Below are 109525 nucleotides of genomic sequence, written 5' to 3' on the forward strand. Positions count from 1 at the left end.
GAGGCGGAGCGGGCCCTACGGCTGGTCGGGGCGGTCGCCACCAACGGCTTCGTCTCGGCTACCTCGCCGGTCGCCGCGCAGGCACCCCGCAACTCCGACGGCTCGTGGCCGGCACAGTCGTGCAGTCAGGACGACCCCACCACGTCCGGCTGCATCACCCCGCGTACCCAGCACGCGCTGAACGAGACCAGCAAGGCCGGGTTCAACCGCTTCGTCTCCTGCTTCCGGCCCGGTGGGCCGTTCGAGCACCCCAAGGGGCGCGCCTGCGACTTCTCCATGCAGTCCAGCGGATTCGGCGGCGACGCCTTCGGCGACGACCGGCTGTACGGCAACAACCTCACCGCGTTCCTGGTCCGCAACGCCGACAAGCTCGGCATCCTGTACGTCATCTGGTACCGCCAGTTCTGGTCACCGACGACCGGCTGGAGTTCCTACAGCGGTGCCGGCGGCGACCCGAGCAGTGACCACACCAACCACGTACACCTGTCCCTGTTGTAAGGGTTCGGCCCGGTCGGTCGGTCGCGCTGCCGGTCAGGAACGGGAGGTGCCGGTCAGTCACACTTGCCGACCGGCACTCCCCAGCAGGACGGACGGTGATCGGCCCGATCAGTCGGGCCGATCAGTCGGGCCGATCAGTCGGCGCGGGCCGAACGGCGCACCGGTGAACGGCCCGTCGGTTGCTGCGGCGGCGGGCCGGCCGGCCCGGCCTGCGGGATCGCCCGGGTGATCGGCTTGTCCGCCGCGACCGTGACCGGCTCGCCATGGTGGGTCAGCTCGATGGTGGCGTTCGGGTCGACGTCGCGCAACGAGTAGGTCACCTCGTCGTGCTGGACGGTCACCCGCAGCCGCATGCCCCGCCACATCATGGTGAACTCGAGCCGGTTGATCCGCTGCGGTAGCCGGGGCGCGAACGACAGCTCGCCGGTGTGATCGCGCATCCCACCGAACCCGGCGACCAACGCCAGCCACGCCCCGGCCAGCGCGGCCACGTGGATGCCGTCGCGGGTGTTGCGGTTAATGTCGTGCAGGTCCATCAACGCGGCCTCGCCCATGTAGTCGTGGGCGAGCTCCAGGTGCCCCGTCTCCGCCGCGAGCACCGACTGGGTGCACGCCGACAGGGACGAGTCGCGCACCGTACGCCGCTCGTAGTAGGCGAAGTTGCGCGCCTTCTCCTCGTCGGTGAAGGCATCGCCCCGCCAGTGCATCGCCAACGCCAGGTCGGCCTGCTTGACTACCTGCTTGCGGTACAGGTCGAAGTACGGGTAGTGCAGCAGCAGCGGGTAGTGGTCCTGTGGAGTGCCCGGGAAGTCCCACTCCTGGTGCCGGGTGAAACCGGCCGACTGCGGATGCACGCCCAACTCGTCGTCGTACGGCACGTGCATCGACAGCGCCGCGTCCCGCCAGGCCGCGGTCTCCTCGTCGTCGACGCCCAGCACCCAGGCCCGGTCGGTGTAGCGCAGCGCGTAGTCGGCCGCCGCGAGCAGGTTCCGCTGCGCCATCAGGTTGGTGTAGATGTTGTCGTCGACCACTGCGGTGTACTCGTCCGGGCCGGTCACCCCGTCGATGTGGAACCGGCCGTGCCGGTCGTGGTGGCCCAACGAACGCCACAGCCGGGCGGTCTCCACCAGCAGTTCCAGGCCGATCTCTCGCTCGAACTCCATGTCCCCGGTGGCCTGGACGTAACGGCGGACCGCGTCGGCGATGTCGGCCGCGACGTGGAACGCCGCCGTTCCGGCCGGCCAGTACGCCGAACACTCCTGGCCACGGATGGTCCGCCACGGGAACGCCGCGCCGTTGAGCCCGAGCATCCGGGCCCGCTCCCGGGCCTGGTCCAGAGTCGAATGCCGCCACCGCAGCACCGAGGCGACCGCCGCCGGCTGGGTGTACGTCAGCACCGGCAGCACGAACATCTCGGTGTCCCAGAAGGCGTGTCCGTCGTACCCCGGTCCGGTGAGGCCCTTCGCCGCTATCGGCCGCTGCTCGGCTCGGGCACCGGCCTGCAGCACGTGGAACAGGCCGAACCGGACCGCCTGCTGGATCTCCGGATCACCGTCCACCCGCACGTCCGAGTGGTCCCAGAAGTCATCGAGGTACTTGCGTTGCTCCGCGCAGAGCCCTTCCCAACCTGAGATGCGGGCACCGGCCAGGGCCGCGCCGACCTGGTCGCGCAGCGCCGGCAGGGAGCGCTGGCTGGACCAGCCGTACGTCAGCAGCTTGACCATCCGCAGCCGCTGCCCCGGCAGCAGCGTGCAGGAGACGGTGGTGCGTACCCAGTCGTCGAACCCCTCGGTGCTGACCGCGACGCCGTCCGGGCCGTCGATCTCGTGCCCCATCGCCGCCGCCATGCGCAGGCCGCTGGCCTTGGTCCGGTGGATCAGCAGCCCACCGTCGGACTGCACCAGCCGCTCCTCGGCCTGCAACGGCTGATCCAGCACGGCGGCCACCCGTGGGTCCTTGCTCTGTGCTGGCAACTCCTCGTTGGCGACCAGTTCGGACTGCACGATGATCCGCAGCGGCTCGTCGACCGCCTCGACCTCGAAGCAGATCGCGGCGACCGCCCGCTGGGTGAACGAGACCAGCCGGGTGCTGCGGACCCGGGCCGTGCGCCCGGCCGGTGAGCGCCACTCCAGCCGGCGGTCCAGCAGCCCGGCCCGCAGGTCGAGGACCCGCTCGTGGGAGATCAGGTCGCCGTAGCGCACGTCGAACGGCTCGTCGTCGACCAGCAACCGGATCGGTTTGCCGTTGGTGACGTTCACCAGCGTCTGGCCGGACTCGGGGAAGCCGTAGCCGGCCTCGGCGTACGGCAGCGGCCGCAGCTCGTAGAACGAGTTGAGGTACGTGCCCGGGAGACCGTGCGGCTCGCCCTCGTCCAGGTTGCCCCGGAACCCCACGTGCCCGTTGGCGAGGGCGAAGACCGACTCGGACTGGGCCAGGATGTCGAAGTCGAGCCGGGTCTCCCGGACATGCCAGGGCTCGACCGGATAGGCCCGCTCGCGGATCACCGTTCGGCTCCGGCCAGCAGGTCCCCCAGATCGCCCACCACGATGTCGGCACCGTTGGCGAGCAGTTCATCTCCGATGCCGACCCGGTCGACACCGATCACCCAGCCGAACTCGCCGGCTCGTGCCGCCGACACCCCGGCCAGGGCGTCCTCGAAAACCGCGGCGTTGCCCGGCTCCACGCCCAGCTGCGCCGCGGCGGCCAGGAACGTGTCCGGTTCCGGCTTGCCGCGCAGGCCCTTCTCGCGCGCGATCACCCCGTCTACCCGCACCTCGACCAACTCCTCAATCCCCGCGGCGATCAGCACGTCCCGGCAGTTCGCGCTGGCCGAGACGACGGCCCGCTGCAGCCCGACCCAGCGAGCGGCATGGAGATAGGCCAACGAACCGTCGTAGACCTGCACGCCGTCGGAGGAGATGCGTCGCAGCAGGATCTCGTTCTTCCGGCTGCCGATGCCGTTGACGGTGTCGGCTTCCGGGGGGTCGTCCGCCGACCCCTCGGGAATCTCAACGTTTCGCGAGGCGAGGAAGGAACGCACCCCGTCGGCCCGGGGGCGGCCGTCGACGTACTGGCTGTAGTCGGCGCCTGGATCGAAGGGCACGAAGGGCATGCCGGTGGCGGCGGCCCGACTGCGGAGGAAGTCGTTGAACGTCTCCTCCCACGCCGCGTTGTGTACCTTCGCGGTCTGGGTCAGCACCCCATCGAGATCGAACAGGCAGGCGGTCACATGAGCGGGTAGACCGAGCACACCGCCAATCTAGCCCGATCTCCATCAGGCCGGCCCGGTTTCCCCGGCGCGCCGACCGGCCGTGACGAGAAGGTCGCTCAGCGCCACCCGACGTCGATCCGGTCGCCGCGCTCGTCGAAGAAGTGCAGCGCGTCCATCCGGACCGAAACCGCCAGCGGATGCCCAGGGGCGACCGCCGGGTACGGTGCGAGCCGCACCGCCAGCTCGGCCGGCCGGCGGTGGTGGCGGCCACCGTCGCTGAGCACGCTCTCCCGCTTGTCGCCGGTCCGGCCGCCCGACTGGTCCTGGTCGGCAGCGGCCGGCTCGGCCGGTCGCCCGGTGAGCCGCTGCATCACGCTGCCCAGCCGGCGCATTCGGCCACCCGTGGCACCGGTGGACTCCGCCGGCGTACCGCCGAGGTCGTCGACCATGATCGCGGTGGCCCCGATGTCGAGGTAGGCCAGCGACTCGTGGCCGTGGTGTTCGAGGAACCGGATCCGGCCCTGCAGTACGTCGCCCGAACCGCCCGGGGCGACCGGGGTGAGTGCTTCGGCCCGGAGTCCGACCACGATGCGCTCGCCGTGGTAGTGCGACACCGCCCGGGCCCGGATGTCGCTCCACGGCAGATACAGCGCCTGATCGCCCAGATTGAGCGCCACGTACCGATCGAGGTGCACGTAGACCGAGGCTTCCAACAGGTTCATTCTGGGGCTGCCGAGGAAAGCGGCGACGTAGAGGGTGGCCGGCCGGCCGTACACCTCGGTCGGCGTACCGACGTCCTGCAGCACGCCCTTGCGCATGATCGCCACCCGGTCGGCCATGGTCAGCGCTTCCGCCTGGTCGTGGGTGACGTAGACCGTGCTGACGCCGAGCTCGCGCACCAGTCCGGAGATCTCCGCCCGCAGTTCGGCCCGCAGCCCGCTGTCCAGGTTGGACAACGGCTCGTCCATCAGGAACAGCCCGGGTCGACGCACGATCGCCCGCCCCATCGCCACCCGCTGCCGCTGGCCGCCGGAGAGCTGGCCCGGCCGGCGGGCCAGCACGTCGCCGATGCCGAGCGCGCTGGCCACATCGGCGACCCGCTCGGCCCGCGAGCCGGCGTCGACGCCAGCGAGCCGCAGCGGGAAGGCGATGTTGTCGCCGACCGTCATGTGCGGATAGAGCGCGAAGTCCTGGAAGACCATGGCGACCCGGCGGTCCCGGGGCGGTATGTCGTTGGCCAGTTCGCCGTCGAGCAGCACCGCACCGCTACTCGGGTCCTCCAGACCCGCGATCATCCGCAGCACGGTCGACTTGCCGCAGCCGGACGGGCCGAGCAGCACCATGAACTCGCCGTCGTTGACGTCGAGATTGACGTTGTCGACCGCGATGGTCCCGTCCGAGAAAACCTTGGTCACGTCCTTGAGCGCGACGGTGGTCACCGTCACCTCCCCGTCGCATCGAATACCCGGCCCCACGACGACTGTGCCGAGCGCCATCGATCTGGCACATCGGGTAAACGTGCCATGTTCACATTGTGACAGCTCAATTACGGATCTTGGTCCAGGGGGTTACCCAGCGGTCACTTCGCCCCTTACCGGCGCTGACCGGCACCCTGCGGCATCTGCGGTGCCGTGCCGAACTCCCGGTGCCGGGGCACCCCGTCCCACTGCTGACCCGCACGGCGAAGAAAATAGTCGAGCCCGGCGTCCCAGGTGTGCCCCGCCGCCCGTCGCTCGTACAGATAGCCCAGCGGATGGGTCCGGTAGATCAGCCCACCGGCCCGCAGCACCCGGTCCATCAGCCCGCGATCGACCGACCGGGGCACCGGCCGCCACCCGCCGACCGCCTCCAGGTCACCGCGCGCCATCAACATCGTGCCGCCCGCGACCGGGGCACCGTACGCCTCCGGCGGCACCGCCGCCCGGCGTACCGTCACGCCCAAGGTCTGCAACACCACGAACTCGGCCGCTTTGCCGACCAACGTGGCCCCGGAGAACTCCCGGGCCAACACCAGATCCCAGATGTGCTCCGGACCGTACACGTCGTCGTCGTCGACCTTGGTGACCAGGCTGCCCCGGGCCCGAGCGGTCGCCGCACCCATCACCTCACCGAAACTGAATCCGGCGGGTGCGCCGAAGATCTGGATCGGCCGCCCACACTCGGCCAGCCGCGACCGCACGTCGGCGGCCAACTCGATGCCATGCAGGCAGAGCACGATCTCCAGCTCCGGGTAGGTCTGCCCGGCGAGTTGGCGAACCACCTCCGGCAGATACTCCGGGCGACGGGTGACCAGCACCGCGCTCACCGACGGGGGAGCCGCCAACGAGGGAAAGGCCCCGGCGGTGACATCACCGGCGGCGAACGCGGCGGCGTGTCCACGCAACGCCGCCGACCGCTGCCGGACGCTGCGGATCTCCCACTCCAACGGATCCGCGCCGACGCCCGGCAGGTCGCTGCCGACCAACTCCAGCAACGGCTCCGCGAGCCGGTCGGCGACCGCCGGCGGCACCTGCGGCAGCCGCAGCACCGCCCCGGTCGCCGCCAACTGCGCCAACAACACGGCCTCCGCGGCCGGTTCCGTCCCTGGCACCTCCGGGCAGATCAACTGCCCGAATCGGCGTACGGCGGCCAACTGGTCGCCGGACACCGGCACGCCGTCGAGCCGGCCCTGCGCGAGCGGCGCCGAACCGCTCGGGGCGTCGGCTGCCCGCACCGACCAACCCGGTGCCGGCTCGCCCGACCGCAACTCCAGCACCCCGGTCGGTTCCGTCGGGCCGTACCGGCGGCCCCGGCCGATCGGGTTGGCCACCGTCGGGTCGATCAACACCACCGGCTGGCGGTTCGTCACCCGGGCACCGGTGTTCCCGGCGGTCACCGCGGCACCCACCAGATCCGGCCCGGCGGCGAGCGCCGCCGCGTCCGGGGCGAGCACCACGTCGTACCCCCGGATCTCCGGATTGACCGCGAGTTGCCCGGCCACCACGTGGTTGGTGGTCAGCGGCAACCAGGCCGGCGCCGCACCGATCGCGGTCACGTCGGCGCTCGCCGGTCGAGGCAGCGGACGCACCGGCGCCAGCACCGCCAGCACGGCGGAGAGCAGAACGTACAGCGGTACCGGCGCGGCCACCTCGACGCTCACCCGAGCGGCACCGCCGCCGTGCGGCAGCCGAACCAGGTGCCGGCGGATGCCGGCGACCGACCCGAGCCGACCCGACCAGCCCGGTGCGGGCGGGCGCCACTGTCGTACCCGTACGGTCAACTGCCGCACCGGGGTACCAGCGGCCGACTCGGCGAGCAACCCGCGCAGCGCGGCCACCGAGTCGGCGTCGACCAGCACCCGACGGGCCATCCCGGTGCGAGCCGGTAGCGGCTGCCCCGCGGACCGCTCGTCCAGCCGGATCCGCCACCACCAGCGGCGATGGTCCGCCCGCCCGAACCGGGCGGAAGCCGCCCCCCCGGCCCGGCTGGCGTCGCCCGCCGTCTTCTCCGCCACCTGCGCCACCTGATTTCCGGCTCGGATCCCAACGGGCCGACGCGCGCGGAGCGCCCGACCCACGTCAGGCAAGAGGCTACCGGCCGGCCTTCCGGTACGCTGCACGCGTGTCCCAGCCTGACGCCGTGCCCTCCGCTCCGTCACCGTCACCGCACAACGACTGGACGCGAATCTCCCCCGCCGAACCCGGTCAGTCGACGCTCACCACCGGGGTCAGCGTGCTCGTCGTCGGCGACGAGCCGACCGCCACCGGCCGCACCATGGCCGCGCTGCGCCAACAGCGGTACCCCGACGACCTGCTGCAGATCGTCGCCTGCGCCGACGACCGTGCCTTCGCCGGCCAGATCGGCGCCGCCAAAGGCGAGATCATCGTACGGATCCCGGCCGGCGCCGTCCCGGCACCCGACTTCGTCGCGACGCTCACCCGCTGGCAGCAGGCCAGTCCGGACGCGGTCAGTCTCGCCGTACCGCTGATCTTCGCCGGTAAGGCACCGGAGCCGGAAGTGATCATCGCCCACGCCAGCGCCGGCACCCTGGGCCAGCTCTTCCCCGACAGCGCGGCCGACGCCGAGTTGACCCGGCTGCTCGACACCACCCATCACCTGCGCACCGCGGACCACCGCGCGTTCCTGGCCGCCGCCGGCACCGGCTACGCGTTCCACCGGGACCGCTACCGCGCCGGCTCCGACCCGTGCCAGGGTGCCGACATCGAGGTCGCCTACCGGCTGGCCCAGGCCGGCGCCTACTTCGTCCCGGAACCGGCCGCCACACTGTGGACCAGTGACCGGCCGGACCAGGCATCGACCGACCGGCGGGTCCGCGCGGAGTTGGCCGACCTGCTGCCGTACCCGCGGGCGAACCGGGCCCGTCCCGGTCGGACCTGGCACGTGCCGCTGGTCGAGGCCGTGGTCACGGTGGACCAGCCGTACGAGGTGGTCCGCGCCAGTGTCGACCGGCTACTCGCCAGCAACGAACGCGACCTGCACGTCGTACTGGTCGGTGACTTCGACACCGCCGGCTCCACCGACCCGGACCCCGGCGGCCCGGGAACCGACGACGCCGGAACCAGCCGGTCCGAGCTGCGGCTACTCGCCACCGAGTACCGCCACGAGCCACGGGTCCGGATGCTCGGCAGCGCCCCGTGCGACGCCGGTACGGCACCGTATCTGCTGCGCGTACCGGCCCGACTCGGCGTTGGCCCCGGGACAGTCGGAGCGCTGGTCGCCGCCATGGAGAAGTGGCGCTGTGGTCTGCTGCGGGTGCTGCCCGCCGGTGCCGGATCCGCCGAGTACGCCGTCGAGTTGTGGTCGACCGCAGCCCGCAGCCGGGCCCTGAACGCGGGCGCTTCGAAAGGCGCGCTCACCGAGGCGGTCGCCGCCAGTCACGGTCAACGTTGGGAGACCGGCAGCGATTTCGACGTCGTCGACCTGACCGCTGGCGGCCCGGAGGCCCTCGACACATCTGCGGCCAAGCCGGCGGCTGGTCGTAGGCAGCGGGCCGCGAAGACGGTCCCTGTCGGCGGTGCCCGCAGCCTCGGCCGGGCGACTGTCTTCGTGGCCCGGCAGTACGCCCGTGGAGTGCGCCGCAGGATCGCGTCCCGCTGAACCGGCCGGCCCGGCCCTCGGGCGGGCGGTGGAGCCCGGCGACTCCGGTCACCCACCCAGCAATCCGTGAAAATTTTCTGTTTCGTACCGCCGACACCGGAAGAGCTGCGGTGAGGGCTGCCGCAGGTAGGAGGCCTTTGCGGCGGTTCCATGTCACCCGTGGTATGGACCATTCGGAATATCACTTCTCAGCATCGACACAGATTACTCTCAGCAATATCGGCGTGCGCTGATCCGTTGTCACGGTCGACGGACGGACCACGCCGATCTGATGAGAGGACGGGACATGAATCTCCTCCGCAGAGTCGTCGTCGTCGGTGCCACCGCGCTGGCCATGGTGGCCGCCGCCACCGCACCGGTCACCGCCGCCGAACCGGAAGGAACCATCCGACACGCTGGCGGATCCACCGCCGTGCCGGACAGCTACATCGTGGTGTTCAAGGAGAGCGCGATCGGTCGCGGCCAGGTCGCCGACACCGCCCGTACGTTGGCCAGCCAACAGGGAGGCAAGGTCGCCCGCACCTACACCACGGCGCTACGCGGCTTCGAGGTCACGGCGAGCGCCCAACAGGCCGCCCGGATCGCGGCCCACCCGGCAGTCGACTACGTCGAACAGAACCACACCGTCGAGCTCGCCGGCACCCAGCCCAACCCGCCATCCTGGGGGCTGGACCGGATCGACCAGCGCGCCCTGCCGTTGGACAACTCATACACCTACCCCAATACCGCGTCCAACGTGCACGCGTACATCATCGACACCGGCATCCGGTTCAGCCACTCCGACTTCGGCGGCCGGGCCGTCACCGGCTTCGACGCCGTCGACGGCGGATCGGCCGACGACTGCAACGGCCACGGCACCCACGTCGCAGGCACCGTCGGCGGCACCGCGTACGGCGTCGCCAAGGGCACGACCCTGGTCGGCGTACGGGTGCTGAACTGCTCCGGCAGCGGCACCAACGCCGGCGTCATCGGCGGCGTCGACTGGGTGACCGCCAACGCCGTCAAGCCGGCCGTGGCCAACATGAGCCTCGGCGGCGGCGCCAACACCTCGCTGGACACCGCTGTCCGCAACTCGATCAGCGCCGGCATCACCTACAGCCTGGCCGCCGGCAACAGCTCCGCGAACGCCTGCAACACCTCGCCGGCCCGGGTCACCGAAGCCATCACCGTGGGCTCCACCACCAACACCGACGCCCGGTCCAGCTTCTCCAACTTCGGCACCTGCCTGGACATCTTCGCGCCCGGCTCGTCGATCACTTCGGCCTGGCACACCAGCAACACGGCGACGAACACCATCAGCGGCACCTCGATGGCCGCCCCGCACGTCGCCGGAGCGGCGGCCCTGGTCGCCTCGGCCAACCCGAGCTGGACCCCGCAGCAGGTCCGCGACTTCCTCTACGACAACGCGACGGTCGGCGCGGTCGGCAACCCCGGCACCGGCTCACCGAACCGGCTGCTCTACGTGGTCAACGACGGCACCCCGCCGACGAACGACTTCTCCGTGTCGGTCACCCCGGCATCCGGATCGACCGCCCCCGGCGGCTCGGTGTCGGCGACGGTGGCGACCAGCACCACCTCCGGGTCGGCACAGTCGGTGGCGCTGACCGCCAGCGGCCTGCCGAGCGGGGCGACCGCCAGCTTCAGCCCGTCGACCGTCACCTCGGGCGGCTCGTCCAGCCTGACGATCGCCACCTCGGCCAGCACCCCGGCCGGCACGTACCCGATCACTGTCACCGGCACCGGAGCATCGGCGACCCGGACAGCGACCTTCAGCCTCACGGTGACCGGCTCCGGCGGCGGAGGCTGCTCCGGCACCAACGGCACCGACGTGGCCATCCCGGACAGTGGATCGTGGGTGAGCAGCAGCATCGTGATCAGCGGCTGCAGCAGCACGCCCTCGTCGTCGTCCACCGTCGACGTCAACATCCAGCACACCTACCGTGGTGACCTGATCGTCGACCTGATCGCACCGGACGGGTCGTCCTACCGGTTGAAGAGCTGGGCGTTCTTCGACGGCGCCGACAACGTGATCACCACCTACACAGTCAACCTCTCCTCGGAGACCGCCAACGGCACCTGGCAACTGCGGGTCCGTGACGTCTTCAGCGGCGACACCGGCTACATCAACACCTGGACGCTGGACCTGTAGCGATCCCGGTCGCGGGCGGGACGGCCACCGGCCGTCCCGCCCGCGACCACGTCAGCCCAGGTACGACTCCAGCTGGTCGGCCAGCTCACGATGATGGGTGAGCGCCGCCAGGTGCCCGCCGCCGATCTCGTCGGGGACGATACCGAGCCGGTCACGCACGACCCGGCGGACGAACCCGGCCGGGAAGAAGCGGTCGTCGCGGCAGAGCACGAACCGGGTCGGCACATCGGGCCAGGCCGGCAACGGCCACGGCTGGCCGAACGGCGAGCCGGACTGCGCCCGATCGTGGCGCAGCACCTCGGCGACCAGGTCGCCCGGCATGCCATGGGTGAACAACGCGAGCACGTCCTCGCCCGCCGGGCGGCCCTCGCGGGCGGCCTGCTCGGCCAGCGCGGCGGCGTGGCCGGTGTTCGCCCACCAGTCGCCGCCGGTCTCGCCCGGCACCGGAATCATCGCGGTCAACAGGACCAGCAGGCGGACCGGCACCCGGGCGGCGACCAACGGTCCGGTGAACCCGCCGAGCGAATGCGCGACCAGCACGACGTCGGTCCGGCTCCCGATCGCGGCGACGACCGCGTCGGCGTACTGCACCCAGCCGGCCTTGTCGTCGTCGCACGGCAGGTCGACGGCGATCGGTTCGTGCCCACGAGCGTGCAGCTCGTCGACCAGCCGGTGCCAGTACCACGGATCGGTGCCACCACCTGGGATCAGAACGAACGTGGCCAACTGAGCCTCCTGCTGACGCCTACCTGATGTGATCCGCCCGATTGCATCAGGTGGCAACGACATTTAGCCCAGCCGGTGCACCGACCGTCCGTACCGGTCAAGTGTCGGCCATCTGACCTGGATCGCGTACTCCGGTGCGGCGAGACACGCGTCTACCGTATGCCTCGGCTTCACCGGCCGTGGCGATCTGAACACCGCGTACGCCTGACCGGCAGGAGCCCGCAGATGACCGCGATCCACCCAGCCGCTGTGATGATCCGTACCGCTGGATTGGACGACATCGCGCAAGCGGCCACGCTGCTCACCGAGGCGTTCCTGATCGCCCCGGTGTCGCAGTGGCTGATCGGCGACCTCGACGCCCGCGCCAGCGTCCTCCGGACCCTGTTCACCCTCGAACTCGACCACGCGATCCGGTCCTGCGGTGCCGTCTACGTCGCCGGCCAGTTCAGCGGTGTCGCCATCTGGCTTCCCCGAGGCCGACGCATCGCCACTGATCCGGATACGCTCGGCGAACACGAGTTGCGGCTGTTGATCGCCGCCGGGCGGTGGCAGCCGCGCTTCGCCGCCCTCGCCCGGATGCTCTCGGCGCACCACCCGTGGCAACCACACTGGCATCTCGCGTACCTGGCGGTGGCACCCTGGCGGCAGGGCGGCGGACTCGGCAGCGCGCTGCTGCGGCACCACCACCGTCACCTGGACGGCCACGGCACCCCGGCCTATCTGGAGGCGACCACACCCCGAAACCGGGATCTGTACCTGCGCCACGGCTACCGTCCACACGGTCCGATGCGGTTGCCCGACGGTCCACCAATCTGGCCGATGTGGCGCGAGCCGCAGCCGCTACCCGACCGCCGCTGAACAGCCGGCCGGCTAACATCGAGTCCATGTGCATGGGTACCGGATCTTTGAGGCTGCGCGCCGCCGCCTGACGGCAGCGCGTGCCTTCTCTTTCTCCGCTGCCGTCCCAGGCGTCCCCGCCGGGCGGCCATAATGCGTGCCTTCCCGGCTCTCGACCCGAGACCGCGGAGAATTCTGTGCCTCAGCAGCACCCTTTGCCTCAGCACCACCAGTCGCCCCAACTCAACCCATCGCCCCAGGTCGACCCGGATACCTCGGTGCCGGCCCGGGCCGCAGCGCAGCTCACCGCCGCCGGGCTGACCGTCGCGCGTGGCGGGCGGATCGTCCTCGACCACGTTGATCTCACCGTCGCCGCCGGCACCCGGTTGGCTGTCGTCGGCGAGAACGGACGCGGCAAGACGACTCTGCTGCACGTCCTCGCTGGGCGGCTCAGCCCCGACGCCGGCACCGTGCACCTCGTCGGCACACTCGGCATCGCCGAGCAGGAACTCGACGCCGCCCCCGGCGTGACCGTCGGGCACCTGCTCGACGCGGCACTCGCCGGCCCACACGCCGCGCTGGCTGACTTCGAGAAGACAGCAAGCGCCCTAGCCGACGGTGTACCGGGAGCCGACGCGGCGTATGCCGGCGCGCTGGAACGCTGCGAAGCCTTCGACGCCTGGGACGCCGACCGGCGGCTGCAGATCGCCCTCGCCGAGTTGAGCGCCTGCCAGGACCGCGACCGGGCGCTGGACTCCCTGTCGGTCGGGCAGCGGTACCGCATCCGGCTGGCCTGCCTGCTCGGCGCCGACCTCGACCTGCTGCTGCTCGACGAGCCCACCAACCACCTCGACGCCGCCGGGCTGGATTTCCTCACCCGCCGGCTCCGCGGCCACCGAGGCGGCATCGTCGTGGTCAGCCACGACCGGGCGTTGCTCGCCGACGTCACGACCGACACCCTCGACCTTGACCCGAGCCGGGACGGTCGGCCGCGTCGCTACGGCGGCGGGTACGCCGGTTGGCGCGACGGCCGCGCTGGTGAGCGGGCCCGCTGGGAGCAGGAGTACGCGGAGCAGCAGGACGAACAGCGCCGGCTACAGGAAGCTCTGCAGCAGGCGCAGGCGCGGCTGAGCACCGGGTGGCGACCGGACAAGGGCACCAACAAGCACCAACGCCAGACCCGTGCTCCGGGGGTGGTGCAGGCGGTGAACCGGCAACGTGCTGCACTCGCCGCCCACGAGATCACCGTCCCCGAGCCGCCGCTGGAGTTGCGCGTACCGCCGCTCGGTCGACGCACGGGCGCGCACCTGGTCCATGCGCACGACGTCACCGTGACCGACCGGCTCACCACGCCGGCCTCGGTGACTCTCGACCAGGGCGACCGGCTGCTCGTCACCGGACCCAACGGTGCCGGCAAGTCCACGCTGCTCGCCGTCCTCGCCGGCACTCTGGCGCCGACGTCCGGTGCGGTACGCCGGCCGTCGGGCATGCGGGTCGGGCTCGTCGCCCAGGAGTCACCCCGGCTACCCAACGCCGAGTCGGCGGCCCGCGCATACGACGACCACGTCGCCCGGCTGGTCGCCCACGGGCAGCTGGCGTCGGCCGAGGCAGTCTCGCTGGCTGGTCTCGGACTGCTCGACCGCCAATCCCGCGGCACGCCGGTGGGCCGGCTGTCCAAGGGGCAGCTGCGTCGGCTGGAGCTCGCGATGCGCCTGGCCGAACGCCCCGACCTGCTCATCCTCGACGAGCCGACCAATCATCTGTCGATCACCCTCGTCGACGAACTCGTCACGGCCCTCGACGTCACCGGCGCGGCCGTGGTCATCGCCTCGCACGACCGCCAACTCCTGCGCGACCTGCGGCACTGGCCCCGGCTGGGACTGTGCCGCTGAAGCAGCTCGGGCCGGGATCGCTCCGGCGTGGACCGATCCCGGTCAGATCGACCGTCGGGGCCAGCGCTTGCGGGGTCGCGGTTCCTCCTCGCGGTGCTGGCCCTGGTGCGCCCGTACCCGGTCCTCCCACGCCTTCTGATCGGTGTCGTCCGGGTCGAGCGGATACCAACGGTGCGAGCCGTCTTCGAAGTGCATGGGCTCATCACCGGGAAGAATGACCGACATCAGCGCCACCAACCCATGAAACGCCAGTACATGTAGCCAGACCGGTCGTCCGCCAGATCGATCATCGCGTCGAGCAGGCACGTCGCCATGTACACCGACAGCGACACCGTCGCCCCGGCGTACTCGGCGAGCAGCTCCTGACGGCGGGTGTCACACGGCCACGGCGCCGCGCACCCAGCGCAGGTCCACGCCGGCTGGACAGGAACGTGGACGCTCACGGGCCCTCCCCCGGCCAGTGACCCCGGTTGATCGGGATCCGATGCCGAGCCCGGCAGGGCAGCGCCGATCCACACCGGCAGACCTGCCGCCACTCGCGCCAGGACCACACCGGCCGGTGTCGCCTGGCCAAGGTCCTGGCCACCGCGACCAGGTACGCCTCGTAGCTGACGCGCTGGGTCATCGGCCCTCCTTCGATGAGGGGGCGTGGCGACCGGGGCCATCGCGTCATCCGACCACCACACCCAGCAACCATGGTTCCCATCGAGTGGCCGAGATGCAATATTACATTTCAGATGAAACGGTTGACGATGATTCACTTCATGTTGTTTCATTGCTCAGCGTGGTCGATGGGTGCTACATATCGAGTGCAGGTTTCGCCCGGTGTGTAGTCGCGGAGAGGAGAATCCAGTGACGACGGACACCGGCTCGACGGTCCCGAGGCGACAGCTCGGCAGGCATCTGCGACAGCTCCGCGAGGAGGCACGCATGACGGTCAAGGCCGCCGCCACCGCGTTGGAGTGGTCCACCCCGAAGATCTGGCGCATCGAAACCGGTGCCACGTCGATGCGGTCCCTCGACGTCGAAGCGATGTGCAAGATTTACGGAGCGTTACCAGAAATCACTGAGGCGTTGATGGGTCTCGCCAAGGAGACCAGGGCCCGCGGCTGGTGGCATTCGTACGGCGATGCCATCCCCGAGTGGTTCGAGCTGTACGTCGGGCTTGAGTCCGGCGCGACCCGGCTCCGCAAGTACGAAGCGCACCTGGTCCCCGGCCTGCTGCAGACCAAGACGTACGCCACCCGCGTATACGAGGCCGGACGCCCCGACATGAAGCGCGACGAGATCGACCGAGGAGTGGCGCTGCGACTCGATCGACAGGCGCTGCTGACCCGGGCCAGCCCGCCCGCGCCGCAACTCGACATCATCCTCGACGAGGCCGTGCTCCGGCGCGACATCGACGCCGAGCAGCTCAACCGGATCGTCACCGTCAGCCGCCAACCCAACGTCGCCGTCCGGGTGGTGCCGTTCAGCGCCGGCCTGCACCGCGCCATGTTGGCGAACGGTGCGTTCACCATCCTGGACTTCGACGGCTCCGACGAACCCACCATCGTCTACTCCGACGGGCTGACCGGCGCCCTCTACCTCGACAAGCCCGCCGAGGTGGCGACATACGAAGATGTCTGGTCAGCCATCGGCTCCACGGCACTGAGCGAGGCGCAGTCTCGCAAACTCATCGCATCGATCGCGGAGGAACTGTCATGACCGAACTCGCGTGGAAGAAAAGCACCCGCAGCAACGCCGGCGGGGACTGCGTCGAGGTCGCCACCCCCACCCGGGCCGTCCTGGTACGCGACAGCAAGGACCAGACCGGCCCGATCCTGTCCTTCGACAACACCCAGTGGGCCGGCTTCGTCGACGGCGTCAAGACCGGCAAGCTCCACCCCTGAAGCCCGCCGGGCCGGGTGTGGCCACCACGAGCCGCACCCGGCCCCACCAACCCACGTCGGGGTCGGATCACACCTGCATTGATCGCCCAGGATCCGCAACCTGGTAGGCAGAGGTATGCGGATCGAACTGGTCACCGGGGACATCACCGAGCAGCGAGTCGACGTGATCGTCAACGCGGCGAACTCTTCGCTGCTCGGCGGTGGTGGTGTCGACGGCGCCATCCATCGCAAGGGTGGACCGGCGATCCTGGCGGAGTGCCGGGCGCTGCGGGTCAGCCACTACGGCAAGGGCCTGGCCGAGGGAGAATGCGGTCAGGCAGGCTGTCGCCGGCCTGCGGCAGTCACCGCACGCCGCGACGATCGAGGTGGCCCGGCTGGTGCTGTTCGACGTCGAGACCCGGAACATCGCAGAACGGGTGTTGGCGACCTGCGGGTGACGATGGCGAGCTCGGGCGCGGCCCGGGTGCCGTCGGCCAGGCTGGACTTCGAAAGGGGGCCTCGTGATCTCGGCACTCAACCGACTCGTCGACCTCGTCGAAGAACACCTCACCGAGGAGTTCGACGTCGACGCGTTCGCCGGCACGCTCGGCACGACCGAGTACCACCTGCGCCGGATGTTCTCGTCGCTGGCCGGAATGCCGCTGTCGGAGTACGTACGCCGACGCCGGATGACCGTCGCCGCCGCCGAGGTGGTCCGCAGCGGGGACGACCTGCTGAGCATCGCCATCCGGTACGGGTACGGCTCGACCGAGGCGTTCGGCCGGGCGTTCCGGTCGGTACACGGCGTCGGCCCGGGTGATGTCCGCCGCGACGGAGGCCCCCTGCGTACGCAGGCACAGCTCAGGTTCCGCCTGACCGTCGAAGGGAGCATCCCGATGGACACCCGTATCGTCGACCGCCCCGCGTTCCGGCTCGCCGGACACGCCGCCCGGGTGCCGCTGATCCACCACGGCGTCAACCCGCACGTCCAGCAGCACATCACCGCACTGCCGGCGCAGGAGCATCTGCGGCTGAAATCGCTCGGCGACACCGAGCCGGCCGGCCTGTTGCAGGTCTGCGACGACCTCGACCCGGACGCCACCGAGGGCCGCGAGCTCACCTACCTGCACGGGGTCGCCGTCGGGGCGGACACGTCGGTGCCCACGGACCTCGACAGCATCGAGGTGCCGGCCGGCCAGTGGGCGGTCTTCCGTACCGCCGGGTCCTATCCGCAGGCGCTGCAGCAGACCTGGGCGGCGACCGCGACGGAGTGGTTCCCGTCGAACCCGTGGCGGCTGCGGCCGGGGCCGTCGTTGGTCGCGGTGCTCGACCGCGACGCCGACTTCAGCACCGCGACCTGCGAGCTGTGGCTGCCGGTCGAACCGGCGTGAACCCGCCGAGGTGAGGCTGAGAGACCTATCCCGACTGGCTTGAGGTATCTCAGCCTCACTTCGGCGTTCGGCTACGCATGATCATCCGGGCCACGAGCGGCGGCAACAGATGCAGTACGGCGACGAGCAGCCCGGCCAGCACGGCGAACTGACCGACGGAAAGCCCGTGTAGCGCCAGCACCAACGAGGCGCATACGGCCGTAGGCAGGGCGCCGAGCACGAGGTTCACCACGACGGGTCGGGTCGGGGTCTCCGGTGCGGCCTCGTCCGGCCGGCCCGCCCGCCACTGCCAGATTTCGCCGACCACCGCCCAGCCGGCGATCAGTGCCGCGACCTGCAACGCCCAGCGGGCAGCCGCGGCGACGCTCGCCTCGTCCGTCGCCCCCGGGGCAACGAGGGTGGTGGCCGCGAACACCACGAACGCCGGCAACCAGGTGAGGATGAGGGCGAGCCTCGCCGCCCGAGCCAGGCGCTGCGGCAAGCTCTGGCTTGCCTGCGGCATGACCTCTGCCGCGATGCCGGCCCGCACCGCGTCGGGGGCCCACACCAGCCTGCGGTCTGTCGGCGTTCGCGGTGCCTGGTCTGCCATGCGGCGATGCTAGCGGGCACCCGCCAGCATCGATGTGTCCACCGCGACCCGCGAGCCGGCCCGGTCAGGTCGGCGGGTCGAGGTGACGGCGCAGGTCGGTGGCGAGCCGGTCGCTGATCTGCGCCGGGGTGAGCTCGTGCAGGTGGGCCCGGATCGCGTCGTGGACCGACGGCGACCCGGCCCAGCCGGCGCTGCCGGTGATGATCTCGGCAGCCTTCGCCGGATCGGTCAGGTCGAACCGGCGCAGCCCCTCGTCCGGCATCAGGCCGCCGACAGTCGTCCCGGTCGACACGTACGCCGGCAGTTCGAACCCGGCGGTCAGCGCCAACGCGCCGGAGTTCAGCGACGAGCGGTACGGGTAGACCGCCGCGTCGGCGGCGCGCAGGAAGTACTGCACGTCGGAGTCCGGGACGAAGCCGGGATGGAAGATGACGGCCGGGTGGTCGGCGGCCCGGCGCATGAACTCCGGCCCGCCGGCTTCCTCGCGGACCTTGCCGGCGACCAGCCACCGCAGCCGTGGATCGTCGGCCGAGGCGATGTCGAGCGCGTCGAGGAAGTCGCCGTGTCCCTTGTAGGGACGGACCTGGCCGAAGGTGACCAGCACCCGGGCACCGAGCGGGATGCCGAGGTGGTTGCGCGCCGCGCGCCGGTCCACCCAGTCCGGGTACGCACCGACGAAGGTGGGGTGCCGGGCGATCACCACGTGGCGCGGTTCGACCCCGAAGTTGTCCCGCAGGACGTCGAGGTGGCTTTCGTGCATCAGGTGCACGACGTCGGCGGCGGCCAGCATCACCTGACGCAGCCGGATCTCGGTGGCCCGGTGCACGGTCTCGTGCGGTAGCACGTTGTGTACCGTCCAGACCAGACGCACGCCCTGCCCGCGAAGGGCGTCGAGGGTGCCGGCGAAGGTGTCGACCGCAGCTTGCGCCTGCGCGGTGCTGGTGCAGCCGGCGGTGACGCCGTACAGCCAGTGCACGTGCAGCACCCGGGCGATGCCGTCCGGCAGCGCGGGCAGCAGCGTATCGAGCTGGTTCAGCCGGCGAACCCGGATCGGCACCAGGTTGTGCCCGGCGAACCTGCTGTAGAGCAGCGACTGGTACGGGTTGGCCATGTCGACCGGCCAGTGCAGCCAGGCTACCGGCGGTTGGCTGAGGTCGGCCCAGTCGGCGGCGGCCAGTGCGGACAGCGCGTCGTCAACGAGATGTGCGGCGGAGGTACCCCGGCGCCAGGGAAGGATCACGGCTGCCCACCGTACCGGGCGCCGATCCCGGCGGCGACCGCCCGGGCGATGGGTGCGCTGGCCGGGTCGTCGGCGTGCACGGCGGTGACACCGCGACTGGCCGCGAGCCGGGTGAGGAGACCGGTGGTGAGCTGGTCGGCCAGCGCGGCGGACAGGGCGGCCCAGCCGGCCTGCCCGTCGGTGACCGACGCGGGTTGATCGCCGATCGTCACCTGGACAGGCCGGGTCGGGTCGGGTCGGCGCAGGGTGAGCCGCAACTCTTTCTCGGGATGTGCCGGGTCTTCGCCCGCCGGGTCGGTGACCGGCACGGGAGCGGCGATGCCGAGCTCGCGGACTTCACGCTGCTCGGCGTCGTTGGCCGCACCACGCTGGACCATCCGCAACAGCGCGGCGGTCTCCCCGGCCCGATCGCCCTTCTTGCGTGCGATGCCTAGGATAAGCCGAATATCGCTCGCGGTAACGTTAGGGTTGTACAGTACGGCCGCTGGTTGCTCCACCCGCACACGGAATCGATGCACGACGTTCCTCACCGGGCGCAACACGCGACGTACTCTACGCAAATTTGTCACCAATCCAGATTACCCAGTCGTAACGCGAGGTGAGCGCGTGCCATCCCCGATGGTCAGCGTCGTCGTCCCGGTCTACAACACGGAAAAGTGGCTCCCGGAGGCGCTTGACTCGATCGAACGCCAGCCCGCGCGGGAACACATCGAGGTCGTCGTCATCGACGACGGCTCCACCGACGGGTCGGCCAGCATCGCGAAGCGGTACGCCGGCCAGGCCACCGCGGTGCGCTACGTCCGGCAGGACAACGCCGGGCTCGGTGCCGCCCGCAACCACGGCGTCCGCCTCGCTACCGGCCGCTACCTGGCGTTCCTCGACTCGGACGACATCTATCCAGCCGGCGCGCTGACCCACCTCGTCGAGCTCGCCGAGCGCTGCGACGCGTCGGTCGCCGTCGGCGACATGCAGGGCCTGCCGGCCCGGCCCAACCCCGCCTGGCGCCGCGAGCTACTCACCGGTGAACGGGTGGTCGAGCACATCTCCCAGGCTCCCGACCTCGTCGGCAACCCGTCGGCGTGCAACAAGATCTTCCGGCGCGATCTGGTGGACTCGACCGGGGTCCAGTTCACCGAGAACACCGCGTTCGAGGACGTGCTGTTCACCGTACCGCTGCTGGCCCGTTCCCCCCGGACGGCGCTCACCCCGCGGCTGAGCTACCTCTACCGGCAGCGCGGGGACAACTCCTCGTTGATGGACACCCGCAGCCAACCCGCACGGATCATGCAGCACGCCACCATCGTCGAGCGGCTGGCGGACGAGTGCCGTGACCTGCGCGCGGACGACCGCGAAGCGGTGTACCGGTGGATCGCCTACATGCAGCTGCACTACGCGTGGCGGGCGGCCAAGGGGTGCGACGACGACCAGCTCGCGGAGTTCGCCGCCCGGATGCACACCCTGTTCAAGGACATTCCGATCCAGCTGGCGAGTGAGTTCGTCAGCAACGCCGGCGCCGGGCTACGTGCCGCCGCGATCTACGAACAGGACCCGGCGATCATCCGCGACCCCCGGTCGCGGCTGCCACTGCGGGTGTACGCCGGCCAGCCCTATCTCGGCCACCCCTGCTTCGAAACCTATCGTGATCTGCTGCGGGTCCGGGAGATCACGGCCAGCGTGCACTCGCTGCGTGGTGACAGCCGGGACGTCGTCGTCGGGGGTACGCTGCGCTACGCCGGTGTCGGCGGCGAGCCCGGCCAGATCCGCGACGATCTGCTGGTGGAGATCGGTGATGCTCTGGTGCGCGGCCGGTTGACGGTACGCAAGCGCGTCGGCAACGACCTGCACTGGTACTGCAAACTTGCGATCGACCCGTTGCCGGACGGCAGCCATCCGGTCCGGGTGGTCGTCCGTGACGACGGCCGCGAGTTCCCCGTACCGGCCGGGCCGGAACGGGGCGGTCGCGGCACCCGGGGCACCCGGCCGATCCGCGTCGGATCCCGGTTCGGCTGGCTCGCGCCGGCCGCGCACGGCCCACACCTGGTCGTCGCCAATGGAGCTACCGGCGCGCTGGCCCGCAGCCCACAGTGGCTTTCCGAGCTGGGGGCCCGGCGGATCCGGTCGTTGCGCCGCACGGCGTTGGGCACCCTGCGCCGGGCCACCCGCCGACCCTAGCCAGACGGCCGACGTCAGCTGGACACGAGAGCGACCCGGTGCAGCCGGTCCGGCACCAGCCGGACCGGTGCCGCGCCGGCGCCGGCGGCGTCGGCGAGCCCCAGACCTTCGCGGACCCGCAGCGACATCGGCAGCTCACACACCTGGTCATCGTCCGCCGGGCGGAAGCCGAACCACCAACGGCCCGGATCTGGCCGGTCCGGGCCGGTCGCCGGTACGCGGACCAGCCAGCCTTCGTCCACCGCCTCGACCGGCAGCTCCCGATCCGCCGGTGCCGCTGCATCCCGCAGGTCGGTCGCGTGCCGCAGCACCACCAGCGAGGGTGCGCCACCAGTGACGCACGCGCCACCCAGGGTCAGCCCGCTGTCGTCGACGCTGGCCCAGGTCACCAACGGCCCGGCCGGCAACAGTCGGACCGACAGCTGGCCGTGGTCGGCGGGCTCCACCAGCAGCCCCGGCCACCCCGCCGCCGGATGCAACTCCACGAAGCCGTCCCCGACCGGCAGCTCCCGGTCGGCGCCGCCAGAGTCGGGCCCGTCGCCGGTGGCGAAGCCAACCAGCCACCCCTGTGCCGGGGTGCCGACGATCGTCTGTGGGCCGGCGTCAGCTCGCAGGTCGGCCAGCGGAATCCGGCAGCTGAACGCAACACCGCCCTGGCCGGGCAACCCGTCGGGGTCGGGTTCGGCGTTGGTCGGATAGCGCCGCCACACCACCTGCGGCGTCCTCGACAACGTCACCGTCAACGGCACCGTGCCGCCGACGCCGACAGCTCCGCTGATCACCAGATGATCGTCGTGGACCCGGGCGCCGGTGGCCCACGCCACCGGCAGCTCCACCCGCAGCCGCAGGGCTCCGTCGTGCAGTACCGGGACTGCCCGTACGCCGGGTGCGACCCAGGCTGCCGGCAACGCCGGCACGATCTCCCCCACCTGAACCGGCCCGGTGGTCGGCTGACCGGCGCGGTCGACGACGCCGGTCATCACCAGCCAGGTTCCCGGCCGCCAGCCGGCGGCGGAGCGCAGGGCCCGGACGGGGATCGACGCCGTGAACCCGGACCGGGCCGGCAGGTCGTCGACCGCCGGCTGCCCAGCCCGGCTGCGCAGCAACCGCGACCGGGCCGGAGCAGGCAACGGCCGGCGGCCCTGTCCCTGCTCACGCAGCCACAGGGCGCGCAGCATCGGCCCCGGCCGGCCCGCCGGCACCGAGGCGCGCAAGGCGTTGCCGGAGATCCGCAGCCGGCCGTCCGACCAGGTGACCGACCCCAGCGCCGTCCGCAGCCGGGGCTTCGAGCGGTACAGCCCCGCCGGCACCCCGGCCACGGCCGGTGGGGGATCGCCGGTCCGGGTAGCCGTCACGACGGTCAGCAGCTCCGGCAGCCGGCCCTCGGCGGCCAGTCGCCACGCCACCCGCAATCCAGGGGCGAGCCGATCCAGCACCGCCGGCTGCACCTCGGTGAGGAACTCACCGGCGAGTTCCAGGAAACGTTGCCGGTATTCGGTGTCCGCCACGTCCGGCAGCAGATGCAGGAACATCCGTAGATCACTGCGGAGGGCCGTCGTGTCGTAGTGGTTCTTCAGCGACCGGTCGCCGACCGCGGCGAGGGCCCGGCTGGCGCTGCGGACCGCCGCGAACCGGTCCACCAGGTTCGCCACCTCGGCCTGCCGCTGACTGATCGACTCCTCGGCGCCGGCTTCGCGCTGCCGCCAGTGGTAGACGACGACCGGAAGCACGTCGATCGTCTTGGCCAGTGCGTACGCCGGGATGGTCACCGGGATGTCCTCGTAGCGCACGCCTTCGGGGAACCACAGGTCATGGCCGGCCCAGAAGTCCCGCCGGAACACCTTGTTGCAGGCCAGCCGGTCGTAGACGAGGTTGCGTCGGCCGCGTAGCCGCACCCGGAGCCAGGTCTGCCGGTGGGTGCCGCGGTGCAACAGGGACTGCCACATCCCTCGCGAGTTGAACAGCGCGACGTTGCCGGACACGATCTGCGAACCGGTCGACTCCAGCGTGCCGACCAGCACCTCGTAGGCGTACGGCGGGAGCACGTCGTCGCTGTCGACGAAGGCCAGGTAGTCGCCGGTCGCCGCCCGGATGCCGGTGTTACGGGCGGCGCCCAGTCCTCGGTTCGGCTGCCGGATCAGCCGGAACCGGGGGTCGGCCGCGGCGCGGGCCGCGGCGATGTCCCCGCTGTCGTCGGTCGATCCGTCGTCGACGAGGATGAACTCGACGTCGGCGTGGGTCTGGGCGGCCAGTGAGTCCAGGCATTCGGTCAGGTATCGCGCCACGTCGTAGATTGGAACGACGACACTGAGCAGTGCACCCATCGGACGCTTCAGCCCCGCTCGCCGAGCAGTGCCCGGCGGACCACCCGTTCGGCGGCGTTTCCGTCGTCCAGGTGGCAGAAGCGGGCCCGGAACTGGGTACGCGCCTTGCCCGCGGCGTCATTGTCGACCACTGCGGTCCGGAACAGGTCCAGCAGGTGGCCGAAGGTGGTGGCGACCGCCCCCGGTGCCTCGGTCGTGATATCGAAGTAGACACCTCGGGCCATCGCGTACGCCTCGGCGTCGGGCGCGTAGATCACGATCGGCCGGTCCAGCACCGCGTAGTCGAACATCGCCGATGAGTAGTCCGTGATGAGGACGTCGGCGGCGAGGTACAGGTCCTCCACCACGGGGTGGCTCGACATGTCCCGGATCCGGCCGCTGGCCGGTGCGTCCGGGGCCCGCCCGGTGCGCTGCCGGTCATGGAAGTAGTGGCTACGGATCAACAGCCAGGCGTCCGGGCCGAGGACCTCGGCGAGTTCGTCGGCGTCGAAGTCGGGCTGCCAGCCGGGCTGATGTTCCCGGTGGGTCGGCAGGTAGAGCACCACCCGCTCGTCGGGGCCGATGCCGAGCGATTCGCGAGCGGCCGCCGCGTCGGCGGCGGTGGCGCGCGCCAGCCGGTCGTTGCGCGGGTAGCCGGTGTCGAGCGATTCGAAGGCACCCGGGTAGGCCCGCTCCCACATCTGGGTGGAGAAGTGGTTGGCGCTGACGCTGAAGTCCCACCGGTCGACCCGCTGCAGCAGCCGGGGAAAGTCCATCGAGGTGGCGCCGATCGGGTGACGTTGCTGGTCCAGACCCATCACCTTGACCGGGGTGCCGTGGTGGGTCTGAATGTGCACCGAGCCGGGCCGCTTGCGGACGTCGTCGGGAAAGTTGACGTTGTTGATCAGCCATTTGGCGCGAGCGAGCGCCCGGTAGTAGCGCCGGGTGCCGGCCACGACGTACGGCACCCCGGCCGGCATGCTGGCTGCCAGGTCCCGCCGGACCACCCACACGCCGTTGATCTGCGGCGCGAGTTCGGCTGCCTTGGCGTGGATCGCCGCCGGATTGCAGCTGTAGCCCCGGTACCAGTAGGCCGCGTACAGCGCCAACGATTCGTTGATCGGCAGCCGCAACTGCAGCCGGTAGTAGCCGCGCAGGGCCGTGCGGCGGGTGAGGCGGGCCAGGTCACGCAGTCCGCGCTTGACCGGGCGGCCGGTCCGTTTGACGACGGAGACCAGCTTCTTTCGGGCGCGTTGCCCGGCCCGCAGCGCGGCGAAGGTACGCCAGCGGTCGGCGGCCAGCAGTCGGCGCTTGAGCCCTTCGAGTCCGTCGGGCACCGGGTACCCGCCGGGCGGCAGCCGCCGCTGATAGTCGGCGTGCGCCCGGGCGAAGAACTGCCGGTGCAGTTCCCGGGGCAGCCGGCCGCTGTGTCCCAGCACCATCAGATAGTGGGCGATCATCAGCGCGAACAACTGCGGCCGCACGGCGTCGACGCGCGGCCCGCCCCGGGCATCCAGCCAGTCGAACGTGTGCCCCCAGTGGTCGAACATCTCGAAGTGCCGAGGGCTGCGGGTCCGGGTGATCGCGCCGGTGCGGCGCTGCCGGTAGTTGACGCAGACCCGGTCGAGTACGGTGACCCGCTCGGCCGCCACCAGCAGCGGGAAGGTGAACGACACATCCTCGTACCAGCCGTCGGCGAAGCGCAGCCCGAGGTCGACGAGGAACTCCCGACGGGTGACCTTGTTCCAGGCGGTGTGCAGCACCCGGAGCGTCTCCGGCCGGGTCGACACGTCGAACACCGCCTCACCCGGCGTGGTCGGGAACGCCTGACGCAGTGCGCTGCCCGTCGCGCGGTTGTTCCAGAAGACCCGTACGTGGTCGACGATCAGTACGTCCGGCGTGGTGTCGCGTAGCCGGTTGGCGACCGCCCGCAGCGCACCCACGGACAGCCAGTCGTCGCTGTCGAGAAACCAGACATATTCACCGGTCGCCACGTCCAGGCCGGCGTTGCGGGCACCCCCGAGACCGGCGTTGGTCGGCAGCGACAGCACGGTCAGCCGGGGATCGCGGGCGGCGTACTCGGCGAGAATCTCCCCGGAGGTGTCCGGCGAGCAGTCGTCCACCGCGATCACTTCCACGTCGGTGAACGACTGGCCGAGGATGGAGTCGAGGCACTCCCGCAGGTAACCCTGCACCTTGTAGACCGGCACAACGATGCTGATCAGGGTCATTCGATCTCACCTATGTTCGAGCCGGCGGGGCGGCCGGCGGCGTTGAGGGTCGACACCGCGGCAGCGGCTTGCCGGGGGGCGGGGGTCCGGGCGGGGACCGGTGCCGCAGCGACTGGGCGAAGCTGGTCGATCACGGCGGTGGCGATGAAGTGCACCGCCAGGTAGCAGGTGAGCGCGGTGAGCCCCACGCTCGCGATCAGGGCCGGGCGCGACACGTCCGGCAGCGCGGCGGCGAGCAGGAGCGGGCCGGCGGTCGCCGTGACGACCAGCAGCAGCCGGCCGTCCCAGCCGAGGCTCCACCGGTGCAGCGCGGGCGCACCGAGCCGCTTCTCCAGCCGGGCGGTGAGGTCGTAGTGGTGCAGCGCGACAACCAGCAGCAGGCCGTAGATGATCGCCGGGGGTACCTCGGCGGCCGTGCCGGCCGCGACCACGATGAGGAGTTCGGCGGCCCGCAGCCCGGCCGGGACCAGCCAGTCGAGAGCGCCGCTGGCCGGCCGAACGGCGCTGGCGATGCCGGCCAGCAGCACGGCGCCCCCGCCGACCAGCAGCGACGCCGCGCCGGAAGCCGGGGACAACCCGGTGCCGGCGAGCAGCAGCAGGACGGCCGCCGCGGCCACGGCGGCCAGGACGATCGGCAACTGGCCGGCCGCTGCCGGCACCGCAGCGGCGGGGGTGGCGGCCGGGGCTGGCCCGACGGCGGGGCGGCGGGTGAACCGGCGGACGGACGAGCTGTCGTCGCGGTACCGGGCCGTGTCGACCGCGGCGAGCACCGGGACCCGCATCGAGCGGGCCCGCAGCGTACGCAGGGCCAGTGTGTAGCCGGCGGCGAGTACCCCCCAGCCGAGTACGGCGAGCAGGCTGATCCGCGGTCCGAACAGCGCGGCGGTGACCGCGATCAGTGCCCACCGCTCACCGATCGGGAAGACGATGGTGCGCTTGGCCCAGTAGATCGGCGATCCGGGAGCGGCCAGCACCCGGTCGGAGACCTGGCTGAGCCGGCTGCCCACACCGGCCGGGGCTGAGGTGTCGGTGGCGGCGGGGACCTGTCGGACCGCCTCGTCGTGCAGTGCCCCGTACCAGGCGTCGGTCATGTGCCGGACGGTCTGCAGCATGATCGCGCCGGTGGCCAACAGCCAGCCGTCGCCGTGCCCGGCCAGCTCCGCCCCGATCCCGAGGCCGGCGTAGACCAGGTACTCCTTGCCCCGGTCGGCGATGGTGTCCAGCCAGCCACCGAAGGCGCTGAACCGCCCGGTGTACCGGGCGAGCTGACCGTCCACGCAGTCGAGTACGAATCCGAGGTAGAGCAGCACCCCGCCGAGCAGCAGCAGCGGCCGGTCACCGACGGCGAACAGCGCCGCCGCGGCCGCCGCGACGGCGACCGAAATCGCGGTGACGCCGGTCGGGCTCAGCCCGAGGCCGGCGGCAAGCTTGGTCACCTTCGGCGACCAGCTACTCACGCAGTACGTGGCGAACAGGTCGTCGTGTTCCTTGACCGCCAGCCGCAGCCGGGCCCGGTCCGGGTCGACGGCGCGCACCTCGGTCTCCGCCTCGACCAATTCGGTCTGGTCGGCGACTCGCCGGGCGACCAGCTCCCGCAGCGGGTACGCGGCGACGGTGGCACCGCCGGCCACCAACTCGTCGAGCACGTCGTCGAGCGGATGGCAGCCGGCCGCGTGGGCCCGGTCTGCGACCCGACGGGCGGCCACGGCCAGCGCCGGCAGGTCGGTGACACCGACCCGCAGCACCCCACCGAAGGCGGATCCGCTGCCGTCGGTGCGCCCGGCAGGGTCGCCGCCGTCGGCGGGCACCGCGACGAGCCGACCACGGCGGGTAGTCGGCCGGGTCGCGCCGACGCTGTCCGTCTGCCCCGGCGGCAGCAGCAACGCCCGGGTGCTCACCGGTGGTCCGGCGTCCAGCAGCCGGAACACCTCGGTATGAGCGACCACGTCGGCGGCACAGAGCAGGATCGGCTGGTCGGACCGCTCGGCGAGGGCTGCCAGGCCGCGCAGGTCCGTCACCTGCGCCTCGGCGGCGGTGGCGGTGGCCAGCTGTGCCTGGAGTCGGCTGGTGAGCGAAGCCCCACCCGAGGTACGCAGTTCCCCCGGACTGGTCGAAAAGCCAGGCAGCCGGGGGGCCAGGATCGCCAGAGTCACATCGTGCGCTTCCGTCTCGGCGTGCCGGGAGCAGCCAAGGGCGCTCCGAAGGATTGCCATCCGTACGCACCGGCGGGGACGACGCGGGCAAGGTTAGCAGTCAGTGAACGAGACGGGTAGCCCGAGCGTCCGGTGGGCGAACGCCGGCCTGGTCGTGCTCGATCCGCTGCGATGATCTTGAGCGGATCCGGGTATGTCCCGTACGGGAGTGGCCACCACGGATCAGTCCAGCGACCGAGGACGCCGGGTGCCGGTGTACCTACCGTGGAAGATGGTCGACCGCGCCAAGACGCTACAGGACGAGGAGATCGCGATGAGCCGCAGATTGGTACGCCCCCGCAACGGACGGATGTTCGCCGGTGTCTGCGCCGGCCTGGCCCAGCGTTTCGGCATGTCGGCCGGGATGGTGCGGCTGATCTTCGTGCTCTCCCTGCTGCTCCCGGGCACTCAGGTGATCATCTATCTGGCGCTGTGGATCGTGATGCCGAACGAGGACCGCTGAGGTCACCGACGGACACGTACCGGCACGGTGGTCACCGGCGGACGTAGACCGCCACCTGCTCCGGCAGGTCCTCGCGGATCACCCAGTACCGCTCGTCGAACTGCTCCCGGTGGAAGCGCAGGTCCGCCCAGATCAGCTCGTCACCGGACCTGGTCAGCACGAACACGTCGATCGGGCCGAACACGGTCGCGCCCGACTGGGCGGCGAAGGCCGCCGGGTCCCGTTGCTCGGACAGCTCGCGCAGTTCGCTGCGCCGTTCGTCCCACCGGGAAAGGGTCCCCCCGGCGGTGCGGTCGTTGCTCAGGTACCCGGGCCAGGGCAGGTATGAGAAGAGCCGTTCGTCGACGCTGAGCGTCACCAGGTCGGGATCCGGTCCGGCGGCGTCCTCGACCGCCTGCCGCACCGGCTCGATCGGGAACCAGACCGCGCGACCGGAGTCCGGCGCGAAACGCGGATAGCCACCACCAGGCAGTGGCTCGGTGTGGGCGGCGGTGGCGTAGGACGATCCCGCACCGTTCGCGCCCGGCGTCCAGGCGGCCGTGTACGACGTGACGCCCCAGGCCAGCAGGATCGCGAGCGGTACGCCCGCCAGCCCGACCGGCGGGGCGATCCGCAGCCGGCGCAGCAGCGGCGGCACGACGTGCACGACGGTCAGCACCCCGGCGATGGCCAGCACCACCCCGTACAGCCGCAGGGTGTAGTGGGCGAAACCGGTGTGCCCGGTGAGCAGAAACCGGACGAGCGACAGCAGCCGGTACGCGAACGCCGCCGCCGCGATCAGCAGCAGCGGCCGGGCCCACCAGGTGGAGCGCACCAGCCAGGCCATGCCGAGCAGGCCGACCGCCTGCAGCCCCCGAAGCAGCAGGTTGCCCTCCCCCGACTCCAGGAACGGCAGCAGCCCGTGCAGGTAGTACGGCGACGCGTAGAGATCGGACACCAACTGACCGCCGCCATCGGTGAGCAGCGCCCACAGGTACGGCAGGACGTACCAGCAGGAGGTGACGGTCGCGACGGTCGCGACCAGCACCAGCCGCCGGAGGTAGGAACGACGGTCCGGCTCGGCTCGCCAGGCCAGCACGACGAGCACCATCAGGCCGAGCGCGGCGTAGACCATCCAGGCCTGGTAGAGCACCACCATCAGGCCGCCGAGCAGTCCGGCGGTCAGCCAGTGCAGCCGCTCGCGCGGCGGCCGGGTAAAGGTCTCCACCACCCACGGGATGAAGATCATCAAGGCCAGGACCTCGTACGCCTTGCGTGGGTCGGACCAGGCCAGCACCCCGACGCAGGACACCGCCAACGCCGCCCAGGCCCCGACCTGGCGACGCCACAACAGGAAGCCGGCCAGCAACGACGCCGAGAGCAACAGCACCTCGGCGTCGCCGAGCATCTGCCAGGCCGGCTGGTCGAGCAGCACGGCGGACCGGCCGACCAGCCAGGAGTACAACGGCGGATACTCCGACGGCAACCCGGGCAGCATGGTGTCGGAGCTGGTCATGGTCACGGTGTACCGGGTCGCGGCGGCGGACATCCGTAGCATGTCACCGCCGAGACCACCGAAGCCGAACGGCGTGCCGTGCAGCGCCGCGCGCAGGACCAGCACCAGCCAGGCGGCCGCCAGTCCGGCGCTGATTCCGGCAAGTGCCTCCGTCGCCGCCGGCGCCCAGCGGCGGACGGCCGCAGCGACCAGTACGCCGAAGCAGACGAGTAGCAGGCCACCGGCGATCGGCAGGGCTCGCCCCGCCACCGTGAACGGGCTCTTGCCCATCAACCCCGGCAGGACGAACGCGACCGGCGTCGCGAGCAGCCAGGTCAGCACCGCGAGTACGCCGGGGTGACCGGCCGGTTTGCTCCACCGGCGACCGCCGGCCCGTTTCGCGGCACCGGGCGGGCCTGGGACGTCCTCGCCGGCCGGCCAGTGCGGCACACCGTCGACATCGAGCGGGGGTGCGTCGACCGTCATTTCGCTCCGTCAGCTGCCGGCAATGTCCGGGTAGGTTCGGCGATGTCTGGTGGTTGGAAGTCGGCTACCCCACGTCGGTCACCCGGCGGTCGTGGCCAGGGTGCTCGGGGATGCGACCTCCTGGTCGGCGACCGCCACCGAGACCCGACGCAGGCTGAGCAGGCTGGAGAAGAGCCCGGCGAAGATGAGTGTCGCACCGAGCCCGATCGCCGTCGACGAGGGCAGCACCACCCGCATAGTGGCGCTGACGTCCTGGGAGCCAAAGCCGCTCGCTCCCCAGGTGGCGATCGCCACGACGGTGCCGACCAATCCGAGCAGGATCAGCGCGACTCCGCCGGCGGTACAGGTCTCCAGTTTGAGGTATCTGCTCCAGCGGTCCGCCTGCCGCAGATTGGTGATGCCCTCGTACCTGCCGTAGATCTGCGCGAACGCCCCGAACAGCAGCAACTGTGCACCGGCGAGCATCGCGAGACAGGTGTAGACCAGGGTGCTGACGTCGAATCCGATGCCGCCGACGACGAGCGGACCGAACTCGAGCAGCGCGGTGCCGACGAGACCGCCCAGGAAGAGTGCCGCGCCCGGCCAGATGAGCATCTTTCGTGGGGCGAAGACCAGCAGGAACCGCAGGTGTCGCCACCCGTCCCGCCAGGTACGCAGATGCGGGGGTCGGCTGCGGCCGTCGGGGTGGAGGGTGGTCGGGACCTCGACGATGTCGTACCCGTTGAGTGCGGCCCGGACCACCAGCTCGGAGGCGAACTCCATGCCCGGCATACACGGCTGCAGTAGCCGGATGCGATCCCGGTCGAAGCCGCGGATCCCGCAGTGGAAGTCGCCGATCTTGAGATCGAACAGGTGACGGCCGAGCCAGGACAGGACCGGGTTGCCGAGATAGCGGTGCAGGGCAGGCATCGCACCTGGGGCGATGCCACCCCGGAACCGGTTGCCCATGACCACGTCGTGACCGTTGCGCAATGCCTCGACGAAAGGCTCGAGATTGGACAAGTCGTACGAGTCGTCCGCGTCAGCCATGATCACGTATCGGCCGCGGGCCTGATCGAGACCGTTGATCAGTGCACCGCCGTACCCCTTGATCGGGGCGTGGGAGACGCGGGCACCGGACCGTACGGCGATCTCCTGCGAGCCGTCGGTGGAGCCGTTGTCACTCACCAGCACCTCACCCGCGATGCCGAGTTCGTCGAGAGCGCGACGGGCCTTGCGGATGCACACTTCGAGCGTCTCCGCCTCGTTGAGGCACGGCAGGAGAACAGTCACCTCGACCGGATCGTTGCGCACCGGCAGCGCCACGGTTTCACCCCTAACTGGGTTTGCCCGCGGTCAGGCCAGCCGCGGTCAGGTGTGAAAATGATTCAGTCCGACTTCGTCCCCGCTATCAATTCGGCCCTCGATGGCACTGTAGCGCGCGCGACCCTCGACATGCGTCCCCAACTCGCCAAAATAACCACAGCACCGAACGATCATGATCGAGATGATCTTTCACTTTCCCGGGTTTGAACCACTTGCACTCGAGTTGCGGCGTCGACCATTCGACAACGATTTTGAATCAAAATGCGACGTATGTGATGGAAACCGCGTCGTAGCCCAGCGACCGGAGCAGGCCGGTGAGCATCTTACTGGTGTTCTCCTCGGCCCGTTCCGCGATCCCACTCTCGCTGGCCGCAGCGGTTATCCGCTCCTCGGCCAACTCGTAGACCTGCCGCCGGCGGTTCGGGTCACCACCGAAAACCTCGCCGAGACGATTGAGCAGCCCACGTTGCTCGGCGAATACGTAGCTCTTGGTCAGATCGAGGTCAGCATCGGTCAACTGTGGCGCCGGAAGACTAATTTGCACAGAAGTGCCGTCTTCGATGACAGAGATGGCATCTTCACCAATCTGCCCGAAATCAACGTATGCTTCTACTGTTCCGACGCCTACGAAGAGAGTGCGTTGATTAAGCAGAAAGTCCGGAACGTACCGTCGGTCCTGTTCCAGGTCGACGACCACCTGGAAGCTACCCTCCGCCGCGACGAACCTGCTCAGGTCCTGGATCGATTGCAGCACCGGCGGCTGGGTGCGGTCCGTCTCCTGCTGCGCAAAGGGGTTGCGCCAACTCGGCAGCAGGCCGGCGGCCTGGGTGCTCAGCACCAGCACCACCACCAGCCCGATCACGCCAGCGAACCAGAAGAGCCCGCGCCGAAAGCCACCCGAACCGGGGTCGGCGACGGACGGCTGCGACCCCGGCTGGCCTTCCGGATATTCCGGAAACTCCCGGGTTGGTGTGTTGACATCGCCGCTGCGGGACATCGTGATCACCGTCCTCACCAGACGACGGCCCACCCGACTGGGTCGTCTGGGCACACCGTACGGCCCCGGTACGACAACCGCATCCGCAGGCTCACGCCGACCGCTGAGCCGGCCGTCAGCCCGAATCCGTCAGCCCGCGGCCGGCACCGGAACGAACAGGTACACCCGGGCGTGAATCTGGTTGCGCTGCTGCAGCGCCGCCCGCAGCGCCCGGTGCAGCCCGTCCTCCAGGTAGAGGGACCCGTTCCACTGGACCACGTGGGGAAAGAGGTCGCCGTAGAACGTCGAGTCCTCGGCCAACAGCTTGTCCAGCGCCAGCTCCCGCTTGGTGGTGATCAGCTGATCCAGCCGCAGGGGCCGGGGCGGAATCTCGGCCCACTGCTTGAGTGTCAGCCCGTGCTCAGGGTATGGACGACCGTCCCGCACCGCTTTGAAGATCACGACGGCGCGCTCCTCCCATGTCGCCTACCGAATATCGTGCCCACTGCACCACCACCGCCGCCGCGTCGAGTCGAGTCGCCGGTCCCACCCACCGCCAGCGTGCCTGCCAGCCTAGCGAGTTTCCTTCACCGACCGAGTCGATCCCCGCTGTCGGCGACTCCGGACCAGGTGGTCCACCGGCCGCGATGAACGACCTCGTCGACGGATCGACGACCCCGGCGCAACGACGGGGACCGGGCATCCGGTGCCCGGTAGCCGACAGTGATCGCACCGATCGGGGCGAATTCGTCCGGAACGCCGAAGGCGTCCCGGAAGCTCGACGTACGTTCGGGGGGGATGCCGAAGAAGCAGGCTCCCAGCCCTTCGTCCACCACGGTCAGCAGCATCAACAGCGCCGCGAACCCGGTGTCGATGTGCCAGTACGGCACCGGCCAACGCGCCTCGTCCCGGTCCGTCCAGCCCTTGTCCGGCTGCGCGTACCGGTCGAGGTAGGCCGAGCGGTTCGCGTGCGGGACGATGATCAAGGGAGCACGACTCATCCCGGTGAGCCAGTTGTCGCGCCGGTTCTCGTCCGGATCCGCCGCCACCGGGGTCGTCGCGGCCCAGAACAGCTCGCGGTCGGCGGGCTGGTCCAGCACCAGGAAGCCCCAGCCCTGGGAGAAGCCGGCTGACGGCGCCCGGATCGCGTTGTCCAGGAGTCGGTCGACGACCTCGGCCGGCACCGGCCGGTCCGGATCGTAGTTGCGCACCATCCGCCGCCGGCGGATCACGTCGTCGAGTTCCATCACCGGTGTCCCGTACCCGGGTCGGCAGCCTCAGTACCGGGACGGATGCCCCAGCTCGCCTGCCAGGTCTCGGCCGGCTCCAGCACGATCAGGTCCCGCCCGGAGCGGAACGCGTCCGGCGGGCAGGTCATCGGCTCCACCGCCACCGACCGGCGATAGCGCGACCCCGTCAAGGTGTCCCCGCTGAACAGCTGCCACCAGCCGAAGGACGGATCGGCCCAGACGGTCACGCCGACCGATCCGTCCGGGTTGGACAACCGGGCCGCCGACCCGCCGGCCGAGTCACGCTCGAGGTCGCCGAAGGCGGTGTCCAGCACGGTGGCACCGATCCGCCGGGGCGTGGTGAAGTCGTACTCGCTGCCGGCCACCTTCGCCGCGCCGATCGGCAGCAGCCGACCATCCACCAGCACCCTGCTGCGCGCCGGCAGGTGCACGGTCAGGTCCTCGACGGCGGTGTCCGGCAGCCGCAGGTACGGGTGGACTCCGAGACCGAACGGCGCCGGCTCCGCGCTGACGTTGGTCGCCTGATGGGTGACGCGCAGACCATCGGTGCCGACCTGCCAGCGGGTACGCAGCACCAACGACCACGGGTAGCCCGGGTGGGCCGGCAGTGTGCAGCCGACCACCACCTCGTCGGCCGCCTTGGACACCAGCTGCCAGGGCAGCCAGCACACCAGTCCGTGCAGGGCCGTGTGCCGGGCCGGCTCGGACAGGTGCAGTTGACGGGTGGCACCGCCGAAGGTGTAACGGCCGTCGCGGATGCGGTTCGGCCACGGCATCAGCACCTGGCCGGCCCCGCCGACACAGATCTCGTCCTCGGCGTACCCGTCGACGTAGTCGAGGCCACCGGCCCGGTACGTCCGCAGTCCGCCACCCACCTCGACCACGACGGCCTCGTGCCCGTCCGCCGCGATCGTCCACTGCGCTCCGGACGGTGGGCCCGGACGTGCATCGACGTTGTCCATGTCGCGACGATAACGGGTCGGTCGCGCGGTCGCCCCATCTGGAAGCCCGTGATCCACAATAGCTAAGAGTAAATTAAAGGTAGCTCTGCGATGTGTGACTACGGCGCCAGGCGCTCGATCAGCCAGTCGCCGGCCGGCTTCCGCCGGTACCGGAACCGGTCGTGCAGCCGGCTGGCCCGGCCCTGCCAGAACTCGACCGTCTCCGGCACCACCCGCAGGCCACCCCAGTGCGGTGGCGGCGGCACCTCGACCGGCTCCGGGAACCGGCGCCGGGCCGCGACCAGACCCGCGTCGACCGCGGCCCGGTCCGCCACCACCTGTGACTGCGGGCTGGCCCAGGCGCCCAGTTGCGATCCCCTCGGCCGGGTCGCGAAGTACGCCTCGGTCTCGGCCCGGGACACCGCCACCACCGCCCCACGCACCTCCACCTGACGGGAGATCGCGAACCAGGGGAATAGCAAACTGGCGGCGGGATTGCCGGCGACCTCGACGCCCTTTCGCGACCGGTGGTTGGTGAAGAACACGAATCCGGACTCGTCGTAGCCCTTCAACAACACGGTGCGGGAGCTGGGCCGACCATCGACGTCCGCCGTAGCCAGGACCATGGCGTTGGGCTCGGGCAGGTCCGCCGCCACCGAGTCGGCGAACCACCGCCCGAACTGGGCGCACCAGTCGGCGGCGAGGTCACCCCGGCGCAGCTGGGGGGCATCGCGGTAGTCACGACGCATCGGGCCCGGTCGTGGTGTGTCTCCCGTCACGTCGCTCTCCTGAACTAGGGCTACCCCCATGGTCGAACTTACGCTGGGTACCCACCAGGCAAGTAGCCGAGACCCACTCCAGGCAACTCGTCGCGTCACCTACCAGGCAACAACGCACGCACCGCCACTGAGGGCCGCCTGCAGCAGTTCTACCGGGCGCTCGGGCAGGACCACCCAAATCCCCACCCAGGAGAGCCATATGTCCGACTTCAAGCCGGGGCTCGAAGGTGTGATCGCCTTCGAGACGGAAATCGCCGAACCTGACAAGGAAGGCGGTGCCCTACGGTATCGCGGCGTCGACATCGAAGATCTGATCGGGCAGGTCTCCTTCGGCAACGTCTGGGCACTACTGGTCGACGGGCGCTTCGGGCCGGGTCTGCCGCCGGCCGAGCCGTTCCCGGTGCCGGTGCACTCCGGTGACATCCGGGTCGACGTCCAGTCCGCGGTCGCCATGCTCGCGCCGTACTGGGGGCTGTCCCAACTGCTCGACATCTCCGACGAGCAGGCCCGCGCCGACCTGGCCCGGGTGTCGGTCACCGCGCTGTCGTTCGTCGCCCAGTCCGCCCGCGGCCTCGGCCTGCCGGCCGTGCCGCAGAAAGAGATCGACAAGGCGCAGACCATCGTCGAACGGTTCATGCGCCGGTGGCGGGGTGAGCCGGATCCGCGGCATGTCAAGGCCGTGGACGCGTACTTCATCTCCGCCGCTGAACACGGCATGAACGCCTCCACCTTCACCACCCGGGTGGTCGCCTCGACCGGAGCCGACGCCGCCGCCTGCATCTCGTCGGGCATCGGCGCGCTCTCCGGCCCGCTGCACGGTGGTGCCCCGTCCCGCGTGCTGCACATGATCGAGGGCGTGGAGCGCAGCGGCGACGCCGAGTCGTACGTCAAGGGCGTACTCGATCGCGGCGAACGGCTGATGGGCTTCGGCCACCGGGTCTACCGGGCCGAGGACCCCCGGGCCCGGGTGTTGCGGCGCACCGCCAAGGAGCTGGGCGCGCCCCGCTACGAGGTCGCCGAGGCGCTGGAGAAGGCCGCGCTGGAGGAGCTGCACAACCGCAAGCCGGATCGGGTTCTGGCCACCAACGTCGAATTCTGGTCGGCCGTGGTGCTCGACTTCGCCGAGGTGCCGGCGCACATGTTCACCTCGATGTTCACCTGTGCCCGGATGGGCGGGTGGAGCGCGCACGTGCTGGAGCAGAAGCGGCTCGAGCGGCTGGTCCGGCCGTCGGCGCGCTACGTCGGCCCGGCCCCCCGCAAGCCGCACGACGTCGCCGGCTGGGACGCCGTCCCGCACGACGTCTGACGCCGTAGCCGGTCTCGGCTCGTCGAGTCCCGTCTCGACTCGGCGCGAACCGGCGACCAGTAGATCGACCGCACCGGGCCCGGGATGTGGGGCACGCCTCAGTCGCAGGCGTGGGACCCTGCCCCGGGCCCGCTGCCGTTGGTGCGAGGATGGGAGACCGATCCCCCACCGCCGTTGGTGGGAGGATGCGAGACCCATCGCGCACCTGGAAGGACCGCTGACAACCGTGGCTGACGTTGCGACAATCCGCATCCCAGAGGAGATCAAGCCCGCCGACGGCAGGTTCGGCTGCGGGCCGTCGAAGGTCCGCCCGGCCGCCGTCTCCGCGCTGTCCGAGGTCGCCACCAGCTACCTGGGCACGTCGCACCGGCAGAAGACGGTCCGCGACGAGGTCGCCCGGCTACGTCGCGGGATCGCCGAGTTCTTCGCCCTGCCGCCGGGCTACGAGGTGATCCTCGGCAACGGCGGCACCACCGCGTTCTGGGAGGTCGCCACCTTCGGCCTGGTCCGGGACCGGGCCCAGTTCGCCAGCTTCGGTGAGTTCGGGGCCAAGTTCGCCAAGTCGGTACGCGACGCCCCGTTCCTCGGTGAGCCGACGGTCCACAAGTCGGATCCCGGTTCAGCGCCGGCTCTGGTCGCCGAGGCGGGCGTGGACGTCTACGCCACCCCGCAGAACGAGACCTCCACCGGGGTCGCGGTGCCGATCAACCGGGTCGCCGGCGCCGACGACGGTGCCCTGATGCTGATCGACGCGACCTCGGGCGCCGGCGGTCTCGACGTCGACCCGGCCGAGACCGACGTCTACTACTTCGCGCCGCAGAAGTGCTTCGGTTCCGACGGCGGCATCTGGCTGGCGTTGATGTCGCCGACCGCCCTGGAGCGCGCGGCGCAGATCAAGGCCTCCGGCCGGTACATCCCGGCGTTCCTGGACCTGGTCACCGCGATCGACAACTCCCGACTGGAGCAGACCTACAACACCCCGGCGCTGGCGACGATATTCCTGGCCGCCGAGCAGACCGACTGGATGAACGCCCAGGGCGGGCTCTCCTGGGCGGCGAAGCGCACCGCGGAGAGCGCCGCGGCGGTCTACGGGTGGGCGCAACGGTCCCCGGTCGCGACCCCGTTCGTCAGCGACCCGGCGTTGCGCTCGAACGTCGTCGCCACGATCGACTTCGCCGATGGCGTGGACGCCACCGCGATCGCCAGGGCTCTGCGGGCCAACGGCATCGTCGACACCGAGCCGTACCGCAAACTCGGCCGCAATCAGCTGCGGGTGGCGCTGTTCCCGGCGGTGGACCCGGCCGACGTGGAGGCGCTGACCGCCTGCGTCGACTTCGTGATCGAGCGACTCTGACCCACCGGCACCTGGTCGGTTCAGTCATCTATTGTGGCTGAACCGACCAATTTCCGGTACTATGCCGGATAACGGGTGACTTGCCGTAGCCATCGACGCAGTTCCCCTCAGCCGCTGTCCTGGTCCCCCAGCCCGCCGACCGGCCGAATCGAGGCAGCTCACTCGACATGCCCGGCGTGGCCTACTCCCATCGGGTGACTTATCGGCGTACCGTGTCTCGAAGGACGCCGGGGACAGGTCGACCTGCGGCGTGGGGCAGCTCAGCGGGACGGAGGCAACGCGATGCGCCCAGTACGCTTCGTCGCCCTCTCCGAGGACGGTCAGGCCCTGGTCCTCGCCGATGAGGTGGGCCGGCTGCTCGCCCTGCCCATCGACGACCGGATCTCCACCGCGGTGCAGGCCGAGCCCGGCAGCGCCCCGGCCACGTTGACCGTGGCTGGCGCCCCCGGCGACGCCAAACCTTCGCTTTCTCCGCGCGACATCCAGGCCCGCATCCGGTCCGGTGAGTCCGCCGACGACGTCGCCCGGATCGCTGGCGTTCCGGTCGACCGGGTGCTGCGGTACGCCGGCCCGGTGCTGCAGGAGCGGGCGATGCTCGCCCAGCACGCTCGGCGTACCCGGGTGAAGAACTCCGACAAGGGCGCCCCGCTCGCCGAGGTCGTCGACGGCCGGCTGGCCCAGCACGGCATCGACGCCGAGAAGATCTCCTGGGACGCCTACCGCCGCGACGACGGCACCTGGCGGATCATCGCCACCTGGCCGTCCGGCAAGGCCACCGCCCAGGCGATCTGGGAGCTCGACAAGAGCCGTCAGGTCATCTCCCCGCACGACGACATGGCACAGTACCTCTGCGCCGAGCGGCCGACCCAGATTCTCGGCCAGGAGCCGACCCCGGACCGGGGCGGACACGCCCTGCCCGGGCCGTCACGCGGCGAGTTGAGCCGCGGCGGGCACGGGCTGCCTGCCTCGCCCGGCGACGCGCCGCGCCCCAGCCGGGATCCGATCCGCGCGGGCCGCGACGCGCTGCTCGCCTCTCTCGACCGCCCGCTCGGTTCGGCGGCCGGCCGTGGGTTGGAGCCGGCGGCCACCGTCGAGCCGCCTCGGCAGCGTCCGGCCGCCGGCGGTGCCGCCGCGCTGCTCGGCGGCGGAGCTGGTTCCGCCTTCGACGACGATGCCGACGCGCCCAAGGAGGTCCCCGCGGTGCCGTCGCTGGCGGTGCTGCGGCCCCGGCGGGCCGCCACCGGCAGCAGCGAAACCCCGGCGGACAGTTCCGGTAAGCCCCGCAAGCGGCTCCCCAGCTGGGACGACGTGCTCTTCGGCAGCGGCCCGGCCGACCGCGCCAGTTCCTGACCTGGCCGCTCGAGCACAACCGCTGACCTGGCCCCGGCCGCTCGGGCGCAGCCGCTGACCTGGCCCCGGCCGCGCGCGTGCCGGCGTTGACGAGTTCGGACGCTGCGCGGGCGGCGGTCCCGGGCCGGGCATGGCAGGGTGACTCCCATGGAGTACACCCACCTTGGTCGGACCGGACTGTCCGTGAGCCGGCTGTGCCTCGGCACGATGAACTTCGGACCACAGACCGACGAACCCGGCAGCTTCGCGATCATGGACCGCGCGCTGGAGCACGGGATCAACTTCCACGACACGGCGAACGTCTACGGCTGGCAGCAGGGCGAGGGCGTCACCGAGAAGATCATCGGCCGCTGGTACGCCCAGGGCGGCGGCCGGCGGGACAAGGTAGTCCTGGCCACCAAGGTGTACGGGAAGATGGGCGACTGGCCGAACGAGCGGGGTCTCTCCGCCCGGCACATCATCCGGGCCTGCGAGGACTCGCTGCGCCGGCTGCAGACCGACTGGATCGATCTCTACCAGATGCACCACGTCTCACGGGAGACGCCGTGGGAGGAGATCTGGCAGGCGATGGAGACCCTCGTCGCCCAGGGCAAGGTGATCTACGTCGGGTCGTCCAACTTCGCCGGCTGGCACATCGCCGCCGCGCAGGAGGCGGCCGGCCGCCGCAACTTCCTCGGCCTCGTCGCCGAGCAGTGCATCTACAACCTGCTGACCCGGTACGTCGAGCTTGAGGTCGTGCCGGCCGCCCAGCACCACGGGCTCGGGATCATTGCCTGGTCACCGCTGCACGGCGGGCTGCTCAGCGGCGCCATCCGCAAGGAGTCCGCCGGGGAGAAGGCGCGGTCGGCCAGTGGCCGTTCCGCCGATGCGCTGGCCAAGCACCGCGGCACCATCGAGGCGTACGAGAAGTTCTGTGCCGAGCTGGGTCACGACCCGGCGGATGTCGCGCTCGCCTGGTTGCTGTCCCGACCCGGGGTGACCGCCCCGATCATCGGCCCCCGCACGGTCGAGCAGTTGGACGGCTCGGTGGCGGCCTTCGACATCATTCTCGACGCGGGTGCTCTCGCCCGGTTGGACGAGCTCTTCCCGCCGGTCGGCAACGGCGGTCCAGGCCCCGAAGCCTGGGCCTGGTAGCAACGCCCAGCCCCCCACGCTCGCGGCGATCTTGCACTTATCGACCGACAAACCAGACATTACCTCTCGATAAGTGCAAGATCGTCGCGGAGGTAGGTGCGGACGTAGAACCGGGGTAGCGGGGCGGTCCAGCGCAGCCGCAGTCGGCCACCGGTGCGGCGCAACTGCCAGGCGAGCGCGGCCGCCGCGACCAGGAACGACGCCAACCCGCCCAGCCAGATGCTCGCCCCGGCGCCGACGTGCTCGGCGACCCAGCCGATCACCGGCGCGCCGACCGGGTTGGTACCCAGGAAGACCAGCACCCACAGCGCCATCACCCGACCCCGGAACGCGGCGTCGACGCCGAGTTGCACCCGCTGATTGGACGCCTGCGCGAAATAGACCATGAAGAAGCCGGTCGGCACCAGCAGCACCACCACCACCCAGTACACCGGGGCCAGGCCGACCAGGGTGCCGAGCCCGGCGAACGCCAACCCGCTGCCGAGCACCGCGTAGACCGACGGGCGACCCCGCCGGCCACTGGCGGCCAACGCACCGGCCAACGCGCCGGTGGCCAACGCCGTGGTGAACAGGCCGAACGACGCCGCACCGGTGTTGAACACCGTCTTGGCCAGGGCGGCGAGGGTGAGCTGGAAGTTGAACAGCAGCAGACCCATCACGGCCATCAGGCCCATCGGCAGCATCAGGTCGGGCCGGCGGGCCACGTAGCGCAGCCCGTCCATCACCTTCGCCGCATCGCGAACGCCGCCAACGGGCAGGTCGGCGCGGTACAGGTCGCCGGCCCGCATCTGGATCAACCCGATCAGCGGCGCCGCCGACGCGATCGCGCTGATCAGGAAGACTGGACCCACGTCGAAGGCCGCGATCGCCAGGCCGGCCACGGCCGGGCCGACGATGCGGGCGGTGTTGAAGGTCGCCGAGGACAGCGCCAGGGCGTTGGGCAGCAGCGGGGTGCCGACGAGTTCCGAGACGAACGCCTGGCGGACCGGGGTCTCGAGCGAGTTGCCGACGCCGAGCAGCGCGGCGAAGACGAACACGTGCCATAGGGCCACCACGCCGGTCAGCACCAGCACGCTCATCGCGATGGACAGCACGAGCCACATCGTGTTGGCGATGAACAGCAGCAGCCGCTTGTCGTACCGGTCGGCGAGCCGACCGAAGAACAGGGTGAACAGCAGGACCGGGGTGAACTGGAGGGCGACGACCACACCGAGCGCGGTGGCGGAGTCGTCCGACAGTTGCAGGACGAGCCAGTCCTGCGCGATGAACATCATCCACACACCGATCAGCTTGATCAGCTGCCCGGTGGCGAAGATCCGGTAGTTGCGGACCTGTAGGGACTGGAAGATGGTGGTCAGTGTCGCCCGCACTCGGGGTGCGCCTCCTCGGATCGTACGCGTCATCCACGTGGGACGAAGCGGACCCGATGGCGACGCTCGTCGCGTCAGCCGCGGGCGACCTGCTGCAGGATCTCCGCGGCCTGCCGCAGCGTGTCGCGTTCGGCGGGGCTCAACGCGGCCAACCGGTCGGCGAGCCATTCGTCCCGGATCCGCTCGAACCCGACGATCACCTCGCGCCCCGACTCGGTCGCCGACAGGATCACCTGACGACCGTCGGTCGGATGCGGGGCACGCCGTACCAGCCCACGCTCCTCGAGCTTGGCGACGATCTTTGTCATCGTCGGTGGCTGGACCCGCTCGATGTCGGACAGCTCCCGTGGTGTCAGCGCACCGGCCAGCTGCAGGCTGGTCAGCGCCGAGAGCTGGGTGACCGTCAGGTCACCGACCGGGCGGGCCTGCCGGACCCGTCGGTTGAGTCGGGTGATGGCGTCACGCAGGGACGTCGCCAGTTGCGTCGCCGTGACCTGCTCCCCCATCACCGCCCACTCCGTCACGTTCGTTAGCCTAACTAACGAACACCCCGATCGCCCACCCGATATGACCACGGTCACCGGCGGCACCCAGGGTACCGCCGGTGACGGCAGTCGAGGCAGCGGCCGGTCAGCCGATCAACAACTCCAACGGGTGACGCAGGAAGTAGAGCGTGAAGAGCACGGCCACCCCGTACAGCAGCGGGTGCACCGTCGTGGCCCTGCCCTTCACCACCTTGATCAGCACGAAGGTGATCACCCCCGCGCCGATCCCGTTCGAGATCGAGTAGGTGAACGGCATCAACACGATGGTCAGGAACGCCGGGATGGCGATCTGGTAGTCGGTCCAGTCGATGGTGCGCACCGCGGTCAGCATCAGGAAGCCGACCACCACGAGCGCGGTCGACGCCGCTTCGAAGGGCACCACCTCGACCAACGGCGACAGAAAGACCGCGAGCAGGAACAGGGCGCCGGTGACCAGGTTGGCCGCCCCGGTCCGAGCACCCTCCGCGACCCCGGCGGCACTTTCGATGTACGAGGTGTTGCTCGACGTGCTGGCCAGACCGCCGGCCGCCGCCGCGATGGAGTCGACGACCAGGATCTCCCTGGTCCTCGGCGGCATCCCCTCGTCGTCGAGCAGGCCGCCCTCCTGGCCGACCGCGACCATGGTGCCCATCGTGTCGAAGAAGTCGGTCAGTAGCAGCGTGAAGACGAACATCAGCGCGATCAGCCAGGTCGCCGAATCCCAGGCACCCAGCACGCTGAAGTTGCCGAGCAGCGACAGGTCCGGCATGCCTACCACCCGCTCGGGCAGGCTCGGCACAGTCAGCGCCCAACCACCGGGCTGGCCGTCCGGCCCACCGGCCGGACCGAACTGGCCGATCGCCTCGACGACGATCGCCAGCACCGTGGAGCCGAGGATGCCGATCAGAATGGCGCCACGGACCTTCCGTACCACCAGCACCAGGGTGAGCAGCAGACCGAGAACGAAGACGAACGCGGGCCAGGTGGCGATCATGCCGTTGATGCCCAGGCCGAGCGGCGGCGATGCGGTCCCGCCGGTGACGAACCCGGCGTTCACGAAACCGATCAGGGCCAGGAAGAGTCCGATGCCGACCCCGATCGCCGTCTTCAGCTGGGTGGGCACGGCCCGGAAGACGGCGGTACGCAACCCGGTCAGCACCAACACCAGGATGATCACGCCCTCGATGACCACCAGTCCCATCGCGTCGGCCCAGGTCATCTGCGGCGCGATCTCGAACGCGACGAGGGCGTTCACCCCCAGCCCGGCGGCCAGGGCCAACGGGAACCGGGCGACGACGCCCATCAGCAGCGTCATCAGCCCGGCGACCAGGGCGGTGGCGGCGGCGATCGCCGGGATGGCCAGACTGGCCCCCTCGCCGTCGACGGCACTGCCCAGGATCAGCGGGTTCAACACCACGATGTACGCCATCGTGAAGAAGGTGGCCAGCCCGCCGCGTACCTCGCGGCCAGGGCTGGAACCACGGGCGGATATCTCGAAGTACCGGTCGAAAGCGTTACGCGGGGCACGATCCGGGGCGGGCCCGTTCGTCTCCGCCGAAACAGTAGCCATGCGTCCTCACAGCTGATCACAAGGATGGATGCGCGCATCGTCCCGATCATCTGTTACCGAGAAAGGTCATCTCGGTTACTTCCGCGACATCGATCGGCACCGTCGGGCTGACGGCACCGCGCTGGCTGGCACGCAGGACGTACGCTGGTCAGGTGCCCGAGTCGCCGCCACTGCGCCCGCCGAACGCCGATTCCGGCCCGGTGCGGCTCTCGAAGGCACCCCGCCCCGAGCCGCTGGACCCACCGATGGTGCCGCTCGCCGCCGGCGGCATGATCATCTGGGCGGTCGCCGGAGTGGCCTGCCTGTTGGCCCGGGACTGGCTGGCCGCGAACGACCGCACCGACTGGCTCTGGACCTGCCTGGCAGGTTTCCTGATCGGGCTGCCCGGCCTCGCGGTGATGCTACGGCACGACGCGTACCGTCGCCGGCGCGTCGCCGACGGACGTCAGCCGGAAAACTGACGCCGACGCCGCCCTCAGACCTCGGTCGACGACGAGGCCTGGTCGACGGTCACGGCTTCGAGCTCGCCATCGTCGTAGATCGTCGGAAGCTCGTCGACCGGTGTCTCGACCGCCCCGGCCAGGGTCTCCGAGTGCGCCCCACAACCGTGATCCACACTCACCACCCGGCCGTCGTCCGGCGCGTACACGTTGCCGCAGGCGCCGAACGCCTGCCGCAGGGCACCGGCCAGCATCAGGTAGAAACCACAGGTCCCGCAGCGGGCCGCGGCGGGCGCGGCGGCCGAGATCGGTGCCTGCGGGCCATGGTCACCGTCGTACCACCGCTGGGCCGTCTCGGCGCGGCCCTCCCGGGACATCACCCGGCTGCGGCCGAGGCCGAACTCCCAGGAGACCTCCTCCACGGCCGGATCGTCCGACAGCAGATAGCCCGGGGCGAGCCGGTCGTCGTCGAACGAGGTCGGCATCAGGTCACCGACGCCGAGGTCGCCGGGCTGGAGGCGGTCGTGCCAGGGCAGCCAGCCCGGGGCGAGCAACGCGTCCGGACCGGGCAGCAGCACCATCTCACAGACGGTCACCTGGCGGCTACGAGACACCCGGGTGACCGTGACCGCCCACCGCCAGCCCCGGTAGCCGGCCAGCTGACAGTCGAACAGGTGGGTGACCAGCCGCTCGCCCTCGGCGACCGCTTGCAGGTACTCGCCGACCTCGGCCGGATCCACCGCCTCGACGAGCGCAGCCCGCGCCACGTCGGCAGCTTGGGCGCAGACCGAATCGAGGCGGACGACACGAACGGTGCTCCTGGTCACTGTCCCATTGTTGCCTATTGGCTGACGCCGCCGACAGGGGCTCCCCGCCCGGCTCTTGGACACAGCCCGAGACGGGACCGCCACGGATGGGCGAGGATGTACCCATGGGGCTGTTCCGCTCACTCGGGCACACCGTGGGCACCGCGTACCGCGGCACCCGCGCGGTGCTGCGAGGCACCGCACACAGCAGCCGGTGGGCGGGACGCAAGGTTCTGCAGATCCGCCAGCGCGGTGCCGGTGGCGAGCCGGGGATGACCCGGCTGTTCGACCTGCACGCCACCTCCTGCTCCGGGGACACCCTGGTCGCCATCGGGCTCGCCGGCACGATCTTCTTCAGCGCCCCACTCGGTGAGGCACGCACCAGCGTCGCGCTCTACCTGCTGGTGACGATGGTGCCGTTCGCCCTGCTCGCCCCGGTGGTCGGACCGTTGCTCGACCACTTCCGGCACGGCCGACGGTACGCGCTGGCCACCACGATGCTCGGACGGGCGTTCCTGGCCTGGCTGATCGCCGACCACCTCAACGGGTTCGGGCTTTACCCGGCGGCGTTCGGGGTGCTCGCGCTGTCCCGGGCGTACGGGGTGGGCCGGTCGGCCGCCGTGCCCCGGCTCCTCCCACCAGGGCTGGGACTGTCCCAGGCCGGCGCGCGGGCCAGCGTCTACGGCACGATCGCCGGGGCGGTGGTCCTCCCGCTCGGGCTGGCGGCGTTCTGGTTCGGGCCGCAGTGGCCACTGCGGGTCGCGTCGGTGATCTTCCTTGTCGGCATGGTCATCGCGCTGCGGCTACCGCCCCTGGCCGATTCCGATCCACCGGAGCGGGTGCCACGGGCGTTCAACATGTTCGGACTGCGCCGCAGCGGCAACCGGCAGCGGATCCTCTCCGGGAGCCGGTTGGTGGTCGCCACCCTGATCGGCAGCTGCACGCTGCGTTGCCTCTACGGCTTCCTGCTGCTCTACCTCGCCTTCGCGATCAAGGCCGGGGACCTGGACACGGTCACCGTCGGGCGGGAACTCGGCGACGAGGGTGCGCTCGGCCTGGTCGGTGCCGCGCTGGCCGCCGGCAGCTTCGTCGCCACCGCGATCGGCAGCCGGATGCGGATCCACCATCCGCTCGCCCTGCAGTCCAGCGGGCTGGTCATCGTCGCCGGTACGGGCGTACTGGCCGCCCTGCAGTTCTCACTGCTGATGGTGTCACTCTTCTGCTTCGTCACCGCGGTCATCAGTGGCATCGGCAAGCTCGCGGTCGACGCGACCATTCAGGAACGAGTCTCGGAGAACCTGCGGGCCAGTGCCTTCGCCCATTCCGAGACGCTGCTGATGTTGTCGTTCGTGGCCGGCGGCGCGCTCGGGCTGATTCCGATGGACGGCCGGATCGGCGTCGCGGCGGCCGCCGGGTTCGCCGTACTGGCGGCGGGCAGAGCGGCGTTCGTCGCCGCCCGACGCCGAACGGAACGCCTCAACGGACGCCCGGCGGCCGACGTCACACCCGACAAACCGCACGATGTCCGGCGCAACACCGACCAGGACGGCCCGGCCGAGGTCGTACCCGACGACTCGGATCCGCCCGACTCGGATCCGCCCGGATCGGACCGTGCGGCGCGGACGGAGGTCGTCGCGCCGCAGAAGGCTCGCCGGTCGATCTTCCCGGCCCGCCCTCGGCCCAGGCCCCGACCGGCTCCCCCGGCCCCGGTCACCGCCGGGTCGACCGGCGGCGCCGGGCCAACGCCGGCGCAGGCGACACCCCCGGTGGTTCCGGCGCCGGTGACCGAGACCGGCGACGGCGGACCCGAGGACGACGACGACCTGCTCCAGCCGCGATTCCACATCTACCGTCCCTCGTCGGCGGCCCGCCGCGACGGCGAGTCTCCGTCCGACGCCCCGACCGACCGGTGACCACTGGCAGAATCCCGGTGTGCGGATCCTGATCGTGACGGCCGTCGAGGCGGAGGCGACCGCCGTGCGGCGCGGCCTGGCCGCCGGCTCCGGCACCGGGACCGAGATCGAGGTGGCGGCAGGCGGTGTCGGCGCGGCGGCGGCCGCCGCCGCGACCAGCCGGCAACTGGCGCTCGCGGCGGCCAGCGGCCGGCCGTACCAGGCGGTGGTCAGCGCCGGGATAGCCGGCGGGTTCCCAGACCGGATCGGCCTCGGGCAGACCGCCGTCGCCACCCGCAGCGTCGCGGCGGACCTCGGGGCCCAATCGCCCGACGGCTTCCTCACCCTCGACGAACTCGGCTTCGGCTCGACGGTGGCGACCACCGACGACCCGCTCACCGACTGGCTGCGGTCCGGGTTGCCGGACGCGGTGCCCGGCGCGGTGTTGACCGTCAACACCGTGACCGGCAGCGCTTCGCGGGCCAGCACGCTCGCCGACCGGTACCCCGACGCGGTGGCCGAGGCGATGGAGGGGTACGGCGTGGCCTGCGCCGCCGAGCTGACCGGCCTGCCGTTCGCGGAGCTGCGTACCGTCTCCAACCCGGTCGGTCCACGCGACCGGGCCGCCTGGCGGATCCCGCAGGCGCTGGCCGCGTTGACCGCCGCCGTCGACCGGTTACCGTGGCGGTCGTGGCCCTGAAGCTGGCGTTCTCCCCCTGCCCCAACGACACCTTCGTGTTCCACGCGCTGGCCCACGGGCTGGTGCCGGACGCCCCGCCGGTCACCGTCACCTACGCCGACGTGGACGTCACCAACACAGCGGCGCAACGCGGCGAGTACGACCTGGTGAAGGTGAGCTACGCCGCGTTGCCGTGGCTGCTCGGCGACTACGAACTGCTGCCCTGCGGTGGGGCGCTGGGCCGTGGCTGCGGGCCGCTGCTGCTGACCGGTGACGCCGCCGGGCCGCGCCTGACCGATGGCGACCTGACCGGGGCGAGCGTCGCCGTACCCGGTGAGCGGACCACCGCGTACCTGCTGTTCCGGCTCTGGTCGGCGGGCCGGCCACCGGCCCGGATCGAGGTCGTGCCGTTCCACGAGATCATGCCCGCGGTGGCCGCCGGCCGGTTCGACGCCGGTCTGGTGATCCACGAGGCGCGGTTCACCTACCACCGGTACGGGCTGACCGAACTGGTCGATCTCGGCGCGTGGTGGGAATCCGACACCGGCCTACCGATCCCGCTGGGCGCGATCCTGGCCCGGCGGGGGGTGGTCGATCCGGCGCGGGCCCGATCGTGGGTACGCGAGTCGGTACGCCGGGCGTGGGCCGATCCGGCCGCCTCCCGGAACTACGTGCTGGCGCACGCCCAGGAGATGGAGCCGGACGTGGTGGACCGGCACATCAAGCTGTACGTCAACGAGTTCACCGAGGACCTCGGTGTCGAGGGGCACGCCGCGGTCACCGCCCTGTTGCAACGGGCGGCAGCGCACGGGCTCACCCCGCCACTGCCGCCCGGTTGACCGCTGCGCGTGCCGTGCCTCGACCTGGAGCTGGTGCTGGCCTCAGACCTCCAGCTCGCGGGCGACCGCGTGCACCAGGTTGGCCACGTTCTGCGCGGTCTTGCGATCCGGGAACCTGCCCCGGCGCAGGTCCGGCTGGATCTTCGCCTCCAGCACCTTGATCATGTCCTCGACCAGGCCGTGCAGCTCCTCCGGCGGACGTCTGCGCAGCTCCGCCACGGACGGCGGGGCCTCCAACAGCGTCACGCCAAGGGCCTGCGCGCCACGACGGCTGTCCACCAGCCCGAACTCCACCCGCTGTCCGGTTTTGAGGTCGGTGACACCAGCTGGCAACGCTCCCTTCGGGAGGAAAACGTCGCCACCTTCGTCACTGGTGACGAAACCGAATCCCTTGCCTGCGTCGTACCACTTCACTCGACCCGTCGGCACACTGACCTCGACTTCACTTGGAGGGTTGACCTCATCAGGCTAGCCGGAGCAGATCATCGAGTGCCGCTGGGAATCCGGTCAGGTCGTCGATGACCAACGCGGCCCCGGCCGAGCGCAGATCAGCCGCCGGACAGGGGCCGGACGCCACGCCGACGCCGGGAATCCCGGCGGTCCGGGCGGCCACCATGTCGGCGGTGTGATCACCGACGTACACCTGCACGCCGTGCCTGCGCAGCGCGTCCGCCTTGCCCTCGGCGAACAGGTCCCCGGCGAGCGCGTCGACCGGCAGCCCCAGGTGGTCCAGGTGCAGCTGGGCGAGCCGGCCGAGCTTCGAGGTGACCACCACCACCCGACCGCCCCGGGCGCGGATCAGGTCGACGGCGGCGACAGCGCCGGGTAGCGGCAACGACGGGGCGATCGCGTACCGGGGGTAGAGGGCGCGGTACCGCTCGACGGCGTCCTCGACCTGCTCGGGTGGGAACCACTGGCGGATCTCGTGGCGTAGCGGCGGGCCGAGCCGGGACACCGCGACAGCGGCGTCCACGTACACGCCGGTGTGTTCGGTCAACGCCCGGTACGTCGCGGCGATCCCCGGCCGGGAGTCGATCAACGTCATGTCCAGGTCGAATCCGACCGCGGGCACCATCCACACGTCCTCTCCCCGAACACCGGCCCCGGGCCGTCGGAACCGCCGGATCCCCGGGAGATCGGCTGCCACGGACACCGGCCAGGTGGCCATCGTCGCACGGTCCGCTCAGCCCGCTCCGGTCGGCCGAGGACACCAACGGCGTCCGGCGGGCTAGCGTGGAACAACCATGGCCACCACACTCGCCGATCATCTGCGGTCCCGCTCCGACGCGGAGTTGGGCGACCTGCTGCGCCTACGCCCGGACCTGGTGGTTCCGGCACCGACGGACCTCACCGCCCTGGCTGCTCGGGCCCAGTCGCGGGTCTCCACCGCCCGCGCACTCGACGATCTCGACGAGTTCACCTTGCGTGTCCTGGACGCGGCACGGTTGTCGCGGGACCCGGCCGACGGCCGCACCTCCGTCGACGCCGTGCTGGCGATGGCGTCGGCACCGGACGGCGGGGTGGACACCGGACCGGTCCACGCCGCCGTCGACCGGCTCCGGGCCCGCTGCCTGCTGTACGGGCCGGCCGAGCGGCTACTGGTCGCCGGCGGGGTGGACGAGGCGTCGCCGCCGTACCCGGCCGGGCTGGGTCGGCCCGCGGCCGACCTGGACCAACGGGTGGCCCGGCTGTGCGCCGATCCGGCGCTGCTGCGGCGGACGCTGTTGAGCGCGCCGCCGGCCGCGCGGGCGGTGCTCGACCGGTTGGCCGCCGGCCCGCCGGTGGGCACGGTCGGCAACGGCGCGGCCGGCCGGAACCCGACGAGCCACGACCCGGGCGGTGGTGCCGGCCCGGCGGCCGGTCAGCCGACGGCCGACGGCGTGAGCCCGGTGCGGTGGCTGGTCGAGGCCGGCCTGTTGGCGGTGGTGACCGACGTGCCCGCGACGGCCGCCGGTCAGGCGGTGGAGCTGCCCCGCGAGATCGGGCTGCTGCTACGCCGGGACACCGGGCCGCTCGGCGTGTTGCGACCGGACCCGCCCCGGATCACCGTCACCGAGCGGGAACCCAAGGTCGTCGACTCCACCGGGGCCGGACAGGCCATGGAGATCGTCCGCAACACCGGTGCACTGCTGGACGCGCTGTCCGCCGAGCCCGTCCCGCTGCTGCGGGCCGGCGGGGTCGGGATCCGCGAACTGCGCCGGCTGGCCCGGGTGGTCGGCGTCCCCGAGTCACTCGCCGGGCTGCTCGTCGAGGTCGGGTACGCGGCCGGGCTGCTCGGTGAGGCGGACGCGCCCGCGTCGCGCAACCCCGCCACCGTCGACCAGCATCTGCTGCCGACCGGCGGCTACGACCGGTGGTCGACGGAGCCGTTGGCCCGCCGCTGGGAGCAGTTGGCCGAGGCGTGGCTGGCGATGACCCGTAGCCCCGGGCTGATCGGCCAACGCGACGACAAGGACCGGCTGATCACGCCGCGTTCGCCGGAGGTGGAGCGGGCCGGGGCACCGACGGTCCGCCGTACCCTGCTGGCAGTGCTGGCCGGGCTGGCGCCGGGCTCGGTGCCGGGCGCCGACGACGTGCTGACCCTGCTCGGCTGGCAGACCCCGCGGCGCAGCCGTGGCCGCGACGAACTGCACCGGGAGGTCCTCGACGAGGCCGGGCAACTGGGGCTGACCGGGCTCGGGGCGCTGACCGGGTACGGCCGGTTGCTCCTCGACGACGACGGCAATGCCAGCCGGGTCGGATCGGACCTCTCCGTGGACCACGATCCGCTCGGGGTGCTGGAGACCGGCCACGGGCACCGGGGCGAGGCCTCGGCGGTGGAACGGGCGCTGGACGCCCTGCTACCGGCCCCGGTCGACCATTTCCTGGTGCAGGCGGACCTCACCGTGGTGGTACCCGGGCCACCGGAGCCGACCCTGACGGCGGAGTTGGAGCTGGTCGCCGAGCCGGAGTCGGCGGGCGCGGCCAGCGTGCACCGGGTCACCCCGGCCAGCATCCGGCGGTCGCTGGACGCCGGGTACTCCGCCGGTGAGCTGCACGAACTGTTCGCCCGCCGGTCACGGACCCCGGTGCCGCAGGGCCTGACCTACCTGATCGACGATTCGGCCCGTACCCATGGTGGGCTGCGCGCCGGTTCGGCCGCCGGCTATCTGCGCAGCGACGACGAGGCGCTGCTGACCGAGGTGTTGGCGGATCGTCGGTTGGTCGGTTTGTCGCTGCGCCGGCTGGCGCCGACGGTGCTGGTCACCGTGGTGCCGCCCGGTCGGCTGGTCGAGGCGCTGCGGCAGGTGGGTTACGCGCCGACGGCCGAGGACGGCGCCGGGGCCGCGCTGCGCCGCCAGCCCCGGGTACGCCGGGCTCCGCTGCGCCACCCGGTGACGTTGCGGGCGAGCGACCCGTTCGCGGCACCGAAGCTGACCGGATCGCGGGTCGAGGCCCTGGTGGAGCAGTTGCGTCGCGGCGAGGCGGCGGCCCGGGTCCTGCGGCGGGCACCAGCGCCGGTACGGGTGGCGAACGGGCAGCCGGTCGACGGGCTGGCCGCCGTACAGGCGCATTCCCAGGCGTTGGCGGTGTTGCAGCAGGCGGTGCGGGACAAGGCGCTGGTCTGGGTCGGCTACGTGGACGCCCACGGCGCTCCGGCTTCGCGGCTGGTCCGGCCGGTGTCGATCGGGGCGGGATATTTGCGGGCCGAGGACGACCGGACCGAGACGCTGCACACGTTCGCGCTGCAGCGGGTGACCGCTGCGGTTCCGCACGACTGACGCATCCTGCGCGACGGGCCCGCGGCCGCGCGGCCGATGGAGCGGACCCACGCCGGGTGGGACCGGCGCCCGGGTTCAGCCGGGCCGCGGGCCGCCGCCGTGACGGTGCCGGCGGGCCGCCTCGATCACCGAGACGGCGAGCAGCAGCGCGAACGCGGTGCCGAGCACCTCGCCGACGGAGTCGATGAAGCCCTGCCGCAGCACCAGCCAGCCGAAGAAGAACCAGCCGACGAGCAGAGTCGACACGAACGCGTACCAGAAGAGGGTGCCGCGGGAGACGGACACCGGGCCGCCGGAGTCGGTCGCTCGCCCGCGCACCGGGTCGCTGACCGTCATGACCGTCCTTCCCACCGATCGTTACGTCTCAATCAAGACTGGCAGGTCGACGACGCGGCGCACAGCAATTCGCGTGTTGAGACATTTCCGGGTCTTGCTGGACACCACGCCGAACAGCGCCGGTGCGGGTCAGATGAATCCGCACCGGCGCTGTGAGCGTGTTCGACGAACGTGGGTCTCAGCTCACGGGGTGAGTACCACCGTGGAGATACTGCGTGCGCCCACGTTGACGGAGACCTGCCTGCCGTTCACGCTGACCGACTGGCTGGCCGCGTTGGAGTACTGCGAGGTGAGGTAGTGCTCCGCCCGCGTGACGTTCTGCGGTACCTGGATGACGGCGTTGTTGACCGCGCTGTTCGACCGGTTGAGGATCACCAGGGTGGTCTTTCCGCCGCCGGTGTAGGCGGTCACCTCCAGCGGCGACGCCTTGGAGCTCTTCGTCAGGGCGACCCGCTGATAGCCGGGGCGCACGTACTTGGCGTACTGCGAGAAGGCGTACCCGCGCTTGAGCGGAGCCCCCGCCGTGGTGCCGTAGGCCGCTTCACCATCACCGATGAAGGAGTAGAACCGCTTGCCGTACCACCAGATGTAGGCACCCCAGTTGGCCTCCATCGTCCGGTGCACCGTCCGCATGATGTCGTCGAGTGTCTCGTCCCAGACGGCCTGGTTGCTGGGGTTCCCCCAGATGTTGGAGCCGCTGCCGTCGGCCTCGTGATGGTTCCACTCGGTCATCCACACCGGTTTGCCGTGCTGGTTGGCCAGGTTGTACGGCCCCAGTCGGCCTGAAGACTCGAGACCGTACAGGTGCCCACCGATATAGCCGATGTTGTTGCGGGCGGTAGCGTCGTTGAGCGTCGGGTCGGTGTAGCTGTAGTTCAGGTTGACCGCCTCGGCGACCATCAGCTCGGTGTTCTGCACCCGCTGTCCGTGGTCGCGGACGAAGTTGCGCAGCTCGGTGCCGCTCCAGTCCATCGAGTCGTAGTTCGGGTGCCAGTCCGGCTCATTCTGCACCGAGGTGACGTCGACCGTCACACCCTGGTTGCGCATGTACTGGACGTAGCTGTTCAGATGGTTGGCGTAGTCGTCGTAGTAGTCGGTGCGCAGCTTGCCGCCGTTGATCCGGCTGTTGTTGGTCTTCCATGCCGCCGGTGCTGTCCACGGTGACGCGAGGATCTTCACGTCGGAGCCGTACGACTTCGCGGTGCGCAGGGCGTTGACCTGGACCGGCCACTCACCGGACTCCGGGGAGATCCCGGTCCGGATGATCGAAAGGCCCAACTGGTTGGGGCCCAGCCCGACCAGGGTCTGGGTTTCGGCGGTCGACCAGGTGCTGCTGCCCCAGATCCAGGTGGCGGCTCCGAAGCCGTCGACGGTCTGGTACCGGCTGGTGCTGTTCACCGTGATGTCGGCCGGCCCGGTCGGCGGTGGACTGGTCGGGGGCGCGGTGGTCGGTGGCGCCGTCGTCGAGGGCGCTGTCGTCGGTGGCGCCGTCGTCGGTGGCGCCGTCGTCGGTGGCGCCGTCGTCGGGGTCGTGCTGCCGGTGCAGGCCACCCCGTTCATCGCGAAGCTGGTCGGCGCCGGGTTGCTGCCGGTCCAGGATCCGTTGAAGCCGAACGAGGTCGTGCCGTTGGTCGGAATGTTCCCGTTGTAGCTGACGTTTCTCGCGGTGATCGCAGAACCACTTTGAGTCAGCGTCGTGTTCCAGGCCTGGGTGATGGTCTGTCCGGCGCTGTAGGACCAGGTGAGCGCCCAACTGGTGACCGGATCACCCAGATTGGTGATGGCGACGTTGGCCCCGAACCCGCCCGGCCACTGCGACGACACCGCGTAGTTCACCGAGCATCCGGCGGCGGCGGCCCCTGCGGGCACTGCCGCCGCGACTGCGGCGGAGGCCAGCAGCACCGTGCTGGCCGATGCCAAAGCTACCTTGCTTCTCAACTTTCCCATCTGTTTCTCCTGATTCCACGATGACAGCTGAGTCGTCCGGATCGGCACCTGCGCCGCTCAGCTCGCGGTGCAGCTGGGCGTCGGGATGGAGCCGTTGCCGGTTGCCTGGAAGCCGAACTCGGTCCACTGCCCGGCACTCACCCGGCCGTTGTAGTCCACATTGGTCCAATCGACGGCACCGGTGTTGCCACTGCGGTTGGCGTTCCACGATCCGGTCACCGTGGCACCGGGCGGCACCGTGAGACGCACCCGCCAACCGTTGATCGACGACGAACCGGCGGTCACCCGTACGGTTGCCACGAAGCCACCGTTCCAGGAGTTCAGCGACACGCTGGCGGAGCAGCCGCCACTCGGCGGCGGCGGAGTGGTCACCGGTGGCGGCGCCGTGGTGGGCGGTGCCGTCGTGGGCGGTGCCGTCGTGGGCGGTGCCGTCGTGGGCGGTGCCGTCGTGGGCGGCGGGTTGCCGGTGCCTGAGTTGAGGGCGTTGAGCACCGCGTCGTACGCCGGCTTCTTGTTGCCGTTGCCGTCGAACAGCAGCGGGTTCGCGCCGGTCCGCCACGAGTCCGGGTCGAGCACGCCCCACACGGTGATCCCGGTGCACCGGGAGACCGCCAGACAGGCCCGGGTCACCTGGCCGTACATGTTGGCCTGATTTCCGCCCTGCAGGATGTCGAGCTCGGTGATCTGCACGTCCACACCGAGGTCGGCGAAACGCTGGATGTTCTGCTGGTAGGTCGAGTTCAGCGTGGTGCCCAGGTGCGACTGCAGGCCGACGCAGTCGATCGGCACCCCTCGGGCCTTGAAGTCACGGACCATGTTGTAGATAGCGGTCGACTTCGCGTTGATCCCGTCGGTGTTGTAGTCGTTGTAGCAGAGCTTGGCACTGGGGTCGGCCGCCCGGGCGGTACGGAACGCGACCTCGATCCAGTCGTTGCCGGTGCGCTGCAGGTTGGAGTCACGCCGGCCGCCGCTGCTGCCGTCGGCGAACGCCTCGTTGACCACGTCCCAGGAGTGGATCTGGCCACGCCAGTGCCCGGCGACCCGGTTGATGTGGTTGATCATGGCGTTGCGCAGCGCCGTGCCGGAGAGGTTCCGCGCCCATTGCGGTTGCTGGCTGTGCCAGACCAGGGTGTGGCCGCGGACCGTCATGCCGTTGGCTCGGGCGTGCGCGACGAGCCGGTCGCCGTTGGTGAAGTTGAACTGGTTCTGACTCGGCTCAGTGTGGTCCCACTTCATCTCGTTCTCGGCCACGATGGAGTTGAACTCGCGGTTGAGGACCGTGACGTGCGGTTGGCGCGTCAGCATGAACGAGTTGGTGGCGGCCCCGAAGTAGCGGCCGGACTGGGCCGCCGCCGCGCCGAGCGTCGTCGCCGCGCTGGCGGAGCTGGCCATCGTCACCGCCATGCCGGCACTCAGCGCCATCGTCGCGGCGACCGCGACCACGGAGCGCATCCCTCTGGTCCTTCTCATTTTCGTACCCTTTCCTGCCTCGGCCAGATGTGAGCATTCGCCCGCAACCAGGTCCGACCACCAGACACGGCAGCACTCGCCACCTCCGCACCGGCACCCGTCGTGTTCCAGTTGCTGTCCATCGTCGGACCGTTCGTCGTCACCGCCTGCGTCGATTCGCTGCCCCGACGCAGAGCAACGTCCACAGGAGAAGAGGCTGACTGTCGGAGCCGCGGGTGGCGGGGTGGTCCACGGACCGGGGATGCCGGCTGGGACGGCGAACGGTTGTCTTGCCTAACGGCGGCGATGGCTCCCGCATGGTGGCGACGTCAGGCCCGACTGACGGCGGCAGCGTCGCGGCGAGGCCCACGGGCCGCGCGTACCGACGTTGCTGGTGCTCACGACCGCTCGGACCGGTGTGGGTCCGGCGGCGCCGGAAAGCGTGCCCTGCGCTCTCTGCCTGAAGGCTAGTTTCGATCGCCAGCAGAAGCAATACATCGAAGGCCAAGAATGGGCTGCGCACGCGTTGCGTCGTTGCAACCCGTGGGTCCTTCTCGGCTTCCGGGCGGCCGCACCCCGATCGGCCGCGCGGACGGGCCGCTCGCCCCCGTTGCCCTGCCCGCCGCGCCACCTCCCGGGCTGCCGCTGGGGCCCGGACGGGGGTCGCTGTGCGGATCGAACGTGCCCGTCCGTCGCCGACCGTCGCGACGCTGCCCCGACGCGGAACAGCCGTCATGGATAAGGACGCCAACCGGACCCGACAGGTTGCGGGAATCGAGATTCTCTCTGAATCGCCACTCTGACAGTGGCGTCGGTCACTGTTGTCCGGGCATCTGCCCGCAGGCTGTGTGACACTGGGTGGCCGGCCAGAGGGAGAACTGACGTGCACAACGGGCCACTCATCGTTCAGTCGGACAAGACCTTGCTGCTCGAGGTCGACCACCCGGACGCCACCGCCTGCCGGATGGCGATAGCGCCGTTCGCCGAGTTGGAACGCTCACCGGAGCACGTGCACACGTACCGGCTCAGTCCGCTCGGCCTGTGGAACGCCCGCGCCGCCGGCCATGACGCCGAAGGTGTCGTGGACGCGCTGCTGAAGTTCTCCCGTTACCCGGTGCCGCACTCGCTGCTGGTCGACGTCGCCGAGACGATGGACCGCTACGGCCGGCTGCAGCTGGCCAACGACCCGGCACACGGCCTGGTACTGCGGACCACCGACCGCGCGGTGCTGACCGAGGTGGTCAAGAGCAAGAAGCTGGCTGGCATGTTCGGCGCCAAGGTCGACGACGACACAGTGGCGGTGCACCCGTCGGAACGGGGCCGGCTGAAGCAGGGGCTACTCAAACTGGGCTGGCCGGCCGAGGACCTCGCCGGGTACGTCGACGGCGAGGCGCACCCGATCGACCTGGACACCGCCGGCGACGACGGTCGGCCCGGCTGGACACTGCGCTCGTACCAGCAGGAGGCGGTGGAGCACTTCTGGGCCGGCGGTTCCGGCGTGGTGGTGTTGCCCTGCGGAGCCGGCAAGACCCTGGTCGGGGCGGCGGCGATGGCCCAGGTCAAGGCGACCACCCTGATCCTGGTCACCAACACCGTCGCCGGCCGGCAGTGGAAAAGGGAGCTGATCGCCCGCACCTCGCTGACCGCTGACGAGATCGGCGAGTACTCCGGCGAGCGCAAGGAGATCCGGGCGGTCACCATCGCCACGTACCAGGTGCTGACCTCGCGGCGCGGCGGCGCCTTCACCCACCTGGACCTGTTCAACGCCCGCGACTGGGGTCTGGTGATCTACGACGAGGTGCACCTGCTCCCGGCGCCGATCTTCCGGTTCACCGCTGACCTGCAGGCCCGCCGCCGGCTCGGGCTGACCGCCACCCTGGTACGCGAGGACGGCCGTGAAGGCGACGTCTTCTCGCTGATCGGCCCGAAGCGCTACGACGCGCCGTGGAAGGACATCGAGGCGCAGGGTTGGATCGCCCCGGCCGAGTGTGTCGAGGTGCGGGTCACCCTCACCGACGCCGAACGGATGGGCTACGCGGTCACCGAGGCGGATGAGCGCTATCGGGCGGCGGCCACCGCCCGCACCAAGCTGCCGGTGGTCAAGGCGCTGGTGCAGCGGCACCGCGGCGATCAGGTGCTGGTCATCGGGGCGTACATCGACCAGCTGCACCAGCTCGGCGAGTACCTCGAGGCACCGATCGTGCAGGGCTCGACCACGAACAAGGAGCGGGAGCGGCTGTTCGACGCGTTCCGGCAGGGCGAGATTCCGACGTTGATCATCTCGAAGGTGGGGAACTTCTCCATCGACCTGCCGGAGGCGGCGGTGGCGATCCAGGTCTCGGGGACGTTCGGCTCCCGGCAGGAGGAGGCCCAGCGGCTGGGTCGGGTGCTGCGCCCCAAGGCCGACGGGCGGCAGGCGCACTTCTACACGGTCGTCTCCCGGGACACCATCGACACCGAGTACGCCGCGCACCGGCAACGGTTCCTCGCCGAGCAGGGGTACGCGTACACGATCGTCGACGCCGACGACATCCTTGGCCCCGCCCTCCCCTGACCCCCTCCCCGTCCCCCCTCCATGATCGCGACGATCTTGCAGTTATCGAGAGCATTTGCCCGAAATGTCCATCGATAAGTGCAAGATCGTCGCGATCATGGAGGGGGGACGGGTGGGCCGGGGGTGAGCAGGTCGACGAGCAGATCGCCGTACCGCTCGATCCGGTCCAGCACCTCGGCGGCGGTGAACTGGCGGACGACGCCCGGCTCCCCGGCGGCGGTGGCCTCCACCTCCGGCCAGGTCAGCGGGGTCGACGCGGCCGGCACCGGCCCGGCCCGCAGCGAGTACGGCGCCACCGTTGTCTTGGCCGCGTTGTTCTGACTCCAGTCGATGAAGACCCGACCGGGGCGCAGCCGTTTGGCCATCTTCGAGGTGATCGTCTTCGGTGACCGGCGTTCCAGTTCCTCGGCGACCCGCTTGACGTACCCGGAGATCTCGTCGGCCGACTGCACGGCGGCGACCGGGGCGCAGAGCTGCATCCCCTTGCGCCCGGAGGTCTTCGGATAGCAGGCGATGCCGTCGTCGGCGAACCGGTCCCGGATCAGTACGGCGGCCACGCAGCACTCCTCGATGCCGGCCGGTGCCCCCGGATCGAGATCCACGACGAGCAGGTCCGGATCGGCGCCGACCCGCCACTGCGGGGTGTGCAGTTCCAACGCGGCCAGGTTTGCCAGCCAGACCAGGGTCGGCAGATCGTCGGCGACGACGAAGTCGATCTCTTCCCGGCCCCGGGACGAGCCGGGGGTGGGCAGCCGCTCGGTCCGCACCCAGTCCGGGGTGCTGGCCGGCGCGTTCTTCTCGAAGAAGAACTGGCCGTCGACGCCGTTCGGGTAGCGGATCCTGGTCACCGCCCGGTCGGCCAGATGCGGCAGCAGGACCACCGATACGCGGGTGTAGTAGTCGATCACCTCACCCTTGGTGAAGCCGGCACCGGGATAGAGCACCTTGTCGAGGTTCGACAGCTCAAGGGACCGACCGGCCACCTCGACCCGGATCCGACCCGCCGCGCCCAACCCCCGGTCAGCCGGCATCGGCGTTGTCCTCGTCGACGTCGGCGGCGGGCACATCGGAACGGACGCGCAGGAAGCGGGGAAACCGCAACCGGCCGTCCGGCGTCTGCTGGCCGTACCGGACCTCGATCACGACTTCGGGTCGTACCCAGATCGCGCCCCGGGCGTCCTCGCGGGGCAGCGGCGGGTCGAACGGCGGCGCGTCGGCGCGCAGCGGCTCCAGCGCCGCGAGCAGTGCCCGTTCGGCCGCGGCCCCGATGCCACCGCCGACCCGCCCGGCGAACCGCAGGGCACCGGGCCGGGCCCGCGCTGGCACGCCGACCAGCAGTCCGCCGATGCGGCGCACGCCGGGACGCCAGCCCCCGACGACGAAGTCCCTGGTCAGCTCGATTTTCACCTTGACCCAGTCGGGGCTGCGGGCACCGGGGCGGTAGACGCCGTCGTGCCGTTTGGCGACCACGCCTTCGAGCCCGTGCTCGGCGGCGGCGTCCCGGGTGGCCGGGCCGTCGGCGAAACCGGGCGGCACCGCCCAGGCCGGGCCGGCCAGGCCGAGCGCTTCGAGGGCGTGCCGACGGTCCCGGTACGGCCAGCCGGTCAGGTCCGCGCCGCGTAGCCGCAGCAGGTCGAAGATCATGTACGTGGCGGGGGCGGTGGCGGCGAGCCGGGCGGCCCGCACCGGGTCGCGGACGTGCATCCGCTCGGCGAGCGCGGTGAACGACGGCCGGCCGGCGGCGTCGAGCAGCACCATCTCCCCGTCGAGCAGGGCGTCGTCCAGGCTCCGGGGCAGCCCGGACAGCTCCGGGTACGCGGCGGTGATCTCGGCACCGGAGCGGGCGTACAGCCGCTGGCTTCCGCCGGAGATGTCGGCCAGGGCGCGCACGCCGTCCCATTTGAACTCGTACCGCCAGCCGGGGCCTGTGGGCAGCTCCCCGGTCGTCGCGAGCATCGGCCGCAGCGGTCCACCCGGCACGACACCACTCTAGTTCGAGCAACGAAGCGGTCGCGCTGAGTTCGATCGGATGCGATCCTGGATCAACACCGGGCTGACCTGGTGATCTTGGCCTTGGGGAAGGGCGAGACGGGTCAGCGGCCGACGGTGGTGGCGAAGGGGACTCACCATGCGCGCGATCTGGAAAGGCGCCGTGTCGTTCGGCCTCGTGTCGATCGGGGTACGGCTGTACTCCGCCACCGAGGAGAAGGACATCCGGTTCCACCAGGTGCACCGCACCGACGGCGGCCGGATCCGCTACAAGCGGGTCTGCTCGGTCGACGGCGAGGAGGTCAGCTACGACGACATCGCCAAGGGCTACGACCTCGGTGGCGGCGAGATGGTGATCCTGACCGACGAGGACTTCGCCGACCTGCCGCTGAGCACCTCGCGGGCGATCGACGTGCTGGAGTTCGTGCCGGCCGACCAGGTCGACCCGATGCTCTACAACAAGGCCTACTACCTGGAGCCGGAGGGCACCGCCACCAAGCCGTACGTGTTGCTGCGCGACGCCCTGGCCGACTCGGACCGGGTGGCGATCGTGAAGGTGGCGATCCGCCAGCGGGAGCAGCTGGCCACCCTGCGGGTCCGCGACAACGTACTGGTGCTCAACACGATGCTCTGGCCGGACGAGATCCGCCAGGCGTCGTTCGGTTTCCTCGACGACGACATCCAGGTCCGCCCGCCGGAGTTGGCGATGGCCGCCTCGTTGATCGACTCGATGGCCGGCGAGTTCGCCCCGGACGAGTACACCGACGACTACCGGGCCGCGTTGCAGGAGGTCATCGACGCCAAGGTGGAAGGGCGGGAGATCGTCGCGCCGGAGGAGGAAGAGGAGGCGCCGGCCGCCGCGGTAGACCTGATGGCCGCCCTGCGTGCCTCGGTCGAACGGGCCAGGGTCGCCCGGGGCGAGCCCGGCGGCGCGGCGGACCGGGATGCGGACCGCGATGCGGACCGGGAGCCGGCACAGCCGACCCCGATCACCTCGGCGAAGTCGGCCAAGTCCGCCGCTCCAGCGGAGAAGGCGACCACCAAGAAGGCTCGGCCCGCCAAGCGGACCCAATCTGTGGAGAAGGCCCAACCGGCCAAGAAGGCTCAGCCAGCGAAGGAAGCCCAGCCAGCCAAGAAGGCCCAGCCAGCGAAGAAGGCGGCCGGTGCGGGCGGCGGGTCGGCTGGCAAGAGCAGCGGCACGAAGGCAGCCGGCACCGAGCAGGCCGCCGCCAAGAAGACCACCGACCGCAAGACACCGGCCAGGAAGTCCACCGACCGCAAGACGGCCTGATCTGGCAACTTGGCGCTGAATCCGGCTGGCCCGGCACGGCTGCGGCATTTTACGGCAGCAGCGGCGCTTTGGCTGCTGTCAATCACTTACAGGACAGTTTATCAAGATCCAACTGCGGGGACTCTTGCCGCAGGACATCCGCAGTCCCGCCGAACCAGCCTTCATGCGGCGCGACCCCTTAATTCGGACTGAGCCGCCCAACCAGCCCGTCGCCATTGTCCTAAGTTGACGCAATTGCCTCACCCGCACGAGTTCCGGGGGATTCGCCCCGCCGCCCCGGGCACCAACCCCATACTTTCTGAAGATCCACTCAGGAATATGAACTTTGTCTCACTCGACATCAACCTTCATAGAGATCACTATTTGAAGTCGATTGATCACCTGAGGCCAGATGTCGCAGCGGGGCGCACGAGAGGGCAAGCATGCACGGAGTGTCTTTGATCGACTGTCTCAGCGAACAGTTGGGCCAGCTGTGCGCCGTCGTCGACACCGATCCGGGCGTCCCACTCCAGCTGGTCGCCGAACTACTCGGTCCGGCCGCGGCCCGACCGCCCAGCCAACCGCCGGCCTGGCCGTCCGACGTGGCCGACGACCACACCCCGGTCGAGTACTCGGTCGCGTTCAACGAAGCCGAGCCACCCACCCTGCGGATTCTCGCCGAGGCACAGGCCGACGCACCCGACCCGGCCGCGTACGCGACGGCCGCGTACCGGTTCCTGGACCGGCAGGTCGACCGGTTCGGCCTGGCCACCACCAAGTTCGACCTGGTCCGCGACGTCTTCCACACCGAGCAGCCACAAGGCGCCTTCGCCCTGTGGTACTCACTGGTCCTGCGCAGCGGCCGCCGCCCCGAGCTCAAGGTCTACTTCAACCCGGCGATCCGCGGTGCCGACGCCGCCCCCACGCTGGTCGTCGAAGCGCTACGACGGCTCGGGCTGCAAGCGGCGTACCCGAAGATGGTCGACCATGGCCTACGCCCCGGTGAGCTGGGCAGACGCGACCAGCTGTCCTTCTTCGCCGTCGATTTGAACGACGAACCGCAGTCGCGGGTCAAGCTTTACCTCAGCCACTACGACGCCCGGGTCGACGACGCGGTCCGCGCCGCCGGCATCGTCGACGGCGTCGACCTCGAACAGGTCGCCGACTTCTGCATCACCGCCACCGGCGGACCTGGCCGGTACGACCGCCGGCCGCTGGTCAGCAGCTACACCTTCACCGCCGGGGCCGAGTGCCCTGTCGGCTACAGCCTCTACGTGCCGATCCGCGACTACGTCGACGACGACGAACAGGCCCGGCAGCGGGTGTTGGAGCTGCTGACGCGCTACGGGCTCGATGCCAGCCGGCTCGATCCGGCCATCGCCGCCGTGGCCCGGCGGCCGCTACGCGACGGCGTCGGGCTCATCGCGCACGTCTCACTGCGGGTCGGCCGACCCCGCCCCGGCGTTACCGTCTACCTGTCCGCCGAGGCCCACCAGGTCGCACCGCCACGATCCAAAACCGCCGTGCGCTGATAGAACGCTGGGAGCAAGTGATGTCGATGAACAGCCGACGGGTCCTGCCGCCGTACCGGGTCAAGGTCGTGGAGCCGATTCCGTTCCTGACCGCCGACGAGCGCCGGGCCGCGCTGGCCGATGCGGGCTACAACCCGTTCAATCTGCGCGCCGACCAGATCACCATCGACCTGCTCTCCGACTCCGGCACCGGTGCCACCTCGACGCTGCAGGAGTCGGCGGCGGCGCTGGGCGACGAGTCGTACGCCGGGGCCCGCTCGTGGTTCCGGTTCCGCGACGAGATCCAGGCACTCACCGGCTACCCGTACGTCCTGCCGGTGCACCAGGGCCGGGCCGGCGAGCGGATCCTGTTCGCCAGCATGCTCAAACCCGGCCAGCTCAGCGTCAGCAACACCCACTTCGACACCACGTACGCCAATGTGGTGCTGGCCGGCGCCGAGGCCGTCAACCTGCCCTGCCCGGCCGCCACCGACCTGGACAGCGCCGAGCCGTTCAAGGGTGACATCGACCTCGCCGCGTTGGAGCAGCTGCTCGCCGGACCGGACGGCAGCCGGGTCGGCGTCGTCCTGATGACGATCACCAACAACGGGTTGGGCGCGCAGCCGGTGTCGATGGCGAACCTGACCGCGGTCCGCGCCCTGTGCACCCGGTTCGGGGTGCCGTTCTTCCTGGACGCCGCGCGGTTCGCCGAGAACGCCTGGCTGGTGGCGCAACGGGAACCGGCGTACCACGGGCAGACCCCGCGCGAGATCGCGCGGGCTGCGTTCGACCTGGCCGACGGCTGCCTGATCAGCCTCAAGAAGGACGGCCTGACGGCGATCGGCGGGGTGGTCGGGCTGCGTGACGAGGCCCGCTACGCCGCCTGCGAGGCCAACCTGATCGCGACCGAGGGCTTCTCCACCTACGGTGGGCTCGCCGGGCACGACCTGGAACGGCTCGCCCAGGGCGTACGGGAGGTCCTCGAACCGACGTACCTGCACTCCCGGGCGGACTCGACCGCCCGGCTGGCCCGGCTGATCAACGACGCCGGTGTCGCCACCGTGGCACCGGCCGGCATCCACGCGCTCTACCTCAACGCGGGCCGGCTGCTCCCGCACCTGGCACCGCACGAGTTCCCCGGGCATGCGCTCGGGTGCCAGCTGTTCCTCGACGGCGGCATCCGCTGCGCCGAGCTGGGCTCGCTCTACCTCGGCGGAATGGACGAGGCGCACCGGCTGGTCACCCCGGCACCGTTCGAGCTGGTCCGGCTGGCGATCCCGCGCCGGGTCTACACCGACACACATCTGGAGTACGTCGCCGACGTGCTCGCCGACATCGCCAAGGATCCGGAGCGGGTGAACGGCTATCGTATCGTCGCCGCACCGCCGCTGCTGCGCCACTTCAAGGTGCGACTGGCACCGCTGAGCGGCTGAGCCCGATCCTCCGCCGTTGGCCGAGGCGCGCCCGGCTCGGCCATTTCTGGGCTCAGCCGGGCACCGGCAGCCGGGTCATCGCATGCTTGACCAGCTCGATCAGGGTTTCCTTGCACGACGCCCGGTCCCGGGCGTCGGTCCAGAGCAGCGGTACGGCCTGGTCGAGCTCCAACGCGGCGCGGATCTCGTTCTCGGTGTAGGGACACTCACCGAAGAAGCGGTTCACGGCGGCGACGAACGGGATGCCCCGCCGTTCGAAGTAGTCGACGGCGGCGAAGCTGCTGTCGAGCCGGCGGGTGTCGACCAGGACCACCGCGCCGATCGCACCTTGGGCGAGCTCGTCCCAGATGAACCAGAAGCGGTCCTGCCCGGGGGTGCCGAACAGGTAGAGCACCACGTCCGGACCGATGGTGATCCGGCCGAAGTCGAGCGCGACCGTGGTGCTGGTCTTGTCCTCCACCCCGGTGGTGTCGTCGACTCCGATGCTGACCTGGGTGAGCACCTCTTCTGTGGTCAGCGGCGGAATCTCACTGACCGAGCCGACGAGGGTGGTCTTGCCGGTGCCGAAACCGCCAGCAATGACGACTTTGACCGATTTACGATCCACGTTGATCAGTCCTTTTCGTCTACAGTCGCTGGAGGCCGGCGAGCACGGTCTCCAGCAGGTCGCGGTCGGCGATCTTCTGTTGCGCCGGGGTGCCGACGTCGAGGTAACCCTGTTCGAGCAGCACGTCGACCATCACCTTGGTGATGGTGAGCGGGTGGTGCAGGTAGGCGCCGATCTCGGCGATCGACATCCAGGTCGCGCAGCGTTCGACGATCTCCCGGTACTCCGGCTCCAGCCGGCTCAGGTCCGCCGGCAGCGCCACGACCTGAGTGGCGAGGTCGAGGTTGGTGTTGCGTGGGCTCGTCCGGCCGTTGACGAGGATGTACAACGGGACGAGCCGTCCGGCCTCGGATTCGTCGTCACCGTCCCACACGTCGTATGTCATCGCGCCGGCCCTGGGTGGCCGTTGATGGGCTGCGGGGCGTTTCGCGGGTCGGTGCTGAGGTACTCACCGATCCGGGTCACCAGCCGGCTCATCTCGTAGGCGACCGTTCCCATGTCGACACTCTGCTCGCAGAGCACCGCGAGCCGGGCGTTGTGGCCGGCCGAGGCGATGAACAGGCTCTGTCCCCGGTACTCGACGATCACCTGGTGCACCGGGCCGCTGTCGAACCGGCGGCTCACCCCGGCGGCGACGCTGTGCAGCGACGACGCACCGGCAGCCAGCAGCTCCGCCTGGTCCTGCGGCAGGGTGGTGGACTTCTGGATGATCAGTCCGTCTGTGGAAAGGACAACCGCGTACACGACGTCGGGGACCTCGACGAGGTCGTCCAACATCCAGGTCAGGTCATTGTGCGGCTTAGAGTTGGTCACGCGTCCCTGCCTTGATCATCATTGGTGGCCGGTTCGTCGGTGGCTGCCGTCTGGCCGGCGTTCCAGGCCTGCTGGTACCGAGAGAATCGGTTCCTGGCCTCCTCGGGGGAGTGCATCGGACCGGCCGCCGGGCCGGTTTCGTCCTCTGCCGCAAGCTCGTCACGCAGTTCCGGGACGATGTGCTGCTGCGGCTGTCGGTGCGGCAGCGGCGGGCGGGTGGGCGCGGCATCCGCCGGGGCGGCGGATCCGCCACTGGCCGGCGCGGCGACCGCTCGCGGTGGCGTGGCCTGAGCCGGGGCCGGGCCAGCGACCGGTTCGGTCGACGCCGACTCCTCGTCGAGCCGCCACTGCACCTGAGCTGCACCGTTGCGCCGGTAGTCGGGCGTTTCCGCACTACGGTGGGGGTCCGCCAGCGGGTCGCCGGAGCTCCGTCGGTCGTACACCGTGCCGCCGTTGAGCTGGGCCGACCCGGAGACGATCGGAACGGTCTCCGCAGACTCGGGCGCCATCGTCGCGGCTCCGGTCACGGTGGCGGTCGCCGTGGCAGCACCCTGACCGGCACCCTGCCGGGGGTGATGCCGCAACGCGTTCGGGCGGGCGACCGCGCCGGCCATCGCCGGCACCAGGCGCTCCTGCTCCTCGCCCTTACCTCCCGAGTCGTTGGTCCGGCCGGCGATCAGCCGCTCGGGCAACAGCACGATCGCCAGCAGACCGCCGTACGCGGAGGTCCGCAGGCTGACCTGGACACCATCCCGTTTGGCCAGCTCGGCGACCACGTGCAGACCGACCTGGGCACCGTCGCGCAGCGCCATCACGTCCGGGGTCGGCGCGGTGGCGAGCAGATCGTTGGCCCGATCCAGCGCCTCGCCCCGCATCCCCATGCCGGCGTCTTCGATCTCGATCGCCAAGCCGTGCTTGACCTCGTTGCAGGTCACCCAGACCATCGTTTCCGGCGGTGAGAAGGCCAGCGCGTTGTCCAGCAATTCGGCCAACAGGTGGATGGTGCCGGCGACGGCGTGCCCGTGCACCGCCAAATCGGCGGCCTTCCGCAGGGTGATCCGCTGGTAGTGCTGCGATTCGGCGAACGCGGCCAGCAGCACCCGGCGCACCGGCACCGGGTTCTTGAACCGGCGGCCGATCTGCCCACCGGCGAGGATGACCAGGTTCTCCAGGAACCGGCGGGTCTGGGTCAGCTGGTGGTTGATGTCGAACAGCTCGCCGAGCAGCTTCTCGTCGCCGACCCGGACCTGCAGGTCCTCGATCACCCGCAGGCCGCGTTGCAGCGGCCGCTGCGGGCGCCGGGCGACGCCCATCAACATCGTGATGCTGGAGGTCCGGGTCTGCGCCTCGTTCACGGCGGCGGCCGCAGCGGCCTGCAACGACCGGTTGATCACCTGCGCGACCTGGCCGATCTCGTCGGCGCCGTAGTCCTTCGTGGCGAGCTCGGTCGACAGGTCGACCTTTTCCCGGCGCCGCAGGCGCTCCATGACCGCCGGCAGCCGCTGGTCGACCATCGCCGAGGCGTCCGCACCCAGCTGCGCCAACCGCAGCGACAGCGCCTGGTCGACCAGGACCTGGGACTGCCGGACCGCCCACATGGTCGCGGCGACCGCGACGGCCAGCGCGAGCAGACTGCCGAGCAACGCGAGCAGCAGCTGGTTGTTACCGGTACGCAGCGTCTGCGCGGAGACCGAGTCCGCCTGGACGATGACCAGGTCGACCAGGTCGGCGGAGATCTGCTGGGTCAGCGCCTCCCACCGGGCCCGGTCCAGGCCGAGTCCGCCGGGCACCGAGTTGCCCCACGGGCCGGCGGTGATCAACGCGTTCTCGGCGGCGGTCAGACCTTGCCAGGCCTGACTCGCAGTGATCTCGTCCAACCGCTGCTGGGCGACGGGGTGCAGGTGTGGGGCGACGTTGTCCAGCGCGGACCGGTACGCGCCGACCAGTTCGATGAAGGCCAGGTGCTGCTGAGCGTCGAACGACCTGGCACCGAATGCCTCGTCACCGAGGGAGCCGGCCCGCGACATCAGGTCACTGATCCGGAACGCCTCGGTCGCGGCGATACCGCCCTGCGCTGCGGTCGGGTCGGGCACGATGCGGGCCTGGATGTCGAACATGGTGGTCGCGGCGTCGAGCAGCTGGTTGTAGAACTCGTACGCCTCACGGCCGGTGGCCGAGCGGGAGTCGATAGTGGTCCGGATGCTTGGCAGCTGGTCCAGGTAGCCGGTGAGAGTCACCCACTGGCTGGTGATCGACTCGGGTGCGCCGGCAAGGGCTCCGTCGGCGACTGACCGCAGCTCTGCCAGCTGCTCGTCGGTCTCCCGGCGCTGGTCGAGCAGCTGCTGAAGATCGTTCGTCGGTTGCGCCAGGTAGGCAATTCCGAGCCGGCGTTCCTCCTGGATGGAGGCAAGCGCCGGCACCGCCGGAATCGACACGTCACGGACGCCGACGGCGACCTGTCGGTTGTAGAAACCTTGGAAGACGAGGTAGCCGGAGGCGGCGAGCCAGAGTGCCAGTGCCGCGACACCGGGGACGAGCACCAGCCGGATGACCCTACGTTTGATCGACTGCTGCCGATCGTTTCCGCGCCCCGACTTCTTCGGCTTTTGGCCGTCGGCCTGTGTCCGTGCCAACTTGTGTCCAATCAATGGCGGCCTGAGTAGACCAGCGGGCATACACAGCTGGCCAACGCCGATGCGGGTGGCACGATACCGCTGCGCCCGCAGTCAACACCAGCCCCAGAGTATCGATGCGGTCCGGTCAGGACACCCCGCCCACGAACAGGCTAAACCGTTTTACCAGGCACTGTGGGAGCGCTCCCCCGGTCAGCTTTTCGGCAGAAAATGTGGCGCGCGCCACTAAACCACTCACCGTGACGACCGCCGGCTCAGCTATCGAAGACTGATGATACGCAGCACCTCGCGCGCGACGAAGACGCGGGCATAGCGGCGACCCGTCAGCTCGTGCAGGATGTCCAGTTCGGCCAGTCGCCGGATTGCGGCGTTGACCGCCGGGTAGGACAGTCCATACATCCTGGCGGCGGAGGTCGGCGTGATCATCGGGTAGCCGATCAGGTCCTCGACGATCCGCACCGCGACGCCGCGGACGCTCGCCTGCCTGAGTCGACCGATCGCGGACTCCCGCCAGCTGAGCAGGGACTCGATCCGCTCGGCCGCGTCGACCGCCTGTGCCCGTACCGCTTCGGCGAAGAACTGGATCCACGGATCGAAGTCGCCGGTCATGCTGAGCTGGAGAAGGTGGTCCTGATATTCACGCCGACGCGTCTCCAACCACGGCGAGAGATTCAGGACCGGGACGCGCAGCTCGCCGCGCGCAGCCAACTGGAGTACGCAGATCAGCCGACCCAGTCGGCCGTTGCCGTCGTTGAACGGGTGCAGCGTCTCGAACTGGTAGTGGCCGAGGGCCATCTTGACGATCAGTGGAAAGTCACCGGTGGTGTTGATCCAGTCCTGCCATGCCTCGATACCGGCCCGTAGCTGGTCGCCCGGCGGCGGTGAGACGAAGCGGGCGTCGGCGACCCGCCCGCTACTCAGCCCGATGAAGACCTGGATGGCCCGGATGTCTCCGGCATTGATGGTATCCCCCGGCGTACCCGCGACCAGGATCTTTTGGAGATGTCGCAGCATGCCGACGGTGATCGGCCGGTCCTTGATCCACTCGTATGCCAGTTCGGCGGCCCGGACATAGTTGACGACCTCAGCGACGGCCGGGCTCACCTCCCGCGCTTCGACCAGGTCAGCCTCCAGCACCTCGTCGAGGGTGGTGTAGGTGCCCTCGATCGCCGAGGTGCTGACCGCCTGCCGGCGGATGGCGGGGCGGGCGAGCAGCATCGGGTTGGGTAGCCCGACCGCAGCCTGGTCGAGCCGCGCGACGGCCGCGGTCGCCGCAGTGACCGCCAGCACGGTCTGCTGCGCCAGGTCGAGCCGGGTCGGCAACGGATCCGGCAGGAAGGGGACATGCTGGTACGACTCGCCGTACCGCACGTCGTGTGAGCTGAAATGCAAGTGCGGACAGTGACGATGGCAGCAGGGCCACGGTCAGCTGGGGCTGAGCCAGAAACGGCAGCCGGCGTGGTCGAGGTGGGCAGCGACCACCTGGCCGATGTGGATGGCGGCCAGTTCGGTGAGCCGGCCGACGATGTCCGGCACAGTCGGCGGCACAAGTTGCTGCGGCACCGGGACCGGCTGCGCCGGATCGGCCGGCACCGACTCGACCACCGGCAACTCCAGGTAGCGCAGACAGTCAGCAACCGCCTGCTGCACACTTCTGCCCAGCGGCTCGTCCACCGGCACCGACTCGTCGACCGCAGTGGTCGGTGGCACCGCCTCGACGCTCCACAGCAGGCCGTACGTCACCGTCGGCTGGTCGACCCGGCGCGGCAGGTCGCGGGCGGTGACCCGCAACGCCAACCCGAGCCCGACCACCAGCGCGGCGAAGCTGTCGAAGGTCGGCAGCTCGGCCCAGTCGGTGGCGTGTACCAGCAGCCGGGCACCAGGCCGACCGGCGGCGGCACCTGTCACGTACCGCCGGATCGGGTCCGAGTTGTCGCCGGCCGTCATGGCGATGCCGTCGCGCAGGCTCAGCGACACCACTTGTTCCTCGGTGAGGTCGAGCAGGTCCACTGGCCGCACACCGAACATGCCCGCCAACCGGGCGACCCGGAACCGCTCCGGCAGCCGCTGGTCCTGCCACCTGGCCACCACCGCACCGGCCAGCTCGCCGCCGCCTGCCGCACCGGCCTGCCCGTTGCCACCGGCCGCACCGCCATCGCCGCTACTGCTACGGGACGGCCGCCACTCGACGTGCGTCACCCGCTCGCGCAGGTCGGTGACCGTGACGACCGCGCCGAAGAACCGCCGGCCGTGGCCGCCGCACCGCCGACAGGTCAGCACCGGGTGCCGCCAGCCGGTCCCGTGGCAGTCCGGGCAGGCGACGCTCGGGATCGGCTCCCCCAGCCACGCCGGCAGCGACGGCTGCCAGGCCCGGCGCAGCAGCGGTGCCCGTTCCGGGATCGCCGGCCGGGGGCCGATAATCCGCCGTAGCGACGTGTGCCGCCAGCGGCGGTCCCGCCAGATCGCCTGCGCGCCGGCGGTCGCCTCCACCTGAGGGCCGCGAGCCGGGCCGCCGGAAACCGGCGGCTCGACGCCGCAGTCCCGGATGATCCGCCGTTCCAACTGGTCGGCGTCGACTTCTTCGGGCGGCAGCGTCGAGCGCTGGCCCGGCCGCAGAAAGTACGCCGGTGCCGTCAACGACCGCTCACCCAACCCGTCGAAAGCATCCATGATGGAGGTGCGCCGGCAGGCGGCGGGCAGGCTGTCCGCGTACCCGTGCTGGCCACGGGGGACGGCCGCGCCGGGCGTCTCGAACCGGATGTCCCAGTTGAGGCCGGCCGGGAACACCCCCCAGCGGGCCTCGACGACCAGGTCCAGACAGAGCAGGTCGGCCAGCCCGCACAGCCGGCTCAGCAGGTCGTCGGCGCTGGCCGGCGGCACCGCCACGGTGCGACCAAGGTGGATCAGCCAGGCCGAGTACGTCACCCCGGTGGTGTGCGCCGCCGCCACGCCGGCGGCCCGGTCGGCCGCCGGCAGTCCGGGATGCCAGTTCGGCGGCATCGTCAGCCACAGACCCCGGTCCGAGTCCGGCTCCCCGTCGGGGAACCGCAGGTCATGCAGCGTCGACCGGTCGGCCTTGACCTGGGCGGCCAGCTCGTCGCGCAGCGGCCGCAGCCCGATCCGCCAACCGCCGTACGGTGCCGGCTCCGGTGCGATGTCACCGGGGCGCACGTCGGCGGAGGCGACCGCGCCGGTGTCCAGGTTCGCGACGGTCAACACCAACTGGGTACGCGGCGAAGTGTCCGGCTCACCGGTCAGCTCGCTGGTCACGCGTACATCCGGGACGCCTGGCCGGACTGCCATTCACGCAGCGCCTGCTTGATCCGGATGTTCTCGTCGCTAGTGCGCCGTACGTCGTCGCGCAACGTGGTGAGGTCCTCGGCGATCCAGTGCAGGAACGCGTACACCTCGTCGGGGTCGAGCCCGCGCCGCACCTCGCGGAACCGGCGGTCGCGGACCTGGCCTGCGGTGATGCCGGGCCGCAGCGGCGGCCGGCGGAACACGCCAGCGTTGCGGGGCCGCCGGGTTCCGGGCACTCGGGGCGGCGCGACGTTCGCGAGGCGGCGGCTGGGTCGGTTGAAGATCCGGTGGAGAAGGTTGCGCATGGTGGGGGTTCACCTCTTCCAATTCGGGGGTACGCCGGGTTGGGTCGGCCGGCGTGGTCGATGTCGCGGCACTGTCCGTGTGGTGGATGGGGCGACCCGCCCGCCGGAGAACGGCCGAGCGGGAGCAGTGTCGTCACGGACGGGTCGCCCCTGCCCCGGATGCGCAGCCTCATTCGGCGAGTACGCACCCGGAGCCGTCCTGGTGTGGGTGTGGTGGGTTGGGGGGTCGGGGCGGGACGGCCGCGCGCGCCACCACCCGCCCCGACCAGGGGCACGAGCACCACCTCGTTGCCACGCGAGGAGCACCCGTGCCAGCAACTTATATGAGGAAGACGAGTAACTCAAGTTTCTTTGCTGGACCAAGTTCCTTGTGATCAAATTGGAGTGCCACGCGAGGAGCCCCGACAAGCAGGAGCGTCATGCCTGCCCAGCCCGACTACCTGCGGATCGCCGACGAGATCATGGCCGACATCCGCACAGGTAAGTACGCACCCGGCAGCAAGCTGCCGTCGATCGCCCAGTTCTGCAAGATGTACACGGTCAGCCCGTCCACAATGCAGCTGGTGAACGTGCGGCTCGAAGCACTCGAGGTCATCTACCGCCGCCAGGGCAAGGGCATCTTCGCCACCGACCCAGCGACGTGGATGCGCAAGCCGTAGCCGTTCGGGGCTGGCATCCGATCATGGTGCCCTGCTCGCCGATCCCCCGCCGGGCAGCCAACACACAAGCCACACCCCCTCCCATGTCCACGTCTGCCGGCCACCCGGCGAGCGATACCACCTGCTCAGCCGTCACCCGATCCGTTTTGCCGAACCAACCGGAGACAACCACGAGTCAAGTTACTGCACTTACTACAGCATGTCTACCCCTGCCTCACCATGGTCAACCTGGCCTAGTTATTGCAGTAAGTCGTCCACCTACGGCAGGATCGGGGGTGCCGAACCAACTGGAGACACCCCATGCCAACTGCAAAACCGTCATTCCGACAGATCGTCGACGACATCGTTGCCAAGATCGAAAGTGGCGAGCTGGCACCCGGCGACAAGCTGCCGTCGACCAGCAAACTTGCCGACGAGTACGACGTCAGCACCGGCACGGTCTATCGCGCACTGTCCCTGCTCCACGACCGCAACCTGATCATCGGCCAGCAGGGACGCGGCACCTACATCGCCGACAGGTCCTCCGCATAACACCACACGCGCACTCCACAGTGCCCATCGCCGGGGTCACTCCGGTCGATAGCAACCGGTAGCCTTCACGTCACCAGAAGCGCGACACCGCATGGTGGCGCCGCTCCCCTGCCCGGACGGATGGCTACATGTCGGTCGACGATGTCAAGGTGCGCATCGGGCAGGCCATCGGAGCCGCGGCCGAAGCCAAGAAGCTCATCGAGCAGCTGCACACCGTGGCAGCCGAGGCCGGCGACCTCGCGCTACGGACCGTCCACGACAGCGAGCAGGACTGCGTCAAGGAAGGCCGGAAGCACTTCACGGCAGCGATCGACGAGGTCGAGTTGGTGCTCCGGCGGATCGACAACTGCGTGAAACACGCCCGGGCGTACCGGAAGGCGCTCGGATGACCCTGGCTGACGTGGTCGCCCAGCTCCGCACCGCCGTCGAGCGGTTGGACCAGGCCGCCGCCGGAGCCACCCGCGCCCAGGCCCCAAGAGCTGGCACCGACGAATCGCCAAGAAGAGCGTTGAAGAGGCCGAGACCGCTGGTGACGTAACCGGAAAGATCACTGATGGGTTGGCCGAGCTTGGACCTGGGGGTACAACGTCGACGGTCCAGCATCCGACTGCACCAGCTCCTACCAGCCCAACCGCAGGTGCCGCTGACTCTGCCGAGTCCGCCGCCATCGTTGTTGCAGCGGCAATTGCCCTCATTCTCAAGAAGTTCGACGACAGGAAGTCTCGGAGGCGGAAGCTTGACGACTGACCGGACGCCATACCTGGAACTGCTCCGCGAGCTAGCCCATGGTGACCCAGATATCTACCGGGAGCGCTGCCAGCAGCTTGACACAGCCGGGTGGCAGGAGCTCGGCCTGGTGCTCGGTGCTGGATTCTTCCTCGCCGCCCGCGAAAGACTCGGAAACCGGACAACCAAGGGCGAGGTCATTCAACTTGTCGCCGAGATTCGCAGCAAGCTCGCGAGCACCAAGCTCGACCTCGACCCTGAGCTAGCCGAAAAGATGCTCGTCTCGGCGCTCACCGGAGAGACAGGCGAAGTTGAGGATGCCGAGCAGGGCGCTTTGCTGGAGACCGAGCTAGTCGTGCTTTGGCACCTACTCGGTGATGCGTCCGAAGAAGAACTGGATCGCTTTCTCGTCGAGGTCGACCAACTCGCGGAGGAGTGGAGTGAAGAAGATTAGTCCGGGGGCGGTTGTCCTGGCGAGAGCGGTACTCACCGGCGACGACGAGGATGTGCCCGCCTCGGAGGACGTTCCGGCCGAGGATCAGGTCGGGATGGCCGCGCTGATCACCGGGCTGTTCATCCTCGCTGTCCAACGACAGTTCCCGGAGGTTCCCAGCCGGGGCGAGATCATCCGCTTCGTCGCGGAGCTTCGCGCCGCCCTTCCTTCGGGCACGACGGTCGACGCCCGCGCGACGGAGGGGCTGATCACCACCGTGATGGACGCGAAGCCTCGGGAGGAGATCCCGCAGGAGGTGAGGGCAGAGGTCGTACTGGAGGTCATCAACTACATCCTCGATCCGGACAAGATCGGCACGGATGAGTTGGAGGCGGTCCTTGCCAAGGCTGTCGAGTTCGCCGAGGAGCACGGCCTCGACGCCCAACTCGCCACCGAAAGAGCCCACGAGAGCCGAAGCTGATCCAGCACCAGGCAGCCAGGCCCCAACGGTCTTACCCTCAGTAGCTCCCCAGCCGTGGAACGCCGGTCAGCGTCGGGCAGCATCCACGAGTGGAACCTCATCCATTCGACGCCAGCTGGGGAGCGGTCGGTGACCCACCAGGCCGCCGCCTCTGACGAGTACACAATCTGGTGGCGGTTGCCGTACATCTGCCGTACGCTGAAGCGCGAGGTGAGGCGAGATGGCTTCCAAGACCGAACGAATCGAAATGCGGACAGATCCGGACACAAGTGCGCTGATCACTGAGGCCGCCAAGAGCCGACACGTGTCCGTGACGTCCTTCGTGCTTGAAGCCGCACGGCACGAGGCCAACCGCGTACTTGCCCGCAGCGACAGCACGATGATGCCAGCGGAGCAGTTCGACGAGATGATGGCCGCCCTCGACAAGCCGGACGCTCCGACTCGTCTCGCCGAGCTTGCCAAGCGCCCCAGGCGGTTCACGCAGCGATGACCTGGGAGTCGACTCGGCTCACACCCGACCACGACACAAGTAGCTTCGACTGCGGTGTCGATTCGCTCAATCAGTGGCTGATCGGACACGCGTTGGCTGCGCAGCGCAGCAGGAGCGCAGCAACGCACGTCTGGACTGCCCCGCGCTCGGACAAGGTCATGGCCTACTTCGCTACGACGCCGACGAAGGTCGTCCGAGCGGAGTTGAGTCACAAGCAGGCCGACGGCAGCAGCGATGTACCCGGCTACCTGCTGGCGAAGCTCGCCATGCACCGCCAACTACACGGCCAAGGACTCGGCGGCGAGCTGCTCCTCGACGCCTTGACTCGATTGGTGATCGCATCCGAGGGGGCTGGCGGGCGGCTCATCGTCGTGGATGCGCTTGATCGTCGTGCCGCCCGGTTCTACCAGCACTATGGGTTCACTCCGGTCAAGGGCAACCCCAATCGCCTCGTGATGAAAGCGGCTACGGCCCGTAATGATCTGGGCCTGGGCAGTCTGGCTGTCACGCCCAACCCCGAGTCCGGCCTGGTATCAATGGTCCTAAACCTTCCCGACGGACAAGCAGTGCCGTTCGTCGGCGACGCGGCAGAGGCTCGGCGCGTGGCCGAAGAGTTGTTCAACGCCGCCGAGGCGCAGGAGCGTCAGGGAACCAGCAGTGCCGGCATCGATCTGCGGCAGGTGTTCACCAGAGCCCTCGGCCGCGACCCCTTCGTCGATCCGTCCTGACGAGGCGCAACGAGTCGGCGCGCACCCACCACAGACTCGGCGTCGTACGCCGCGCCCGACAACTACCAGTTCGGCGCCTACTACACCCTGGATGCCTGTCGGCACTTCGGCGAGAGCCTCACCGCCGCCGGCGTGTGGCGCTACTACAGCTGCCGCTACGAGTGGCGCACCGGCGAGCCGCAGGGCTACTGGTACCTGTACATGTACAACTGAGGGCAGCTCGCCCGGGACGGATCGGCAGTGCATCGCAGCGACCCGTTTACATCGATGTTTGCTGATGAAACGATGGTGATTGCCCGAGGTGGTGCGCCGGGGCCGGTGGCCACCCCCGAGGGTTCCGTCTGTCGTGCCGAACCTGCGGCAACCAGGACCGGCACGGGATCGTCGAACGAAGGAGAGCGACTGATGTCGCTGCCGCCCGGACCGTCTTCACACCGTACCGCCGATGTTCGCCGCGGCCCACGTCGCGCCTGGTGGCGGACGGTCGTCGGCGCCGCCGCCGCGATGTTTCTCGCCGTCAGCGGCGCGACGTTCGCCAGCGGGCCGGCCAACGCCGCCACACCGGCCGACGCCGCGGCCGTCCACGCTGATGCCACCAGCGCGCAATGTCTGACCGTCAAGTTGCAGAGCAACTTTTGGCAGGACGGCCCGGACAGCGGCGGCCTCTTCCGCGACATCGCCATCACCAACAACTGCACCACCGCCGTCACCGGCTGGAAGCTAATGTTCGTCCTGCCACCCGGCCAGACCTTCCGACAGGGCTGGAACGCCATCTGGACCGTCGACGGCAAGATCCTCACCGCTACCCCAGCAGTGTGGAACGGCACCATCGCCGCCGGCCGGTCAGTCGAGATCGGCTACATCGGCACCTGGGCCGGCAGCCGGCAGGATCCGGACTGCACCATCAACGATCAACCATGCGACGGGACAGATCCCGGGCCTGACCCGCAGCCGACAGTTGCCCTGACCAGCCCGACCGACGGCAGCCAACTCATGTCGGTCTGCACACTTCGGCTGACCGCCGACGCCAGCACCAGGGTCGGAACGATCGACCGGGTCGAGTTCCACCTCAACAACCAACTGGTCGGCAGCGACACGAGCGCCCCGTACGGCATCGACGTGCCACCCGACCACCCGGCGCTGCGCGGATCCCCGCAGCACACCGCGTTCGCCCGGGTCGTCACCGTCGCGCCGGCAGCGACCGCCGACTCGGCACCGGTCGGGTTCACGCAGGTGACACCGCCACCGGCGTTGATGGTGATCGCCTGCCCGTCGTCGGTGCAGGTGCCAGCCGGCGGCTCGGCCACCATGTACTTCACGTTGCGGGCCTGCTCAGCCACACCAGGGCTGGGCCTGACAGTCACCGCCGACGCCGGGATCAGCGTCACCCCGCTCGTGTTGCCGCCCGGCAGCTGGGAGCGCCGGATCACCATCACCGCCGCTCCCGGCAACGCCGGAACCGTTGCCCGAATCACCGCGACCACCGACTCCGGCTCCTGCATGCCGGCCACCGCCCGGGTCACCATCGTCCCGGCGAGCTGAGGCTCAGGGCCGGCTCGTCGTCAGGCTCGCGCGGTTTCGTCCAGGGTCGGGTAGTCGGTGTAGCCGTGGGCGCCACCGCCGTACACAGTGGCCTGATCGACCTCGGTGAGCGGGGCGGACGGATCTCTCGGTCGTAACCCGATGGATGGAAGATCAGAAGGCGTACGGGCCGAAGCGGCCCCAGGCGACGACAGCTGCCAGCACCAGGAGAACCACGTTGGGAACGATGCTCTGATACTCCGTGCGCCGAAAGTGCACGATCGCGGCACCGATCATCATCAGGACCAGGCCGAGGGCGGCCAACGGTACGAAGACCGGGGCGATGCCGGTGACCGCCGGCAGGATCAGGCCGATCGCGGCGAGGATCTCCAGCACGCCGATGGTCCGCACCAGACCCATCGGGAGGTCGGCCGCAAAACCCATGCCCTTCTCGACGAGTTTCTCTCTCGGCTGGCTCACCTTCATCAGCCCGGCGGCGAGGAAGGTCACGGCGAGCAGGCCAGCAAGCACCCAAAGAACGATGTTCATATCCGTCTCCAGCTTCGATGCACTTTAAGGTTGAAGCGAACACTAGCCCCAGATCACTTCAACCGTCAAGTGACGCGGCCCTCGTGATCACTTGACGGTTGAAGCTACACTTGCCCCCATGGCCACCCCGCCTGAACAGCCACACTGGCTTGACAAGAACGAGCTGGAGACCTGGTTCTCCCTTGTCAGCGTGCTGACCAGGCTGCCGGCGGCGCTCGACCGGCAGCTGCAGCGCGACGCCGGGATCAGCCACTTCGAGTACCAGGTGATGGCCGCACTGTCGGAGACACCCCAGCGCACCATGCGGATGAGCCGCCTCGCCATGATCGCCGACGGGTCACTGTCACGGCTGTCCCAAGTTGTCACCCGGCTGGAGAAGCGCGGCTGGGTCAGCCGCGCGCCCGACCCGACCGACGGCCGCTACACCCTCGCCACGCTGACCGACGCCGGGTGGGAAAAGCTGATCGCCACAGCACCCGGACACGTCGCCGAGGTGCGCCGGCTCGTCTTCGACCCGATGACCAAGGGCCAGTGCCGGCAGCTACGCGACATCGGCCGCCGCATCACCACCACCATCGACCCCGACGACTCCTGCCTGCGCTGAGCCCGGCCCGCGCCCTGTCCCGGTACGCAGGCCGCGCCCAGCGAACGGTCACCCGATCGGGCCACCCGCCATCCCTGCCATCTCGGCGATCATCATCTCGTCGGCGGCTCCCGTGTACACCCGGACCTCGTCGACGACGCCGGTGAGGTACTGGCCGAAGCTTCCGTTGTGCAACGCCCGGCCGACCTGCAGGCCGCCGCCCGCCCGCCAACCGGCCGTGTACGCGGCCGTGCCGGTCGCGGAGAGCCTGCCATCGACGTAGAGCCGTACCTCGTGGCGCACCGAGTCGTAGACCACCGCCAGGTGCTGCCCGAAGTAGTCTGCTGCCGGATACGTCCGGTGGTCGTGCACGACAGTCGCCGCCGGGTCGGTGGTGTCCTGGTGCGGCAGGACCAGCTCCCAGCGATTCGTCGCGGCACTGCAGCGGATGACGAAGCCACTGGCGGTGACACCAGCCTGGGACAGCACCGCCTGGTCGGTGTCACCGCAGCCCGGACCGGTCAGCCGCACCCGTACGCCGACGGTGAAGCTGCGGTCGGTCACCGCGATCGGCCCGTCGGTCTGAGCCCAGTCGTCGAGCCCGTCAAGCACCAGATGACCCGCGCCGACCAATGGGGTTTCGACGAACGGATCCTCATCCATATCAGGGGTGTAAAGGTGCGAATCGCCGTGCAACCGCAGGTCCGCACCGCCGCCGTACTCCGGGCTGACACCGTTGGCGGCCTCGTCCAACGGCCAGTAGCCGAGCGCCGTCGGCGGCCGGGCCGACAGCTCCCGCACCTCGTGCCACACCAGTACGCGGTCGAAGACCGCGACGTCGGCGAGATCCCCGGCCCAGCCGGCGGTGTAACCGGTGCCGGTCGAGGCTCGGCCGATCTGCACCGCGCCCTGCGACGCCCACACCGACTGACGCTGAGTCACCGGCTGTTCGTCACCGTGGACGTACAACGTCATCGTCGTCAACTCCGCGTCGTACGCGGCAGCCAGGTGGGTCCACTCGCCGAGCACCACCGGCGCGGTGCTGGTCACCGACCACACCGCCGGTGCGGGCGAGTCCGATGCGGCGATCTCGAACGCCCAACGGCCACTGTCGGCATCGAAGCCGAGGGTGAAACCGGGCGCGTCGGTGCCGTCCTGGCTGACCGCGACCCGGTCGACCGAGTCGTCGGTCAGCCGCACCCAGACGCTGGCACCGAACCCGGTCGACGTGTCGATCAGCGCGGAACTGCTGGTCGCCAGGTAGCTGGTGGCCGCATCGCCGGTGAGTCGGGCCGCCCGGCCGAGTTGGCACTGTGCGCCCAGGTCGGCGCACTCCGACCCGGGTACGCCGAACGTGACGCCGCTGCCGGCAGCCGCCGGGTGGTTGCCGCGCGCGTCCGCCGCCGACGTGGCACCGGCCGGGTCGTCGAGCGGCCACTCGCCGGCGGCGAGCCGAGTCGGTAGGACGAACACGCAGCTGGCGATCGGTGAACGCCATCCGTCGGCGTCGACCGCCTGCACGGTGACGAGGTTCGGACCATCGCGCATCGGCATCCAGCGCAGCGACACAGACGTGCCGGGGCTCGCCGGCACCAGCACGTTGTCCGGCGACGGGTTGGTGTTGAAGCCGTACAGGTACTCGACGACCTGAGGGGACGGCGAGTGGAACGTGAAGGTGCCGTAGACGCCGATCGCCCCGCGATGCTCGAAGTCCTGGGCGCAGGCGCTGGTGTGCTCGTCGGCGTCGATCGGTAGGTACTCCGGCGAGTCGATGTCCGGCGCGATCGGCGCGACGACGCCGCTCGACGTCGCAGTGTCGTGCCCGGTCGGGCCGGCCACCGCCGGAGCGGCGGCAACGGCGTGCCCGCCGAGCACCATCGCGAGCAGCACCGCAAGCCGTTGCAGCCCGCGCGCGGACCCACGACCATCCACCGTCATCTGCTACTCCCCCGTGCCAGACTCCGGAGTCGAGTGGATCGCTACCGTACGGAACGATCGCATCACCGTCAATAGATGGCCGCAGTCACTTCGAGTAGCATTTCTCCACAGCGGCGTGACAGCTACGTCGGACGTGACTGGATAGGTGCGTGGGACCTTGGAATACCGCAAGCGTGCGAGGTGGGTCAGGCGGTTGTGGGAATCCAGGGGCGGCCGGCGGCGGCTCGGGTGAGTGCGTCGAGCATGTTGATGCCGTGTCGGCTGGCGGTGGCGGTGTAGCTGCGGATCGCGGCGAAGTGTTCAGCTCCGGTCATGGTGCGCATGCTGCCCGAGACTTTGATCCGGAGTTTCGGCATGCGGATGGTCCGCTCGGCCGGGTTGTTGTCGAACGGCACGGCCGGGTCGGTGACGAAGCGGAGGTAGTCGGCGCGTCGGTCCCGTAGCCGCACGAACAGGGCGTGGTACTTGCGGTGCAGCTTGTCGGTGCGGGTGGCGGTGGCTTCGGCGCCGAGTACGACGGCCGAGCGCAGCAGGTGGGTCTGTTCGGCGAGGTCGGCCGGGTCGGGTTCGCAGCCGTCGGCGCGGGCCGTGACCGTCAGGCGGTTCAGTTGCCGCAGGGCTGCGGCGGCCTGGCCGGCGAGGTCGGCGACCTGCCCGGTGGCGGTGTCGACCACGTAGACCAGTTCGCGCAGCACGTGGGCGTTGCACAGGGCGTGGACCGCGTCGGTGTAGGTGTCGTACGGGGCCCACGCGTCGTGCACGGCGACGCCGGTGAAGGCGGGCAGCACGCCGGCGTCGTCCATTCCGGCGGTGCCGCGTCGGCGGTGCACGGTGAGGAGCACGTCGGTGGGTGTGGAGGCGGAGTGCAGCCAGGCGAGGCGGCCGTCGACGCGGATGCCGGTCTCGTCGAAGTGCGCGACCGGCGCGTTCTTGATGCGGTCGCGGATGACGGGGAGCACCGTGTCGATGACGCCGAGGGCGGTGCGGGTGACCCAGGCGGTGACCGTGGCCGCCGCGACGGGCAGGCCGAACAGGTCACGGATCGCGTCGGCGGTGCGGCCGATGGACAGGAACTGTCCGTGGAGCAGGTAGACGCCGATCGCGGCGATCCGTGGTCCGTAGACGGCGGGCGCGGTGGCCCCGACGGGTGTCGCGGCGGTGGTGTGGTGCCCGCACGGGCAGGCGACGGTGACGATCTGGTGCTCGGTCACCACGACCCGGGGCTGGGGGATGTCGAACACCTGCCGGCGGGTGACCGTCACCTCGGCCGGGTCGGTCAGGCCGTCACCGCAGCCGCCACAGATGTCCGGCACGTGCCGGACGATCAGGTCCGGATCCGCCACCTGGGACAGGGTGGTGCCCTCGCCCCCGGCCGGGCGGCCCGGCCGGCGACCCGAACGGCCCCGCAGCGACTTCGGCGCCGGCTTGGCCAGCCCGTCACTCGACGGCGGTTTCGACGAGTTGCTCGACGGCTGCTTCAACCGGGCCTCAAGCTCAGCGATCCGCGTCAGCGCCTGCTCCAGCCGCGCGGCCAGCCCGGCGTTCAACGCCAACAACTCGTCATACGACGGCGGCGGATCGGCGGGCATGGCTGGTCAACCTACCAGCCTCCACAGCAGACAGCACCACCGGGATCAGGAACCTATCCAGTCACCGTCGGACCACCCACGTCCCTTTCGGCCAACCCAAAACAGTGTCGCCATGACCGATTGACTCTGCCTATACAGGATCAAGAAGCGGCCCGGCCGAAGCCGGGCCGCGCGCACGCGCTCAAGGCCTACGGCCCCGCGCGCACGCCCATCAGTGCCGACCCGTCATCGACGCGAGCTACGGAGCTCAAATCGATGATCGCAGATCTATATGATCAGCTGACATCAGCCGTGACAGCAACCGGAGCACATCGCAGCACTCGCCGACGCACGACCATGCACGACAGGCATCGCGCAGAACTCTCAGTCGCTGCCACGAACCATCGGCTCGATCCTGACGCCATAGTCCTCTCGCAGTTCCTCAACCAAACGGCGCCCCGCGTAACGAACTACGCCACGATTCCACCATTGACTCATGGGAAATTTCGGGAACACGTCTGGGGCAATAATCTCCCGAAACCTAGCATCAGACTCCAAGACGGCCTCGCGTAACTGTGCCATCTGGGGGAATCGCGATAGCTCTTGAGCCTGCATCGCATCTTCAAGATCACTGCGCGCCGTCAAGTCATTAAAGTAGTCCTCAACGTCGCCCAGGAACCCAGCCACGCAGCGCGATACTAGATTCGACCACTGCGAGATCAACTCTACGGGTTCATAGTTTCGCCATCGCCCTCCACGTTGCATGAACTGGGAGAATGCCGCTACGAAATCAGGATCATGAAGACTCATCGGTTAGCCTGCTCCTCAAAGTACTTCAACGGATTGTCAGGCCTAAAGTAGCTCGTGATCCTGTCGCCGACGCGCATTCCAATCTTTCCTGTTGCGTCCATCCGAATAACTGTGGTGGCCCCATCCAGGTTCCGCACGGTTTCCCTAGCGCCAGCCGGGCAGGTACTGCCGCACATAAGCGCCTTCGCATCGTCTACATACTGCTCAAATCCGCCGTCATAGTCGTACTCGGGCATATCGGCCTTGCGTGTGGCATTTCCTGCATCATCGAGGCCCAGTGCATGCTTGTCGTACTTCATGTCGGCCACACCCGGAGCGAAGTCGCAGTTGTGTACCAATACCGGTGTTGTGCCGGCGATCACATAGTACGTGTGGGATTTTCACCCCGTCACGCAGTGTGACTTACATGTTCATGGCGTTTCACCTGGCCTTTCGCGTGTGGCACCAACTCGCCGCATCGAAACTTATCGGTGTTGACGGCGACGGTGACGGCAACCTGGGGAGACGTCCCCACCTCCAGCGGGTCAGCGACGACGAGGAGGAGGCCCCGCCACCCGCCAAGCGTCCCCGCAGCAGCCGCAACCGCGCACCGAAGCAGTAAGCCAGCCGGAACAAGGCCCTCGACCAAGATCCGACTGGCTCAAAACTGCTCTACAGGATCAAGACGGCCCGGCTTACGCCGGGCCGCGCGCACGCGCTATAGCCGTTCCGGCCCCGCGCGCACGCCCACCAACCCGAACCAACGACCAGAAGCAGTGGCTGATCCGCCAGAACAAGGCCGCAACGATCGCCGAACCAGGCAGCCAACGACGCCCCTCCGGCGATCGACGCCGCACCGCTACGCGGCACGCCACCGGAAGGCGTGCCGGCGACAATCCGTGCCACCAAGGACATCGATACTTGCACATACTGCCCAAGCTCGTGACGGCAACCGTGACGGCAACCGTGACGGCAACCCGAGCGCCCGGCAGCATCCCGTGATAGTCGGTCACTACCATACGTAATCGCTCCGGCTCGCACTTGTGGGCCAGAACGCCGGCTCACAACAAATCACCCACAAGTCAGGTTGGCTTATTCAGTTCGGCTCGAATATTCGCCGCCTCATTGCGCGCCGCCACCGATTCAGCAACGGCTTTGCGACGATCTTCGTCATACAACAGGACAGCGGACAGCGATTCCAGGGCATCCGCAATCCGGTCTCGCCAGACAGCATACGATTCTGGATCACAATCGCCAACCGGCCTTTCTGAACGAATCCTGCGCAAGTTCTGTAGCGCTGCCCGCAGCTCCGGCGGAAGTGACATTGCCTACCCTCTTCCACCTATGAGGGGCAAGAACCGCTGACAGGCTGGACAAGGGCCAATCAGGCTACCGTGGTCCTCAAGCTGGTAGGCGTTACCCCTGCTACCTCCACCGATCCTGACCGACTGAAATGTTGATCCTTCAAGAGGAATTCCCGCTTCCTCGAACTGAATAGCGCATCCGACTTCCCCACACCCACCATGATGACCTGAGTTAGCCACAGCTCGCGCGGTTTGCGGAGGCATCACTCCGGACCTTGTATCCATTGCATAGGCGAACCTGACTTGCGATCCGTCCGCGGAGGTAATACTAGTCGCAACATTCGGGCGCACTTCTGGGGCCATGTTCAGAGCTTCATCCGCAAAGTCAAGCAAATCATCAGCCGCCTCGCCGCAGTTGTGGACGAGGACCGGCGTGTTGCCGGCTATCACATAGTACGTGTGGGATTTTCACCCCGTCACGCCGTGTAACCCATGTTTCTTGGCCTCTCACCTGGCCTTTCGTGGAGAGCGCCACCCCTCCTGGTCGAAGGTTATCAATATTGACGGCGACGGCGACGGCAACCTGGAGAGACAGCCGCGACCGGCGGCGACCAAAGCATCGACGACCGGCGCGATCCGAGGTGGGGGATGTCGCGGCGCCAAGCGCTCCCGCAGCAGCCGAAGCCGCGTACCGAAGCAGTAAGCCAGCCGCACCAAGGCCCTCGACCAAGATCCGACTGGCTCAAAACTGCTCTACAGGATCAAGACTGGCCCGGCAGAGCCGGGCCGCGCGCACGCGCTACAGGCCTACGGCCCCGCGCGCACGCCGGCATCGCCGACGCGGCGGGAGATGAGAACGATGCAGTAACGCTCCACACCCGCGGCTCACCCATCGACCGGCGCGCCGCACCATCGACGTCACATCCAGTCGCGCGCAGCCGCAGCGCCAGCAACCACGCCACGAGAAACGATCAGTCATCCATCGAAGAATATGAATGCGATTTGCCAACTGACGGCAACCGTGACGGCAACGCAGGCGAACACCCACGCCCATCTGCGCACGCCGTGATGAACCGAGTGCATGCTGTAGGTCCCAATCGCGTCACCAGCCAGTTTGGACGCATGACCAAGAGCGTTTCCTGAGCACGTCAGTCACCACTGAATACTAAATAGCGATGAGGCTTGGCGGTTACGTGCTCCACAAGGACCAGTAGCTCCCTTGCCGCTTCAGCGATATCCGGCGGAGCCGTTTGCGACAAGTCAATCAACTCAGCCTGCACAAGCGGCATTTGCATGCGATTAAAAATAGTGTCGTCGTAGGGGTCAATATGACCCAGCATTGGAATCCCTGCCGTACTGGCATATTCGCACAAGCGATTTAGCGAGCAATGCTCACAGCTCGCAATACGCTCCCCGGTATATGCGCGCACAATTACGTCTAGCGCCATCGATGCCTCCTTCGACACGAAGCTCCCGCCTGCAGCAATGCTTGCGCGAGGCGCTCCCGGAGTGCGGCAGGGCCGCACCGGGAGCGCCGTCGATCATCAATCGACCACACCAAGAGCGCCTACCTCGGAACGCCGGGATGCATCGTGATTACGCCGCCATACTTGTCCGTGATTACCGTATAAATATTGGTTGGTGCCCCGCCATCCCGGACAGCTTCATTGCCAATCGGTCGCCCGGCGTCACACACTCTCGCACAGTTCCCATTGGTTTGAACCGTTGCAGGAAAGTTGTTCGAGTCATCAGCCAACTGATACAGATCTTCATCGGCATTGAAGACGCCCTTCCGATCAGTGACAAGTGCACCGCCAGGGGAATGCTTGCTCTTTACGTACGCCTCACCAACGTCATCCAGGTAAGCCTCACCGCAGTTGTGCACGAGAACGGGAGTGTCACCGGCCACCACATAGTACGTGTGGATGTCGTCGACGGTGAGGTTGTGGACCGTACGGGTCTCGGACCACTGGCGCACGGCGGTGACTTGGACCCAGGTGCCTGCGGATGTCTGCAGCCACTGCCCGGCCTCAAGCTCGGCGGCGTCGAGCCACTCACCCAACTCCGGCACCCAGAACGGATGACCATCGGTCGCGACCAGCACCCCCTCGGCGTCACCGCGGTCACCGTCGGTGTCGACGGTGATCTCGACCAGGTCCTTGATGCCGTGCCCAACGATCGTGGCAACCACCGCCTTCGCCGCCGTCTCACCAGACTCCGGATCAGACGCGACTACCAGATCACCGACATCGAGCTCCTCAATCGGTTTCGACGAACCATCGGCGAGGAGCACCAACGTGCCCGGGACGAAGCTGTTGCAATCCGACGCGGCCGCAGCAGCACTGTCCAGCTTCTTCCGGCTGGAGAAGAAGGTGCCGACCGCGTTCTTCAACTTGCCGCCCAGGTTCCACAACCGATCCCCGAGCTCCTTCAACTTCCACGGCCTGGCCCCGTACCGCGCCAACAACTTCCCGGCAGCGCCACCCACCGCCGTCAACACCACGTTCAACGCCGTCATCGCACAAGCGCCCAAGTCGCCCTTGATAAAACAGTCGACCGCGTCAGTGATCCCCAACTCATCCATCAGGATCTTGCCAAGCTCCATCGCCACCGCGACGACGATCTGCTTCGCCTCCCGCACATCCCGACGCGCCTGAGCAACCTCCGGCGGCACCGCCGGACGCGACGGCCTCGGCACCACCGTCCACCCACCCGCCGACGACGGGCTATACACCAACCGCTGACCAACGTCCTGCCAGTACGCGTCCTCCTCCGCACCACCACCCGTCGCCAACGGCCGCAACCCATCCGGATCCGTAAACGACACCGGCGAATTATTCCCATACGCATATCCATGCATCTGCTGCGGATCACCCACATCAATGATCGGATCCACCGAAATGAACCGACCAGTCTGCGGGTCATACTCCCGCGCACCCAGATGCGTCAACCCCGTCGACACATCCTGCGTACCACCAACGAAACCCTTCTCACCCAACCACTGCCCAACCCCCGGCTGAGTGCCACGCGCAGTGCCAAACGGCGCCATCCGCCGATGCGTGATCTGCCCGGTCGCCCCATCTACCGCAGCCTGCCCGGACCCGTGATGATCCGCAGCCTGCACCTGCACACCAGCGACAGTCCGCACCACCGTCAACTGACCGCCGACCGGGTAGTAGCGCGTCCCGTCCACTACCGAGTTGGAGCGGTTCAGCTTCAACTCCATGTTCGGCAGATACACCGTGATCGAATCCGGATCCTTCCGGACCAACCGACCACCATCGGCGTCGTACACGAAACTGGTGGTCTTCCCGTCCTCGGTGACCGACTCCAGCCGACCCTCAGCGTTCCAGACCAGGTCCTGCTCCTCACCGACCCGGACCCGCTTCGTCGTGTTGCCCGCCGCGTCGTACTCGTACGAGTACAACCGGTCACCGGCCGAGGTCTCCTCGACCACCTGCGACAACGTGTGCGGCTGCGCCTGACCCGGCTGCGGATACGAATACGTCCGCTCCACCTCGCCGGCCCCGCCAGCGGCGTGGATCGTCTCGCTCAGCCGGTTACCGGCCAGGTCGTACCCGTACGAATGGTGATACGGCGCCGGACCGCCCACTCCGCTGGTGCCCGGCCCACCCGCACACGGGTCACTCGCCGTGGTCGCCGTGCTCCACGCCCGCGTCATCCGCCGCAGGTAGTCGTACTGGAAGCATTGAAGATCCCGGACACCGGTGCCCGGCCGGTCAGCGATCGACAGCACGTTGCCGGCATCGTCGTACTCGTAGTGCTGGTCGATATCGCTGGTCGGCACCATCGGGTTCTCACCCGCGAATGCCTGCCTACTCAGCATCGACCGGGTCAGCCGCTTGGTGCCCTCCTCGTAGTAGTAGGTGCCGTAGACCTTACGGCTACCAACGCTGGTTTCCGCCTGCAGCAGCTCGCCGGTCTGCGCGTACTCAGCCCGGCTGAGATAGGTGTACATCGAGTTGCTGATCTTTGTGACCCGTTGTAGATCGTCGTAGCTGTACACGACGCCTTCACCCGGGAGCCCGCCGCTTTCGGGAAAGCCAGTGCTCTGCACAGTGCCGTCCCTGTTGTACTGCGTGAAGAATCGGTAGGTTCCGGCAAGTTCAGCGTGAGTGTCTGCCGCCGGGATCGAGTAGCGGGTCTCCTGCACGCGGTAGAACGCGTCCCTGGCGGGGTAGATGGTGTGGTACTTGTGGCCGCCGTCGACGATGCGGGTGGCGAAGTAGAGTTGCCCCTTGGCGACGGTGTCGTAGCCCCACTCCGCAAGCTTGGTGCCAGTCTCGACCGAACCCTGGTAGGTGCCGGTCTTTCGGCCGAGGACATCGTAGGTGTGGCTGACAGCGACGCCACGACCGTCCGTCGTGGACGTCAGTTGGTCGTAGTCGTTGTAGGTGAAGGTGCTTGTCCCGCTGTCCGGGTCGACCGCTTCGATCTTGCGACCCCGCTGGTCGTACTCGTAGGTCCACACGTTCCCGGCCGGGTCGGTAACGCTGGCCTGCTGGCCGGCCGGGGTGTAGGTGTAGGTGGTGCGGTCATGGTTGCCGCTCGGACCGGCACCGCGGTACTGCAGCAGCTCGACAACCTGGCCACGGGCATCAGTGATGGTGGTCGTCGGGGTGCCGCCCGTCGGCGGGTCGACGTGCATCCGGTCCCCGCCGTACGTGGTGACCGTGCGCCACTTCTCCTGCCCGGCAACCTGGGTGATGGTGTCGGTGACCCGGTCCACGCCGTCGTACTGGTATACCGTCTGCAGGTCGACATCGCCGTTGACCGTCTTCAGCAGGGTGCCTGACGGTGCGCCGGAGGCATGGAACTTGTCGTTGAACTTCGCCACCTTGCCGGTGGCGTTGTAGAAGGTTTCCGAGACGAGCCGCCCGCCGTCTGGGCCAGGCACCTGGATCTGCCGGGGGCGCAGGAAGCCGTCGTAGATGGTGTATTCGGGTACCCAGTTACCGGCGCTGTCGCGCCGCTCGGTCTTCACCGAGACCGGGGCGTTGTCCTGGTTTCGGTAGGTGTACTGAACGCTCGACCGATCCGGGCTCAGCGATTTTGGACGGTCCGGCAGCCAGACCCGCACGGCACGACCGAGTTTGTCGTAGTCGACGTCGGTGCGCTTGCCGTTCCAGTCGATCTGGGTGACCGGCTGCCCCCACGCCGGGTGGTAGTCGGTGGTCGCGATGAACCGGGTGTCCGCCGTGCCGACCCTGATCTGCGGCCCGGTCTCCATCTTGCGGGTGGTCAGACCATTCGTCTCGGTGTAGGCGATGTTCGTGACCGCGCCGGAGCCGTCCTGCGCCGTCAGCGGGCGCCCGTACTCGTCAAAGGTGCCTTCGCCGACCGTGACGTAGCTGGCGGCGGAACCGGTGTGGCTGCCGAGCTTCTCGATCCGGGTGGCGTTGCCCTTGGTCGGCGTCGCACCGTACGCCAGTCCGTCGTACGAGGTCCGGTTGTCGGTCAGCAGTTGGGTTGCCCGGTTGGGGTTGGCGACCGAGCAGGCGACCGAAACGGTCTCCTCCCGGGCGACCAGGGTCCGCAGCCGCAGGCTGTGGTTGTCGGCGTAGGTGGTCCGGGTGCACCGGTCGTCGGCGGGGGTGCTGACGTCGCCGAGATCCTCGACCTGGGTGACCCGGCCGACCGGGTCGGTGTAACCACTGGTCGCCGGATCGTAGGTGGTGACCGATTTGGTTTCCCGCCAGCCGCCGGCGGCCAGGGCGGTAAAGCCCCTGCTGACCTGCGGCTTGACGAAGAACGCCCGGTCGGTGCCCCCCGGCCGGCTGTAACTGGCAGTCTCGTACCGCCACGGGCTGGTCACCGACTTGCTGCTGACCTGGGAGCCGTTGTAGACGGCGGTTTCGATCTCGAAGCCGGCGAGTTCGTCGTGGTCGGTGTAGGAGGTGCCGACCGAATCGGTACGGGTGACCGTGCGGGTGCCGCCGGCCGGGTTCTTGTCGCCGTGCATGCCGCGCAGGTAAGTGTGCTCAGTGCGGGTGGTGAAGGTGACACCGTTGCCGCGCCGGACCCGGACCTTCTCGTAGCCGCGCCACTGGTTCCAGGTGAGGAACTTGGTGTCACCGATGCCGTCCGGGTCGGAGTGCCGCCAGGCCGCGTCACCCAGGTACTCGTAGCTGGTCACCATGTCCGGAGCCAGGGCGGTGCCGGGCTCGACGTTCGTCCGGTCGGACTCGCTGACCGACTCGACGACGTACTTGTGGAACCAGTCGGTGATCGGGTTCGCCTCGCCGCCGGGCGACCACTTCACCGGGTAGCAGCGGCGGGTGCTGTTGCCGGCAGTCGGCAACGAGTTGACCGAGCAGTCCGGAGCCTCGTACGTGACGTCGACCTGGCCACCGGAGTCGGTGTAGACGGTGGTCAACCGGGGCCGGATCAGCGGAGCGATGTTGTCGTTGGGGATGTCGATCCGGTTGGGCAGTTGGAGTGCGCCCAGCTCGACCGACGGTACGGTCAGCGGGTCGCCGCCGCCGTACCGGCCCTGGTGGTCGATCTTGTGCAGCCACAGCGAGCGGCTGCCATCGGCGTTGTTGGTGAACAGATGAGTCAGATTCCACGAGTCGACCGGCGTCCAACCGCTGGCGGTACGGATCTCGGTGGTGATCTGGCTGACCCGCTTACGGGTCCAGAAGCTGGGCGACGACTGGCTGACCGTGCAGTTGGTGCCGGCAGCGCAGTTGCGGTCCCACGGCACATCTGGCCAGGCGTTCGCAGTGCTGTTGTTCAGCTGACTCGGCGCGCAGGTAATGGGGCCATCCGGGATGCACCGTTCCGCATCGGCGAAGGCCACCCGGGCCGCCGCCGGGGTGGAGTAGACCGCGTTGTGCCGCTGGCCGTAGTCGATCCGCTTGAGCCAACCACCGCGGTGGTACGCGGTGCCGTTGACGTTGGTCTGCGCCCGCAGCGCGTAGTGGTTCGTCTCCCGCTCGTAGAAGTAGGAGGTGACGTTGCCATGCCGGTCCTTGACGTAGTCGAGGTTCCACCGCCACGCCTGGTTGCACCAGGCGTTCGCCAGGGTGGCGTTGTAGCAGGGTTCGCCGCTGTCGTCACCGAAGACCGGCACCGTCCACACCGAGTTCGTTTCGGCGTTGCCGGACGCCCAGCCGGGCAGCCGGTTCAGCCCGAAGTAGTGCTCGGTGCCGTCGACCGTGGTGACCTTCCAGAACTCGCGGTCGTTGTCACCGTTGACCGCCCCGTCGACCGTGCCGCTGAAGCGTTCGATCTTCGACCCGTCGTCGTTGGCGAACCGCCACGTGCTGCCGGTGCGCACCAGCGTGCTGGACCGGCCGTTGAGCATCAGGACGGCGTTGTCGAACGCCCAGCACAGGTCACCCATGCCGTCGCGGCCGTCGTCGAGGCAGGTGTTGTAGCGGCGTTCGACGTACCCGGGCTCGTAGCTGAAGCCCTCACCCAGCCAGGAGCCCTGGTTGTTGGTGGTCGCGGTCCGCCCGTCGGTGGCCTGCGAGTTGTAGCCGAGCACGACCGACGGGGCCAGTCCGCCCGGCACCGGCGGCACCCGCATCGGGTACGACCAGTTGAACGCACCCGACGACGGCGACACGTTCCACTTCGACGACGGCGCGAACTCGGTCGCGCCGAAGCTGCCCTGCGCCGAGCTTTCCGAGGCCACCATCGCGAACAGCGAGGTGCCGGCACCGACGTCGATCGTCGCGGTGAGGGTGTCCGTGCCGGCGTTGTTGACCGCCGGCACCGGCTCCGGCGCACAAGCCGTCGCGTCCGGCGTGTTCAACGCACACTCGGGCAACCGGACCAGCCGCAGCCGGGCACCGAAGTCACCGCCGTACGCGTCGGCGATCCCGGCGTAGCTCAACGCCAGCCGGACGGTGCCGGCGCCGGTCTCGCCAGCGGCCCGCCCGATCCGGGTGACCGGGCCGTCGACCTTCGCTTTCGTCGACACTGCGCGGTCGAGGGTCTGCACCCGCACCTTGTTCGGCGGTGCGGTGCCGGCTACCCGACCCGCCGCGCCGGCCGGACTGGCCACCGGCGTCACCGGCACCTCCACCGTCCCGGCCGCCGGCCAGGCGACCTCCGGTGCGGTACGCAGCGCCGCCTGCACCACCGGGTTCGGCTCGCGGGGCGGCACCGGGTCCGCCGGGCGGTCCGGAGCCGGCTCGTCCTGCTGCTGGACGGCCGGTGCCCCGGAGGGTGGCTCGGCTCGGGCCGGGCTCTCCACCCCCTGCAGCAGGCCGGCGACGACGACGATCGCCGTCGCCCAGGTGATGCCGGCGGTCAGCCGTCGACGGCGGGCCGGGGACAGAACCAGAATTCGGGAACTCATCACCACTCCAGGGCGAGGGAGGCGAAGCGGGGCGGGAAGACAACGCATCGAATCAGAGGTACGGGTTGGGATCGGGGCGGGCCATCTCCTGGATCGCCGTGTCGTCGGCGACCCCGGTGTAGACCCGCACCTCGTCGACGACGCCGCCGAGGTACTGGCCGAAGCCGCCGTTGTGCAGCGCCCGGCCCACCTGCAGCGGACCGTTCGCCCGCCAACCGGCGGTGTAGGTGGCGGCACCGGTCGCGGTGAGCTCACCGTTGACGTAGAGCCGCACCTCGTTGCGGAACGCGTCGTAGACCACGGCCAGGTGCTGGCCGTACTGGTCGGCGTTTGGCAGCTGCTCGCCGTCGAAGACCACGGTGGCCTGCGGGTCGTTGGTGTCGCTGTGTGGCAGCACCAGCTCCCACCGGTTGGCGCTGCCGCAGCGGATCACGAATCCGCTCGCCGCGACGCCTGCCTGGGAGAGCACTGCCTGGTCCCGGTCGCCACAGGTCGGGCTGGGCAGCCGGACCCGGGCGGCGACGGTGAAGCTGCCGTCGGTGACCGCCACCGGCGCTTCGGTGCGGGCCCGGTCGTCGACCCCGTCGAGCACCAGATGTCCGCCACCGACCAACGGCGGTTCGGCGAATGGATCCGCGTCGACGTCCGGTGCGTACAGGTGGGCGCCGCCTTCCAACAGCAGTTCCTGGCCGTCCTCGTCGTAGGCGGGGCTGCGGTTGTCGGAGACGTCGTCCAACGGCCAGTAGCCGAGGCGGATCGGCCGCAGGGTGGACAGCACGCTCACCTCCCGGGGCACCAGCACCCGGTCGAAGACGGCGATGTCGGCCAGTTCACCGGCCCAGCCCGCGGTGTGGCCACTGCGGGCGTACGCCCGACCGATCTGCACCGCGCCCCGGGACTTCCAGGCCGACCGGCGCTGCACCGCCGGCTGGACGTCCCCGTTGACGTACAGCGTCATCGTCTTCAGGTGCGGGTCGTACGCTGCCGCCAGGTGCGTCCATTCGTCACGGATCGCCGGGGCGGCGCTGGTCACCGACCAGCCGGTCAGCGACAGCACGTCCGTCGCCGGGATCGCGAATTCCCACCTTCCGGTGCCGGCGTCGAAGCCGAGGGTGAAACCAGGCTCGCCGCTGCCGTCCTGGCTGATCGCGACCCGGTCGGTGGTGTCGTCGGTGAGCCGCACCCAGGCGCTGGCCCCGAACCCGGTGGACGTGTCGATCAGCGCCGAGCTGGTGGTGGCCAGGTAGCTGCCGGTGGCGTCGCCGGTGAACCGGATGGCCCGGTCGAATTGGCACTGGGGGCCGGAGTCGCCGCAGCCCGGCCCGGGCACCCCGAACGTCACCCCGGCTCCGGCGATTGCCGGGTGGTTGCCCCGGGCGTCCTCGGCAGTCGCGGCACCGACCGCCTCGCCGAGCCCCCACTCGCCGGCGGCGAGGCGGGTCGGTACCGAGAACACACAGGTGGCGATCGCCGACCGCAGGCCGGACTGGTCGACCGCCTGCACCGTGACGATGGTCGTCCGGTCGTCAACCGGCATCCAGCGCAACGACACGGGGCCGCCGGCGCTACTCGGCACCAGTTCGTTGTCCGGCAACGGGTTGGTGTTGAACCCGTACAGGTAGCGGACGGTGTCGGTGGAGGCCGAGTCGAAGGTGAAGGTGCCGTAGATGCCGACCCCGCCCCGGTGCTGGTCGTCCTCGACACAGGCGCTGGTGTGCTCACCGGCGTCGAGGGGCAGATACTCCGGCGAGTCGATGTCCGGCGCGGCCGGTGCGGTGGAGTCGTAGACGAACTGGCAGTTGGCGTGCGCGTCGGCCTCCCAGCTCCATTTGCTCCAGGCGTGCGAGTCGCCGGTGCGCACCTCCCAGGTGATCGGGGTGTTCTGCGGGATGTTCGACGGCAGGGTGTACTGGAAGCGGGATCCGCTGGCCTTCCAGCCGGTGGTGAAGTAGCGGTTGATCCGGATGCCGGCCGAGTCGTACCAGTAGTAGTGGATCTCGCCGCGGACCTGCTCGGTGTGCGCCGAGCTGTGGTCCGGGTCGCGCAGCACCATGAACAGCGTCGGCGGGGTGTCCACGTACGGACGGTTGGTGCCGGTGACGCAGACCCCGCCGGGGGACATGGTCAGATCCGCCCGCTTCGGCTGGGTCGGCGTGCGGTTGTAGTTGACCGACAGGATCGCGTTGCCGCAGAAGCGCTTCCAGGCGGTGTGGTCGGTCTCGCTGGTGGCGCGCAGCCCGAACGTGGTGGTGGACCAGCCCTTCGAAGCTGCTTCCCGGACCGCAGCCGTGGCGGTGAAGCCGACGTTCTGGTTCGTCGACGTGCAGGAGCTCTGTTTCGCGGTCGGTGCCTTGGTCTGCTGCAGCACGCTCAGCGCCGGCTTGTTGTTCCAGTTCGTGCCGGAGCTGATCCCGGAGCCGGCGCGGTACAGCGACACGTTGTGCGCCGTGCTGTCGTAGGTGTGGGTCATGGTGACCCGGAACTCCGCGCTCAGGATGGTCCGCCCCGAGTACGGTGTCGGCAACGCGTAGTAGATCCGTTTGACTCCGACGCCAGCGCACTGGCCGGACGAGACCGGGCATTCGCCGACGCCCTCAGTGCCGGAGAACTTCCAGGTCTTCTCGTTCGGATACCCGCTGGCGACCATGGTCCAGCCGCTGTTGCGGGTGTCCTGCCAGATCGGGTCGATGTAGACCGGCCAGGTGGTCTCCGGGTCGGCGAGCATCGCCTGGTCGGGCAGCAAGGTGAGCTGGTCACCGTCGACCCGCCAGCCGATCGGGACCGAGCTGGCGCCCGGCGGCGCGGATTCGGCGGGGTCGACGACGTCTACTGTGTCAGCTCCCGCCCGACCCGGGGCTGCCCCGTCGCCCGAGTCCCACATCACCGGGGCGGCGGCCTCCAGCACCGCAGCGCCGGTCACCTCGTCGACGGCGGCGAGCCCGCCCTCCGGGTCGTCCTGCACGGTGAGCCCGGCGGTGTCGAGGTCGAACTGCAGCTCGGCCAGCTCCGGCTGCTGTGCCGCCTGCGGCGTCTTGACCACGAGAACGTGTGAGAAGCCGGTGACGCCGACGTTGACCACCAGGTCGACCCCGGGCAGTAGCTCTGGGTAGGTGACCTGGTCGTCGTCGATGGTCGGCTCGGGCAGTGGGCCCGGCCAGTCCAGTGTCATGCTGCGGCCGGCGCGTTCGACGCGTACCAGTGGGGTGTCGCCGCCGCCGGAGAGTCGCAGCCCGAGCACGGCGGCCCGGGGGCCGATGCTGCCGTCGGCCGCGGTGACCAGAGTCGCGTCGGTCGGTACCCAGCGGCCGTCGCGCACCACCCGCGCCGGCTGGGCGTGCTCCACCGACGTCAACGTGCCATCGGGGTTGGCGTACGTCTCGCGGGTCTCGCCCCGGAAGGCGCCGATCTCCACCCGCTCGCCGGTCTCGACCGCGTGGGCGACGGCTTCCGCCTCGGTCTGCCGGATCGGGCCTTCCCCGGCAGCCGGCAGCAGCGCAGGGGCGGCCGCCGGTGCCGCCGGGTCCGGGCCGCCGTCGGCTGGCCGGTCCACCATTGCGTACGCGGCGAGCAGCCCGGCCAGTCCGAGACTGAGCCCCAGCCCGCGCCGCCAGTGAATCTTCCGCCTGCCACCGATCACGTCACTGCCCTCCCCCGTGCTGCCGTCGGACTTGTCAATCATGGCCATCAGTTGACCGCCGCACCGAAGGCGACCGCCGCGGCCGGGAATCCGCCCTCGCCGGCCCGCCACACGTGTTGCGGCGTGGCCGAACCGGTTGCCAGCGCCGACCAGGGCAGGGCGTAGACCGCCCGTTCCTGGTACGGGCTGGCGACGTAGAGATGGTTCTGGTCGCCGGCGATCGACACGCCGACGAGTTCCTGGGCGACCGGGGTGCCCGGCAGGCCGGTGGCGGCGCGCTCCACGGTGGCGTATCCGCTGATCGGATCCGCAGCCGCACCGAACACCCGGACCACCCCGGCATCGGCCGCCGATCCGGTGTCCTCACCGGGCGCGGCGACGGCGAGCAGCAGGTTCTGTGCCGTCGCTGCCGTACCGGGGGCGAGATTGACCAGGTGCACCTGCTCGCCGAAGTAGTCGCCCTCCTCGTCCCCGCTCGGGACGCCGACGATGTGCTGGGCGATCACCGGCAGCTCGGTGAAGCCGCTGTCGGTGAGGTGGAACCGCTGCACGACGCCGGTGTCGAGGGTGCCGGTTGGGCCGTACTCCTTGCCCGGTACGCCGACGGCGAGGAACGAATCGGTCCCGCCGGCTGGTGCACCGGCCGCACGGTAGTCGACCATGGACAGTGACTTGCCGAACGTGTCGTTGGCGGTGGAGGTGCCCCACACTCCGGCCCAGTTCTGGTCGATCGCGCTGACCGGGGTCGGCCGGCCGGAGGTGTACTGGTGGCGGAAGACGTTGACCGCGCCGGCGAAGACCTCGGCACCGATCGCCTCCCCGGGCGAGCCGATCGCGAAGTGGTTGCTGGAGGCTGCCAGCGAGTAGCCGGTCAGGTCGTCGTTCTCCAGCGCCCCGACGACGCCGTTGCCGCCCTGGCTGAGTAGGACGTTCGCGGTGCCGCGCAGGTAGTGCACGACACCGGTGTCGACGGCGGTGCCGACGTCCTCGCCGGGGGCACCGATGAGCAGGAACGGCTCACCGGTGGCGGTGCGTCCGGCGGCAAGCGAGAAGCCGAACCAGTCGCCGGCCTCGGCGGTCTCCGGGAACTCGGCCTGGCTCTGGTGCAGCATCCTCGACGCCGGGCCGCCGGCGAGCCCGTCCGGGGAGCCGAGCAGCACGTACACCGCGCCGCTGTCGGCCTGGCCGGTGAGATCTTCGTACGGTGCCCCGACCGCCAGGTCGGTGCAGCCGTCGTTGTTGATGTCGTAGCTGGCCAGCGCGAAGCCGAACTGGTCGCCTGCCTCGGCGAGCCCGGACCCCTGGATGTTGTCCTTGTGCAGCGTGTCGACGGTGCCGCCGTCGCCGTACCTCACATGAACCTGGCCGGCCTTGGCATGCCCGGCGACGGTCGCTTCCGGGTCGGCGATGGCGACGTCGGGCACCCCGTCGCCGTCATAGTCGTTGGCGACCCCACCGGCGCAGCCGTCGACCGGTGGCACTGTCACGTACACGGTCATTTCGCAGAAGCTGGTCCACACCGCGCTGCCGCTGACCCCGTCGTTGGCCCGGACCCGCCACTGGTAGCGGCCGCCGTCGACGAACACGCCAGCCGGCACGGTGATACTCGCGGTTGCACCGGATGCGACGCTGGTGACGGTCTGACCGCCGAGCCGGGCCGAGGCACCGACCGCCCACCATTCGAACTCCACCGACATCGCCGTACCGTCGCCATCGGCGACGCTGGCCCGCAGCTGCGGAGTGAGGGTGTTGACCAGCGGTCGGCCGGTGCCGGTGACGCAGGCGGTCGCCGGCACCGTCGACCGGGCGGTGACCGTAGGCCACGAGTTGTAGGTGACCGCCGCGTACGGTACCTGCGAGGTGGCGGTGGTGTCCCGGGAGCGGAACTGTTTGAAGGTGGCGGTGTCGGTCTCGTCGGTGGCCCGGACGCCCATGTGGGCCTGGCTGGCGCCGGCGGTTGCCGCCCGTTGGAAGAACGCGGTGCCGCTGATCGTCGACCAGCCGTCGTCGCAGCTGGCGTCGTAGCCCTTGGTCATCGTGGAGGTCGCCTCGCGGTGCAGCCACTGCGGCTGGTTGGTCCACCGGGTGGCGGTGCTGGCCGCGTCGGTGCTCCAGATCTCCCAGGCCTTCGGGGTGCAGGTGTGCGACCACCAGTTCCAGAAGTAGACGGTCGCCGAGTTGATCTGTTTGCCGGCCAGCACCGCCGAGTTCCAGCTGATGAACGACCGGGTGATCGTCGGCGGGCTGGTGGCGAGCAGGCCGATCTGCAGATCGTTGGTGCCGCTCTGGTTGGTGGTGACGCTCTCCCGCACGTACGCGTCGAAGGTGGTGGACAGCGGGTCGACCGTCGGATCGAGGGTCACCGGGTAGACCGTTTCGGGGGCGTCGAGCCAGCCGATGTCGGGCCGCAGTAGCAGGTCGACACCGTCGGGGCGGGCGGTGACCGTGGTTTCGATCGAGGCGGTGCGGGCCGGCGTACCGGCCGGGGTGGTCTGTGCGTCCCACATCGCCGGTGCGGGCACGGTCGCCAGGGTGGCACCGTCCGGGCCGGTGAGGGTGACACCGCCCTGTTCGTCGTGGCGATGCCCGGCGATGCCCGGTCCGGTCAACGTGAGCGGGACTTCACGCACCCGGTCGACCGCGTCGCGGTTCTTGACCGTGAGCAGCTGCTCGAACCCGGTCCGAGTGGCCCGCACCAGCAGGTCCACATCGGGCAGCACGTCGGGGTAGGTGGCGACCGGTCCGTCCAACCGCGGCTCGGGCAGCGCGCCGGTCCAGCTCATCGCGACCCGGCCGGTGCCGTGCCCGACCGCGGCCAACTCGTGGCTGCCGGCCGGGCGGGCGCCGGAGATTCGCAGGTCGTTCGGGTGGGCGACGGGCGTGACCGTGCCGTCCGTGGCGTGGTGCAGCCGCAGGTCGACCGGCACCCAGCCGCCGTCGCGACGGACCCGGACCACGTCGGCGGAGATCAGTGCCTCCAGCTGACCGTCGGGTCGGGCCCAGACCTCGGTGGTCTCGGAGGTCTGGCCGTCGACACGTACGGGTTGGCCACTGTCGTGTGCGGCCAGCAGCGCACGTCCCTCCTCCGTGGCCGGTGCCGCCAACGCATCGATGGGTCGGCGTGGATTGTCGACGTTGACCACTGCGGCGACGGCCAGCAGTACAGCTGCGGTGCTCAGCGCCGCCATCCGTCGTGATGCGAATCCGGGCGCACGCCAGCGACCCACTGCCATTTGGTCCTCCCCCGTGCCAGACCTCGAAGTAGAGTGGATCGTGACGCTACGGGTTGGGAAATTTACTGTCAATCAATACTTAGCGTCATCTATGGCCGCCCCAACCGGGTGGCGCGCAGGTCACAACCTGTCTAGTTGCGGACAGTCATACTTCCGATCCGATCAGTAATGTCGCCAGGGTCTTGTTCAGCCATGCCACGTCACCATGCTCAGTGGAGGAACTCTTGATCAGCCTCTCCCACCGCCGACCGGCAGCTCGGCCGCTGACCCGGCTGCTGTCCATCACCGCCGTGATAGCCGGCTCCCAACTGCCGATCTCTCCCGCCGCCGCCAGCATGGCGCCGCCCGGGGACATCCAGGCCGACCAGGGATCCCGCGCCGTCGCGGTCAGCCAGGACGGGCGATACGCCTACTTCCACAGCGCAGCGAAGAACCTCGCGCCGGGCCTCGCCACCAGCAGCCATCTCTATCGCCGGGACCTGCGAAGCAGCGCCACTGAACTCGTGGACATCTCCCATGTCGGCTCCGCGCCGTCGGCAGGTGTGTCGGGTGCCGCTTTCACCAGTGCGGACGGCCGCTGGGTGATGTTTCTCAGCCGGGCCGGCAACCTGGTGCCGACGGACCGCAACGGCATCGACGACATCTTCATCCGGGACATGGACCAGCAGACCACCGAACTCGTCTCGGTGGCGACGGACGGCACCCAGGCAAACGGCTGGTCCGGCCCGGCGGGACTGAGCGACGACGGACGCTTCGCCGTTTTCCAGTCGAATGCCACGAATCTCGTCGCGGGTGGTACGCCGGCCGGCGTCCGGCACATCTACGTCCGGGATCGATTGCTGGGGACCACCGAGGTGGTCACCGACGTCCCGGCGACCTCGATCGCGCCGGGCTGGAGCCCGATGGTCAGCGCGGACGGTAGGTCCGTGGCGTACGACCTCTACCTGCCCGGACCGTCGGGCGCTCCGCTGTGGACCACCATCATCCACGACCTGACCACCGGGGCCACCGAATTTGCAAGCGTCGCGACCGACGGCACCAGGGCGAACGCGCAGTCCAACGTCGTCGCGGTCGGCGGCGACGGCGACTTCGTCCTGCTGAGATCCGACGCGTCGAACCTCGTCTACCACGACACCAACGGCTACTCGGACGTGTTCGTACGCAACCTGAAGCGGGGCATCACGAAGATCGCCAGCCTGGCGTACGACGGCAGCCAGGCCGATGGGCCGTCCATCGCGTACGACATCAGTGACAACGGCCGGTACGTCGCCTTCGGCTCGGCCGCCGCGAACCTGATGCCGGGCGACACCAACGGTGTCCCGGACGTCTTCGTCCGGGACCGGCGGGACACCGGCGTCACCCACCTGGTCAGCGTCGCCGCCGACGGCAGCCCGGCCAACGGGCCGTCCGATGCGGCGGCGATCAGCGCGCAGGGACGCTTCGTGCTGTTCTCCTCGTCAGCGACGAATCTGGTCGACGGCGACACCAACGGCTACTCGGACGTCTTCCTACGCAACCTCGCCACCGGCACCACGGTGCGGGTCAGCGTGGGGTGACGGCCCGGCGGCGGCCGGCCGGTGCCCAGCGATGCCACCGGCCGGCCGACGCTACCCGCCGCGGCGCAGATGGACGCTCGGCTGGCCGTCCGGGTCGACGCCGACCTGGGCCGACACCTGGTAGACCGTGGCGATCCGGTCAGGGGTGAGCACGGCGGCCGGCGGTCCGGCGGCCACCGCCCGGCCTGCGTGCAGGAGCAGAATCTCGTCGCAGAAGCGGGCCGCCAGGTTGAGGTCGTGCAGTGCCGCGACCACGGTGATCGAGGCGCTGGCCAGGTGGTGCAGCAGATCCAGCTGGTGGCGGATGTCCAGATGGTTCGTCGGCTCGTCGAGCAGCAGCACCCGGGGTTGCTGCAGCAGCGCGCGGGCGATGTCGACCCGTTGACGTTCCCCGCCGGACAGCGACGACCAGCGGCGGTCGGCGAAACCGGGCAGCCCGGCGGCATCGAGGGCCTGTTCGGCGGCGGCAAGGTCGGCAGCGGCGGTGGCGGCGAGCAGCGGCCGGTGCGGGATCCGGGCCAGCAGCAGTACGTCGAGCACCGACATGTCGACGTCGGCGGCCGAGTGCTGGGTGACCAGGGCCAGCGTCCGGGCCAACGCCCGGCGCGGAATCGTGGTGGCGTCGACGCCGTCGAGCAGCACCCGCCCGGAGTCCGGCCGTCGCAGTCCGGCGAGCACCCGCAGCAGGCTCGACTTGCCGGAGCCGTTCGGCCCCAGCAGCCCGACCAGGCTGCCCCCGGCGGCGTCGAGCGTCACGTCGGCGAGCAACGGCTTGCCGCGTACCGACCAGGAGATCCTCTCGGCCTGGACTCTCATGCCGGCGCCTGCCGGCGGCGGATGAGCAGCGCGAACGCCGGCACGCCGAGCAGCGCGGTGACCACCCCGACCGGCACCTCCTGCGGCGCGAAAACGGTCCGGGCGGCGGTGTCCGCCCAGATCAGGAAGGTGGCACCGATGACCGCGCAGGTGGGCAGCAGGATCCGGTGCCGGGAGCCGACCAGCAGCCGGGCGGCGTGCGGCACGGTCAGCCCGACGAAGCCGATCGCCCCGCTCGCCGCGACCAGCACCGCAGCCAGCAGCGCGGTGGTGGTGAACAGCGCCGCCCGTACCTTGGCCGGGGAGAAGCCGAGTGACTGGGCGACGTCGGTGCCGAACGCGAACGCGTCGAGCGCGGGGGTGGCCGCCCAGCAGATCAGCAACGCCCCGGCGGCGACGGCGGCGGCGAGCGCGACCGACGGCCAACTCGCCATGGTGAGCGAGCCGAGCAGCCAGAAGGTGACCCCCCGGGTCTGCTGCGGCGACGCGGTGGAGACCACGATCAGGCTGGTGATGGCGGCGAAGAGTTGGCCGACGGCGACCCCGGCGAGCAGGATCCGCGACGGTTCGGTCCAGCGGCGACCGGCCAGGGCCAGCGCGGCGACGAAGGCGGCGACCGCGCCGACGAACGCGCCGCCGGTGAGCGCGGCGGTGCCGGCGCCGAGGCCGAAGACCAGCACCGACACCGCGCCGGTGGAGGCCCCGGCGGAGATGCCCAGCAGGTACGGGTCGGCGAGCGGGTTGCGGGTCAACGCCTGCAGCACCGCGCCGCAGACTGCGAGACCGCCGCCGACCAGGCCGGCGAGCAGGACCCGAGGGGTACGCAGGTTCCACACGATGGAATCGGCCAGTGGCGGCAGCGGGTCCAGCGGCAGGCCGAGGTGCACGCCGTGGGTACGGAACACGTCGGCGACGGTCAAATCGGCGGTGCCGATGGTGGTGGCGCCGGCGACGCTGAGCGCCAACGCGACGACGGCCAGGGCCAGCACCGGCCCTCGGGTGCGGGCACTGCGCGCCGCCCGCACCCGAACGGGATTCGCCCGTGGCGGCGCGACGGTCATCGGCGGGCGAAGACCACGTAGTCGTCGAGGTACTGCCAGACGGGGCCTACCTCGGCGAAGCCGGCGGTCCGCAGCGCGGCGAGGTGGAACTCCAGCGGCGCGAGGGGCTGCTGCGGCCGGTCGGCGAAGCGCCGCTCGCGTTCCGGGGCGAGCGCGGCCAGTGCCGGAGTGCGGGCGGCTTCGGCGTGCCAGGCGTCGTAGCGCAGCGCTCCGGCGGCGAACCCGGCCTCGCGGGTCTGCTCGTCGTGGCGCCGGGCGACGGCCTGGCGGGTCGGAGCGTCCGGGCCGAACCGCAGGTGGTCGGCGTTGAGCAGCAGTCCACCGGGGCGCAACAGTCCGGCGGTCGCGGTGTAGACGCCGAGCAGCTGGGCCGGCGAAAGCCAGTGCAGCGCGGTGGAGCTGAGCACGGCGTCGACGTGGTCGACGCCGAGTCGGCCGGTCCAGCCGTCGGCGACCAGGTCGAGGTCGTGCACGACGGCCCGGTCGCCGTGGGTGGCGAGCGCGCCGGTGGCGATCCGCAGCAGGATCGGGTCGTGGTCGACGGCGACGCAGCGGGCCTGCGGCAGCGCGGTGAGCACCCGGTCGGCGATGGCGCCGGGTCCGCAGGCCAGGTCGAGCACGGTGATCGGGCCGTCGCCGAGGTGCAGTCGCACCATGTCGATCATCACCTGGAAGCGGTTCTCCCGGTGGGCGACGTACGCGGACTGCTGGGTGTCCCACAGGTCCAGCAGCCGACGGGCGTCGGCGGTGGTGAGCTGGTCGTTGATCAGATCGGTCATGGGTCGGCCAGCTCCGTGAGGCCGGCGGCGACCGCTTCGACGGCGGTGACGCTGCGGATGGACGGGTCCATCGAGGACCCGGAGACGGTGATGAAGTGTCCGGCCTTGACCGCGTCGAGCTGCGCGGTGGTCGGGTTGCTCCGCAGGTAGTCGATCTTCGATTGGGCGCTGTCGCCGTCGCCGCCCCGGGTCAGGTCGGCGAGGACGATCACGTCGGGGTTGCGGGCGGCGATCTCTTCCCAGCTGCCGGCGGGCCAGGTCTGTTCGGCGTCGCCGTAGGCGTTGGTGACGTCGAGCAGTTCGCTGATCGCGGCGGGCAGGCCGCCGGATCCGGCGACGTACGGGGTGGCGGTGCCGGAGTAGTACCAGAGCAGGTCGTGACCGGGTGCGGCCGGCGCGGCTTCGACCGCGGCGGCGAGCCGGTCCTGCTGGTCGGTGACGAGCTGTTCGCCCTGCTCGGCGACGCCGAAGATGGTGGCGATCTCGGTGATCTCGGCGAAGATCCCGTCGAAGTGCACCGTCGGCTCGCCGGTGGCCGGTTCCTCGCAGGCGAACCGGGACAGGTAGGCCGGCACGTCGAGCGCGGCGAGGTCGGTGCGTGGGCCGGCGGCTTCGGGGCCGTACGCGGAGGTGAAGGTGGAGTAGACGAAGTCGGGTGCGGCTTCGAGGACTGCTTCGCGGTTGGGGTAGAGATCGGCGAGGACCGGCACGTCGGCGTAGGCGTCGGCGAGTTCGGGCAGCACCGGGTCGGTCTGGTAGCTGGTGCCGATCATGCGGTCGGCCAGGCCGAGGCTGAGCATGATCTCGGTGGCGTTCTGCTCCATGGTGAGCGCGCGCTGCGGGGGCTCGTCGATGGTCAACGTGGCACCGCAGTTGTTGATCTCGGTGCCGGCCGGTGTCGCGTTGGCGTCGGTGCCCCCGTCGCCGGTGCTGGTGCTGGTGCTGGTGCTGGTGCTGGTGCTGGTGCTGGTGCCGGCACAGCCGGCCAGGGTGGCCGTCAGCGCCACCGCCAGCCAGGCCGAAACGGTAACGGTTTTCATGTCGGCAAGCTAGCACGATCCAACCCCAGGTCAAAGCAGGGGCACAGTGCCGCAGACTGCGCCTAGACTCAGCAGATCGGGGCGTACCCGCTCAGGAAGCCGGCACGAACCGGACCCGGAACAGCGTCGGCCAGTACTTGCCGGTGATCAGGAACTCATCGGACCCCGGCACCGCGGCGATGCCGTTGAGCACATCGGCCCCGGCCCGCTCGTCGTCGCTCAGCAACCCGGCCGCGTCGACCTCGGCCACCACCCGGCCGCTGGCCGGATCGATCCGGACGATCCGATCGGTACGCCAGACGTTCGCCCACACCTCGTCGCCGACGCACTCCAGCTCGTTGAGCTCCGTCAGCGGTGCCCCGTCGATGCTCACCTGCACCGACCCGGTCTCGGTGAAGGACTCCGGATCCCGGAACGTCAGCTGGTCGGTGCCGTCGCTCATCACCAGCCGGTCGGTGCCCTCGTCGTGGCAGACACCCCAGCCCTCGCCGTCGTAGCTCACCTTCCGCACCTCGGCGAGGGTGTCCGGGTCCCGCTGGTACGCGACGCCTTCCCGCCAGGTGATCTGCCAGACCTGGGAATCCAGCACGGTCACGCCCTCACCGAAGTCGGCGTCCGGCAGGCTCACCCGCCGACGCACCTCGCCGGAGTCGAGATCGACGATCCGCAGCTCGGACTCGCCGTACTGCCCGGTCGCCTCGTAGAGGTCGCCGTCGTGCAGCTCCAGCCCCTGGGTGAACGCGGCGGTGTCGTGCGGATAGCGCTCCAGCACCTCGACCCGCAACCGCTGCACCGGCGCCGCGTCCGGACCGACCCGGGCAGCAGCCGGACCGCCCGACGGATCAGCCGTCGAATTCGGCTCAGCCGACAAGCCGGCCGCGCATCCGCCGACGACCAGCGCCAACGGCAGGACGAGCCCGATCCCCCGAAGCCGACGCATCCGGCCACCTCCCACCCATGGTCACAGCCCTGCGGTCGCCTCCCAGTCTCCCGCATCCCGGCAGCAGCAGCGACCGCGACAGCGCGGACGAAACGGATGGCCGCGTGTTGGAGCCGCCCGACCACGGCCGGGCCGGCCGCAAGGCTCACATTTCGATGACGTACTTCGACCGGGGATGCTCAGTGGCGAAGTACCGCATCGCCGCTGGCGCCTCGGCCAGCGGAAACGTCCGCTCCACCGACGGCACGACCTTGCCGGCCTCGATCAGCTCGGTCAGCTCCCGCAGCGACCGCTGATCCGGAGTAGCCAGGAAGATCCCCAGCCGCTGGCTCACGAACGGCGACCAGGCCAGCGCGCGGACGATCCGGGCCATCGGCCCCAGCCACCGCCCGCCCGCCCCACTGCACAGCATCAGCGTCCCGCGCTCGGTCAACGCCCGCCGGCAGTCGGCCAGCCGGTGCCGGCCGGCCACGTCGAAGATCAGCTCCCACCGCCGACCGGAGCGGGTGAAGTCCTCCCGGGTGTAGTCGATCACGTCATCGGCACCGAGCGAGCGCACCAGGTCGACGTTGCGGGTCCGGCATACCGCCGTCACCTGCGCCCCGAACGCCTTGGCGAGCTGCACCGCGAAGGTGCCGACCCCGCCCGACGCGCCGTTGATCAGCACGGTCTGACCGGGCTGGAGCCGACCGTGGTCGCGCAACCCCTGCAACGCGGTCACCCCGGCCAGCGGCACCGTCGCCGCCTCGGTGAACGTGGTGTTGGCCGGCTTGCGGCAGGCCCGGCCGGCCGGCACGACGGCGTACTCGGCGAAGCTGCCGGTCTCGATCTCGGCGTAGACCGCGTCGCCGGGGCGGAAGTCGGTCACCGCCGCGCCGACCGCGACGACCTCACCGGCGACGTCGCGGCCACGCACGCGGGACTTCGGGCGGGACAGGCCCAGGGCCAGTCTGCCGATGAGTGGTTCACCGGCCATCAGCACCAGGTCGGCGTGGTTGATCGAGGCAGCCTGTACGCGTACCAGCAGGTCTTTGTCCGTGATGGACGGACGCGGCAGCCGCCGCACGGTCAGCACCTCGGCGGACCCGTAGCGGTCCTGGGCGGCGGCCAGCATGGTCCCGGCGAGCTGGTCGGCGCTCATTCGACGGTCCGCAGGATCTGCTCGATCGCGTTGGTCCGCGACCGCAGCTCGGACAGATCGGCGGCGACCCGTTGCTGGGCGTCGAGGGAGTTCTCGGCGAGTTGCTCGTATCGGCCCACCAGCTGGCGCATCGCGGCCTCGTCGCTGGCCAGGACCCGGGTCTTGCGGAACTCGTGCAGGGTGGCCAGCACCGCGATGATCAGGATTGTGGCCAGCCCCATCGATCCCAGCAGGAAGATGGTGCCCGGCCAGGTCGAGGTTTCGGCGGCCGTCGCCGCGTGGACATACATCAGGACTTCTCCTTGCGGGCGGGACCCGGGGTGGACGGGTCAGCTTCGGTGAGGATCGCGGCGGCCGCGGCGAGCGCCGCCGGGTTGAGCCGCAGGTCGAAGTCGACGACTTCGTAGAACTTCATCGCCTTGCCGTCGGCGGACAGCTCCAGGCTGCCGACGATCAACCCGGCGGCTTCCAGTCGCTGCAGGTGCATGTGCAGCAGTGGCCGACTGATGCCGATCTCCCGGGAGAGGTGACTGACGTAGTCGCGCCCGACGGCGAGCCGGGCGATGATCCGCAGCCGCAGCGGGTTGGCCAGCGCCGCCAGCTTCTCGACCAGGTCGTCACCGGAGGACGCAGCCGACGTCATCACTCTCCTTCACCTGTAATGTTTGTCTTACAGGTGAAAGGTTAGCAGGACTACTCAGCTCCGGGGAAGGGTCTGCCACCGATCAGAGGTGGCCGCTGGCCGATCAGCCGACCGACGCAAGCGCCGGGTCGGCGCCGACTCACCTAAGGTGAGATACATGGCCAGCATCTCGTGGGCGGATTCGTACCTCGGTCAACTGCGGGCACTGGCCGGCGACCAGACATTGATGTTCGTTGGTGCGCGTTGCGTCGTCCGCGACGCCGAGGACCGGGTGCTGCTGATCCAACGCTCGGACAACGGACTGTGGGCGTTGCCGGCCGGCGCGATGGAACTCGGCGAATCGATTGCCGGCTGCGCCGCCCGGGAGGTGTTCGAGGAGACCGGGCTGAAGGCGGCCGGGGTGACCCCGTTCGCCCTGCACACCGGACCGGACTACACCTTCACCAACATGTTCGGCGACACGTACCAGTTGTTCGTGACCTGCTTCCGGGTCGACGGCTTCGGCGGCACCCTGCTGACCAGCACCGACGAAACCACCGACGCGGGCTTCTTCGCCCCCGGGTCGATGCCGGCACCGCTGGCCGACACCGTGGAGGCCACCCTCACCGACCTGGCCGCCTTCGAACACTCCGGCCAACTGGTCCTCAAGTGACCCATTCCAAGATCACGACGATCTTGCAGTTATCGATGGACAATCTGGGCATTTCTTCTCGATAACTGCAAGTCACCCAGTCCCCTTGGGGAGGACGCCGCGCAGGCGTGAAAATGGTGGGTAGGTCGCCCGCCGACGCCGAACGATCTT

The 109525-nt window shown here is 69.8% G+C and carries 91 protein-coding genes and 1 pseudogene (1 of these 92 running past the window's edge); 36 read left to right on the forward strand and 56 right to left on the reverse strand.

The window, feature by feature from the left end; genetic code table 11:
* Positions 1 to 498: the 3' end of a coiled-coil domain-containing protein gene (locus ACFHVL_RS04375; RefSeq protein WP_416625764.1), read on the forward strand. It extends 525 nt beyond the left edge of the window; 498 of the gene's 1023 nt are visible here — the last part of the coding sequence; its start codon lies off the left edge, out of view; the stop codon is at positions 496 to 498.
* A gap of 134 nt (positions 499 to 632) precedes the next feature.
* On the opposite strand, the gene ACFHVL_RS04380 is transcribed toward ACFHVL_RS04375, so the two are convergent.
* The 4 genes from ACFHVL_RS04380 to ACFHVL_RS04395 all read right to left on the reverse strand — a co-directional run bounded on the left by ACFHVL_RS04380 (position 633) and on the right by ACFHVL_RS04395 (position 7202).
* A complete protein-coding gene (locus ACFHVL_RS04380; protein ID WP_416625765.1) occupies positions 633 to 3002 on the reverse strand; it encodes a glycoside hydrolase family 65 protein in 2370 nt (789 codons plus the stop codon).
* Entirely contained in the window at positions 2999 to 3748 is a 750-nt protein-coding gene (locus ACFHVL_RS04385; RefSeq protein WP_416625766.1) for an HAD family hydrolase, read from the reverse strand. Before ACFHVL_RS04385 ends, ACFHVL_RS04380 begins: the two co-directional genes overlap by 4 nt.
* Before the next feature lie 77 nt (positions 3749 to 3825).
* The gene (locus ACFHVL_RS04390) at positions 3826 to 5148 is read right to left on the reverse strand and encodes an ABC transporter ATP-binding protein (RefSeq protein ID WP_416625767.1); all 1323 of its coding nucleotides are present in this window, start codon (positions 5146 to 5148) and stop codon (positions 3826 to 3828) included.
* Positions 5149 to 5300: 152 nt separating this feature from the next.
* Positions 5301 to 7202 (reverse strand): glycosyltransferase, encoded by a 1902-nt coding sequence (locus tag ACFHVL_RS04395; protein ID WP_416625768.1) that lies wholly within the window; start codon positions 7200 to 7202, stop codon positions 5301 to 5303.
* Between the two features lie 107 nt (positions 7203 to 7309).
* Between ACFHVL_RS04395 and ACFHVL_RS04400 the strand changes: the two genes are divergently transcribed.
* Both ACFHVL_RS04400 and ACFHVL_RS04405 read left to right on the forward strand, forming a co-directional pair.
* Positions 7310 to 8806, forward strand: coding sequence for a hypothetical protein (locus ACFHVL_RS04400; protein ID WP_416625769.1), 1497 nt, complete (start codon positions 7310 to 7312; stop codon positions 8804 to 8806).
* 286 nt (positions 8807 to 9092) lie between these two features.
* Complete coding sequence (locus ACFHVL_RS04405) at positions 9093 to 10955, forward strand: S8 family peptidase (RefSeq protein WP_416625770.1); 1863 nt, start codon at positions 9093 to 9095, stop codon at positions 10953 to 10955.
* Between the two features lie 51 nt (positions 10956 to 11006).
* Here the strand turns inward: ACFHVL_RS04405 and ACFHVL_RS04410 are convergent, their stop codons facing one another.
* Entirely contained in the window at positions 11007 to 11681 is a 675-nt protein-coding gene (locus tag ACFHVL_RS04410; RefSeq protein ID WP_416625771.1) for an alpha/beta fold hydrolase, read from the reverse strand.
* Positions 11682 to 11906: 225 nt separating this feature from the next.
* On the opposite strand from ACFHVL_RS04410, the gene ACFHVL_RS04415 reads away from it, so the two are divergent.
* Complete coding sequence (locus tag ACFHVL_RS04415; protein ID WP_416625772.1) at positions 11907 to 12539, forward strand: GNAT family N-acetyltransferase; 633 nt, start codon at positions 11907 to 11909, stop codon at positions 12537 to 12539.
* 257 nt (positions 12540 to 12796) lie between these two features.
* Positions 12797 to 14410: an ABC-F family ATP-binding cassette domain-containing protein gene (locus tag ACFHVL_RS04420; protein WP_416625773.1), complete on the forward strand. Its 1614-nt coding sequence runs from the start codon at positions 12797 to 12799 to the stop codon at positions 14408 to 14410.
* A gap of 42 nt (positions 14411 to 14452) precedes the next feature.
* Here ACFHVL_RS04420 and ACFHVL_RS04425 read toward each other — a convergent pair whose 3' ends face one another.
* Genes ACFHVL_RS04425 through ACFHVL_RS04435 form a run of 3 tightly spaced genes read right to left on the reverse strand, consistent with a single transcriptional unit; the run spans position 14453 to position 15035 of the window.
* Entirely contained in the window at positions 14453 to 14605 is a 153-nt protein-coding gene (locus ACFHVL_RS04425; RefSeq protein WP_416625774.1) for a hypothetical protein, read from the reverse strand.
* A gap of 29 nt (positions 14606 to 14634) precedes the next feature.
* Complete coding sequence (locus ACFHVL_RS04430) at positions 14635 to 14853, reverse strand: hypothetical protein (protein WP_416625775.1); 219 nt, start codon at positions 14851 to 14853, stop codon at positions 14635 to 14637.
* Positions 14850 to 15035: a hypothetical protein gene (locus ACFHVL_RS04435; protein ID WP_416625776.1), complete on the reverse strand. Its 186-nt coding sequence runs from the start codon at positions 15033 to 15035 to the stop codon at positions 14850 to 14852. The genes ACFHVL_RS04430 and ACFHVL_RS04435 overlap by 4 nt, the downstream gene beginning before the upstream one ends.
* Positions 15036 to 15262: 227 nt before the next feature.
* On the opposite strand from ACFHVL_RS04435, the gene ACFHVL_RS04440 reads away from it, so the two are divergent.
* From ACFHVL_RS04440 to ACFHVL_RS04455, 4 genes and pseudogenes are all read left to right on the forward strand, one after another.
* Positions 15263 to 16117, forward strand: a complete 855-nt coding sequence (locus tag ACFHVL_RS04440; RefSeq protein WP_416625777.1) for a helix-turn-helix domain-containing protein — start codon at positions 15263 to 15265, stop codon at positions 16115 to 16117.
* Positions 16114 to 16302, forward strand: coding sequence for a DUF397 domain-containing protein (locus ACFHVL_RS04445; RefSeq protein WP_416625778.1), 189 nt, complete (start codon positions 16114 to 16116; stop codon positions 16300 to 16302). The genes ACFHVL_RS04440 and ACFHVL_RS04445 overlap by 4 nt, the downstream gene beginning before the upstream one ends.
* 115 nt (positions 16303 to 16417) lie before the next feature.
* Positions 16418 to 16609, forward strand: a pseudogene (locus ACFHVL_RS04450) (macro domain-containing protein); the annotation flags it as partial.
* Between the two features lie 193 nt (positions 16610 to 16802).
* On the forward strand, positions 16803 to 17672 hold the full coding sequence (locus tag ACFHVL_RS04455; RefSeq protein WP_416625779.1) for an AraC family transcriptional regulator: 870 nt from the start codon (positions 16803 to 16805) through the stop codon (positions 17670 to 17672).
* Between the two features lie 55 nt (positions 17673 to 17727).
* On the opposite strand, the gene ACFHVL_RS04460 is transcribed toward ACFHVL_RS04455, so the two are convergent.
* From ACFHVL_RS04460 to ACFHVL_RS04470, 3 genes are all read right to left on the reverse strand, one after another.
* The gene (locus tag ACFHVL_RS04460; protein WP_416625780.1) at positions 17728 to 18261 is read right to left on the reverse strand and encodes a hypothetical protein; all 534 of its coding nucleotides are present in this window, start codon (positions 18259 to 18261) and stop codon (positions 17728 to 17730) included.
* Between the two features lie 64 nt (positions 18262 to 18325).
* Positions 18326 to 19501 carry a glycosyltransferase gene (locus ACFHVL_RS04465; protein ID WP_416625781.1) on the reverse strand — a complete coding sequence of 392 codons (1176 nt, stop codon included), beginning with the start codon at positions 19499 to 19501 and terminating at the stop codon, positions 18326 to 18328.
* A complete protein-coding gene (locus ACFHVL_RS04470) occupies positions 19498 to 19878 on the reverse strand; it encodes a hypothetical protein (protein WP_416625782.1) in 381 nt (126 codons plus the stop codon). The genes ACFHVL_RS04465 and ACFHVL_RS04470 overlap by 4 nt, the downstream gene beginning before the upstream one ends.
* Positions 19879 to 20107: 229 nt before the next feature.
* Here ACFHVL_RS04470 and ACFHVL_RS04475 point away from each other — a divergent pair, with 229 nt between their 5' ends.
* On the forward strand, positions 20108 to 21673 hold the full coding sequence (locus ACFHVL_RS04475) for a glycosyltransferase family 2 protein (protein WP_416625783.1): 1566 nt from the start codon (positions 20108 to 20110) through the stop codon (positions 21671 to 21673).
* Between the two features lie 14 nt (positions 21674 to 21687).
* On the opposite strand, the gene ACFHVL_RS04480 is transcribed toward ACFHVL_RS04475, so the two are convergent.
* From ACFHVL_RS04480 to ACFHVL_RS04490, 3 genes are read right to left on the reverse strand one after another with little or no spacing between them, the layout of a single operon-like run.
* Entirely contained in the window at positions 21688 to 23997 is a 2310-nt protein-coding gene (locus tag ACFHVL_RS04480; RefSeq protein ID WP_416625784.1) for a glycosyltransferase family 2 protein, read from the reverse strand.
* 8 nt (positions 23998 to 24005) lie between these two features.
* Positions 24006 to 26207: a bifunctional glycosyltransferase/CDP-glycerol:glycerophosphate glycerophosphotransferase gene (locus ACFHVL_RS04485; protein WP_416625785.1), complete on the reverse strand. Its 2202-nt coding sequence runs from the start codon at positions 26205 to 26207 to the stop codon at positions 24006 to 24008.
* The gene (locus ACFHVL_RS04490) at positions 26204 to 28420 is read right to left on the reverse strand and encodes a DUF5941 domain-containing protein (RefSeq protein WP_416625786.1); all 2217 of its coding nucleotides are present in this window, start codon (positions 28418 to 28420) and stop codon (positions 26204 to 26206) included. The genes ACFHVL_RS04485 and ACFHVL_RS04490 overlap by 4 nt, the downstream gene beginning before the upstream one ends.
* A 253-nt stretch (positions 28421 to 28673) precedes the next feature.
* Here ACFHVL_RS04490 and ACFHVL_RS04495 point away from each other — a divergent pair, with 253 nt between their 5' ends.
* Complete coding sequence (locus ACFHVL_RS04495) at positions 28674 to 28862, forward strand: PspC domain-containing protein (protein ID WP_416625849.1); 189 nt, start codon at positions 28674 to 28676, stop codon at positions 28860 to 28862.
* A 31-nt stretch (positions 28863 to 28893) separates the two neighbouring features.
* On the opposite strand, the gene ACFHVL_RS04500 is transcribed toward ACFHVL_RS04495, so the two are convergent.
* The 7 genes from ACFHVL_RS04500 to pdxH all read right to left on the reverse strand — a co-directional run bounded on the left by ACFHVL_RS04500 (position 28894) and on the right by pdxH (position 36073).
* Positions 28894 to 30822: an arabinofuranosyltransferase gene (locus tag ACFHVL_RS04500; protein ID WP_416625787.1), complete on the reverse strand. Its 1929-nt coding sequence runs from the start codon at positions 30820 to 30822 to the stop codon at positions 28894 to 28896.
* 78 nt (positions 30823 to 30900) lie between these two features.
* Positions 30901 to 32127, reverse strand: coding sequence for a glycosyltransferase family 2 protein (locus ACFHVL_RS04505; RefSeq protein WP_416625788.1), 1227 nt, complete (start codon positions 32125 to 32127; stop codon positions 30901 to 30903).
* A 256-nt stretch (positions 32128 to 32383) separates the two neighbouring features.
* Positions 32384 to 33124 (reverse strand): DUF4230 domain-containing protein, encoded by a 741-nt coding sequence (locus ACFHVL_RS04510; RefSeq protein ID WP_416625850.1) that lies wholly within the window; start codon positions 33122 to 33124, stop codon positions 32384 to 32386.
* A gap of 129 nt (positions 33125 to 33253) precedes the next feature.
* Positions 33254 to 33565, reverse strand: coding sequence for a type II toxin-antitoxin system VapB family antitoxin (locus tag ACFHVL_RS04515; protein ID WP_416625789.1), 312 nt, complete (start codon positions 33563 to 33565; stop codon positions 33254 to 33256).
* Between the two features lie 125 nt (positions 33566 to 33690).
* Positions 33691 to 34350 (reverse strand): nitroreductase family protein, encoded by a 660-nt coding sequence (locus tag ACFHVL_RS04520; protein WP_416625790.1) that lies wholly within the window; start codon positions 34348 to 34350, stop codon positions 33691 to 33693.
* Positions 34350 to 35315 (reverse strand): aldose 1-epimerase family protein, encoded by a 966-nt coding sequence (locus ACFHVL_RS04525; protein ID WP_416625791.1) that lies wholly within the window; start codon positions 35313 to 35315, stop codon positions 34350 to 34352. Before ACFHVL_RS04525 ends, ACFHVL_RS04520 begins: the two co-directional genes overlap by 1 nt.
* 98 nt (positions 35316 to 35413) lie before the next feature.
* Entirely contained in the window at positions 35414 to 36073 is a 660-nt protein-coding gene (gene pdxH, locus ACFHVL_RS04530; RefSeq protein ID WP_416625792.1) for a pyridoxamine 5'-phosphate oxidase, read from the reverse strand.
* Positions 36074 to 36272: 199 nt separating this feature from the next.
* Between pdxH and ACFHVL_RS04535 the strand changes: the two genes are divergently transcribed.
* The 4 genes from ACFHVL_RS04535 to ACFHVL_RS04550 all read left to right on the forward strand — a co-directional run bounded on the left by ACFHVL_RS04535 (position 36273) and on the right by ACFHVL_RS04550 (position 41217).
* Positions 36273 to 37379, forward strand: coding sequence for a citrate synthase 2 (locus ACFHVL_RS04535; RefSeq protein WP_416625793.1), 1107 nt, complete (start codon positions 36273 to 36275; stop codon positions 37377 to 37379).
* Positions 37380 to 37605: 226 nt separating this feature from the next.
* Positions 37606 to 38733, forward strand: coding sequence for a phosphoserine transaminase (gene serC / locus ACFHVL_RS04540; RefSeq protein WP_416625794.1), 1128 nt, complete (start codon positions 37606 to 37608; stop codon positions 38731 to 38733).
* A 282-nt stretch (positions 38734 to 39015) separates the two neighbouring features.
* A complete protein-coding gene (gene sepH / locus ACFHVL_RS04545; protein WP_416625795.1) occupies positions 39016 to 40083 on the forward strand; it encodes a septation protein SepH in 1068 nt (355 codons plus the stop codon).
* A 147-nt stretch (positions 40084 to 40230) separates the two neighbouring features.
* Positions 40231 to 41217 (forward strand): aldo/keto reductase, encoded by a 987-nt coding sequence (locus ACFHVL_RS04550; RefSeq protein ID WP_416625796.1) that lies wholly within the window; start codon positions 40231 to 40233, stop codon positions 41215 to 41217.
* A gap of 59 nt (positions 41218 to 41276) precedes the next feature.
* Here the strand turns inward: ACFHVL_RS04550 and ACFHVL_RS04555 are convergent, their stop codons facing one another.
* The 3 genes from ACFHVL_RS04555 to ACFHVL_RS04565 form a co-directional block, all read right to left on the reverse strand.
* The gene (locus ACFHVL_RS04555) at positions 41277 to 42587 is read right to left on the reverse strand and encodes an MFS transporter (RefSeq protein WP_416625797.1); all 1311 of its coding nucleotides are present in this window, start codon (positions 42585 to 42587) and stop codon (positions 41277 to 41279) included.
* A gap of 74 nt (positions 42588 to 42661) precedes the next feature.
* Positions 42662 to 43093, reverse strand: a complete 432-nt coding sequence (locus ACFHVL_RS04560; RefSeq protein WP_416625851.1) for a MarR family winged helix-turn-helix transcriptional regulator — start codon at positions 43091 to 43093, stop codon at positions 42662 to 42664.
* A 124-nt stretch (positions 43094 to 43217) separates the two neighbouring features.
* Positions 43218 to 44681: an NCS2 family permease gene (locus ACFHVL_RS04565; protein ID WP_416625798.1), complete on the reverse strand. Its 1464-nt coding sequence runs from the start codon at positions 44679 to 44681 to the stop codon at positions 43218 to 43220.
* 245 nt (positions 44682 to 44926) lie between these two features.
* On the opposite strand from ACFHVL_RS04565, the gene ACFHVL_RS04570 reads away from it, so the two are divergent.
* Positions 44927 to 45142, forward strand: coding sequence for a DUF2530 domain-containing protein (locus ACFHVL_RS04570; protein WP_416625852.1), 216 nt, complete (start codon positions 44927 to 44929; stop codon positions 45140 to 45142).
* A 14-nt stretch (positions 45143 to 45156) separates the two neighbouring features.
* Here the strand turns inward: ACFHVL_RS04570 and ACFHVL_RS04575 are convergent, their stop codons facing one another.
* Positions 45157 to 45966: a DUF3027 domain-containing protein gene (locus ACFHVL_RS04575; protein ID WP_416625853.1), complete on the reverse strand. Its 810-nt coding sequence runs from the start codon at positions 45964 to 45966 to the stop codon at positions 45157 to 45159.
* A gap of 86 nt (positions 45967 to 46052) precedes the next feature.
* Here ACFHVL_RS04575 and ACFHVL_RS04580 point away from each other — a divergent pair, with 86 nt between their 5' ends.
* Genes ACFHVL_RS04580 through ACFHVL_RS04590 form a run of 3 tightly spaced genes read left to right on the forward strand, consistent with a single transcriptional unit; the run spans position 46053 to position 49337 of the window.
* The gene (locus ACFHVL_RS04580; RefSeq protein WP_416625799.1) at positions 46053 to 47840 is read left to right on the forward strand and encodes an MFS transporter; all 1788 of its coding nucleotides are present in this window, start codon (positions 46053 to 46055) and stop codon (positions 47838 to 47840) included.
* Positions 47841 to 47859: 19 nt separating this feature from the next.
* Positions 47860 to 48519 carry a futalosine hydrolase gene (locus ACFHVL_RS04585; RefSeq protein WP_416625800.1) on the forward strand — a complete coding sequence of 220 codons (660 nt, stop codon included), beginning with the start codon at positions 47860 to 47862 and terminating at the stop codon, positions 48517 to 48519.
* Positions 48510 to 49337 (forward strand): 1,4-dihydroxy-6-naphthoate synthase, encoded by an 828-nt coding sequence (locus ACFHVL_RS04590; RefSeq protein WP_416625801.1) that lies wholly within the window; start codon positions 48510 to 48512, stop codon positions 49335 to 49337. Before ACFHVL_RS04585 ends, ACFHVL_RS04590 begins: the two co-directional genes overlap by 10 nt.
* A 42-nt stretch (positions 49338 to 49379) precedes the next feature.
* Here the strand turns inward: ACFHVL_RS04590 and ACFHVL_RS04595 are convergent, their stop codons facing one another.
* A complete protein-coding gene (locus tag ACFHVL_RS04595; RefSeq protein ID WP_416625802.1) occupies positions 49380 to 49766 on the reverse strand; it encodes a cold-shock protein in 387 nt (128 codons plus the stop codon).
* Positions 49767 to 49800: 34 nt separating this feature from the next.
* Complete coding sequence (locus ACFHVL_RS04600; RefSeq protein WP_416625803.1) at positions 49801 to 50412, reverse strand: HAD family hydrolase; 612 nt, start codon at positions 50410 to 50412, stop codon at positions 49801 to 49803.
* Between the two features lie 169 nt (positions 50413 to 50581).
* Between ACFHVL_RS04600 and ACFHVL_RS04605 the strand changes: the two genes are divergently transcribed.
* Positions 50582 to 53098, forward strand: a complete 2517-nt coding sequence (locus tag ACFHVL_RS04605) for a helicase-associated domain-containing protein (protein WP_416625804.1) — start codon at positions 50582 to 50584, stop codon at positions 53096 to 53098.
* Between the two features lie 75 nt (positions 53099 to 53173).
* Here ACFHVL_RS04605 and ACFHVL_RS04610 read toward each other — a convergent pair whose 3' ends face one another.
* The 3 genes from ACFHVL_RS04610 to ACFHVL_RS04620 all read right to left on the reverse strand — a co-directional run bounded on the left by ACFHVL_RS04610 (position 53174) and on the right by ACFHVL_RS04620 (position 56851).
* Positions 53174 to 53434, reverse strand: a complete 261-nt coding sequence (locus ACFHVL_RS04610; RefSeq protein WP_416625805.1) for a hypothetical protein — start codon at positions 53432 to 53434, stop codon at positions 53174 to 53176.
* Between the two features lie 183 nt (positions 53435 to 53617).
* On the reverse strand, positions 53618 to 55381 hold the full coding sequence (locus ACFHVL_RS04615) for a cellulose binding domain-containing protein (protein ID WP_416625806.1): 1764 nt from the start codon (positions 55379 to 55381) through the stop codon (positions 53618 to 53620).
* 57 nt (positions 55382 to 55438) lie between these two features.
* Complete coding sequence (locus ACFHVL_RS04620; protein ID WP_416625807.1) at positions 55439 to 56851, reverse strand: endo-1,4-beta-xylanase; 1413 nt, start codon at positions 56849 to 56851, stop codon at positions 55439 to 55441.
* An 862-nt stretch (positions 56852 to 57713) separates the two neighbouring features.
* On the opposite strand from ACFHVL_RS04620, the gene ACFHVL_RS04625 reads away from it, so the two are divergent.
* Positions 57714 to 59384: a DNA repair helicase XPB gene (locus ACFHVL_RS04625; RefSeq protein ID WP_416625808.1), complete on the forward strand. Its 1671-nt coding sequence runs from the start codon at positions 57714 to 57716 to the stop codon at positions 59382 to 59384.
* Between the two features lie 95 nt (positions 59385 to 59479).
* On the opposite strand, the gene ligD (ACFHVL_RS04630) is transcribed toward ACFHVL_RS04625, so the two are convergent.
* Positions 59480 to 60415 (reverse strand): non-homologous end-joining DNA ligase, encoded by a 936-nt coding sequence (gene ligD, locus ACFHVL_RS04630; RefSeq protein ID WP_416625809.1) that lies wholly within the window; start codon positions 60413 to 60415, stop codon positions 59480 to 59482.
* Positions 60405 to 61364, reverse strand: coding sequence for a non-homologous end-joining DNA ligase (gene ligD / locus ACFHVL_RS04635; RefSeq protein WP_416625810.1), 960 nt, complete (start codon positions 61362 to 61364; stop codon positions 60405 to 60407). Before ligD (ACFHVL_RS04635) ends, ligD (ACFHVL_RS04630) begins: the two co-directional genes overlap by 11 nt.
* 148 nt (positions 61365 to 61512) lie before the next feature.
* On the opposite strand from ligD (ACFHVL_RS04635), the gene ACFHVL_RS04640 reads away from it, so the two are divergent.
* The 3 genes from ACFHVL_RS04640 to ACFHVL_RS04650 all read left to right on the forward strand — a co-directional run bounded on the left by ACFHVL_RS04640 (position 61513) and on the right by ACFHVL_RS04650 (position 65587).
* Entirely contained in the window at positions 61513 to 62664 is a 1152-nt protein-coding gene (locus ACFHVL_RS04640) for a Ku protein (RefSeq protein ID WP_416625811.1), read from the forward strand.
* Positions 62665 to 63086: 422 nt separating this feature from the next.
* A complete protein-coding gene (locus ACFHVL_RS04645; RefSeq protein ID WP_416625812.1) occupies positions 63087 to 64175 on the forward strand; it encodes a tryptophan dimethylallyltransferase family protein in 1089 nt (362 codons plus the stop codon).
* Between the two features lie 26 nt (positions 64176 to 64201).
* On the forward strand, positions 64202 to 65587 hold the full coding sequence (locus ACFHVL_RS04650; protein WP_416625813.1) for a tryptophanase: 1386 nt from the start codon (positions 64202 to 64204) through the stop codon (positions 65585 to 65587).
* Positions 65588 to 65639: 52 nt separating this feature from the next.
* On the opposite strand, the gene ACFHVL_RS04655 is transcribed toward ACFHVL_RS04650, so the two are convergent.
* From ACFHVL_RS04655 to ACFHVL_RS04685, 7 genes are all read right to left on the reverse strand, one after another.
* Entirely contained in the window at positions 65640 to 66194 is a 555-nt protein-coding gene (locus ACFHVL_RS04655; RefSeq protein ID WP_416625814.1) for a GTP-binding protein, read from the reverse strand.
* 19 nt (positions 66195 to 66213) lie between these two features.
* Complete coding sequence (locus tag ACFHVL_RS04660) at positions 66214 to 66579, reverse strand: DUF742 domain-containing protein (protein ID WP_416625815.1); 366 nt, start codon at positions 66577 to 66579, stop codon at positions 66214 to 66216.
* Positions 66576 to 67007: a roadblock/LC7 domain-containing protein gene (locus ACFHVL_RS04665; RefSeq protein WP_416625816.1), complete on the reverse strand. Its 432-nt coding sequence runs from the start codon at positions 67005 to 67007 to the stop codon at positions 66576 to 66578. The genes ACFHVL_RS04660 and ACFHVL_RS04665 overlap by 4 nt, the downstream gene beginning before the upstream one ends.
* Positions 67004 to 69547 carry a nitrate- and nitrite sensing domain-containing protein gene (locus ACFHVL_RS04670; protein WP_416625817.1) on the reverse strand — a complete coding sequence of 848 codons (2544 nt, stop codon included), beginning with the start codon at positions 69545 to 69547 and terminating at the stop codon, positions 67004 to 67006. Before ACFHVL_RS04670 ends, ACFHVL_RS04665 begins: the two co-directional genes overlap by 4 nt.
* A gap of 351 nt (positions 69548 to 69898) precedes the next feature.
* Positions 69899 to 71032: a Fic family protein gene (locus tag ACFHVL_RS04675; protein WP_416625818.1), complete on the reverse strand. Its 1134-nt coding sequence runs from the start codon at positions 71030 to 71032 to the stop codon at positions 69899 to 69901.
* 33 nt (positions 71033 to 71065) lie between these two features.
* Entirely contained in the window at positions 71066 to 72910 is a 1845-nt protein-coding gene (locus ACFHVL_RS04680; RefSeq protein WP_416625819.1) for a hypothetical protein, read from the reverse strand.
* Positions 72907 to 73245, reverse strand: coding sequence for a DivIVA domain-containing protein (locus ACFHVL_RS04685; protein ID WP_416625820.1), 339 nt, complete (start codon positions 73243 to 73245; stop codon positions 72907 to 72909). Before ACFHVL_RS04685 ends, ACFHVL_RS04680 begins: the two co-directional genes overlap by 4 nt.
* A gap of 419 nt (positions 73246 to 73664) precedes the next feature.
* Between ACFHVL_RS04685 and ACFHVL_RS04690 the strand changes: the two genes are divergently transcribed.
* The 8 genes from ACFHVL_RS04690 (at position 73665) to ACFHVL_RS04725 (ending at position 78835) form a co-directional block, all read left to right on the forward strand.
* Positions 73665 to 73904, forward strand: coding sequence for a winged helix-turn-helix domain-containing protein (locus tag ACFHVL_RS04690; protein WP_416625821.1), 240 nt, complete (start codon positions 73665 to 73667; stop codon positions 73902 to 73904).
* Positions 73905 to 74204: 300 nt separating this feature from the next.
* Positions 74205 to 74435, forward strand: coding sequence for a GntR family transcriptional regulator (locus tag ACFHVL_RS04695; RefSeq protein ID WP_416625822.1), 231 nt, complete (start codon positions 74205 to 74207; stop codon positions 74433 to 74435).
* 128 nt (positions 74436 to 74563) lie between these two features.
* Positions 74564 to 74824: a hypothetical protein gene (locus ACFHVL_RS04700; RefSeq protein ID WP_416625823.1), complete on the forward strand. Its 261-nt coding sequence runs from the start codon at positions 74564 to 74566 to the stop codon at positions 74822 to 74824.
* A gap of 347 nt (positions 74825 to 75171) precedes the next feature.
* A complete protein-coding gene (locus ACFHVL_RS04705; RefSeq protein ID WP_416625824.1) occupies positions 75172 to 75615 on the forward strand; it encodes a hypothetical protein in 444 nt (147 codons plus the stop codon).
* The gene (locus tag ACFHVL_RS04710; protein WP_416625825.1) at positions 75602 to 76075 is read left to right on the forward strand and encodes a hypothetical protein; all 474 of its coding nucleotides are present in this window, start codon (positions 75602 to 75604) and stop codon (positions 76073 to 76075) included. Before ACFHVL_RS04705 ends, ACFHVL_RS04710 begins: the two co-directional genes overlap by 14 nt.
* Before the next feature lie 220 nt (positions 76076 to 76295).
* Positions 76296 to 76565: a DUF1778 domain-containing protein gene (locus ACFHVL_RS04715; protein WP_416625826.1), complete on the forward strand. Its 270-nt coding sequence runs from the start codon at positions 76296 to 76298 to the stop codon at positions 76563 to 76565.
* Positions 76562 to 77293 carry a GNAT family N-acetyltransferase gene (locus ACFHVL_RS04720; protein ID WP_416625827.1) on the forward strand — a complete coding sequence of 244 codons (732 nt, stop codon included), beginning with the start codon at positions 76562 to 76564 and terminating at the stop codon, positions 77291 to 77293. The genes ACFHVL_RS04715 and ACFHVL_RS04720 overlap by 4 nt, the downstream gene beginning before the upstream one ends.
* A gap of 405 nt (positions 77294 to 77698) precedes the next feature.
* Positions 77699 to 78835 carry a cellulose binding domain-containing protein gene (locus ACFHVL_RS04725; RefSeq protein ID WP_416625828.1) on the forward strand — a complete coding sequence of 379 codons (1137 nt, stop codon included), beginning with the start codon at positions 77699 to 77701 and terminating at the stop codon, positions 78833 to 78835.
* Positions 78836 to 78988: 153 nt separating this feature from the next.
* Here the strand turns inward: ACFHVL_RS04725 and ACFHVL_RS04730 are convergent, their stop codons facing one another.
* A complete protein-coding gene (locus ACFHVL_RS04730) occupies positions 78989 to 79363 on the reverse strand; it encodes a DoxX family protein (RefSeq protein WP_416625829.1) in 375 nt (124 codons plus the stop codon).
* A gap of 118 nt (positions 79364 to 79481) precedes the next feature.
* Here ACFHVL_RS04730 and ACFHVL_RS04735 point away from each other — a divergent pair, with 118 nt between their 5' ends.
* A complete protein-coding gene (locus ACFHVL_RS04735) occupies positions 79482 to 79967 on the forward strand; it encodes a MarR family winged helix-turn-helix transcriptional regulator (RefSeq protein ID WP_416625830.1) in 486 nt (161 codons plus the stop codon).
* A 48-nt stretch (positions 79968 to 80015) separates the two neighbouring features.
* Here the strand turns inward: ACFHVL_RS04735 and ACFHVL_RS04740 are convergent, their stop codons facing one another.
* The 4 genes from ACFHVL_RS04740 to ACFHVL_RS04755 form a co-directional block, all read right to left on the reverse strand.
* Positions 80016 to 81884 (reverse strand): LamG-like jellyroll fold domain-containing protein, encoded by a 1869-nt coding sequence (locus tag ACFHVL_RS04740; protein WP_416625831.1) that lies wholly within the window; start codon positions 81882 to 81884, stop codon positions 80016 to 80018.
* A 185-nt stretch (positions 81885 to 82069) separates the two neighbouring features.
* Positions 82070 to 83473, reverse strand: a complete 1404-nt coding sequence (gene tnpC / locus ACFHVL_RS04745; RefSeq protein WP_416625832.1) for an IS66 family transposase — start codon at positions 83471 to 83473, stop codon at positions 82070 to 82072.
* A gap of 363 nt (positions 83474 to 83836) precedes the next feature.
* Entirely contained in the window at positions 83837 to 84139 is a 303-nt protein-coding gene (locus ACFHVL_RS04750) for a hypothetical protein (protein WP_416625833.1), read from the reverse strand.
* A 119-nt stretch (positions 84140 to 84258) separates the two neighbouring features.
* A complete protein-coding gene (locus ACFHVL_RS04755; RefSeq protein ID WP_416625834.1) occupies positions 84259 to 84561 on the reverse strand; it encodes a hypothetical protein in 303 nt (100 codons plus the stop codon).
* A 723-nt stretch (positions 84562 to 85284) separates the two neighbouring features.
* Here ACFHVL_RS04755 and ACFHVL_RS04760 point away from each other — a divergent pair.
* Positions 85285 to 85512: a hypothetical protein gene (locus ACFHVL_RS04760; protein WP_416625835.1), complete on the forward strand. Its 228-nt coding sequence runs from the start codon at positions 85285 to 85287 to the stop codon at positions 85510 to 85512.
* Positions 85513 to 86693: 1181 nt separating this feature from the next.
* Here ACFHVL_RS04760 and ACFHVL_RS04765 read toward each other — a convergent pair.
* From ACFHVL_RS04765 to ACFHVL_RS04780, 4 genes are all read right to left on the reverse strand, one after another.
* Positions 86694 to 86993, reverse strand: a complete 300-nt coding sequence (locus ACFHVL_RS04765) for a hypothetical protein (RefSeq protein ID WP_416625836.1) — start codon at positions 86991 to 86993, stop codon at positions 86694 to 86696.
* Between the two features lie 119 nt (positions 86994 to 87112).
* Complete coding sequence (locus tag ACFHVL_RS04770; protein WP_416625837.1) at positions 87113 to 93877, reverse strand: polymorphic toxin-type HINT domain-containing protein; 6765 nt, start codon at positions 93875 to 93877, stop codon at positions 87113 to 87115.
* 52 nt (positions 93878 to 93929) lie between these two features.
* Positions 93930 to 97562, reverse strand: a complete 3633-nt coding sequence (locus tag ACFHVL_RS04775; RefSeq protein ID WP_416625838.1) for a LamG-like jellyroll fold domain-containing protein — start codon at positions 97560 to 97562, stop codon at positions 93930 to 93932.
* Positions 97562 to 100702, reverse strand: a complete 3141-nt coding sequence (locus ACFHVL_RS04780) for a hypothetical protein (protein ID WP_416625839.1) — start codon at positions 100700 to 100702, stop codon at positions 97562 to 97564. The genes ACFHVL_RS04775 and ACFHVL_RS04780 overlap by 1 nt, the downstream gene beginning before the upstream one ends.
* A gap of 269 nt (positions 100703 to 100971) precedes the next feature.
* Between ACFHVL_RS04780 and ACFHVL_RS04785 the strand changes: the two genes are divergently transcribed.
* Positions 100972 to 102303, forward strand: a complete 1332-nt coding sequence (locus tag ACFHVL_RS04785) for a TolB family protein (protein WP_416625840.1) — start codon at positions 100972 to 100974, stop codon at positions 102301 to 102303.
* A 51-nt stretch (positions 102304 to 102354) separates the two neighbouring features.
* Here the strand turns inward: ACFHVL_RS04785 and ACFHVL_RS04790 are convergent, their stop codons facing one another.
* The 8 genes from ACFHVL_RS04790 to ACFHVL_RS04825 all read right to left on the reverse strand — a co-directional run bounded on the left by ACFHVL_RS04790 (position 102355) and on the right by ACFHVL_RS04825 (position 108723).
* A complete protein-coding gene (locus ACFHVL_RS04790) occupies positions 102355 to 103119 on the reverse strand; it encodes an ABC transporter ATP-binding protein (protein ID WP_416625841.1) in 765 nt (254 codons plus the stop codon).
* Positions 103116 to 104180 carry a FecCD family ABC transporter permease gene (locus tag ACFHVL_RS04795; RefSeq protein ID WP_416625842.1) on the reverse strand — a complete coding sequence of 355 codons (1065 nt, stop codon included), beginning with the start codon at positions 104178 to 104180 and terminating at the stop codon, positions 103116 to 103118. Before ACFHVL_RS04795 ends, ACFHVL_RS04790 begins: the two co-directional genes overlap by 4 nt.
* A complete protein-coding gene (locus ACFHVL_RS04800) occupies positions 104177 to 104959 on the reverse strand; it encodes a class I SAM-dependent methyltransferase (protein WP_416625843.1) in 783 nt (260 codons plus the stop codon). The genes ACFHVL_RS04795 and ACFHVL_RS04800 overlap by 4 nt, the downstream gene beginning before the upstream one ends.
* On the reverse strand, positions 104956 to 105999 hold the full coding sequence (locus ACFHVL_RS04805) for an ABC transporter substrate-binding protein (protein WP_416625844.1): 1044 nt from the start codon (positions 105997 to 105999) through the stop codon (positions 104956 to 104958). Before ACFHVL_RS04805 ends, ACFHVL_RS04800 begins: the two co-directional genes overlap by 4 nt.
* Before the next feature lie 91 nt (positions 106000 to 106090).
* The gene (locus ACFHVL_RS04810; protein WP_416625845.1) at positions 106091 to 106939 is read right to left on the reverse strand and encodes a glutaminyl-peptide cyclotransferase; all 849 of its coding nucleotides are present in this window, start codon (positions 106937 to 106939) and stop codon (positions 106091 to 106093) included.
* A 145-nt stretch (positions 106940 to 107084) separates the two neighbouring features.
* Positions 107085 to 108053 (reverse strand): NAD(P)-dependent alcohol dehydrogenase, encoded by a 969-nt coding sequence (locus ACFHVL_RS04815; protein WP_416625854.1) that lies wholly within the window; start codon positions 108051 to 108053, stop codon positions 107085 to 107087.
* Positions 108054 to 108076: 23 nt separating this feature from the next.
* Positions 108077 to 108370, reverse strand: a complete 294-nt coding sequence (locus tag ACFHVL_RS04820; RefSeq protein ID WP_416625846.1) for a hypothetical protein — start codon at positions 108368 to 108370, stop codon at positions 108077 to 108079.
* A complete protein-coding gene (locus tag ACFHVL_RS04825; protein ID WP_416625847.1) occupies positions 108370 to 108723 on the reverse strand; it encodes an ArsR/SmtB family transcription factor in 354 nt (117 codons plus the stop codon). Before ACFHVL_RS04825 ends, ACFHVL_RS04820 begins: the two co-directional genes overlap by 1 nt.
* Before the next feature lie 157 nt (positions 108724 to 108880).
* On the opposite strand from ACFHVL_RS04825, the gene ACFHVL_RS04830 reads away from it, so the two are divergent.
* Positions 108881 to 109375, forward strand: coding sequence for an NUDIX domain-containing protein (locus ACFHVL_RS04830; RefSeq protein ID WP_416625848.1), 495 nt, complete (start codon positions 108881 to 108883; stop codon positions 109373 to 109375).
* Positions 109376 to 109525 lie beyond the last annotated feature (150 nt).

Origin of the sequence: Micromonospora sp. LOL_023, assembly GCF_048060115.1 — a bacterium.
Lineage (GTDB): Bacteria > Actinomycetota > Actinomycetes > Mycobacteriales > Micromonosporaceae > Micromonospora_E.

What these genes read in the sequence shown, in the direction of transcription:
- ACFHVL_RS04560 (WP_416625851.1), bottom strand. Translation starts at nt 43,093, where the DNA reads ATGGGGGAGCAGGTCACGGCGACGCAACTGGCGACGTCCCTGCGTGAC.
- ACFHVL_RS04550 (WP_416625796.1), top strand. Translation starts at nt 40,231, where the DNA reads ATGGAGTACACCCACCTTGGTCGGACCGGACTGTCCGTGAGCCGGCTG.
- ACFHVL_RS04495 (WP_416625849.1), top strand. Translation starts at nt 28,674, where the DNA reads ATGAGCCGCAGATTGGTACGCCCCCGCAACGGACGGATGTTCGCCGGT.
- ACFHVL_RS04810 (WP_416625845.1), bottom strand. Translation starts at nt 106,939, where the DNA reads ATGCGTCGGCTTCGGGGGATCGGGCTCGTCCTGCCGTTGGCGCTGGTC.
- ACFHVL_RS04605 (WP_416625804.1), top strand. Translation starts at nt 50,582, where the DNA reads ATGGCCACCACACTCGCCGATCATCTGCGGTCCCGCTCCGACGCGGAG.
- ACFHVL_RS04725 (WP_416625828.1), top strand. Translation starts at nt 77,699, where the DNA reads ATGTCGCTGCCGCCCGGACCGTCTTCACACCGTACCGCCGATGTTCGC.
- ACFHVL_RS04460 (WP_416625780.1), bottom strand. Translation starts at nt 18,261, where the DNA reads ATGGCAGACCAGGCACCGCGAACGCCGACAGACCGCAGGCTGGTGTGG.
- ACFHVL_RS04485 (WP_416625785.1), bottom strand. Translation starts at nt 26,207, where the DNA reads ATGACCCTGATCAGCATCGTTGTGCCGGTCTACAAGGTGCAGGGTTAC.
- ACFHVL_RS04765 (WP_416625836.1), bottom strand. Translation starts at nt 86,993, where the DNA reads ATGGCGCTAGACGTAATTGTGCGCGCATATACCGGGGAGCGTATTGCG.
- ACFHVL_RS04795 (WP_416625842.1), bottom strand. Translation starts at nt 104,180, where the DNA reads ATGACCGTCGCGCCGCCACGGGCGAATCCCGTTCGGGTGCGGGCGGCG.
- ACFHVL_RS04520 (WP_416625790.1), bottom strand. Translation starts at nt 34,350, where the DNA reads ATGGAACTCGACGACGTGATCCGCCGGCGGCGGATGGTGCGCAACTAC.
- ACFHVL_RS04640 (WP_416625811.1), top strand. Translation starts at nt 61,513, where the DNA reads ATGCGCGCGATCTGGAAAGGCGCCGTGTCGTTCGGCCTCGTGTCGATC.
- ligD (WP_416625809.1), bottom strand. Translation starts at nt 60,415, where the DNA reads ATGCCGGCTGACCGGGGGTTGGGCGCGGCGGGTCGGATCCGGGTCGAG.
- ACFHVL_RS04435 (WP_416625776.1), bottom strand. Translation starts at nt 15,035, where the DNA reads ATGACCCAGCGCGTCAGCTACGAGGCGTACCTGGTCGCGGTGGCCAGG.
- ACFHVL_RS04700 (WP_416625823.1), top strand. Translation starts at nt 74,564, where the DNA reads ATGTCGGTCGACGATGTCAAGGTGCGCATCGGGCAGGCCATCGGAGCC.
- ACFHVL_RS04425 (WP_416625774.1), bottom strand. Translation starts at nt 14,605, where the DNA reads ATGCACTTCGAAGACGGCTCGCACCGTTGGTATCCGCTCGACCCGGAC.
- ACFHVL_RS04730 (WP_416625829.1), bottom strand. Translation starts at nt 79,363, where the DNA reads ATGAACATCGTTCTTTGGGTGCTTGCTGGCCTGCTCGCCGTGACCTTC.
- ACFHVL_RS04580 (WP_416625799.1), top strand. Translation starts at nt 46,053, where the DNA reads ATGGGGCTGTTCCGCTCACTCGGGCACACCGTGGGCACCGCGTACCGC.
- ACFHVL_RS04695 (WP_416625822.1), top strand. Translation starts at nt 74,205, where the DNA reads ATGCCAACTGCAAAACCGTCATTCCGACAGATCGTCGACGACATCGTT.
- ACFHVL_RS04830 (WP_416625848.1), top strand. Translation starts at nt 108,881, where the DNA reads ATGGCCAGCATCTCGTGGGCGGATTCGTACCTCGGTCAACTGCGGGCA.
- ACFHVL_RS04740 (WP_416625831.1), bottom strand. Translation starts at nt 81,884, where the DNA reads ATGACGGTGGATGGTCGTGGGTCCGCGCGCGGGCTGCAACGGCTTGCG.
- ACFHVL_RS04445 (WP_416625778.1), top strand. Translation starts at nt 16,114, where the DNA reads ATGACCGAACTCGCGTGGAAGAAAAGCACCCGCAGCAACGCCGGCGGG.
- ACFHVL_RS04820 (WP_416625846.1), bottom strand. Translation starts at nt 108,370, where the DNA reads ATGTATGTCCACGCGGCGACGGCCGCCGAAACCTCGACCTGGCCGGGC.
- tnpC (WP_416625832.1), bottom strand. Translation starts at nt 83,473, where the DNA reads ATGCCCGCCGATCCGCCGCCGTCGTATGACGAGTTGTTGGCGTTGAAC.
- ACFHVL_RS04500 (WP_416625787.1), bottom strand. Translation starts at nt 30,822, where the DNA reads ATGACGGTCGACGCACCCCCGCTCGATGTCGACGGTGTGCCGCACTGG.
- ACFHVL_RS04535 (WP_416625793.1), top strand. Translation starts at nt 36,273, where the DNA reads ATGTCCGACTTCAAGCCGGGGCTCGAAGGTGTGATCGCCTTCGAGACG.
- ACFHVL_RS04815 (WP_416625854.1), bottom strand. Translation starts at nt 108,053, where the DNA reads ATGCTGGCCGCCGCCCAGGACCGCTACGGGTCCGCCGAGGTGCTGACC.
- ACFHVL_RS04470 (WP_416625782.1), bottom strand. Translation starts at nt 19,878, where the DNA reads ATGGTCCAGCGTGGTGCGGCCAACGACGCCGAGCAGCGTGAAGTCCGC.
- ACFHVL_RS04525 (WP_416625791.1), bottom strand. Translation starts at nt 35,315, where the DNA reads ATGGACAACGTCGATGCACGTCCGGGCCCACCGTCCGGAGCGCAGTGG.
- ACFHVL_RS04600 (WP_416625803.1), bottom strand. Translation starts at nt 50,412, where the DNA reads ATGGTGCCCGCGGTCGGATTCGACCTGGACATGACGTTGATCGACTCC.
- ACFHVL_RS04775 (WP_416625838.1), bottom strand. Translation starts at nt 97,562, where the DNA reads ATGGCCATGATTGACAAGTCCGACGGCAGCACGGGGGAGGGCAGTGAC.
- ACFHVL_RS04565 (WP_416625798.1), bottom strand. Translation starts at nt 44,681, where the DNA reads ATGGCTACTGTTTCGGCGGAGACGAACGGGCCCGCCCCGGATCGTGCC.
- ACFHVL_RS04790 (WP_416625841.1), bottom strand. Translation starts at nt 103,119, where the DNA reads ATGAGAGTCCAGGCCGAGAGGATCTCCTGGTCGGTACGCGGCAAGCCG.
- ACFHVL_RS04490 (WP_416625786.1), bottom strand. Translation starts at nt 28,420, where the DNA reads ATGGCAATCCTTCGGAGCGCCCTTGGCTGCTCCCGGCACGCCGAGACG.
- ACFHVL_RS04690 (WP_416625821.1), top strand. Translation starts at nt 73,665, where the DNA reads ATGCCTGCCCAGCCCGACTACCTGCGGATCGCCGACGAGATCATGGCC.
- ACFHVL_RS04715 (WP_416625826.1), top strand. Translation starts at nt 76,296, where the DNA reads ATGGCTTCCAAGACCGAACGAATCGAAATGCGGACAGATCCGGACACA.
- sepH (WP_416625795.1), top strand. Translation starts at nt 39,016, where the DNA reads ATGCGCCCAGTACGCTTCGTCGCCCTCTCCGAGGACGGTCAGGCCCTG.
- ACFHVL_RS04720 (WP_416625827.1), top strand. Translation starts at nt 76,562, where the DNA reads ATGACCTGGGAGTCGACTCGGCTCACACCCGACCACGACACAAGTAGC.
- ACFHVL_RS04735 (WP_416625830.1), top strand. Translation starts at nt 79,482, where the DNA reads ATGGCCACCCCGCCTGAACAGCCACACTGGCTTGACAAGAACGAGCTG.
- ACFHVL_RS04800 (WP_416625843.1), bottom strand. Translation starts at nt 104,959, where the DNA reads ATGACCGATCTGATCAACGACCAGCTCACCACCGCCGACGCCCGTCGG.
- ACFHVL_RS04615 (WP_416625806.1), bottom strand. Translation starts at nt 55,381, where the DNA reads ATGGGAAAGTTGAGAAGCAAGGTAGCTTTGGCATCGGCCAGCACGGTG.
- ACFHVL_RS04480 (WP_416625784.1), bottom strand. Translation starts at nt 23,997, where the DNA reads ATGGGTGCACTGCTCAGTGTCGTCGTTCCAATCTACGACGTGGCGCGA.
- ACFHVL_RS04620 (WP_416625807.1), bottom strand. Translation starts at nt 56,851, where the DNA reads ATGAGAAGGACCAGAGGGATGCGCTCCGTGGTCGCGGTCGCCGCGACG.
- ACFHVL_RS04405 (WP_416625770.1), top strand. Translation starts at nt 9,093, where the DNA reads ATGAATCTCCTCCGCAGAGTCGTCGTCGTCGGTGCCACCGCGCTGGCC.
- ACFHVL_RS04770 (WP_416625837.1), bottom strand. Translation starts at nt 93,877, where the DNA reads ATGAGTTCCCGAATTCTGGTTCTGTCCCCGGCCCGCCGTCGACGGCTG.
- ACFHVL_RS04660 (WP_416625815.1), bottom strand. Translation starts at nt 66,579, where the DNA reads ATGACATACGACGTGTGGGACGGTGACGACGAATCCGAGGCCGGACGG.
- ACFHVL_RS04610 (WP_416625805.1), bottom strand. Translation starts at nt 53,434, where the DNA reads ATGACGGTCAGCGACCCGGTGCGCGGGCGAGCGACCGACTCCGGCGGC.
- ACFHVL_RS04805 (WP_416625844.1), bottom strand. Translation starts at nt 105,999, where the DNA reads ATGAAAACCGTTACCGTTTCGGCCTGGCTGGCGGTGGCGCTGACGGCC.
- ACFHVL_RS04685 (WP_416625820.1), bottom strand. Translation starts at nt 73,245, where the DNA reads ATGCGCAACCTTCTCCACCGGATCTTCAACCGACCCAGCCGCCGCCTC.
- ACFHVL_RS04510 (WP_416625850.1), bottom strand. Translation starts at nt 33,124, where the DNA reads ATGTCCCGCAGCGGCGATGTCAACACACCAACCCGGGAGTTTCCGGAA.
- ACFHVL_RS04755 (WP_416625834.1), bottom strand. Translation starts at nt 84,561, where the DNA reads ATGAAGTACGACAAGCATGCACTGGGCCTCGATGATGCAGGAAATGCC.
- ACFHVL_RS04650 (WP_416625813.1), top strand. Translation starts at nt 64,202, where the DNA reads ATGAACAGCCGACGGGTCCTGCCGCCGTACCGGGTCAAGGTCGTGGAG.
- ACFHVL_RS04780 (WP_416625839.1), bottom strand. Translation starts at nt 100,702, where the DNA reads ATGGCGGCGCTGAGCACCGCAGCTGTACTGCTGGCCGTCGCCGCAGTG.
- ACFHVL_RS04570 (WP_416625852.1), top strand. Translation starts at nt 44,927, where the DNA reads ATGGTGCCGCTCGCCGCCGGCGGCATGATCATCTGGGCGGTCGCCGGA.
- ACFHVL_RS04825 (WP_416625847.1), bottom strand. Translation starts at nt 108,723, where the DNA reads ATGACGTCGGCTGCGTCCTCCGGTGACGACCTGGTCGAGAAGCTGGCG.
- ACFHVL_RS04645 (WP_416625812.1), top strand. Translation starts at nt 63,087, where the DNA reads ATGCACGGAGTGTCTTTGATCGACTGTCTCAGCGAACAGTTGGGCCAG.
- ACFHVL_RS04415 (WP_416625772.1), top strand. Translation starts at nt 11,907, where the DNA reads ATGACCGCGATCCACCCAGCCGCTGTGATGATCCGTACCGCTGGATTG.